Source organism: Spirosoma terrae (assembly GCF_010435915.1).
In the GTDB taxonomy this organism is placed as follows: Bacteria; Bacteroidota; Bacteroidia; order Cytophagales; family Spirosomataceae; genus Spirosoma; species Spirosoma terrae.
Window position 1 is genome coordinate 1 of record NZ_JAAFZH010000013.1, and the last position, 115,343, is coordinate 115,343.

102 protein-coding genes (1 of these 102 running past the window's edge) are annotated in these 115,343 nt (G+C 48.2%); 59 read left to right on the top strand and 43 right to left on the bottom strand.

Annotated elements, in window-relative coordinates:
• On the bottom strand, nt 1–3,222 hold a 3,222-nt coding region (locus GK108_RS31175; protein ID WP_246225099.1), incomplete at its 3' end, for a DUF5689 domain-containing protein.
• A 336-nt stretch (nt 3,223–3,558) separates the two neighbouring features.
• A complete protein-coding gene (locus GK108_RS22755; RefSeq protein WP_163953477.1) occupies nt 3,559–4,230 on the bottom strand; it encodes a M15 family metallopeptidase in 672 nt (223 codons plus the stop codon).
• 110 nt (nt 4,231–4,340) lie between these two features.
• Here GK108_RS22755 and GK108_RS22760 point away from each other — a divergent pair, with 110 nt between their 5' ends.
• The gene (locus GK108_RS22760) at nt 4,341–5,576 is read left to right on the top strand and encodes a nucleoside recognition domain-containing protein (protein ID WP_163953479.1); all 1,236 of its coding nucleotides are present in this window, start codon (nt 4,341–4,343) and stop codon (nt 5,574–5,576) included.
• Between the two features lie 55 nt (nt 5,577–5,631).
• Nucleotides 5,632–5,811: a hypothetical protein gene (locus GK108_RS22765; protein ID WP_163953481.1), complete on the top strand. Its 180-nt coding sequence runs from the start codon at nt 5,632–5,634 to the stop codon at nt 5,809–5,811.
• Here the strand turns inward: GK108_RS22765 and GK108_RS22770 are convergent.
• Nucleotides 5,808–6,470 carry a DUF1345 domain-containing protein gene (locus GK108_RS22770; RefSeq protein WP_163953483.1) on the bottom strand — a complete coding sequence of 221 codons (663 nt, stop codon included), beginning with the start codon at nt 6,468–6,470 and terminating at the stop codon, nt 5,808–5,810. The two genes, GK108_RS22765 and GK108_RS22770, sit on opposite strands and share 4 nt — an antisense overlap.
• A 358-nt stretch (nt 6,471–6,828) precedes the next feature.
• Between GK108_RS22770 and GK108_RS22775 the strand changes: the two genes are divergently transcribed.
• The 7 genes from GK108_RS22775 (at nt 6,829) to GK108_RS22805 (ending at nt 18,135) form a co-directional block, all read left to right on the top strand.
• The gene (locus GK108_RS22775) at nt 6,829–9,828 is read left to right on the top strand and encodes a glycoside hydrolase family 3 N-terminal domain-containing protein (RefSeq protein WP_163953485.1); all 3,000 of its coding nucleotides are present in this window, start codon (nt 6,829–6,831) and stop codon (nt 9,826–9,828) included.
• Nucleotides 9,825–10,280: a DinB family protein gene (locus tag GK108_RS22780; protein ID WP_163953487.1), complete on the top strand. Its 456-nt coding sequence runs from the start codon at nt 9,825–9,827 to the stop codon at nt 10,278–10,280. Before GK108_RS22775 ends, GK108_RS22780 begins: the two co-directional genes overlap by 4 nt.
• A gap of 5 nt (nt 10,281–10,285) precedes the next feature.
• On the top strand, nt 10,286–10,816 hold the full coding sequence (locus GK108_RS22785; protein WP_163953490.1) for a P-loop NTPase family protein: 531 nt from the start codon (nt 10,286–10,288) through the stop codon (nt 10,814–10,816).
• 405 nt (nt 10,817–11,221) lie between these two features.
• Entirely contained in the window at nt 11,222–14,434 is a 3,213-nt protein-coding gene (locus tag GK108_RS22790; protein WP_163953492.1) for a SusC/RagA family TonB-linked outer membrane protein, read from the top strand.
• A gap of 36 nt (nt 14,435–14,470) precedes the next feature.
• Nucleotides 14,471–15,922, top strand: coding sequence for a SusD/RagB family nutrient-binding outer membrane lipoprotein (locus GK108_RS22795; RefSeq protein ID WP_163953494.1), 1,452 nt, complete (start codon nt 14,471–14,473; stop codon nt 15,920–15,922).
• 10 nt (nt 15,923–15,932) lie between these two features.
• Nucleotides 15,933–17,285 carry a sodium:solute symporter family transporter gene (locus GK108_RS22800; protein WP_163953496.1) on the top strand — a complete coding sequence of 451 codons (1,353 nt, stop codon included), beginning with the start codon at nt 15,933–15,935 and terminating at the stop codon, nt 17,283–17,285.
• A complete protein-coding gene (locus GK108_RS22805) occupies nt 17,278–18,135 on the top strand; it encodes a metallophosphoesterase family protein (RefSeq protein WP_163953498.1) in 858 nt (285 codons plus the stop codon). The genes GK108_RS22800 and GK108_RS22805 overlap by 8 nt, the downstream gene beginning before the upstream one ends.
• 257 nt (nt 18,136–18,392) lie before the next feature.
• Here the strand turns inward: GK108_RS22805 and GK108_RS22810 are convergent, their stop codons facing one another.
• From GK108_RS22810 to GK108_RS22835, 6 genes are all read right to left on the bottom strand, one after another.
• Nucleotides 18,393–19,082: a hypothetical protein gene (locus tag GK108_RS22810; RefSeq protein ID WP_163953500.1), complete on the bottom strand. Its 690-nt coding sequence runs from the start codon at nt 19,080–19,082 to the stop codon at nt 18,393–18,395.
• 14 nt (nt 19,083–19,096) lie between these two features.
• Nucleotides 19,097–19,453, bottom strand: coding sequence for a PadR family transcriptional regulator (locus tag GK108_RS22815; RefSeq protein ID WP_163953502.1), 357 nt, complete (start codon nt 19,451–19,453; stop codon nt 19,097–19,099).
• A 160-nt stretch (nt 19,454–19,613) separates the two neighbouring features.
• Nucleotides 19,614–20,204 (bottom strand): DUF6134 family protein, encoded by a 591-nt coding sequence (locus tag GK108_RS22820; protein ID WP_317166561.1) that lies wholly within the window; start codon nt 20,202–20,204, stop codon nt 19,614–19,616.
• A 44-nt stretch (nt 20,205–20,248) separates the two neighbouring features.
• Nucleotides 20,249–21,799: a 4Fe-4S binding protein gene (locus tag GK108_RS22825; protein WP_163953506.1), complete on the bottom strand. Its 1,551-nt coding sequence runs from the start codon at nt 21,797–21,799 to the stop codon at nt 20,249–20,251.
• 12 nt (nt 21,800–21,811) lie between these two features.
• Nucleotides 21,812–23,170 carry an NAD(P)/FAD-dependent oxidoreductase gene (locus tag GK108_RS22830; protein ID WP_163953508.1) on the bottom strand — a complete coding sequence of 453 codons (1,359 nt, stop codon included), beginning with the start codon at nt 23,168–23,170 and terminating at the stop codon, nt 21,812–21,814.
• Nucleotides 23,171–23,191: 21 nt separating this feature from the next.
• Nucleotides 23,192–23,953: a DUF547 domain-containing protein gene (locus tag GK108_RS22835; protein ID WP_163953510.1), complete on the bottom strand. Its 762-nt coding sequence runs from the start codon at nt 23,951–23,953 to the stop codon at nt 23,192–23,194.
• Between the two features lie 123 nt (nt 23,954–24,076).
• On the opposite strand from GK108_RS22835, the gene GK108_RS22840 reads away from it, so the two are divergent.
• The 6 genes from GK108_RS22840 to arsS all read left to right on the top strand — a co-directional run bounded on the left by GK108_RS22840 (nt 24,077) and on the right by arsS (nt 29,423).
• Entirely contained in the window at nt 24,077–25,183 is a 1,107-nt protein-coding gene (locus GK108_RS22840; protein ID WP_163953512.1) for a BamA/TamA family outer membrane protein, read from the top strand.
• Nucleotides 25,184–25,259: 76 nt separating this feature from the next.
• Nucleotides 25,260–25,952: a TIGR04283 family arsenosugar biosynthesis glycosyltransferase gene (locus GK108_RS22845; protein ID WP_163953513.1), complete on the top strand. Its 693-nt coding sequence runs from the start codon at nt 25,260–25,262 to the stop codon at nt 25,950–25,952.
• A complete protein-coding gene (locus GK108_RS22850) occupies nt 25,952–26,962 on the top strand; it encodes an NAD-dependent epimerase/dehydratase family protein (protein WP_163953516.1) in 1,011 nt (336 codons plus the stop codon). Before GK108_RS22845 ends, GK108_RS22850 begins: the two co-directional genes overlap by 1 nt.
• Nucleotides 26,946–27,875: an SDR family oxidoreductase gene (locus tag GK108_RS22855; protein ID WP_163953518.1), complete on the top strand. Its 930-nt coding sequence runs from the start codon at nt 26,946–26,948 to the stop codon at nt 27,873–27,875. Before GK108_RS22850 ends, GK108_RS22855 begins: the two co-directional genes overlap by 17 nt.
• A gap of 66 nt (nt 27,876–27,941) precedes the next feature.
• Nucleotides 27,942–28,274: an arsenosugar biosynthesis-associated peroxidase-like protein gene (locus tag GK108_RS22860; protein ID WP_163953804.1), complete on the top strand. Its 333-nt coding sequence runs from the start codon at nt 27,942–27,944 to the stop codon at nt 28,272–28,274.
• 102 nt (nt 28,275–28,376) lie between these two features.
• Nucleotides 28,377–29,423: an arsenosugar biosynthesis radical SAM (seleno)protein ArsS gene (gene arsS, locus GK108_RS22865; protein ID WP_163953520.1), complete on the top strand. Its 1,047-nt coding sequence runs from the start codon at nt 28,377–28,379 to the stop codon at nt 29,421–29,423.
• A gap of 1 nt (nt 29,424) precedes the next feature.
• On the opposite strand, the gene GK108_RS22870 is transcribed toward arsS, so the two are convergent.
• Entirely contained in the window at nt 29,425–30,246 is an 822-nt protein-coding gene (locus tag GK108_RS22870; RefSeq protein WP_163953521.1) for a purine-nucleoside phosphorylase, read from the bottom strand.
• Between the two features lie 96 nt (nt 30,247–30,342).
• Here GK108_RS22870 and GK108_RS22875 point away from each other — a divergent pair, with 96 nt between their 5' ends.
• The 6 genes from GK108_RS22875 to GK108_RS22900 all read left to right on the top strand — a co-directional run bounded on the left by GK108_RS22875 (nt 30,343) and on the right by GK108_RS22900 (nt 35,850).
• The gene (locus GK108_RS22875) at nt 30,343–30,945 is read left to right on the top strand and encodes a TIGR04282 family arsenosugar biosynthesis glycosyltransferase (protein ID WP_163953523.1); all 603 of its coding nucleotides are present in this window, start codon (nt 30,343–30,345) and stop codon (nt 30,943–30,945) included.
• A 40-nt stretch (nt 30,946–30,985) separates the two neighbouring features.
• Nucleotides 30,986–31,678 carry a glycosyltransferase family 2 protein gene (locus GK108_RS22880; RefSeq protein ID WP_163953525.1) on the top strand — a complete coding sequence of 231 codons (693 nt, stop codon included), beginning with the start codon at nt 30,986–30,988 and terminating at the stop codon, nt 31,676–31,678.
• A gap of 41 nt (nt 31,679–31,719) precedes the next feature.
• Entirely contained in the window at nt 31,720–33,276 is a 1,557-nt protein-coding gene (locus GK108_RS22885) for a glycosyltransferase (RefSeq protein WP_163953527.1), read from the top strand.
• Nucleotides 33,273–34,634 (top strand): hypothetical protein, encoded by a 1,362-nt coding sequence (locus GK108_RS22890; protein WP_163953529.1) that lies wholly within the window; start codon nt 33,273–33,275, stop codon nt 34,632–34,634. The genes GK108_RS22885 and GK108_RS22890 overlap by 4 nt, the downstream gene beginning before the upstream one ends.
• 13 nt (nt 34,635–34,647) lie before the next feature.
• Nucleotides 34,648–34,878, top strand: coding sequence for a P-loop NTPase family protein (locus GK108_RS22895; protein WP_163953531.1), 231 nt, complete (start codon nt 34,648–34,650; stop codon nt 34,876–34,878).
• A 156-nt stretch (nt 34,879–35,034) separates the two neighbouring features.
• On the top strand, nt 35,035–35,850 hold the full coding sequence (locus GK108_RS22900) for a DUF5694 domain-containing protein (RefSeq protein ID WP_163953533.1): 816 nt from the start codon (nt 35,035–35,037) through the stop codon (nt 35,848–35,850).
• Between the two features lie 198 nt (nt 35,851–36,048).
• On the opposite strand, the gene GK108_RS22905 is transcribed toward GK108_RS22900, so the two are convergent.
• The 4 genes from GK108_RS22905 to GK108_RS22920 form a co-directional block, all read right to left on the bottom strand.
• The gene (locus GK108_RS22905; protein WP_163953535.1) at nt 36,049–36,390 is read right to left on the bottom strand and encodes a HepT-like ribonuclease domain-containing protein; all 342 of its coding nucleotides are present in this window, start codon (nt 36,388–36,390) and stop codon (nt 36,049–36,051) included.
• Nucleotides 36,383–36,691, bottom strand: coding sequence for a nucleotidyltransferase family protein (locus tag GK108_RS22910; RefSeq protein WP_163953537.1), 309 nt, complete (start codon nt 36,689–36,691; stop codon nt 36,383–36,385). Before GK108_RS22910 ends, GK108_RS22905 begins: the two co-directional genes overlap by 8 nt.
• Nucleotides 36,692–36,883: 192 nt before the next feature.
• Nucleotides 36,884–38,776 (bottom strand): amidophosphoribosyltransferase, encoded by a 1,893-nt coding sequence (locus GK108_RS22915; RefSeq protein WP_163953539.1) that lies wholly within the window; start codon nt 38,774–38,776, stop codon nt 36,884–36,886.
• Between the two features lie 167 nt (nt 38,777–38,943).
• Entirely contained in the window at nt 38,944–39,513 is a 570-nt protein-coding gene (locus tag GK108_RS22920; RefSeq protein WP_163953541.1) for a hypothetical protein, read from the bottom strand.
• Nucleotides 39,514–39,714: 201 nt separating this feature from the next.
• Between GK108_RS22920 and lpdA the strand changes: the two genes are divergently transcribed.
• Nucleotides 39,715–41,130: a dihydrolipoyl dehydrogenase gene (lpdA, locus tag GK108_RS22925; RefSeq protein ID WP_317166565.1), complete on the top strand. Its 1,416-nt coding sequence runs from the start codon at nt 39,715–39,717 to the stop codon at nt 41,128–41,130.
• 87 nt (nt 41,131–41,217) lie between these two features.
• Here the strand turns inward: lpdA and GK108_RS22930 are convergent, their stop codons facing one another.
• From GK108_RS22930 to GK108_RS22945, 4 genes are all read right to left on the bottom strand, one after another.
• The gene (locus GK108_RS22930; protein WP_163953546.1) at nt 41,218–41,619 is read right to left on the bottom strand and encodes a hypothetical protein; all 402 of its coding nucleotides are present in this window, start codon (nt 41,617–41,619) and stop codon (nt 41,218–41,220) included.
• Between the two features lie 234 nt (nt 41,620–41,853).
• Nucleotides 41,854–42,249: a DUF421 domain-containing protein gene (locus GK108_RS22935; protein WP_246225101.1), complete on the bottom strand. Its 396-nt coding sequence runs from the start codon at nt 42,247–42,249 to the stop codon at nt 41,854–41,856.
• A gap of 203 nt (nt 42,250–42,452) precedes the next feature.
• Nucleotides 42,453–43,016: a hypothetical protein gene (locus tag GK108_RS22940; protein WP_163953550.1), complete on the bottom strand. Its 564-nt coding sequence runs from the start codon at nt 43,014–43,016 to the stop codon at nt 42,453–42,455.
• 169 nt (nt 43,017–43,185) lie between these two features.
• The gene (locus tag GK108_RS22945) at nt 43,186–44,511 is read right to left on the bottom strand and encodes a DUF2254 domain-containing protein (RefSeq protein WP_163953552.1); all 1,326 of its coding nucleotides are present in this window, start codon (nt 44,509–44,511) and stop codon (nt 43,186–43,188) included.
• A gap of 288 nt (nt 44,512–44,799) precedes the next feature.
• Between GK108_RS22945 and GK108_RS22950 the strand changes: the two genes are divergently transcribed.
• Nucleotides 44,800–46,164: a M28 family peptidase gene (locus GK108_RS22950; RefSeq protein WP_212592858.1), complete on the top strand. Its 1,365-nt coding sequence runs from the start codon at nt 44,800–44,802 to the stop codon at nt 46,162–46,164.
• Between the two features lie 62 nt (nt 46,165–46,226).
• On the opposite strand, the gene GK108_RS22955 is transcribed toward GK108_RS22950, so the two are convergent.
• From GK108_RS22955 to GK108_RS22975, 5 genes are all read right to left on the bottom strand, one after another.
• Nucleotides 46,227–47,375, bottom strand: coding sequence for a BamA/TamA family outer membrane protein (locus tag GK108_RS22955; RefSeq protein ID WP_163953554.1), 1,149 nt, complete (start codon nt 47,373–47,375; stop codon nt 46,227–46,229).
• A gap of 138 nt (nt 47,376–47,513) precedes the next feature.
• Nucleotides 47,514–49,184 carry a hypothetical protein gene (locus GK108_RS22960; protein ID WP_163953556.1) on the bottom strand — a complete coding sequence of 557 codons (1,671 nt, stop codon included), beginning with the start codon at nt 49,182–49,184 and terminating at the stop codon, nt 47,514–47,516.
• A 129-nt stretch (nt 49,185–49,313) separates the two neighbouring features.
• Nucleotides 49,314–50,876 carry a glycoside hydrolase family 43 protein gene (locus tag GK108_RS22965; RefSeq protein ID WP_163953558.1) on the bottom strand — a complete coding sequence of 521 codons (1,563 nt, stop codon included), beginning with the start codon at nt 50,874–50,876 and terminating at the stop codon, nt 49,314–49,316.
• Between the two features lie 74 nt (nt 50,877–50,950).
• Complete coding sequence (locus GK108_RS22970; protein ID WP_163953561.1) at nt 50,951–51,442, bottom strand: NADH-quinone oxidoreductase subunit C; 492 nt, start codon at nt 51,440–51,442, stop codon at nt 50,951–50,953.
• Between the two features lie 40 nt (nt 51,443–51,482).
• Nucleotides 51,483–53,429: a M1 family metallopeptidase gene (locus GK108_RS22975; RefSeq protein ID WP_163953562.1), complete on the bottom strand. Its 1,947-nt coding sequence runs from the start codon at nt 53,427–53,429 to the stop codon at nt 51,483–51,485.
• 206 nt (nt 53,430–53,635) lie between these two features.
• On the opposite strand from GK108_RS22975, the gene GK108_RS22980 reads away from it, so the two are divergent.
• From GK108_RS22980 to gpmI, 7 genes are all read left to right on the top strand, one after another.
• On the top strand, nt 53,636–53,785 hold the full coding sequence (locus GK108_RS22980; RefSeq protein ID WP_163953564.1) for a hypothetical protein: 150 nt from the start codon (nt 53,636–53,638) through the stop codon (nt 53,783–53,785).
• A gap of 30 nt (nt 53,786–53,815) precedes the next feature.
• On the top strand, nt 53,816–55,342 hold the full coding sequence (locus GK108_RS22985) for a hypothetical protein (RefSeq protein WP_163953566.1): 1,527 nt from the start codon (nt 53,816–53,818) through the stop codon (nt 55,340–55,342).
• 92 nt (nt 55,343–55,434) lie between these two features.
• Nucleotides 55,435–57,024 (top strand): N-acyl-D-amino-acid deacylase family protein, encoded by a 1,590-nt coding sequence (locus GK108_RS22990; RefSeq protein ID WP_163953567.1) that lies wholly within the window; start codon nt 55,435–55,437, stop codon nt 57,022–57,024.
• 201 nt (nt 57,025–57,225) lie between these two features.
• Nucleotides 57,226–58,506: a phosphopyruvate hydratase gene (eno, locus tag GK108_RS22995; protein ID WP_163953569.1), complete on the top strand. Its 1,281-nt coding sequence runs from the start codon at nt 57,226–57,228 to the stop codon at nt 58,504–58,506.
• Between the two features lie 61 nt (nt 58,507–58,567).
• On the top strand, nt 58,568–58,879 hold the full coding sequence (locus GK108_RS23000; protein ID WP_163953571.1) for a septum formation initiator family protein: 312 nt from the start codon (nt 58,568–58,570) through the stop codon (nt 58,877–58,879).
• Nucleotides 58,880–58,927: 48 nt separating this feature from the next.
• Nucleotides 58,928–59,428, top strand: coding sequence for a low molecular weight protein-tyrosine-phosphatase (locus GK108_RS23005; RefSeq protein ID WP_163953573.1), 501 nt, complete (start codon nt 58,928–58,930; stop codon nt 59,426–59,428).
• A 50-nt stretch (nt 59,429–59,478) separates the two neighbouring features.
• Nucleotides 59,479–61,056, top strand: a complete 1,578-nt coding sequence (gene gpmI / locus GK108_RS23010) for a 2,3-bisphosphoglycerate-independent phosphoglycerate mutase (RefSeq protein ID WP_163953576.1) — start codon at nt 59,479–59,481, stop codon at nt 61,054–61,056.
• Nucleotides 61,057–61,126: 70 nt separating this feature from the next.
• On the opposite strand, the gene odhB is transcribed toward gpmI, so the two are convergent.
• The 3 genes from odhB to mce form a co-directional block, all read right to left on the bottom strand.
• Nucleotides 61,127–62,719: a 2-oxoglutarate dehydrogenase complex dihydrolipoyllysine-residue succinyltransferase gene (odhB, locus tag GK108_RS23015; protein WP_163953578.1), complete on the bottom strand. Its 1,593-nt coding sequence runs from the start codon at nt 62,717–62,719 to the stop codon at nt 61,127–61,129.
• 101 nt (nt 62,720–62,820) lie between these two features.
• Nucleotides 62,821–65,577, bottom strand: a complete 2,757-nt coding sequence (locus tag GK108_RS23020; RefSeq protein ID WP_163953580.1) for a 2-oxoglutarate dehydrogenase E1 component — start codon at nt 65,575–65,577, stop codon at nt 62,821–62,823.
• 211 nt (nt 65,578–65,788) lie between these two features.
• Nucleotides 65,789–66,193, bottom strand: a complete 405-nt coding sequence (gene mce / locus GK108_RS23025; RefSeq protein ID WP_163953582.1) for a methylmalonyl-CoA epimerase — start codon at nt 66,191–66,193, stop codon at nt 65,789–65,791.
• A gap of 95 nt (nt 66,194–66,288) precedes the next feature.
• Here mce and GK108_RS23030 point away from each other — a divergent pair, with 95 nt between their 5' ends.
• Complete coding sequence (locus GK108_RS23030; RefSeq protein WP_163953584.1) at nt 66,289–66,615, top strand: HesB/IscA family protein; 327 nt, start codon at nt 66,289–66,291, stop codon at nt 66,613–66,615.
• A gap of 72 nt (nt 66,616–66,687) precedes the next feature.
• Here GK108_RS23030 and uxaC read toward each other — a convergent pair whose 3' ends face one another.
• Nucleotides 66,688–68,100, bottom strand: coding sequence for a glucuronate isomerase (gene uxaC / locus GK108_RS23035; RefSeq protein WP_163953586.1), 1,413 nt, complete (start codon nt 68,098–68,100; stop codon nt 66,688–66,690).
• A gap of 98 nt (nt 68,101–68,198) precedes the next feature.
• Complete coding sequence (gene uxuA, locus GK108_RS23040) at nt 68,199–69,377, bottom strand: mannonate dehydratase (RefSeq protein WP_163953588.1); 1,179 nt, start codon at nt 69,375–69,377, stop codon at nt 68,199–68,201.
• A gap of 126 nt (nt 69,378–69,503) precedes the next feature.
• Between uxuA and GK108_RS23045 the strand changes: the two genes are divergently transcribed.
• The 4 genes from GK108_RS23045 to GK108_RS23060 all read left to right on the top strand — a co-directional run bounded on the left by GK108_RS23045 (nt 69,504) and on the right by GK108_RS23060 (nt 74,228).
• The gene (locus GK108_RS23045) at nt 69,504–70,865 is read left to right on the top strand and encodes an MFS transporter (protein WP_163953590.1); all 1,362 of its coding nucleotides are present in this window, start codon (nt 69,504–69,506) and stop codon (nt 70,863–70,865) included.
• A 64-nt stretch (nt 70,866–70,929) separates the two neighbouring features.
• Nucleotides 70,930–71,922 (top strand): sugar kinase, encoded by a 993-nt coding sequence (locus GK108_RS23050; RefSeq protein ID WP_163953592.1) that lies wholly within the window; start codon nt 70,930–70,932, stop codon nt 71,920–71,922.
• A 58-nt stretch (nt 71,923–71,980) separates the two neighbouring features.
• On the top strand, nt 71,981–72,643 hold the full coding sequence (locus GK108_RS23055) for a bifunctional 4-hydroxy-2-oxoglutarate aldolase/2-dehydro-3-deoxy-phosphogluconate aldolase (RefSeq protein ID WP_163953594.1): 663 nt from the start codon (nt 71,981–71,983) through the stop codon (nt 72,641–72,643).
• Nucleotides 72,644–72,722: 79 nt separating this feature from the next.
• The gene (locus GK108_RS23060) at nt 72,723–74,228 is read left to right on the top strand and encodes a tagaturonate reductase (RefSeq protein ID WP_163953596.1); all 1,506 of its coding nucleotides are present in this window, start codon (nt 72,723–72,725) and stop codon (nt 74,226–74,228) included.
• A 112-nt stretch (nt 74,229–74,340) separates the two neighbouring features.
• On the opposite strand, the gene GK108_RS23065 is transcribed toward GK108_RS23060, so the two are convergent.
• Nucleotides 74,341–75,423, bottom strand: a complete 1,083-nt coding sequence (locus GK108_RS23065) for a glycerophosphodiester phosphodiesterase (protein ID WP_246225103.1) — start codon at nt 75,421–75,423, stop codon at nt 74,341–74,343.
• A gap of 75 nt (nt 75,424–75,498) precedes the next feature.
• Nucleotides 75,499–77,007 carry a hypothetical protein gene (locus tag GK108_RS23070; protein WP_163953598.1) on the bottom strand — a complete coding sequence of 503 codons (1,509 nt, stop codon included), beginning with the start codon at nt 77,005–77,007 and terminating at the stop codon, nt 75,499–75,501.
• A gap of 198 nt (nt 77,008–77,205) precedes the next feature.
• On the opposite strand from GK108_RS23070, the gene rbsK reads away from it, so the two are divergent.
• The 3 genes from rbsK to GK108_RS23085 all read left to right on the top strand — a co-directional run bounded on the left by rbsK (nt 77,206) and on the right by GK108_RS23085 (nt 81,069).
• Nucleotides 77,206–78,126, top strand: a complete 921-nt coding sequence (gene rbsK, locus GK108_RS23075) for a ribokinase (RefSeq protein WP_163953600.1) — start codon at nt 77,206–77,208, stop codon at nt 78,124–78,126.
• 42 nt (nt 78,127–78,168) lie between these two features.
• Nucleotides 78,169–79,722: an ADP-ribosylglycohydrolase family protein gene (locus tag GK108_RS23080; protein ID WP_163953603.1), complete on the top strand. Its 1,554-nt coding sequence runs from the start codon at nt 78,169–78,171 to the stop codon at nt 79,720–79,722.
• 90 nt (nt 79,723–79,812) lie between these two features.
• Nucleotides 79,813–81,069, top strand: a complete 1,257-nt coding sequence (locus tag GK108_RS23085; protein WP_163953606.1) for a hypothetical protein — start codon at nt 79,813–79,815, stop codon at nt 81,067–81,069.
• Here GK108_RS23085 and GK108_RS23090 read toward each other — a convergent pair.
• The 4 genes from GK108_RS23090 to GK108_RS23105 form a co-directional block, all read right to left on the bottom strand.
• On the bottom strand, nt 81,053–82,513 hold the full coding sequence (locus GK108_RS23090; RefSeq protein ID WP_163953607.1) for a sulfatase family protein: 1,461 nt from the start codon (nt 82,511–82,513) through the stop codon (nt 81,053–81,055). The two genes, GK108_RS23085 and GK108_RS23090, sit on opposite strands and share 17 nt — an antisense overlap.
• A gap of 145 nt (nt 82,514–82,658) precedes the next feature.
• Entirely contained in the window at nt 82,659–84,512 is a 1,854-nt protein-coding gene (locus tag GK108_RS23095; protein WP_163953609.1) for an outer membrane protein assembly factor BamB family protein, read from the bottom strand.
• Nucleotides 84,513–84,707: 195 nt separating this feature from the next.
• Nucleotides 84,708–85,322, bottom strand: a complete 615-nt coding sequence (locus tag GK108_RS23100) for an outer membrane beta-barrel protein (RefSeq protein WP_163953611.1) — start codon at nt 85,320–85,322, stop codon at nt 84,708–84,710.
• A 234-nt stretch (nt 85,323–85,556) separates the two neighbouring features.
• The gene (locus GK108_RS23105; protein ID WP_163953613.1) at nt 85,557–86,549 is read right to left on the bottom strand and encodes a GRP family sugar transporter; all 993 of its coding nucleotides are present in this window, start codon (nt 86,547–86,549) and stop codon (nt 85,557–85,559) included.
• Between the two features lie 129 nt (nt 86,550–86,678).
• On the opposite strand from GK108_RS23105, the gene GK108_RS23110 reads away from it, so the two are divergent.
• The 5 genes from GK108_RS23110 (at nt 86,679) to argH (ending at nt 91,328) form a co-directional block, all read left to right on the top strand.
• A complete protein-coding gene (locus tag GK108_RS23110) occupies nt 86,679–87,122 on the top strand; it encodes a DMT family transporter (RefSeq protein ID WP_163953615.1) in 444 nt (147 codons plus the stop codon).
• A 121-nt stretch (nt 87,123–87,243) separates the two neighbouring features.
• A complete protein-coding gene (locus tag GK108_RS23115) occupies nt 87,244–87,861 on the top strand; it encodes a PD-(D/E)XK nuclease family protein (protein WP_163953617.1) in 618 nt (205 codons plus the stop codon).
• 23 nt (nt 87,862–87,884) lie between these two features.
• The gene (locus GK108_RS23120; protein WP_163953619.1) at nt 87,885–89,153 is read left to right on the top strand and encodes an MFS transporter; all 1,269 of its coding nucleotides are present in this window, start codon (nt 87,885–87,887) and stop codon (nt 89,151–89,153) included.
• Between the two features lie 54 nt (nt 89,154–89,207).
• A complete protein-coding gene (locus GK108_RS23125; RefSeq protein ID WP_163953622.1) occupies nt 89,208–89,768 on the top strand; it encodes a pyridoxamine 5'-phosphate oxidase family protein in 561 nt (186 codons plus the stop codon).
• Nucleotides 89,769–89,960: 192 nt separating this feature from the next.
• Entirely contained in the window at nt 89,961–91,328 is a 1,368-nt protein-coding gene (gene argH, locus GK108_RS23130) for an argininosuccinate lyase (RefSeq protein WP_163953625.1), read from the top strand.
• A 130-nt stretch (nt 91,329–91,458) separates the two neighbouring features.
• On the opposite strand, the gene GK108_RS23135 is transcribed toward argH, so the two are convergent.
• Nucleotides 91,459–92,325, bottom strand: a complete 867-nt coding sequence (locus tag GK108_RS23135) for an SMP-30/gluconolactonase/LRE family protein (RefSeq protein WP_212592859.1) — start codon at nt 92,323–92,325, stop codon at nt 91,459–91,461.
• A gap of 201 nt (nt 92,326–92,526) precedes the next feature.
• On the opposite strand from GK108_RS23135, the gene GK108_RS23140 reads away from it, so the two are divergent.
• Nucleotides 92,527–92,733, top strand: coding sequence for a hypothetical protein (locus tag GK108_RS23140; RefSeq protein WP_163953626.1), 207 nt, complete (start codon nt 92,527–92,529; stop codon nt 92,731–92,733).
• A gap of 79 nt (nt 92,734–92,812) precedes the next feature.
• Here GK108_RS23140 and GK108_RS23145 read toward each other — a convergent pair whose 3' ends face one another.
• Nucleotides 92,813–94,066 carry an MFS transporter gene (locus GK108_RS23145; protein ID WP_163953629.1) on the bottom strand — a complete coding sequence of 418 codons (1,254 nt, stop codon included), beginning with the start codon at nt 94,064–94,066 and terminating at the stop codon, nt 92,813–92,815.
• An 89-nt stretch (nt 94,067–94,155) separates the two neighbouring features.
• On the opposite strand from GK108_RS23145, the gene GK108_RS23150 reads away from it, so the two are divergent.
• Nucleotides 94,156–94,821: a phosphoribosylanthranilate isomerase gene (locus tag GK108_RS23150; protein WP_163953631.1), complete on the top strand. Its 666-nt coding sequence runs from the start codon at nt 94,156–94,158 to the stop codon at nt 94,819–94,821.
• Nucleotides 94,812–95,453, top strand: coding sequence for an LOG family protein (locus GK108_RS23155; RefSeq protein WP_212592860.1), 642 nt, complete (start codon nt 94,812–94,814; stop codon nt 95,451–95,453). Before GK108_RS23150 ends, GK108_RS23155 begins: the two co-directional genes overlap by 10 nt.
• A gap of 75 nt (nt 95,454–95,528) precedes the next feature.
• Here the strand turns inward: GK108_RS23155 and GK108_RS23160 are convergent, their stop codons facing one another.
• Complete coding sequence (locus tag GK108_RS23160; RefSeq protein ID WP_163953635.1) at nt 95,529–95,951, bottom strand: Hsp20/alpha crystallin family protein; 423 nt, start codon at nt 95,949–95,951, stop codon at nt 95,529–95,531.
• Between the two features lie 328 nt (nt 95,952–96,279).
• Here GK108_RS23160 and GK108_RS23165 point away from each other — a divergent pair, with 328 nt between their 5' ends.
• Nucleotides 96,280–97,608 carry a tetratricopeptide repeat protein gene (locus GK108_RS23165; protein WP_163953637.1) on the top strand — a complete coding sequence of 443 codons (1,329 nt, stop codon included), beginning with the start codon at nt 96,280–96,282 and terminating at the stop codon, nt 97,606–97,608.
• A 67-nt stretch (nt 97,609–97,675) separates the two neighbouring features.
• Here GK108_RS23165 and GK108_RS23170 read toward each other — a convergent pair whose 3' ends face one another.
• Nucleotides 97,676–98,572: a pirin family protein gene (locus GK108_RS23170; RefSeq protein WP_163953639.1), complete on the bottom strand. Its 897-nt coding sequence runs from the start codon at nt 98,570–98,572 to the stop codon at nt 97,676–97,678.
• A 140-nt stretch (nt 98,573–98,712) separates the two neighbouring features.
• On the opposite strand from GK108_RS23170, the gene GK108_RS23175 reads away from it, so the two are divergent.
• Nucleotides 98,713–99,072, top strand: a complete 360-nt coding sequence (locus GK108_RS23175) for a winged helix-turn-helix transcriptional regulator (RefSeq protein ID WP_163953641.1) — start codon at nt 98,713–98,715, stop codon at nt 99,070–99,072.
• Between the two features lie 56 nt (nt 99,073–99,128).
• Here the strand turns inward: GK108_RS23175 and GK108_RS23180 are convergent, their stop codons facing one another.
• The gene (locus tag GK108_RS23180) at nt 99,129–99,899 is read right to left on the bottom strand and encodes an AMP nucleosidase (RefSeq protein WP_163953643.1); all 771 of its coding nucleotides are present in this window, start codon (nt 99,897–99,899) and stop codon (nt 99,129–99,131) included.
• Nucleotides 99,900–99,986: 87 nt separating this feature from the next.
• Here GK108_RS23180 and GK108_RS23185 point away from each other — a divergent pair, with 87 nt between their 5' ends.
• Entirely contained in the window at nt 99,987–100,430 is a 444-nt protein-coding gene (locus tag GK108_RS23185) for a type I restriction enzyme HsdR N-terminal domain-containing protein (protein WP_163953645.1), read from the top strand.
• 64 nt (nt 100,431–100,494) lie between these two features.
• On the opposite strand, the gene GK108_RS23190 is transcribed toward GK108_RS23185, so the two are convergent.
• From GK108_RS23190 to GK108_RS23205, 4 genes are all read right to left on the bottom strand, one after another.
• Nucleotides 100,495–101,100, bottom strand: coding sequence for a YceI family protein (locus GK108_RS23190; protein WP_163953647.1), 606 nt, complete (start codon nt 101,098–101,100; stop codon nt 100,495–100,497).
• Between the two features lie 52 nt (nt 101,101–101,152).
• Nucleotides 101,153–101,608, bottom strand: a complete 456-nt coding sequence (locus GK108_RS23195) for a MarR family winged helix-turn-helix transcriptional regulator (RefSeq protein WP_163953649.1) — start codon at nt 101,606–101,608, stop codon at nt 101,153–101,155.
• A gap of 61 nt (nt 101,609–101,669) precedes the next feature.
• Nucleotides 101,670–103,589, bottom strand: a complete 1,920-nt coding sequence (locus tag GK108_RS23200; protein WP_246225113.1) for a hypothetical protein — start codon at nt 103,587–103,589, stop codon at nt 101,670–101,672.
• 246 nt (nt 103,590–103,835) lie between these two features.
• Entirely contained in the window at nt 103,836–104,366 is a 531-nt protein-coding gene (locus GK108_RS23205) for a GNAT family N-acetyltransferase (RefSeq protein ID WP_163953654.1), read from the bottom strand.
• Nucleotides 104,367–104,445: 79 nt separating this feature from the next.
• Between GK108_RS23205 and GK108_RS23210 the strand changes: the two genes are divergently transcribed.
• The 10 genes from GK108_RS23210 to GK108_RS23255 all read left to right on the top strand — a co-directional run.
• Nucleotides 104,446–105,024 carry a Maf family protein gene (locus GK108_RS23210; protein ID WP_163953656.1) on the top strand — a complete coding sequence of 193 codons (579 nt, stop codon included), beginning with the start codon at nt 104,446–104,448 and terminating at the stop codon, nt 105,022–105,024.
• A gap of 65 nt (nt 105,025–105,089) precedes the next feature.
• Entirely contained in the window at nt 105,090–106,592 is a 1,503-nt protein-coding gene (locus GK108_RS23215) for an alpha-amylase family glycosyl hydrolase (RefSeq protein ID WP_163953659.1), read from the top strand.
• A 98-nt stretch (nt 106,593–106,690) separates the two neighbouring features.
• Nucleotides 106,691–107,623, top strand: a complete 933-nt coding sequence (locus GK108_RS23220; protein WP_163953661.1) for a M20/M25/M40 family metallo-hydrolase — start codon at nt 106,691–106,693, stop codon at nt 107,621–107,623.
• Nucleotides 107,624–107,704: 81 nt separating this feature from the next.
• Nucleotides 107,705–109,135: an arylsulfatase gene (locus GK108_RS23225; protein WP_163953663.1), complete on the top strand. Its 1,431-nt coding sequence runs from the start codon at nt 107,705–107,707 to the stop codon at nt 109,133–109,135.
• 91 nt (nt 109,136–109,226) lie between these two features.
• A complete protein-coding gene (locus GK108_RS23230) occupies nt 109,227–110,759 on the top strand; it encodes a sensor histidine kinase (RefSeq protein ID WP_163953665.1) in 1,533 nt (510 codons plus the stop codon).
• 61 nt (nt 110,760–110,820) lie between these two features.
• Nucleotides 110,821–112,275 carry a serine hydrolase domain-containing protein gene (locus GK108_RS23235; protein WP_163953668.1) on the top strand — a complete coding sequence of 485 codons (1,455 nt, stop codon included), beginning with the start codon at nt 110,821–110,823 and terminating at the stop codon, nt 112,273–112,275.
• A gap of 4 nt (nt 112,276–112,279) precedes the next feature.
• Complete coding sequence (locus GK108_RS23240; RefSeq protein WP_163953670.1) at nt 112,280–112,975, top strand: LytR/AlgR family response regulator transcription factor; 696 nt, start codon at nt 112,280–112,282, stop codon at nt 112,973–112,975.
• Between the two features lie 131 nt (nt 112,976–113,106).
• Nucleotides 113,107–113,958 carry a DUF2911 domain-containing protein gene (locus GK108_RS23245; protein WP_163953672.1) on the top strand — a complete coding sequence of 284 codons (852 nt, stop codon included), beginning with the start codon at nt 113,107–113,109 and terminating at the stop codon, nt 113,956–113,958.
• 261 nt (nt 113,959–114,219) lie between these two features.
• Nucleotides 114,220–115,104, top strand: a complete 885-nt coding sequence (locus GK108_RS23250; protein WP_163953674.1) for an ABC transporter ATP-binding protein — start codon at nt 114,220–114,222, stop codon at nt 115,102–115,104.
• A 4-nt stretch (nt 115,105–115,108) separates the two neighbouring features.
• Nucleotides 115,109–115,343, top strand: partial view of an ABC transporter permease/M1 family aminopeptidase gene (locus GK108_RS23255; protein ID WP_163953676.1) — the 5' end (the start) only. It continues 3,389 nt past the right edge of the window; 235 of the gene's 3,624 nt are visible here — the first part of the coding sequence; its start codon is at nt 115,109–115,111; its stop codon lies off the right edge, out of view.

Below are 115,343 nucleotides of genomic sequence, written 5' to 3' on the forward strand. Positions count from 1 at the left end.
GCTAAACGGCGAACCAACCGTTGTCGATGGCGTACCCGAAATGGTGGCCGGAGCCGTGAAGCTCAATCCCGCTGGCAGGCTGCTGACACTCAGCGTCAACGCTGACGGTGTTTCAGCATCGGTGAAGGTGTTAGCCAGCGACAGGGTATACCCCTGACCAACCGTGGCACTTTGTGGACCAACCGCATTGGCTACCGTTGGGGCCGTATTCGACGCCACTAATTTTGTCAGATCAAATCGGGCACCGATCGGATTGTGATCCGATGTCGTATTTCCATAGTTTGGAATACTGAACGGCTGAAGTACGAACGTGGAGTTAGCAATATAGCCAGCGCTCAGGTCGTTCGACACCACCAGGTGATCGATGAAACTAGCCGACGAATTGAACGTAGAACAATTCTGCTGTTCCAGCGGCTTCGTCAATACGTTATAATTCGTTACGTCGGTCACAAAATTATCGAATGACGATACCGGCGAACTCGTGTAAATCGAAGATGTCGCTTTATCGTTATAATCTCCTAAGATCACTACGTTCGCGTTAGGGTATTGCGTATCAAGCAACGTTTTCAAATCGGCGAAATCCTGCTTTCTACGGTTGAAATCAGCCTGCGCACTGCCCGATTTAGCGTGAACAGCCACTACGTGTACACGGCGTGTTGTTCCGTTGATCGTTACGTCTCCCACAAACATAAATGGCAAACGTCCTGACGACCAGCCATTACCAGTTGGATACGTATACAGCGGAGATGATTCAAACAACAACGCCTTTGTTTCCGCCAGCACTGGTGTTACAGTCGCTTTGTTATAGATTACGCAGACCTTTTGAGCAAACTTCGTTGGTCCAAAAACGGTAGGCGGGTTGCCGCTCGGTACTTGTGTACATTCGTCCTGGAAGTAATACGAGAACTTATCCGAACATACGTAGCTATAGCTTCCGGGAATTGCCGATACAGCTGCGGAAAAACGATCAATATCACTCACTTCCTCTACAGCAATGATATCGGCATTCAATTTTCCAAGTACTGTCGCAGCATTCGTTTGCTGAAGATCTTCGTTTGTCGGCCCCATATCGTTATAGTTCAGGTTGCCGTTCTGACAGATAATCGTACCAGCATCGGCCCCGAAGAACTCCATATTCCAGGCAGCAATATCCAATGTCTGATCGCGCGTCAACGTAGTGGATTCAGTACCGCCACATTGTGCATCCTGTGCCGCTGTGCTACCCGGAATATCCGATAAAATACGTGGTTGTAGCTGTAAGCCATCCGTGCCAGCAGTTGTCGCGCCAGACACAAAACGATCCGCAATACCTGTTACACTAACCGGATTGCTAGGGCGGCCGGCACCCGCCAGTGGCGAATTAGCATTGATACGTAGTACTCCCGACTGGCCGCCCGCAGTGATCGTATAATTGGTATTAGCAGCAAAAGGCCCTGATCCACTGATGTTGGCATCCGATACACTAACCAATTGTCCCTGATAATTAGGCAATTGATCGAGCGTAATCGCAACAGGAGTTGGCACTACGTTACCAGCACCCGTTACCACCGTAAAATTGGTAGCAAATGCCGAGGTAATTTCCGTGAAGCCGTTGAAAACACTGATTGGGCCACGAGCCTGAACCAGATCGCCAATTTGTACCTGCGTTGTCAGATCCGTTCCGCTTGATGTACCATAGACAACGATACCGCCTGTTTCGTCCTGAATATAAATCTGGCGAGCGCCCAGTTGGTTCGTTACGGTTACGCGCCCCTGAATGGTGTACGTCTGTCCAACATTGGCCCGAGCAATTGAAATTGGCGTATAGGGGCTGTTCGAGTTTACCGTTCCGGTAACAGAAACGTTGGCGGTAAGGCTTGATGATACGTTCGTAATGGTACCATTTATGAGGCCTGCCGACGCAGCCGTTAATCGGGCATAAACAACAGGCGAAGCGGTGGCGGCCGGAATCGTAATCGAGGGACCAAATCCGCTTCCCGATGTCGAACTTACCTCAACCCCAGCCGGAGCCGTTACCGTAATATCCGCTGCCAGATTAGCGGTTGTCAGGGTGTATGATTGTTCGGCTGATGGTATTCCCTGCGTCGCCGTAAATCCCGGAAGCGTCGTTGGAGCTGCCGTCAGAACGGGAGCACTCGGTGCATTTACCTGACCACTTACAGTCACCGATGCTGATAGCGTACTACTTGCCGTGTTCGTAATGGTACCACTGAAAGCCCCCGACGTAGCAGACGTACTTAAACGAGCATAAATTGGTTGCGATATGCTACCAGACGCGGGAGCAATAGACAACGTTGGTGTGAATGTCGTATTATCCGTACTCAACTCGATACCAGCCGTAGCCGATACAGACACGGGATTCGATCCAAGGCTTGTTCCATACAATGTATAGGATTGTGGTTCTGAAGGCGTTCCTGCTGTAGTAACAAGACCCGAAACGGATGTCTGGGATGCCAATAATGACGTAACAGTTGGAGCACTATTCATTACATCGGCCCAGGATGTTCCAACCCGAATGTAGTCAACCCGGACAGTTGCCGAAGTACCTGAACCTCCTTGTCTAAGCGCAATGGTACCGACATTAGATAACTCTCCTGCTGTCGATGTTGTACTCACAACTGGGCTTGGTTCTGGCTGATTCAATGCAGGCTCAATATATAAAGCTGCTATATCATTAGCGGCTCCCGCCACAAGAGTGTACTTTATAACAAGTAAATAGGTGGTGTTATAAGAATAGACTGTTGGCGAATATACGGCTCCGTTTGAGTCTGTGGCCTTAGAAACTCCAAACTGAAAGCCACCCGTTGTACTTTTAGCCCACACACGGCCGCAAAAAGTAGTTCCGATAGACGTAGCGCCAAAATGCAAAAAATAGTCGCCAGACTGCGCAGCTGATACGTTTACCAAAAAAGAAGCATATACCGAACCACTAGTTTGCTGGGCAAACGACCGGCTTATATCCTCACCGCTGGTAGCTAATGTAGCTGCCGCACCTACCGGGCCAATTACTGTCGACAATCCAGCATATGTCAAGCCGGGTGAGGTAGCCTGAATGGAATTTATACCCGTACTATGGACATTCCATCCATTTAGTGTCAATGCATAAGGCGGTGTTGTTGATGTAAAATCTTCGGTTAATAGCTGTGCCCTCGACACCTGAGCACAAAGCAGTGCCATCAGTAAAAGCCATAATCGGCTTACTGAACGTAAATGTTGAATCATACTATAATTATGGATTAGTTAAGTTTACGTAAAACTACGTTAAACTATATCGAGTAGTTTTTCCAAACTGTTAAATAATAGTCCCACACAATCATTTTTAATTTCTTTCTAAAAAGTATCCGTATTTACACAGATAATATACAAAATAAAGACAATAAAATCCTACAGAAATTCACAAACACATTTTAATACATAAAAAATAATTATAAGTATACTTAATAGCATTTTATCTAATTCCTTATTAGTTGTAAAGAGTTTTTAATTGATATAAAAAACGACAAGAGAGGCCCTTACGCTAAGAGCCTCTCTTGTCATTACATCAGTTCACTCGCTGAATTAGTCTACGATCCGGAAAACCATTTTCGCCTTCTCGCGAGATAAGGCATTGAAATGCCACCATTCGAACTCAATCGGGCTAAAGCCTCCTTCACGCATGGCAGTACGTAAGATGAGTCGGTTATCAAGCTGTTTCTGAGTTAGTTTTCCCGCTTCCAATAATTCTTTTTCTCTGGATGGATACGCTAATTCGCCGAAGAAATCATATTTCGTTCCCATATCGAGCGGTTTGCCATCTTTTGTAGCAACGGTTAAATCAACGGCACAACCATAGTTATGAATTGATCCTTTCCGGGGGTCCGCTACGTATTTCTGGCGTTCATTTTCAGGCAAGTCCGGTAAAGCATTCCATAGCTTCCATTGCGCTGACCGGGGGCGGGCCGCATCATAAACCAGCAATCTAAGATCGGGATGATGCGTCTGTAAATACTTACTGGCTTTGGCCAGTTTTTCGGCCGCCATCGGTTGCATATAGGCTCTTGTCAGATCGTCGTACACATCTTTTCCAACAAAATTATCCGTCGTAGAATACTTCAACTCAACCAGTATAGTCGGATCAACTTTCTGAATATCGACCAGTCCTTGTTTAATCATAGCCTTCTCAACATTGGGTTGAGCCAGACCGACAAGAGAATAAAATAGCAGAAAAGTGGCAAAAAGTAGTCGCTTCATGAGGTTATATTCTATCAGGATTGGTTTGTGTTTGACTATGCTGTAAACTTACAGTATTTATAATCTACTCCTGAACGGATGAGAAAGCTGATTTCCGTTCTTTTCAAACAATGGCATTAAATTATATCTGGGTTGCTTTCTTCGTAATTGCCTTTCTGGTTGCGCTGGCTAAACTGATTTTTCTGGGCGATACCGAGATTTTCAAACTAATTGTAGAGGGGTTATTCGATTCCTCTAAAGTAGCCGTCATGGATATTGCACTACCACTGGCGGGTGTTATGACGTTCTTTTTGGGGCTGCTCAATATTGGCGAAAAAGCCGGGGCCATCAATTTTCTGGCCCGGATTATCGGTCCGTTCTTCAATAAACTCTTTCCAGAAGTGCCTAAAGACCACCCCGCCAACGGTCAGATGATCATGAACTTCTCAGCCAACATGATTGGATTAGATAATGCAGCAACACCATTTGGGCTTAAAGCAATGGCTAGTCTACAGGAGTTAAATCCCAGTAAAGATACAGCCTCCAATGCTCAGATCATGTTTTTGGTTCTGCATACGTCTGGCCTTCAGATCATTCCATTAAGCATCATGGCGCAACGAGCCATTCTCGGCGCGAAAGACCCGTCTGATGTATTTATCCCATGCGTTGTCGGCACCTACGTAACAACCGTTGTAGCCCTGGTTGCCGTAGCTATTAAGCAACGTATCAATCTACTCAATACCACCGTATTAGGCTGGCTTGGTGGTATAACTACGTTTATTGCTGTGGCCCTGTGGCTGCTCGCAGGCCGCCCCAAAGAAGAAATCGAAACCTTTTCGAAGGTATTCGGCAATGTGATTCTATTGACGATTGTGGTGGCCTTTTTGCTCGGAGCAATACGTAAGAACGTTCCTATTTTCGAAACATTTATCGAAGGAGCCAAAGGAGGTTTTGAAACAACGATAAAAATAATTCCGTATCTGGTTGGGATGTTGGTGGCAATCGGAGCCTTCAGAAATGCAGGTGCAATGGATTATCTTGTTGGTGGTTTCAAGTATCTGTTTTCGTTAACTGGCCTTAACACTGATTTTACGGATGCCCTGCCCGTCGCTTTAATGAAACCGCTTAGTGGTTCCGGTGCGCGCGCCCTAATGATTGATGCGATGAAACAGTTTGGTCCAGACTCGTTTGTTGGACGGCTGGTCTGTATTTTTCAGGGGTCAGCTGACACTACGTTTTATATCGTTGCGCTCTATTTTGGTTCAGTAGGAATTCGCAACTCCCGACATGCTATACCGTATGGCTTATTTGCCGATTTGGTAGGCGTCATTGCTGGTATTGCACTTGGTTATTTCTTCTTCCACTGAGCAAAAGAGGGAAGAAGTTTGTTAACTGAGAAAAGACGATTAAAAAATACTCAGCATGAATGTAAACCAGGTCCGCGAGCAACTTCACCGACTTATTGATGATATTGACGACATCTACGTATTGAACGGCCTCTATCGGAACTTACTCGCCGAAAAACGGCAACGCGACGCTTACGAAAAAGAGCAGGCTGAGAAAGCCCGAAAACAATCGAAATCGAGCGGCCGAACCAGCTAAATTTTACTGGAAAGGCCGCTCACTGTCATCGCAATAATGATGGTGTTAAACAGAAATGACAAGACGCCATGTGCTAGCGCCACCCGACGTATACGCTTCGACGTAATAGCCACATCCGACACTTGGCTGGTCATTCCGATCACAAAAGAAAAATAAGCAAAATCCAGGTAATCAGGCTCTTCGTCATCGGGAAAAGATAAGCCACCGGGCCGTCTGGCCTGCTTCAACGTATCGCCATAAAACAAATGGGCGTAGCGAAGGGTAAACAACGTATGTACCAGTGTCCAGGAGCTGGCTACGGCCAGCATAGCCAGAAAAATGTATTGAATTCTGTTAACATCGCTGATGGCGTTTAACAGCGACGCTACGGCCACCAAGCTGGCGATGGCCGCACTGAGCACAAAAACCAGAATGAGAACACGACTCGAATCCTCAATACGTGATAGTTTCGGCAAATCGCGCGGGTGAGCAATCAGAATACTCATCCACATCAGCAACAGAATACTCAGGGCAAAAGCAACCCAGGAAATAGTCATGTGAACCGGATCAGTAAAAGCGCCCGGTGCCACTAAAAAAACGAACAAAGCAACGCCGAGCGCAATGTTCAGGCGGTGGCTGGCATCAAACCGACTGATTTGAAAAAGTATGTTACGTAGCATCTTGTGAAAACGAATCCGAACCACTGCATAGGTCCACCCCTACGTACTAAAAGGCTGGCTGCAAGGTAATCGAATAAACAGCAGAATGTTTATGGCCTGTTGCTATGACGTAACGTCCGAACGAATAAAATTGTCAAATCAGCACTGGTACACGCATTACCCGATAAAAAAGTAGTCGGCACGACCGGTGAATAAATTGAACGTAACGAATAGTCAAACACAAAGAAGCTTATTTTATTTATATACAGATTAAAAGGGGGTTATAGTCGATTTATATCAGTCATGGCACTACGGTGACGGGTGTGTCTTAGTCTTCCTTTTCGTAATTTTGAACTTTCACGACCCAATTTGTTTGCTCATGCCTTATTTCCGGCTTCTGATTATCCTTTTCATCAACATACTTTTCTGCTTATCGAGCTTTGCTCAGTCAACTACCTCGTCGTTTCTTCCTCTCAATACCAATCAGAGCCGCTGGGCTGATTCGGTGTTCGCCAGTTTAACGCCCGACGAACGTATCGCGCAATTAATCATGGTGGCGGGTTATTCAAATCGAAAACCTGCCTATGAAGATTCGCTGGTTAATCTGGTGCGGACCAACAAGTTAGGTGGTGTCGTGATGTTTCAGGGCGGGCCAATGCGGCAGGCAAAACTAACGAATCGGTTACAGGCTTTATCGACCGTCCCGCTTCTGATCGCTATGGATGCCGAATGGGGGCTGGCGATGCGCCTGGACAGTACGGTTCGATATCCGTATCAAATGACGCTCGGCGCCATTCAGGGCAACGACTCCCTGATCTATAACATGGGAGCCAGTCTGGCCCGGCAAGCCCGGCGGCTAGGTGTTCATGTCAACTTTGCCCCATCAGTCGATGTCAACAACAACCCTAACAACCCCGTTATCAACTTTCGCTCCTTTGGCGAAGACAAATATGCGGTTACTCGTAAGGCGCTCGCGTATGTACGCGGCATGCAGGATAACAACCTGTTAACCAGCCTCAAGCATTTTCCAGGACACGGCGATACGGGTACAGACTCTCATTACGATTTGCCCCTCATCGACAAGAGTCGAGCGGAGTTAGACTCGCTCGAATTATACCCCTTCAAAGAATTAATTAAGGCGGGTGCTACTGGCGTTATGATTGCGCATCTTAACATTCCAGCCCTCGATACTACCCGAAACCGGCCCTCTACCCTATCCCCTGCTATTGTAACAAATCTGCTAAAAAACGAACTGGGCTTCCAGGGACTGGTTTTTTCAGATGCTATGAATATGAAAGGCCTTACCAAGTATTTTCCGTCTGGCAAGGCTGATGCGCTCGGTCTGGAAGCGGGAATGGACGTACTGGAATTCACGGAAGATGTCCCGGCAGCCCTGGCGCAGGTGAAGCAGGCAATCGCTGAAGGACGTATTACGCAGGCATCTATTGATGCCCGATGCCTGAAAGTGTTACGTGCCAAAGCCTGGGCTGGCCTCAATCAATATAAACCGATTGTTCTCGATAATCTGGTTAATGATCTCAATCAGGTTAGTGACGATTTGCTTAATCGTAAACTTACCGAAGCCAGTTTGACCGTTCTTAAGAACGAAAACAATCTATTGCCTTTGCAACGACTCGATACGTTACGGATTGCTTCGATTGCTATTGAGAGCGACAAGCTAACGGCTTTTCAGCAAATGGCGGCCAACTATACGCAAATTGAGCACTTCAACATTACGTCCAAAACACCCGACTCAACCTTGGCGCAGGTTCGGGATTCGCTCAAAAACTATAATCTGATTCTGGTTGATGTTCATTTGAATAATATTCGACCAGCTACGAAATACGGACTTCAGGCCAAAACAGCCGGCTTCGTCAGTGAACTGGTATCAACCGGGAAAGCGGTTGTGACTGTATTCGGCAATGCTTATGTTCTGGACAAACTAACATTCCCGTCGGATACCGCCCAGACAAACCGCAATATCGAGCAAGCTCGGGCCATCGTGATGCCTTATCAGCTCACGAACTACACGGAAGAACTATCTGCTCAGTTGATTTTTGGCGCTATTGGAGCCACGGGAAAACTACCCGTTACGGTAAATCAACGCTTTCGGACTGGCGATGGTCTGGCTGTAAAACCAATCGGCCGACTGAAATACACGATCCCGGAAGAGGTCGGTGTTGACAGCCGTTACCTCGCCCAACAGGTCGATTCGCTGGTCAACCTGGCCCTGACGCGGAAAGCCTTCCCCGGCTGTGTTGTACAAATGGCTAAAGACGGAAAAGTCATTTTCCACAAAGCCTACGGAAAACATACGTACGATGCGTCGCTGGGTGCCGAGCCGAAACCAATGCAGCTCGACGACTTATTCGATATGGCCTCCGTGACAAAAGTGAGTACATCAACGCCAGCGCTGATGAAACTGGTTGACGAAAACAAGTTCAATCTGGACGGACATATGGTTGATTATTTGCCCTGGCTTAAGAAGTCGAATAAGGCCGACTTACGCTGGCGCGACGTATTGACCCACCAGGCTCGCTTAAAAGCCTTCCTTGTTTTCTGGAAAAATATGAAGGAACCCGATGGCTCCTGGAAACCAAGAACGGTTAAAGAAGAACGGTCGGCCCGTTATCCGATTGAATTAACCGATAGTTTGTTCGAGTTTAAAAATTACCCCAAAACAATTTTTGAAGCGATCAAAGATTCGCCTTTAAACGATAAGAAAGAATACGTGTACTCCGATCTGTCGTTCATATTGTACCCGCAGGTTGTCAAGCGTTTGACGAAGCAAAACTTTGAAGATTACCTGAAAACTACGTTCTATAATCCGCTTGGTGCGTCAACACTTACGTTTAATCCGCTTCGTTATTACTCGTTAAACCGCATTCCGCCCACCGAATACGATTCGTTATTCCGTAAAACGCTCGTTTGGGGTCATGTCCACGACGAAACAGCCGCTATGCTCGACGGCGTATCGGGTCATGCCGGGCTATTCGGTTCTTCGAATGATTTAACGAAACTGATAACCATGTATCTACAGAAAGGATATTATGGCGGTCAGCAGTTTATTTCGAGCAATACCGTCAATGAGTTTACGCGTTACCAGTTTCCGGAGTTAGGCAATCGCCGGGGCATTGGCTTCGATAAACCCTCGTTTAAATACACAGGTAATGCACCCCTCTCGGCTTCTAAAGAAAGTTATGGGCATTCGGGCTTTACGGGTACGTTCTTCTGGGTTGATCCCACTTACAACCTTACCTATGTCTTTCTGTGTAATCGCGTTTATCCAACCCGTAACAATAGTCAGCTTGGCGAGTTGAATACGCGAACGAACGTAGCAGAAGCGTTATACCAGGCAGTAAAACGAGGCATTCGATGAAAAACTACCTTATCCATCTACTGAACTACGAGCTGTGGGCCAATCAACGTATCATTGAAGCTATCGGTAATCTCGATAATCCACCCGCCCGGGCAGTGGCCGTTATGGGCCATATTCTATCGGCTCAGCAAATCTGGCTGAGCCGGATTATGAACGAGCCTGCCTACGTAGCAATCTGGGAAGATATTCCGGTCAGCTGGATGGGAGAAACAGCAGAGCGCCAGCATCGCAAACTGGTCAGTTATATCAGCGCTTTGGCCGAAGCCGATTTACTGCAGTCGTTTAGCTACGTTACGTCGCAGGGAACGCCGTTCGACAGTACACTGATCGACATTCTGACTCATATGAGCCACCATGCTGCCTACCATCGGGGGCAGGTGGTTCACCTTATCCGCCCAATAGCGGGAGAAGCACCGGTTACTGATTTTATAGTCTGGACACGCGACGTGTAGTCTGTATGCGAATTCATATTTTTGGGGCTTCAGGCTCGGGCGTCACTACGTTAGGCCAGGCCCTGAGCGCTCACGTAGCCTTTCCGTATTTCGATGCCGACGACTATTACTGGCTTCCCAGCAATCCTCCTTTTCAGCACAAACGTGACCCAGTCGAACGAAATGCGCTGCTTTTAGACGAATTAAATCAATACCCAAACTGGATCGTAGGCGGCTCATTGGATTCCTGGGGTCCCGAGTGGCCTCCCCTGTTTGATCTTGTTGTTTTTCTCTGGATTCCTTCCCAAATCCGGATTGATCGACTGTGGAAGCGAGAATTCGAACGCTACGGTGAACAATTAGTCAGTAATCCCGATCAGCGACAACGGTCAGACGACTTTATCAATTGGTCTTCTGAATATGATTCAGGTCTGTTGAAGGGACGTAGCAAATTACGTCACGAAGCCTGGATGCTTACCCTATCCTGCCCCATTATCCGTCTTGAAGGTGACCTGACCGTTGATGAGCGAGTCAATCGGATCCTTGAAGCGCTATAATCAGCGAAATTTCCCTGTAAACGGCCAATTGATATTGCCTGATAACGTATCCATTCCCTGCCCAGGATCGGCAAACTTGAAAGTATTTAAAAAAAAGGAAGATAAGTCGTCTTTCATTTTCAATAACAAAAACAGCAGTCTCTCGACTAGAGTGTTTTCTTGAGATAGTGTAACATTAGGGTCAAACTGATTTGCTAGCTCTCTCTATTACGGAGTCCAAATACCGAAAGAAAGATCTTTAGGTTTCTCGTTTGTACAAACCTAGATGCTATAACCGCTCCTTTAGGGCTTGGACTAATTCGCATCGAAACTGGCTGGTTATTGATTTATTCACTTGCCAGGCATCCATCTCTATGCGTATCTCGTATATGTTTAACAGTTCATTTCTTATCTATTTCCCGTTATATGCGGTTCATTTTACTTATTGTCTTTCTGCCTTTGTTTTCTGTCGGTACGTCTGCTCAGAAACTAACCGGACAGGTTATCGACCAGACGTCGCATCAACCCATTGCGGGGTCGACTGTACAAATAAAACGTACTCAGGCAGGCACACTCACCGATTCTACAGGCACATTCACCCTATCTAATGTACAGCTAAAGGACGTTTTGATCGTCTCCTATCTTGGCTACCAGACACAGGAAATTCAGTTCACGGGACAATCCAGCCTGACCGTTGAGCTGGTTGCAGGGGTGTCGCTCAACGAAGTCGTTGTCACGGCTCTTGGGCTGGAACGTAACGCCCGAAGCCTGGGTTATGCGGTCCAGAAAGTTGATGGTCGGCAGGTTAATGACGTGAAAGCCCCCAATTTTCTCGATAACCTGTCGGGTAAGGTAGCCGGCGTAATGATTACGGGTGGATCGACGGGTGTGGGTTCATCAGCACGTATCAATATTCGGGGCGAATCATCCTTTACCAACAACAATCCATTGTTTGTAGTTGATGGTATTCTGATCAACAATGCTACGGTGGTCAATCGGGTCAACGACGACGCCAACGGATTTCAGGAAATCGATTTTGGAAACGGGGCCATGGACATTAACCCCGACGACGTAGCAGCAGTATCGGTGCTAAAAGGTCCGGGTGCTGCGGCTCTCTACGGCACACGGGCGGCTAATGGTGTGATCTTGATTACGACCAAAGACGGTTCATCGCAGAAAGGGATAGGCGTCAGTTTCAACAGTACGTTCTACACCGAGCGTCCGTTTCAACTACCCCGTTTTCAGAATCAGTATGGACAGGGCAACAGCGGAGCCTTCAAGTATGTCAACGGCCTAGGCGGGGGAATTAATGACAATATCTCCTACAGCTACGGTCCTAAACTCGACGCGGGCCTGTTGATCCCACAGTACGACAGTCCCGTGAATCTCCCCGACGGTCGGGTGGTACGTGGTGCTGATATATATGTCTATAGTGGGCTACCCATCACGCCGACTCCTTTTGTGTCGCACCCCGATAACCTCAAAAACTTCTACGAGACGGGGCACACGGCGATCAACAACCTGGCTATTTCGGGCAGCTACGATAAGGGAAGCTATCGGCTATCGTACACCGACCTGAACAGTCAGTCAACAATTCCGGGTGTCGATCTGAAGCGCAAAACACTGGCCGCCCGGTTACAGTTCGAACCCATCCGTCGACTGAAATTCAGCTCATCTATCAATTATATCAACACGGGTAGCGACAATCGTCCGGCTACCAAATACGGCTCGGAAAACATCAACTACGCCCTGAGTGCCTGGCTGGGCCGTCAAACTGATGTTAACCCAATGAAGCAGTACTGGCAGCCGGGATTGGAGGGGATTCAGCATTTTTCCTATAACTACACTTACTTCGACAATCCGTATTTTACGCTATACGAAAACCGTAACTCATTCAACCGCGACCGGCTCATCGGGAATCTGGCCATAACGGGCGAGCTGGCTACTCACCTGACGCTGATGGTACGTAGCGGTATGGATTATTCGAGCGAAAACCGTCAGTTTCGGCGGGCTTTCAGCAGCAACCGTTTCAAGAATGGGGCGTATGCTGAAAACACTGTTTTCTTCCGGGAGATCAACACCGACTTTCTGTTGAATTATAACCGAATCGTAGGTGCCTTTTCGCTCGATCTGTCGGCTGGGGGAAATCGCATGGACCAACTGGCCTCGTTCGATCAGTATCAGGCCCTGACGCTTGCCCAACCGGGGGTATTCAAGCTCAACAATGCGGCCTCGCCAGTGGAAGCTTATCAGCAGAGCGCCCGCAAACGGATCAACAGCCTGTATGCGCTGGCTAAACTGAGTTATAAAGACGTACTGTTTCTGGACGTAACGGGACGTAACGACTGGTCGAGCGCGCTGGCCACGCCCAACTCAACGGCAAACACGGCTTTCTTCTACCCGTCGGTATCGGCCAGTTGGGTGCTATCAAATCAGTTTCAACTGCCTGCGGTTATGTCGTTTGCCAAAGTACGTGCGAGTGTGGCCAGCGTCGGCAACGATACCAGCCCCTACCAGACAACAGGAGTCTTTAACGCCCGAAACCCCGTGTTCTCACAACCGGCCTTCAGCGACCAGAGCACGATTGCCAACACAAATCTGAAACCGGAGTCGATTACGTCGGTTGAGCTGGGCGCTGATGTGCGCTTCCTGAACGATCGACTCGGCGTCGACCTGACGTACTACGATGCTCGCACTCGTAACCAGATTTTATCGTTGCCCATCGCTATCCCAACCGGCTACAGCGAACGAGTCATTAATGGCGGGGAAGTACGGTCGCGGGGTATCGAAGCTGTGGTAACGGCCGTTCCCGTTCAGACAAATCGCGTCCGCTGGAACGTAAGCCTGAATTTCAGCCGAAACCGGACCTACGTAGTGTCGCTGCCCGAAGAGGCCGGTACGCTAACGCTGGGCTATAACCGAATCTACGACAACGTGAACCAAACCGTCTGGTATCAGGTACGTCAGGGCGACCGGATGGGCGATATGTGGGGAACGGGCTACCTACGTAACGTACAGGGTGAGTTTATCGTAGGTAACAACGGGCAATATATCGCGGATAACACGCTGAAGAAACTGGGCAACTATAATCCCGATTTTATGATGGGCCTGTCGAATCAGCTCAGTGTCGGGAACTGGAATCTGGGTTTTCTGCTCGACTGGCGGCAAGGCGGTATTCTGGTATCGCGCACGCTGGCCCTGGCGGGTGTGGCGGGGCAGCTAATTGAAACAGCGAATCGTCCTGACGCCGGTATCGTGGCGAAAGGAGTCGTCAATACCGGCACCGTCGACAACCCGAGCTACCAGCCGAATACCATCGCCATTCCGGCCGAAACCTACTACCGGATGTACTATGACCGCAACAATGAGGAAAATAACACCTATAACGCGTCGTACGTAAAGTTGCGGGAAATGAGCATCGGCTATACCCTACCCGAAACGGCGGGCCTTGCCCGTAAACTGCATATGCAGCGGCTAACCATAGCTTTGGTGGGCCGTAACCTGCTGGCACTGTCGCACATTCCTCACTTTGATCCCGAACAAACGTCCTTTCAGCAGAACCAATTGCAAACGGGCGTTGAAGACATGACCTACCCTACCTCGCGTAACATCGGGGTGAAACTAAGCGTAAATTTTTAAGTCCTACCCTCGTCATAGGACTCAAATCAGCTGATTATGAAACGTATTATATATCATTTTCTCCTACTGCTCACACTAACCAGCGTGCTGCCGGGCTGTACGGAGAACTTCCAGGAAATCAATACCAATCCCAATGCGCCGGTCGATGTGCAGCCGTCGTTGCTATTCCGTAAGATTCTATTCGATTATGGCGAGCAAATGTCTTACGAGGGCTTCGTTGCGGGTAACCTGCTGGGGCAATATTTTACGGCCATCGACTTCAATCTGTTTGACCGGCACAGTCTCAGCGAACCGCAGTACGGCGGCAACCCCTGGCCATTTATTTACACGAATCTGCGCGACAATGAGATTCTGATCCAGAAGGCCCGCACCAACGTAGCATTCGGTGTTTATGAAGGCCCCGCCCTGATCATGAAAGCGTACATGACGGCTGCCCTCACTGACCTTTACGGGGACGTACCCTATAGCGAAGCCCTACAGGGTAAAGCGGGGGTGATTACTCCCGCCTACGACACGCAGGAAGCCATATACACGGCTGCCGGGGGCATACTGGATAACCTTGACAAGGGCATTGCCTCTATCAACAATTACAAGGGGGCCACTGCTCTCGACGGCGACATTCTCTACGGTGGCAACCGTAGCAAGTGGATATTATTTGCCAATTCGCTAAAGATCAAGGCCCTGATGCGTATCTCGGGCAAAATAAACGTAAAGGAAGCGTTGCAGAAAGTAGTGACGGAAGGCAATTTCATCAAGGCTAACACCGACAACGCCGTGTACCGATTCTCGCTCGCGCAGCCCAACAACTTCCGTATGTCGACGGCCCGTATCGGCGATTATAACCTCTTTATCATGTCACTGACTAGTCAGGAACTACTCGCCAGCCTGAACGATCCGCGTGTTGGGGTATACTTTCGGTCTACGGCGGCTAAACCGGGCACCTACAAAGGCTTGCTCAACGGCCCTGATGCCTCAAAACTGTCGATTTCGGTGGCCGACTATTCACTGACAGGAACCATTTTTCGGGAGGAGTCGGACAAGCTGTATGCCAACTACATGACGGCTTATGAAACCAGTTTCTGGCTGGCCGAAGCTGCTGAGCGGGGCCTGGTGTCGGCTTCGGCAAAGGAATGGTATGAACGGGGTATTACGCAGGCATTCGACTACTGGCGAACGACGCTGCCCTCTACTTACCTGACCAGTAGCAAAGTGGCCTATGCGCAGAATGGCCAAAATCCAATTGAGCAGATTCTGACGCAGAAGTGGCTGGGCAATATCAACAATGCCTATGAAGGCTGGACCGAGTACCGACGGACTAGTTTTCCCCGGCTGAAACCCATTTCGGCCAGCCTCAACAATGGGCTGATTCCCGTTCGGATGCCCTACCCCGGAACCGAGAGTGCACTCAACGCAGTTCAGTACAAAAAAGCCGCCGACAAAACCCAGAACAACAGCATTAACACACCCGTTTGGTGGGCTACTCGCTAATCATTTCTGCATGACCACAACCCTGTTGCAATGGGCGCTGGTGCTGGCTTCCAGCATTACGTTATTTCTCGTGTCGCCCCTGGCTCGTACCGCCCCCGAATTTTTCAGGGGCACCCGCAATGAGCGAACGCCCAGCACCCTTTTTCTGACGAGTAGCCTGGTCATTTCGTGGCTGTTTGCCAAGTCAATCACCAATGCTGCTAATCTAGGGCACAGCTTCGGTCTGGTGGGGGGCGTAGCTTACGCAGGCTATTACCTGTCGTTTCTGGTAGCGGGGTTTGTGATTGTATCGATGCGTAACCAGGGCGGATACCGAAGCATTCACCACTTTCTGGAATCGAAATTTGGCGCTAGTGCGGTGGTCGTCTTTACGCTCCTGATCATGATTCGGCTCTATAATGAAATCTGGTCGAACACCATCGTGATTGGCTCGTACTTCGGGGCACAGGGCTCGACTGATTACTACGTTGCCATTTTGGTGTTTACATTACTCACACTGGCCTACACACTCAAAGGCGGCATGAGTAGTTCGATTATGACCGATGTGATTCAACTGTCGCTCTTTGTCGTGCTGCTTACGGTGATTCTGGGCTTTATTCTACCCCAGTACGGAGGGAGTCTGAAACCTTTTGTCAGTAGCGGCCGCTGGGAGTTGAATCAGGGTGTCGATCTACTGCTGGTAGCGCTGGTGCAATGTTTCAGTTATCCCTTCCATGATCCTGTGCTGACCGACCGGGGCTTTATCTCCGACACGCGTACCACACGCAGGGCTTACATCTGGGCGGCCATCATTGGCTCGCTCTGTATCATCTTCTTCAGCTTCGTCGGGATTTTCGCCAAGCTCAATAGTCTGACGGGCGAAGCACCGGTAGCCGTAGCACGGTATTTTGGCGTACCGATGCTGCTGCTTATGAACCTCATTATGGTCACCTCAGCCTCATCGACGCTCGACTCAGCCATGGCGTCGTTCTCCAAACTGATCAGTATCGATTTGAGCCGGGCTGCTGTACCAAGCGTTACCAGAGGACGCTGGGCCATGGTCGTGCTGACGGTGTTGGGTACCATTCCCGTCTTTTTCGACCCGGCTATTCTGTCAGCTACAACCATCAGCGGTACGTTGGTGCTTGGTCTGGCTCCCATTTTTTTGTGCTGGAACGTTCGGGTGCCGCGCCTGGCCTTTCATCTATCAGTGCTAGGCGGGCTGGTACTGGGTGGTTTGCTGACATTTTTCCCCTTGCCCGAATCCCTCCGGCTGGGCGATGGTAAGTATGGATCGCTGCTTAGCGTAAACCTGATCACTACGGCCTTCTGCTTTCTCGTTTTCGCAGGCAGTGCGCTGTTTCACCCCAAAAGCCATGACTGATACGAATTACCCTGATAACCAGGACCTCGGTATACGTAGCGGTAAACTGCTCGTGTTTGGAGGGTCTTATTCCAACTTACAGGCGCTGGAATCCCTTAGAACGATTGCCGACCAGCTTCAGATTCCCCCTCACAACATCATCTGTACGGGCGATATTGTGGGCTACTGCGCCCAGCCTGAGGAGTCAATACAGTTCGTAAAAAACTGGGGTATTCAGGCCATTCAGGGCAACGTAGAGCAAAATATTATTCGGGGCGAGGACGACTGCGGTTGTAACTTTACGGAAGGTGGTCGGTGTGATCTGTTCTCCCGCACCTGGTTTCCGTATGCGGTTCAGACGCTTTCGGCGAAATCAGTCGACTGGCTGCGTACGTTGCCACTTCAACTGTCTTTTCACTACGCAGATAAGTCGGTAACCGTATTGCACGGAGCCGCCACTGGCATCGCTGATTTTGTGTTCGCATCGACACCCTGGTCGGTGAAAGAAAACACTTTTGCGGCTACCGGAGCCGACGTAGTACTGGCCGGTCATGCCGGACTACCCTTTGCCGATAAGCAAGTATCTGACACTGGTATCGACCGTTACTGGCTGAACGCCGGGGTGATCGGGATGCCCGCCAATGATGGTACGCCCCGCGTATGGTACCTGCTACTCGACGACAAGGATGGCGCGTTTACGTATAGCTTTCACGCCTTTACCTACGACAACCTGGCGGCCCATCAGCTGATGATGACCAATCAACTCCCAGAATCCTATGCTCAGACACTACTAACGGGCATCTGGGACAATTGCGAGATTTTGCCGGACGCCGAGAAGGTTCTACAGGGCCGCGCTATTATGTTGTATTAGAACGATAAAAGCGGGGGATTGTGTAGTTTTACCATTTTGTACCGGTACGCCGGCGCGGGGCATCAGCCGACCGTAAAATCCGTCACCAGGCTACAATGCATCATTAACTTAACCAGTAGTACGAAAATGCTACGTTGATTAGTGAGATGGCAATTTGAGATTGTAGCTAACTTCTGTAGACAGCGTGTTTAGATAGTACATGCTGTCTCGGAGAAACGGGCGATTATTGAGGCAATGATCAAGATGGTTTCTATTAGCTACTTGGTTGAATACCACGAGTTGGGGTCTGTTTGCTTCGAGAAATCTACTAGACCGAGGTAAAATAGTGCCGACGTTGACCAGAGAGCGAAATAACTTACCCCTTTTATCAGCAACGATAGTTCCATACTGCTAAGACTTACATAAAGCAACACCGTGCCAGCCCACAACAGATATGTAAGCAGCCGAATCAACAAGGCGGGAAAGCGTACAACTCCCACTTGCTTAAGCCCTGGAGCAACTCGTTGGAGTAAAAAACAGCTCAGCATGATAACCCATATGATACTCACCCATTGAACTGAATTCCACAATATTGTCTCGCCGAGTACAGCCATAAAATCACTCATTAGGCCAAAATATAAGCTGGCAAACGTAACAAAACCGACCACCAGTAGTGTTCGAATTCGTTTATGAGCAGCGAATTGGCTTTTTATCAGTGTCCACCAGTTCCGCAACAGACTTCTCAAATACACTTTCCGATAGGTCCATTCCATCTTCTGGATGGTAGTTGGCCCACCAAAGTCATCGATTGTCTGCTGAAGGGCCTCCTCAAATGAAAATGAATCGGCCATCCGAGCTTCCACGGAGGCCACAAAATGGTCCCTCATCTCGTCGATAAAGACGGTTTCAATCAACTCACATTGTTGGGTCAGAAAGGTAACGATGAGCGCCTGTTGAGCCTGAGTCATAGCGGTAAAATTGATTAAGTAGTAGGGAGCTTACTGAGATCACTGGGAGTAAGTATACGTTGTAACTGATGGAGAAACTGCTCAATCTGAGCCAGTCGATCCACAGCGTTACCCTGTTGATCCTGGGCAATGGCATAGTATTTACGGGCACGACCTTCCACAATTTGCGTTTTGGTGATCAGCATGCCGTCAGCTTCGAGTTTGTATAAAGCTGGATAAAGGGCCCCTTCGGTAATCTTGAGCTGGCCATCGGTGAGTTGCTTAACTTTTTGGCAAATCTCGTAGCCATACATCCACTCCGTATGGGCCAGCAGTTTGAGGATGATGGCGCTGAGGCTGCCCTTTAGAAGCTGGTGCGAAGTAGTATTCATGCTCAAATATACTAAGATTATACATACTACTGAATCTTAGGTATATTTTTTTTCAAATCTCAACAAACCATCCGTTCGCGATACATGGAATTAATGGTAAGTGACGGGTTTTGAACGAAAAGGCAAAGCTACCCGTGATTTTCTCGTAGCTTCTTAAACTTCATTTCCTGATGGGCCGAATAATGAAGTTTTTCAGCGGGTTTTTCTTGATGATCTTCACCAACTGCCCGTTCTCGTAATGGTATTCGTCTTCCCGGTCATTCAACCTTGCCTGATATGTACCTTTTACGGGTGAAGTCAGAGTAAAGTAATCGCCGAAATACTCCGAATACGCCCGGTTTCGGTTCGTTGGCTCCGTGAAGAACATGTCCGAAACGGTATACTCAATACGCCGGGTTTCAGTACCCTTGTGCGTGTATTTATACTGATCGGCCGTAATCTCGTAATGGTCACCTTTCCACTCCGTCTGGGAGGAAAAATTACCCTGATTGGTGTGCGCATCAACCGTCGAGCGAATCAATTTCCCCTGTTGAACCAGGCTAACGACTTTGTAGTAGATTTTGACTTTGTAAACCAGAAAATTGACTTTCACATCGCTAATCAGCGTATACACCACGCTTTGCTTATCGCGTTGCTGCCGGTTAGCGGTCATCGTACCAACTTTAATTCCAGCTACTTCAATCGCATATTGTTTCGTATGGGCCGTATCGACAGGCGTAGTTTGTCCGTAACCAGTCCACGATAATCCCATCAGTATGACAAGGCCAGTAAGCCAACTTCGAGAGCAATGTACGTTCATTGTTGAATGCGAAAACTATTGTTCCCCAGTACTATTGGACCGGGGTCGGTACGTCGGCTGGTGGTCGAATCGTTTTCCAGATTTAAAACACCCCGTGGGCAAACAGCCGAACAAATACCACAGCCCACACAAGACGAGCGTACAACATCCTGGCCTCGCTGCGCGTACCAGCGCACATCGATGCCCATTTCGCAGTAGGTCGAGCAGTTGCCGCACGAAATGCATTGACCGCCATTTGTCGTGATGCGGAACCGGGATTTAAACCGCTGAACCAATCCCAGATAAGCGGCCAGCGGACAACCGAACCGGCACCAGACCCGACTTCCAAAAACGGGATAAAACCCGGTGCCCAGTACTCCGGCAAAAACAGCCCCAATGGCGGACCCATAAGCCGAGCGGATGCCGTAGGAATCCAGAAACCCCAACACCGAGGGCTGTCCACTCCAGTACGTGTAGAGTACCAGTACTGTCATCACAACGGCAAAGACAAGTACTGAGTGTACAACGATACGTTCCAGTTTCCAGGCACCCAGCCGTTTGTCGGATAGTTGCCGATAGGGATCGCCCAGCGTTTCGGCCAGTCCACCGCAGCCACATACCCACGAGCAGTACCACCGTTTGCCGAAAAAATAGGTCAGTATCGGCACACCCAATAGCCAGAGAGCCGTTCCCCAGACAAGCAGGAAGATGCCAAACGTACCGGCCTTAATTTTTTCATCAATACGGTAATCGAAATAAAAACTGTAATCCAGTGGCCACATGTTTTTTAAATCCTGCGCGGGCTGATGAAAAAAAGCCAGCAATTCCGGAATAAGAAACGCAAAGACCGTCTGGAAAAACATTACTGAAAGCGTACGAAACTGTTGGTAACGGCTGTGTCGGTATTTAATCAACATTCGCACGCCCATTACCAGAATCACCAGTGTGTACAACGTACCGTACACGAACCACTGGCTGGCAGGACCACCGTTCAGCAACTGGCTTAGTGGATCGAACAGCAGCACCCAATTGGTCATGTACTCCGGAAAAAAATAAAGGAGTACATAGAATCCAATCAGAAAGCCACACACGACGACGCCAATCCAGCCCCGGTTCGTAGCCGGGTCCTGATAGATGCCATTGTTTTTTATACCGGGTAACGTCCGCGGCTCTGGCAAGATGTACAGGAAGGCTCCACCCACGCACAACACCAAAATAAGCCAGAAGAAAAGGCCGCTATTATCCGGGAAAAAGCCGGTACTGGCGGCCTTCGTAACCGGAAAGGCGTAGTCCTGAACAAGCCGATTGTTCTCGTTACGGCGTTTGAAGCCTTCATTGAGTTGGGCGATAGCAGCCCGATAATCCCCAACAAAGCTGAACGACGACGCATACACGTTGCCCTGCATGGAAGCCGTAGCCATACGAACATCCTCCAACTGTTCTTTCTGGATTGTCTCGCTCAACACCTTATCTGTCAATACGTATCGACTGAGAGGAAGGATAGCCACAAACAGCGCAAATCCAATCAGGAATGCGGTGAGACCAATACGTTGTCCGGTAGTTCGCATAATGATAACGGATTAGTGCGTTGCTGAAAATAACCGATGAAACCAGCCTTTCCGGCGGTCCGGCGATCTGGCGGGTGCGTGGCCGGTCAATTGGTCGGTAAAAGACTCCGAAAATTCAGGGTTGAAATCGGCCTGCCGCAACTGACTCACTACGTTCGGAAACGGTGTCCGATCCTGAATCCAACGATCACAGACAGCCTGACGTAAACGAATTCCCAACGCATGGATGCCGACAACGGACTGGTCCGTTGTCCGGTAATTGATCCGTAGACATTGTTCGCCAGACGGGTGCTCCCAGTAATACGTTTGTTCGTCGTCGGTAAGCTGGGCGTTCAGGGTGCCATAGGTCTGGTATTCAATATCGAAGAATTTAGCCGAGTTAAAAAAGACGCCCGGGCGATAGGCCGTCCGGGAACCGCAGAGCGTTCGGGCCAGGGTTTCGCCGTGCATCCGGCCCGTATACCAGATTTGTTCGATGGGTTTGCGCAGGGCTCCATCGGTACCCAATATAGGTTGCCGAAACTCGTTGCAATCGCCGATGGCATACACGTCGGCTACGTTGGTTTCAAAATACTCGTTTACCAGAATTCCTTTCCCGAGTTCAACACCCGAGTTTTTCAGGAATGCTACGTTGGGCGTAACACCAATCCCCAATCCCACAAACTGGCAGGAAATTTCTTCGCCTGTATTCGTCACAACCGCGCGCACCCGACCCGACGGATCTGCCGCGTCAGGCCGGGCCTGAATTTCCTTAAGTTCGGTTTCAAGCCGGAGATCGACACCGTGCCGGAGTAAATGACGACCGACTAGCTTCCCTTCTTCGGCGGGTAGCGTGGAACTCCAGTAATGCGGATCGCGGACAAGCATCGTTACGCCTATGTGTCGGGAACGTAGCATTTCGGCAAGCTCAACGCCAATGAGCCCCCCGCCAACCACGACGGCCCGGTCGATGTTTTGGGTAAATTGCTCCATCCGTTCCAGATCGGGCAGCCCATATAAACCCTGCACGCCAGATGCGCTCAGACCGGGCCAGTCGAACGTAGTAGATACCGAGCCAGTAGCCAGCACCAGTACGTCGTAGTTGAGCCATTGCCCATCAGCCAGCCGGATTCGCTTCCCCGACGTATCGACCTGTTCGACATAGCCACGTAGCAGATCGATGCGATTTTTGGTCCAGAACCCGTCTTCGTAGGGTTTGGTATGCGCGTAGGTCATGTGCCCCATGTAGATGTACATGAGCGCGGTACGCGAGTAAAAATGATCAGACTCAGCCGAAATGACCGTAATACGTACCGTTGAATCCTGCTGGCGAACGTGCCGGGCGGTTGTGATACCGGCAATACCGTTTCCGATAATGATCAGGTGCTTCATGACTGCCCGTTTCTGGTGGGATTACTGCTCGTTGAGATTCCAGTTATAGTCCAGGAACTCGATGTCGGTTTTGTCTGAAATTTTCGTATTGGAATATTTATTGACCCACTTCACTACCGACTGCCCATTTTTGGTCCAGTCACCTTTGTACCAGTTGAAGTAATTAGATAGTTGAGCTTCGTCTTTGCCGATTTTGTTCTTGGACGGATTATTCAGAAAATCGCGTCCCTGATCATCCAGTTGGGCATCTAGTTTATCGGTCATGTAAGCCTCATTCCGAAGACGGGGGCACGAAATAGACGCGCAGACAAGGGCAAAGTGAATGCGAGGATCGTTAAATTTTTTACGCAGAATGCCGTGTTCGATGTTATCGAGGCTCATTTTTTCGCCACCAATCGTAAAAAATTTGGCCGCCCAGGGCGTTGTCACAAACGGAATCTTGATTTTTGAGCCAATATCCTTGATACTTTTTACGGGATAATGATCAAGAATGAGCCGAATGGTATACGCGTTGTAAGCATTAATCCAGTACGCCATCTGCTCGTTCTTGCTCCACGAAGCAGCCGGTGGATTTTTGCTGAGCACAGCCAGGTAATCATTCAGGGCTTTCCCCTCCGATTTGAAACCTTTATAATTAACCAGTCCTTTTTCGTTGACGTATTTTTTCAGCAGTCGGTCGTAGGCACTATGGTCGACAGGCGCTACCGTTGGCTCCGTAAAAGCCGTGGTGAGCAGAGATAGCAAGCCAAACAGGACGAATATATACGTAGGGTGCGTTTTCATGATGAGATTCAAATTTTCTACAATCAGATATACGCCCCAACCTACCGAATGGTTTTAATAATCATAAATTCAAACCCTGTGGACTAACTTTTCGTATGATAATGTAAGCAATCCAAAATCATAATGCTCCTTTCGTCGCTGGTAACTGCCTTACTCATTTCGGCCCCGCCCGACAGTGTTCCCAAAGCATTTAGTGTCTTACCGCTTCCACTCATTTATTACACACCCGAAACCCGGCTGGCGTATGGCGTAGCGGCTACGGCTACGTTCCGTTTCAGGCGCGACATGGATTTTTTGCGGGCAGATTCATCGGCACAAGCCAGAGCCGCCGTTCGTCCGTCGCAGATCACGCTGGGTTTTGCCTACACGCAGAATAAGCAAATCCTGTTTTACCTGCCTTTTCAGATTTTTTACGACCGCGATACGTATTACGTTAATGGCGAGGCTGGATATTACCGTTACAATTACTATTTCTATGGCGTTGGCCAGCAGGAAGTTGCGCGCGAGTTATACGGGGTGAATTTTCCGCGTATACGTATCAATGCCTTCCGGCGGATTGCTCCAGCCATAAGCCGAGGAAAGCTATATGCGGGTATTCGGTATCAGTACGAAGATTATCAGGTAACCAGCGTCGAGCCGGGGGGATTGCTGGCTTCGGGTTCCGTACCCGGCGGATTGGGCAGTCGATTGTCGGGGGCTGGACTCGGCTTGTTTTACGACTCGCGCAATGTCATTTTCTTTCCATCAAAAGGCGTTGTCGCCGACATTGCGTATCTAACTCATAATCAAGCGCTGGGCGGCAACGTCCGCTTCGGTCGATACACGGCTGACGTATCATCCTATCATTCGTTGAGTACCAAAGCAATCTTAGCGGTCAATTATTTCGTAAGTCTTACAACGGGCGAGGCTCCTTTCAACGCGTTGTCGTTGCTGGGCGGCACCAAACGAATGCGAGGCTATTACGAAGGTCGATACCGTGACCAGAACGTAGCGCTCATTCAGAGTGAAGTCCGATTCGATCTGTACAAACGGCTGGGCGGAGTCGTTTTCGGAGCCGCTGGAATTCTGGGCGATGCGCAATCAGGGCTACGGGTGAATGAACCTAAACTGGCCTACGGGGCCGGATTGCGCTTTACCATGAATCGTCGTGACCATCTTAATATCCGATTGGATTACGGGCTGGGACGACAATCGAACGGTTTCTATCTGACCATTGGAGAGGCTTTTTAGACGAAAAAGGGCTTTCGGCTCGGGGGGTTTGTCAGGAGCTGATAAATAACCTATTTTGCTTACTTATCAATTACTAATGACGTTTAGTATTATTATTCCCACCTATAACGAAGCCCAGGCAATTGGCCGGTTAGTGCAGACATTGCTGCCCCTTGGTGGTGCTTCGTTACTGGAGGTCCTGGTGATTGATGCAGGAAGCCCCGATGGCACGGCAGAGGTGGCCCGACAGGCGGGTGCTACGGTCAGACAATCGCCAAAGCCGGGTCGGGCTGCTCAGATGAATTTCGGTGCTACGTTGGCCAAAGGCGATGTTCTGTATTTCGTCCATGCCGACGTCGGTATCAATCCTGATTTCATTGCAGATATTGAGCAGGCTGTTAACGCAGGTTATGAAGCGGGTTGTTATCGGTTTCGGTTCAATTCAGACAAAATCATGCTTCGCTTCAACAGTTACGGAACCCGTTTTCCGGGCATCATGAGTCGCGGGGGCGATCAGACGTTGTTTATAACCCGCGCGCTGTTTGACCGTCTGGGTGGTTTCGATGAGTACTATACGATCATGGAGGATTTTGATATCATTATCCGGATTCGGAAGGTGGCCCGGTTTTGTATCATACCAAAAGACGTACTGGTATCGGCCCGAAAATACGACACCAATAGCTGGTTCCGGGTACAAATAGCAAACCTGACCGCCTTTTCACTGTTTTTCATGAACGTATCACCTGGCCGGATTGCCCGTACCTATAAAGCCATGCTGAACTACCGTTGATGGAAACAACCGTACTAGTAACTGGAGCCAGTGGCTTTCTGGGGGCGCACCTGACCCGCGAATTGCTGTCGCGTCGATACCGGGTAAGGGTATTACTGCGGAATAAACAGCAGTCTCTAACACTGGGTGACCTGTCCGTTGAGCCGTACGAAGGCGACGTTTTAGATAAACAGTCCCTAAAAAAAGCCGTTGCCGGTTGTGAGGCCATTATTCACGCAGCGGCTCTAGCACAGGTAAACCCGGCTCGTAATCCGGCCGTCTGGGCGGTGAATCTGACGGGAACAGAAAACCTGATTGACGTAGCCCGGCTGGCCAATGTTCAACGATTTATCTACGTTGGAACGGCCAATGTGTTTGGGTTTGGAACAAAGCAACAACCTGGAACCGAAACGTATCCGTTTGCAGGAAAGCAATATGGCTCTGATTACATCGACAGCAAACGGGCGGCCAAGGAGCAGGTTCAGGAAGCGGTAAAGCGGAGTGGACTACCCGCTATTCTGGTTCATCCAACATTTATGCTGGGTTCATTCGATGCCAAACCGACATCTGGTCGCATGCTGCTGGAACTTTACAAGGGCCGCGTTATAGGCTATCCGGCCGGGGGGAAAAATTACGTGCATGTGCGGGACGTAGCGGTTGCAACGGTTAACGCACTGACAAAAGGACGAGTAGGTGAATCCTATATTCTGGGAAATGCCAATCTGAGTTATCAGGAAGCGTTTCAACTGATGGCACTACGGATGAACGTATCACCACCGCGCTGGCCGATTCCACCCGGTCTGGCAACGCTGTATGGATTTGGTTGTGATGCTCTGACTAAGCTGACTCGCCGTCCGGGACAGCTCAATTCATCGATGATTGCGGTGGCTAATGATGGACATTATTTCAGTTCGCAGAAAGCCATTTCCGAACTGGAACTTCCTCAAACACCGATTGAAGAGGCCGTAGACGAAGCCTTTACCTGGTTTAAACGACATAACTATTTTACGCAACGTGCTGGAACTAACTAAGCAAATCGCCCCATCGGAACCTGTAGACGAACAAACGTCGGCTTCAGCTGCTGCCGTTTCTGACGTTACGGGTAAACGAAACCATAGAACCACAACCATTTCGGGGCCGTTTGCCGGAAAAGTAGCCATTGTTACCGGTTCAGAATCGGGCATTGGTAAAGCTACTGCACGGGCTTTGTGTATGGCTGGGGCTAAGGTGATTTTAAATGGACGCACGCCTGAGCGATTGGCCCAAACTGAGGATGAGTTGCTTGGCGAGGGCCTGGACGTAGTGAGTTGCCTGGCCGATGTAACCTGCCTTGAGGACTGCGAACGCCTGATTGGAACGGCTATCGATACGTTTGGGCAGTTAGATGTTCTGATCACAAACGCCAGTATTTCGATGCGCGCTTACTTTGCCGACATGACACCCGACGTATTCCGGCAGGTGCTCGACAGCAACGTGTACGGAACGGTTTATCCGTTGAAAGTGGCGTTACCCCATCTGATCAAAACCAAAGGCGTCGTTACGTTCATTTCATCCATATCGGCGCTGAATGGTATGCCCAGCGGCTCGGCTTACTGCGCGGGGAAAGCCGCCGTGGCCAATCTGGCCCACACGCTACGTCTAGAACTGGCTCACACAGGCATTCAGATTGGGGTAGTACACATTGGCTTTACGCAGAATGACCTTGATAAACGGGTACTCAATGCAACGGGCCAACCAGTACCCATCGCTCACCGGCCTCCTCGCTGGCAGAAAAGTCAGTCGGAAGTGGCCCGCATTATTCTCAATCACGTTCGCCGACGTCGGCAACGAACGGTAATTTCAGCACTAGGCAGACTGATTGTGCTGGTACATACGCATCTGCCCCGGTTAGGCGACTGGATTGTGCTTACCACGATTCGTAGACTCCGGCATTTTTATGAGTAAAATCTATTTTTAGCTAGTTATCGTATTCTCATTAACTTAATTCAACCGGTGCGCCGGTCCGACTGTATGCAGACGTATTATAATCCTGAAGACCTCAAAAAATTTGGTAAGATTGGTGAGTTTCAGAAAGAACTGGCCGACAAGTTTTTTTCTTACTACGGTTCTGTTTTTGCGGAAGGTGCGTTGACCGCCCGTGAGAAATCACTGATTGCGCTGGCGGTTGCTCATGCAGTACAATGTGCGTACTGTATTGATGCCTACACGTCTGATACGCTCGAAAAAGGCTGTTCGGAAGCCGAAATGATGGAAGCTGTACACGTAGCTGCCGCCATTCGCGGAGGGGCTTCGCTGGTACACGGCGTGCAAATGATGAACAAAGCCAAAGAATTATCGATGTAAAATAAAGAGTAAAAGAGCGAATGGGTGAACGTACCTACCGGAAGACTTTTTGCCGGATGGTTTTCACGCTGTCACCCATTCGCTCTTTCGCTCAATCAGCCTATGAAATCACTTAAAGCCAGTGGGCATCAGTTAGCCAACGTTGACGTACAACTGCAAACGCTGCAAAGCGAGGTGGCCGATACGTTGCAATTACCCCTTTTTCATGAGAAACTTCAAACCGCTGGGCTGTTTCCATTAAGTACAATCGAACCGGCTGTTTTTCAGATAAATCTGGGGAAAATGTGCAACCAGGTTTGTCGGCATTGCCACGTCGATGCGGGTCCCGACCGGAAAGAAATCATGACCCGCGAAACGATGCAGGCATGTCTGGATGCGCTGGCCCAAACGAACATTCCGATGGTCGATCTGACGGGTGGGGCACCGGAAATGAATCCGAATTTCCGCTGGTTCGTTGAAGAGGTTCGTAAACTGGGGCGTAAGGTGATGGTACGTTGCAACCTGACGATCATCGTTGCCAACCCAAAATACAATGACCTGCCTGACTTCTTTCGGCAGCACGAGGTTGAAGTTGTTAGTTCATTGCCGTTTTATAATGCCGATAAAACCGACCGTCAGCGCGGGAAAGGGGTTTTTGAAGACTCGGTTCGGGCGCTACGTATGCTGAATGCGGTGGGCTACGGTCAGCCGGATACCGGCCTGCTATTGAACTTGGTCTATAACCCCAATGGCGCATTTCTACCTGGTCCGCAGGAAAGTTTGAAACGGCAGTTCAAACGGGTTTTGCAGGACGAATTCGGCATTCAGTTCAACGATCTCTATGCCATCACCAACATTCCGATCAGTCGGTTTCTGGACTATCTGATTTCGTCCGGCAACTATGACGGCTACATGGAAAAACTGGTCAATGCGTTCAATCCGGTAGCCGCTGCTGGCGTCATGTGCCGGAATACCCTGTCGATTAGCTGGGATGGATTCATTTACGACTGTGATTTTAACCAGATGCTCGATTTAAAAGTAGCCAGCCCGGTCCAGCACGTACAGGACTTCGACCTGACTACCTTAAATCAGCGATCGGTGGTTATCAATCAGCATTGCTACGGTTGCACAGCTGGGGCCGGGTCGAGCTGCGGAGGCACTACCGCCTGACCTACAGCTGACTGACCAACGTCCGCATCAGGCGAGTCAGATGGGGTTCTGCCGCACCCGCAGCCGCTATAATTTTTTGGATGTCGGCTTTTTCCAGGGTTTCCGGTATACACATATCGGTAATGACCGATACGCCAAAAACAGCCATGCCCATTTGATTGGCGACAATTACTTCCGGCACGGTCGACATGCCTACGGCATCGGCACCCCACTGGCGAAGCATCCGGTATTCAGCCCGTGTTTCGAGTTGAGGGCCTGTCACGCTGACGTAAACGCCACGCTGGAGACGAATGCCAAGGTCTTCGGCTATAGCCAATGACTGATCGATCAGCGATTTGCTGTACGGTTCGCTCATGTCGGGAAAACGGTCACCAAATTCGGGCGGGTTTGGCCCTACGAGCGGATTCTGAGGGAGTAACAAACTGATATGGTCGTCGATAACCATCAAATCGGTTGTTTGAAAAGCGGGATTCAGACCACCGGCAGCGTTCGAAACCAGTAGCGTTCGAACGCCCAGCGCGTGCATAACCCGTACCGGAAACGTAATTTGCTGCATGGAATAGCCTTCATAGAAATGAAACCGTCCCTGCATCACGACTACTGGTTTGTCGCCCAGCGTACCCAGCAGCAATTTCCCGGAATGAAACTCAACCGTCGACAACGGGAAGTGAGGAATCGATTCGTAGGATAAGGTCGTCTCGATGGTTAGCTCCTGCGCCAGTGCGCCAAGGCCTGTGCCAAGAATGATCCCGATTTGCGGAGTAAGTTGCGCTTTCGATTGAATAAACTGGGTGGTCTGCTGAACCTGTTCAAGAATGGTCATAAACGATGTTAGGATATCTTTTTCGCAAGATAATTGTTAAGAATTAATCACACGATTTCAGTAACCGATTGTTCGCTTGTTTCGTTATTAGTAGTCATGGCACCAGAGCAACTGATTGTTTTTGTCAAAAATCCCATTCCCGGCCAGGTCAAAACCCGCATCGCCCGAACGGTGGGAGACGCCAAAGCGCTCGAGGTGTATCAACATCTGCTGGCTTATACTCAAAAGCTGGCATCTGAGTTTACAGGGCATTGTGCCGTCTATTACGGTGATTTTGTGAATGCTGATGACGGGTGGAATTCGTTTGTTAAGTATCAGCAAGTGGGTGTAGATTTGGGTGAGCGTATGCAGAATGCGTTTGACGAACAATTTCGGGCGGGAGTCGGGAAAGTGGTTATTATTGGCAGCGACTGTTTTGATTTAACGTCCAGCCATATCCACAATGCGTTTGCCGCCCTCGATACCGTAGATGTGGTGATTGGCCCAGCCACCGACGGCGGGTATTACCTGTTAGGGATGAATCAGCTTCAGCCTTTTTTATTTCAGAATATGCCCTGGAGCCAACCCGAACTCAGACAGCTGACCGAATTGGCTATTTTACAGCATAGCTTAACATATGCCCAGCTTGACGAGCTAACCGACATCGACGAATGGCCTGATTATGAAGCTTATGTCCAGAAAACAGGTCAGCCATTATGATACGTAACCTATATTTTTCGTTTTTACTGCCACGCTACGTTTGAATCAGCCAACTATTGTCGTTATCATACCTGCCTTCAACGAGGAAAATTCAGTTGGGAAGGTAATCCGTGACATACCCGCCGAGCTAGTACAGGAAATTATTGTCGTTAACAACAACTCCAACGATCAGACCGCTATTGAAGCCTCCCGCGCTGGCGCTACCGTACTCGACGAGCCGGTTCAAGGATATGGCCGGGCGTGTTTACGGGGCATTGCGTACGCAAAACAACGCCAGCCTACGCCCGACATCGTTGTTTTTTTGGATGCTGATTACTCCGATTTTCCGGCTGAAATGCCCCGTGTTATTGCCCCAATTCAGGAACAAACCGCTGATTTAGTGATTGGGTCGCGCGCATTAGGTAACCGGCAGCGGGGTTCCATGACACCCCAACAGCTCTTCGGTAACTGGCTGGCTACCTGGCTGCTACGTTGGCTGTATGGCGTTCGTTTCACGGATTTAGGCCCTTTTCGTGCCATTCGGTTTGATACGTTGTTGGCCCTGAACATGCAGGATAAGACGTATGGCTGGACCGTTGAAATGCAGTTAAAAGCGGCCAAGCTGCGCTGCAAAACAACCGAAGTGCCCGTGAGTTATCGAAAACGGATTGGCCATTCAAAAATTTCGGGCACGATTAAAGGGACAATACTGGCGGGCTATAAAATCCTGACAACCATCTTTAAATACTGGTAGTAAGGGCGGCCTGGCGTAAACCGTGAGCAGGATTTGACATCATGGAGTTATTCATTCTAGTTATTTACAACCTGTTGATTCTGCTGGTCGTCCTGTTCAGCATCGGTCAGTTGGGGCTCCTTATTCGGTACGTATACGGTCGATGGCGTTTGAGAAATGAGCGCTTTCCGGAGACCGCTCTCGATTGGGAACAGTTGCCTTCAATCACGGTTCAATTGCCCATCTACAACGAGTTATACGTAGTGGAACGACTGATTGATGCCATCGCTCGGCTGCGCTATCCCCAGGAAAAGCTAACGATTCAGATTCTGGACGATTCGACGGACGACACTACGTTGTTGATTGCTAAAAAAGCAGCTGTTTATCAAAAAATAGGGCTTCCGCTGGTACACATCCGCCGACCCAACCGAGCGGGTTTTAAGGCAGGCGCACTAGCCTACGGACTCAACCTGATCGATAGCGAGTACGTAGCGATTTTCGATGCTGATTTTCTACCAGATGCGGATTTTTTACTACGTGTGTTGCCCAGTTTTACGCAGCCCGACATTGGTGTTGTTCAGACCCGATGGCTACACACCAATCAGCCCTATTCGCTGCTGACTCAGATTCAGGCTTTTGGCCTGAATGCCCACTTTCTTATTGAGCAGTATGCTCGTTATACCACCGGACTATTTTTAAATTTCAGCGGTACGGCCGGTATCTGGCGTCGCGAAGCAATACTAACCAGTGGCGGCTGGCAAGCGGATACCCTGACCGAAGATCTGGATTTAAGTTATCGGGCACAGCTGAAGGATTGGAGAATCGTTTACCGGGTCGATGTTGGCGTCCCCGCTGAACTGCCGATTACGATGGATGCAATTAAGTCGCAGCAGTACCGATGGATGAAAGGGCCAGCCGAATGCAGTCGGAAACTCTTGGGAAACGTATGGCAGAAATCAGGCATCTCCGTTCGAAAAAAAATACAGGCCTGTTTTCATTTATTGAATAGCTCCCTGTTAGTACTTATTCTGGGTATGGCGCTACTGAGTCTGCCTGTTTTGTGGATTCACCACCGCCATCCCGACTGGGCAGCTATTGACCAGAAACTATCGAATCTGTTTTTGCTGGCTACCCTCATTTCAACCCTTTTTTACGGAGTCGCTTATTACCAGACAGAGATAAAGCAAGGAATAAATACACCTCAGGCAAAAGTCAGCCTCGTTGGTCGATCCGTCCGATTTTTCTGGCTATTTCCTACCTTTATTTCCATCATGCTGGGGTTGTCGTTACATAACAGTATAGCTGTACTGGAAGGTCTTCTTGGGAAAAAAACGCCTTTCGTCCGTACGCCAAAATTCAATAGTATGGCATCGCCTGTCGACTGGACTAGTAATGTTTACATAAAGAAAACGTTTCCTAAATCTATTTGGGGAGAAATTGGGCTTGGGTTGTATTTTCTGGCAGGAATCGGTCTGGGGGCATATCTAGGCGACTATTCACTGGTTGTTTTCCATAGTTTGCTGGTCATTGGGTATAGCCTGGTTGTTAGTTATACACTCGCGCATAGCTGGACTCAGGAAACGAACGTAGCACCGAACGTGACTGTTCTACAGCCATGATTACGCCCTTCCGAATTGGCTGGCTCCTCCTTTCACTGACCTTGTATACCCTGATAGGATATGGAGTTTCCCGGCCACAATTCAACCTCCTGATTCTGTTATACGGACTTTCTTTCTGGGGCTATGTTCGGATTACCCGGCCGCTGTGGTCCGATGCTAGCCAGCCATCGATTACAAAACCAGAACCTGACCGATTTCTGTTTCTGGCAGCCCTATTATTCCGAGTCAGTCTACTGGCAGTTGTTCCTAACCTATCCGATGACTACGTTCGATTCATCTGGGACGGACATCTGGTTGCCAACGGTTATAACCCGTATCTTTACCTACCCAGCCAGATTATTCATACGCCTTTAGCAGCAAAAGCTGGTTTAACCGACTCGTTGTATCAGGGCTTAAATTCACCTGATTACTTCACGGTTTATCCGCCCATCAATCAGGCCTTGTTTGGATTAGCCGCTTTGCTTTCGCCCCAAAATCTGCTGGGCAATCTGATCGGGCTACGTATCCCGATTCTGCTGGCAGAACTTGGTACGTTGTGGTTGCTGATTTCGCTTCTTAGCCGGTTCGGGAAAAACCCAAACCTTGCCCTACTTTATGCTCTAAATCCGCTGGTGATTCTGGAGCTAACAGGCAATTTACATTATGAGGCTGTATTGATTTTCTTTGCACTGCTAGCGGTTTGGCTCTATCTGCAGAAACGATGGGTCGTATCCGCTTTTGCATTGGCTGCAAGCATTGGTACAAAGCTTTTGCCGCTACTCTTTTTTCCTTTACTGATTCGTTACGTAGGCTGGAAGCGGGCAATCGTGTATGAAACAATAACGTTGAGCGTAGTCGGATTGCTTTTTGTTCCGTTTATTGATCTGGACTTAGTAAAGAATGTATTCACCAGTCTGGATCTCTATTTTCAAAAGTTCGAATTCAATGCCAGTATCTACTATTTAATTCGGGCAGTTGGTTACGTACTAACAGGGCACAGCATTATCAAAGAAGCTGGTCAATTTCTGTTTGTACTGATTGCCTTTGGAACGATTGCCATCGCTATCTGGAGCCGAGGTGAGACCTCTTCTCGTAAACTATTGACTCAATTACTCCTGACGCTGAGTCTGTACTGGTTATTATCCACAACGGTTCACCCCTGGTATATAACGTCGCTAGTAGCGATAAGCGTGTTTACACCGTTTCGCTATCCATTTATCTGGTCGGGACTTATTATACTTTCCTACGGAGCCTACCAAACGTACCCTTACAATGAAAATTTGCCCCTTATCGGCCTGGAATATGGATTGCTCGTTGGCTTTATAGTGTACGAATGGCAGAAGCAAAAGCCAAGTAGTCGGCTGATGAATAACGTTTAACCTTTGGCTTATTATGTTACTGGTCATCACTACTCGGATTGATCGATTGTGGAAGCGAGAATTCGAACGCTACGGTGAACAATTAGTCAGTAATCCCGATCAGCGACAACGGTCAGACAACTTTATCAATTGGTCTTCTGAATATGATTCAGGTCTGTTGAAGGGACGTAGCAAATTACGTCACGAAGCCTGGATGCCTACCCTCTCCTGCCCCATTCCATTATCCGTCTTGAAGGTGACCTGACCGTTGATGAGCGAGTCAATCATATCCTTAGCAGGCTATCATAATCTTTAGTAGCTGATTCGAAAAACACACAAACTTTTACGATAACAAATTAAGAAAGATTAAAAAAGGCAGGAAGCTGTAGTGTTACCTTTACTAGCTAAATTGTAAAGCCATATGTTTAAGTATCTGTCTGGTTTTTTCCTTTTCCTAGTTACCTCACTCAACGTAACGGCCCAGCCAGTTGCTTCGCCCAAAATCAAGGTATTGCTGTTGGGTAGCATTCACTTCACCCCATCGACGCAGGATGTTTACAAGAATAAAACCGTAGACGTTCAAGATGAAAAGCGTCAAGTACAAATCAAGCAGATGCTGACTCAACTGAGTCGTTTTTCGCCAAATCAAATCTGTATTGAGGTGCCCACGCAAAACCAGAGTAAGGTTGATAGCCAGTATCATCGATACCTAAACGGTCAATACAAGCTTGGCACTCATGAAGTCGATCAGATTGCTTATCCATTGGCGAAACAGCTAGGGCTCCCAACTTTAACCTGCATCAACTATAAAGGAGCATTTGACCCCGATCCAGTTAATGAATATGCGAAAGCTAACAACCAGGAAGACATAATAGCCTCGCTGGAAAAGTTTGCCAGTAGTACAATAGCTGGCGTAGTTGCTGTTCAACAAAAGCAGTCTATATCTGAGTTATATCGATTTATAAACTCCAACGATGAATTGACTAAGAATGCAGCTATCTACTCTGACTATCTGGTACGAATCGGGCAGGGCGACAAGTACCCTGGCACTGATTTAGTAGCAGGCTGGTACAACACGAATCTACATATTTACACCAACATCTTACGGGCGATTCATCCTGGCGATAAAGCCATTATGGTTTTATTTGGCTACGGTCATATTCCTATTCTAAAACACCTCTTCGAATCGAACCCCAAATTTGAGGTAGTTGACGTAAACGATGTGCTGAAGGAATAAGCAATGCCATTAGCTGAATCAGGTTCTTCTATAAATCTGGTGGTGAGTGGTTTCAACTATTACCGTGGCGAGTGTTTCAACGCTTATAAATAGGAAACAGAAGACATCCCAAATTCTGAGTGAAGGCAAAAATTAGTGATAGGCAACAAGTCAATCAGACTATTAGCGCATTACAACAGGGAGATTTCTCGATGACGATTAACTAATACTGCCTAATAACGCTTCTATTTCCAACTTAAGGACCGGCAAATTTTTGACAATAACACTCCAAACCACAAACTCATCCACAGCGTCATAAGCATGTATAATTCTATTCCTTAAATCAACAATGCGCCGACCATTGGAAATAGCAATAGTCGATTCAACCTTCGGGATACGACTTGTTGCTTCACCAATAATTTCTAGCTCTCGTTCAATAGCACGCTGAATTGTAATACTGTTTTGATAGACAATAAAATCCCGTTGGTAGTTTAGATGAACATCTATATGTCTGATCGCTTCCAGAATATCGATTAACCATTTAGGAATCTCATCATTCATAAATAACCGTTTTTGTCTGTTCTACCGTCTTACGAAAATATGGATTTTTAACAGACCTCTGTGTTACTAAATCTACCGGACGCCCTAAAAGAGACTCCAGAGATTGAGCAATTGTAAAATAATTTTCTCCGTACGTAACTGGGTCAAGATGCTCGTCAAAATCAATCAATAAATCAATATCACTAGTTTCATTAAAATGATCAGAACAAACTGAACCGAAAGCATACGCTCTTTTTACGCCGTTCTCTTTAAGAATACGAGTAACTACTGGCAATTTTTGAGCTAGAAAAGAATGTATCATCTCTATACTTTTTAGAATAGCCTAGGCTATCGCGTAACCCACTTTGTAAAAATTCCTATGAGCGCCAAACAGAAAATTTTATACGTTAATGCTGCATGGCTTTTTATCTAGGGCGTTACTACGTTGTAATACTATAAAAAAAGAGACGTAAATCAATTACGTCTCTTTCAGATTAGTAGCTATCTATTTTTATTAGTAAGCCCGAACTAACCGGCCTTCCATAAAGTTTACAAAAGCCTTGTTCACTACGCTATTTCCGCCGGGCGTCGGATAGTTACCCGTGAAATACCAGTCGCCGGTATGATTAGGACAGGCCCGATGTAAATCGTCAACCGTCTGATAGACAACAGCAACTTCAGCGTTCAGATTAGCAGGCGTCACAATCTGGGCAACCTTCCGGGAAAGCTCTTCATGCGTAAATGGTTCGAAAAGAGCTTTAACGTGGTTTGCCTGCGACGAATTGCCCGATTCGATAGCTGCTACGCTCTGTGCGTAAACCTCATCGATCAGGTATTCCTGACCACGGTCCCGTAGTAGTTCGAGAGCAGCCCGGAATGCCACAAATTCTCTGAACTTCGACATATCAATACCGTAGCAGTCCGGGAAACGAATCTGCGGTGCCGACGATACGATGATGATCTTTTTTGGGCCCAATCGGTCAAGCATCCGCAGGATACTTTTCTCCAGCGTAGTGCCCCGCACAATCGAATCATCGACGACCACTACGTTGTCGACACCTTTCCGGATCACCTCGAACGTAGTGTCGTATACATGAGAGACCATATCATCGCGTTGCGAATCATCAGCGATGAACGTTCTCATTTTCACGTCCTTCGATACTAGTTTTTCGACCCGTGGCCGGAATGAAAGCACCTTGTCCAGCTCTTCTTCAAAAAGAATGCCCTCCATGATCGCTTTCTTACGTTGCTTATACAGATACTCTTCCAGCCCTTCCACCATACCAAAAAAGGCAGTTTCAGCTGTGTTTGGGATATACGAGAAGACCGTATTTTCGAGATCGTAATCGATTTCTTTCAGAATCTGCGGAACGAGCAGTTTACCGAGAGTTTTACGCTCGTTATAGATATCGGGGTCGGTGGCGCGGGAGAAATAAATCCGCTCGAAACTGCACGAACGCTTTTCGATTGGCTTTACAAACTGCAGCTCATTGTATTCACCGTATTTATCGATGATAAGCGCATGGCCCGGCTGCACTTCTTTAATTTCGCTGTATTCGGCGTTAAAAGCCGTTTTGATGGCTGGTTTTTCTGAAGCGACTACCACTACTTCATCATCCGCGTAATAATAAGCCGGGCGAATTCCGGCAGGATCACGGGCGACGAAAGCAGCTCCGAAACCTGTCATACCAACCATTGCATAACCACCATCGAAATCACGGCAGGAACGGTGGAGAACCCGTTGAAGATCCAGATTATCTTCGATGATATCCGACAGATCAGGATTTTCGTAAATTCCTTTGAATCGGTCAAATACGCGCTGATTTTCTTCGTCGAGGAAGTGGCCGATTTTTTCCATGACCGTTACGGTATCGACCTTATCCTTTGGGTGCTGACCAAGCGAAACGAGTTTATCAAACAACGTATCGACATTAGTCATGTTAAAATTACCCGCTACCACCAGGTTCCGGCTCCGCCAGTTGCTCTGCCGCAGCATGGGGTGGCAGTTTTCTATTTCATTGGCTCCGTGAGTGCCATAACGCAGGTGCCCCATCCAGACTTCGCCCGTAAAAGCGATGTTTTCCTGGAGCCACTGCGCGTCTTTCGCTTTGTCTTTGTTGCCTTTGAGCGCCTTACGAAATTTCTTGTTAACCTTTTCGAAGATATCCGTTACCGGACGCTGGTCAACGGAACGGTAGCGGCTGATATACCGGCGACCGGCTGGCACATCAATCTTAATGTTTGCAATCCCGGCTCCATCCTGGCCCCGGTTAACCTGCTTTTCCATGAGCAGGTACAGTTTATTTGCGCCGTAGAGGGCCGTACCATATTTATCGATGTAATACTGATACGGTTTGCGGAGCCGAATTAAGGCAATACCGCACTCGTGTTTGATAGCGTCGCTCATAACAAGGACCGTTGTGTCGGCAGAAAATCGCCGGGGCAATCGAGTGTTTGGTTGATGAAAAGGTAACGGACTAAGGCCGCTTTTCGTTCGGCACTAGTCTTGAACAAATATAGAAAAAGATGCAGGACTGGCACTGTACGAATTGACAATCCTACTAAAAACGAGTATCAATTCAGCTTTCCTTCGACCATAAAATCGTTTCTATCAAAATAGGGCAACTTTTGGTAGCCAGATAATTTATAGTGCTGCACCTGCCATTGTTTTTTGTCAGTTAGCCCACTTTCCATAACCAGATGCCGCTCCGATGAATACAACGGGTTATGAGTCAGCAACGTAGCTTCAATCAGTCGGGGCTGGTGCGTAACCGAATCCAGACGTACCGTCAGGGACTGAACCGCCAATTTTTCGTCGGCACTCTTTAAGGTGTACTGATACGTCAGAGAATCGGGTCGCGAAATCTGGTAGCTGTTACGTAGTGCGGGTTTATTGATATCAGCCTGAGCAAATAATTCGAATTCGCGGTTCCAGTTGACGACCTGCGTTTTTTCCTCCGATTTTTTTTCATTAACAACCGTCGTTTTGTGCACAACGGGCTTCTGAGCCGAAAGATCTGTAATCTGACGTTTCACAAAACTGAGTACGTCGTAATACACATTGGGCTGCGTTTGCTGATTCGAATCAGCGCAACCACTGGCGAAAAGAATAAGAACAATACAAAAAGGATAAACAGAGCGCATAAATCTATACTAAACGGTACTGAATAGCGAGTACCTTACAGGACCACCAACACGTTTTTTCACAAATCGGTTTGGGTATTGAAAATCTGAACCAAATTTGCAGTCATAATGCTTTATTTATAGATGTTGGCGAAGAGATTTTAGACAATAGTCCCTTTCTTGTAGGTCTTCTGTCTATTATCGACAATCCAATATCCAGATATAACCATCTCATTCATGGAATACGATGTTATTATGATTGGTTCGGGGCCGGGTGGCTACACCGGTGCGATTCGTTGCGCTCAACTCGGACTTAAAACTGCCATTATCGAAAAATACCCGGCATTGGGTGGTACGTGCCTGAACGTTGGCTGCATTCCGTCTAAAGCCCTCCTCGACTCGTCGGAGCATTACTATAATGCGGCCCACTCATTCGCCGAGCACGGCATCAAACTAGCTGATCTGCAGGTCGATCTGGCGCAAATGATCAAGCGGAAGCAGGAAGTCGTCGATGCTACCACCAAAGGGATCAACTTTCTGATGAAGAAAAATAAAATCGACGAAATTCACGGCGTCGGTTCGTTTGTTGATCCACATACGATCAAGATCACCAAAGAAGATGGTTCCGAGCAAACCATCAAAGGAAAAAATATAATTATCGCTACGGGTTCTAAACCGCTATCGTTCCCGTCGATGCCCATCGACAAAAAACGGGTTATTACGTCGACCGAAGCGCTTAAACTGACCGAAATCCCCAAACATTTGATCGTGATCGGAGCCGGTGTGATCGGAGCCGAACTGGGTTCAGTCTATGCTCGTCTGGGCGCTAAAGTATCGTTTGTTGAGTTTGCCGACTCCATGATTCCTACCATGGACAAAACCCTTGGTAAAGAACTTCAGAAAGTCGTTAAAAAACTCGGCGCCGATTTTTACTTCAGCCATAAAGTGACGAAAGTCGAGAATACAGGCGACGAAGTTGTGGTCAGTGTGGATACGCCCAAAGGGGAGCAAATCACCCTCACCGGCGATTATTGCCTGGTTTCGGTTGGTCGTCGTCCCTACACCGACGGTCTGAATCTGGAAGCCGCTGGCGTGAAAGTGGACAACCGGGGACGGGTTGAAGTAGACAATCATCTGCGCACCAACGTACCGCACATCTACGCGCTTGGCGACGTAATACGGGGGGCTATGCTGGCTCACAAAGCCGAAGAAGAAGGCACCTTTATTGCCGAAACCATTGTTGGCCAGAAGCCACACATCCACTATCGTCTGATTCCGGGCGTAGTGTACACCTGGCCAGAAGTTGCGTCGGTTGGCTTAACGGAAGAAGAGGTTAAACAGGAGGGATTGCCCTACAAAGTTGGCTCGTTTCCATTCAAAGCCCTGGGCCGTGCCCGGGCGAGTATGGACATTGATGGACTAGTGAAAGTTCTGGCGCACAAAGAAACCGACGAAATCCTGGGCGTACACATGATCGGCGCCCGCGCTGCCGACATGATCGCAGAAGCCGTTACGGCTATGGAATTCCGGGCATCGGCCGAGGACGTAACGCGGATGTCGCACGCCCACCCGACTTACACAGAAGCATTCAAAGAAGCCTGTCTGGCCGCTACGGACAACCGTGCGATCAATATGTAATACGTAGTGAATTGATTCAATCGAAACGCCCGGCTACTGTACAGCAGCCGGGCGTTTCGATTGAATCAATGTATGGATCAGTTGTCTTTATCGACGAGTCGTTAGTATTGTATCTCCTGCCGGATAAACGATCTCTACATTGTCCTCAGCCGTAATAAAAACCGTTTCCGGCTTGTCGATGGCCGTTGCGTTTAAACTGGCAGATAATGATTTGCCGGATGGAGTCAATTGTCCCAGCTTTTTCACTGAATTATCGGTCTGCTTCATCCAAACCAGATAGGTATTTTTAGCTGGCGTTAAGTTTTTAGCTTCTGCCAGATTCCGTACATCCAGCTTTATCGTGTAGTTCTTATTCTTGTCTTTCTTAATCGTTACGTTTCCGCTGGCGGCAGGAACGACAGGAGACGTAACAAAAGACATTTTAGGCGTACAGGCATTAATTGTTGCCAATACCAACAACAGTAAGGTGAGTTTTTGACTAGTTTTCATTTTCACAAAGCGTTTTCAATAAATATAAGTTACCGAACTAGGTTTCAGGGTAGTTTTATAACTCCCCTCAGTAGACGGACTTATATACTAAAACAAATCCAAGGCCATAATGTCCTTGATCAGATGCCAAATAAATTTAGGTGAGACGCGGAGTAAGTACGTTAAACAGGCCCAAAACCCAGAGTCTGAGATAAATTATAAAGCTCTTTTTGTATCTGTTACGTCTGCTTTTCGCTAACGCTGAACATTCTTCAGACTAGTGACCTCTTTTCCTTTTCTGTTTCGAATAACTGTTACCGAACCGTCCGTTTCCAGGATAACAGCGGTTACACTAGCTGTGCTGGAAATACCAGAGTCTCGTATGGAAGCCAAAATATCATCTTCACTCACTCGATGACGACGCATAACCCGTTTCAGGTAATCTCCCTGATGAAATAACAGCGTCGGTTCACCATTGATAAAATGGTGAAAACCGCTCGAACGAATGGTCAACCAAGCTACGATATACTGTAAAAGAACCAATAGCGCTACAGCTGTCAATCCATCCGCTACACCGGACTGCCGCGAGACAATCGTCGTTGATAGTATAGACCCAAGCGCAACAGTCACCACCAGATCGAAAGGATTCATTTTCGATAGTGTACGTTTTCCGGAGATTCTTAGAATAAGCAGCATCCCACAATAAGAAAGTACACCTACGACCAAAACTCGCCCAATACTCTGCCAACCTTTAAAGAGCCAGTCGCTTATTATCATTTCTTCATCCATAGTTAATTTTTTTAGGGATAAACAACTGAATGAGGCCATCGATAGATAAGGAAACAGAATGTTCACTAACGGGTGAGTGAGTCAGGAAGTATGCGGGTAGGTTTATAAAACATAACCAAAGTCCCCAAACGCCCGTCCGGGCCGACCACGGGCGCAGATAATTCGTAAGGATCGTTATTGTTAAAATATACTTCTTGCTGCTGAAGTAAATAAGCCGGGAAACGACTGGAAAAAACGATCCCTTGGTTCTTTTTATTGGTCGAAACAGTCACCTTGCCTGCTGCATCAATTAACAGCAGTTCCTGAACACCCCTATCTTTCACCAGGGTATTGAAATAGTCATTTATTTCCCCTGGCTTATTCTGGAGCAGCGCGTTACGAATAGCCCAGCTAAAAGCTTTCATAGTGAACGTTAGCTGTTGGCGGTCGTTGGACAATTGTTTTTCCAATACAGTCTTCTCCACTAATTGTTGATGATCTTCAGCCCGCCGACTCAACTGTATATTCCGATACAGTAAATATCCGGCACCAATTAGTAACAGGCCGATAACTGTGTAAAGAAGAATAGTAAGCCTACGAGTATTGTTAGGTGATGTATTCTTCGGATTGATATGCGTGTCAGTAGCCATATATATAGACGCTAATTAAACCATACAGAGATCATGTCTATCTCTTTTGTTTTTGAAGAAACCAGCCAAAACTTAAAAAGATGTTAATCAATGATTAGAATCTGTTTATAATAGACTGAGAGTAAGTCAGGCAGAATAACAACGAAGCGTTAATAGTCACCAAGTGCCCTCATGCATTGAGTAACTTCTTGTATAATTCCCGCACTTGTTCTTTTTCGTATTCAGTACTGAGTGTCTGCTCAGCATAACTCATTAACAGATCGGCCTGCTCTCGGATTAGAAGCGTACGATCACTGCTACAAACAGCGCCCTTCACCAGCGCTAATGCCCTGAAGAGCCGCCGGAACACCGCATGATTCCCTTTGGCATTGATACGTATCAGATCGAATGCCAATCGAATATAATCCTCAAAATCAGCAGCCTTCACCATCACCCGAATGTGTTTTCCATCCGATCGTAGTCGCGCCGGCAATTCCCGACGGGCCAGTTGCTCCCCTATAGCACCCAGGTAGTCGACAGCCATGATAGCAGTCGTAGTGTCATTAACACCGGGAGAAAGAGCTTTAAGCGCTACATCAACCAACTGCTGAATCCCAAAGGCAGCATCCTGTTCTACATTCCGATAACGACCAATGCTAACATAATCCAACAGGGCATCTGCCCAGTCAGACTCATTAGTATCGGCTCTTTCTACAGTACTACGCGCAAAAAATAGAATAGTACCCTTACCAAGAAAAGTCCCTATTTCTTTTTCAATCCGAATTATTGCGTGATGATGGGTTGCCCATTTCAGTATTCCATCCTGATTAATTTGCTGCAAATAGCCCGATTGGGTTGCCGCTACCGATATCCATTCATATTTATCATCAACGTAATGCATGGCCTCTTCAACCTCCTGCCGCTCGCTGATGGGCTCCCCAAACTGCCCGGGGAACAAATGCGAAACTGCCTGACAGGTTTCGTTAAAAATACGCTGAACAATTGTACCTGTCTGAAGTGAGTCGGCTATATGATGAATAAAAAAAATAAGAGCGGCCACTCCACCCAGGGCCAATATTAAACCAACCAGTACTGCAGTAGACGGTACAAACTTGATATCGTCTGTCCCTCTAATTGTCCCCAATACGAGTAGGCAATAGGTAAAGACTCCGACAAAATAACCCATTACAACCTGGTTAATCCGATCGCGGATAAAACCACGAAGAACCTGAGGAGAGTATTGACTGCTAACCTGCGAGATTGTCGATAACGTAAGTGAAAAGGAGAGAGTAGCAACTGTCAGCATCGAGCCCGCAATAGCACCCAGCATGCCCCGCGCTCCTTCGGCTCCTGTACCGAATAAGAGCGGGAAGCGTTTTTCTCCATGCCAGTTTGTGTATGCATCAAATGCTACCAGACCATACGCCAATACAAAAGAAGCAAGTACCATCATGCCCGGCACAAACCAAAGCGATTCTCGAAGTTGATGCCAATACAGACGGAGCCGAGCAAGCATATATGCGGAGAAAGTTCTATCAGTCAAACAAGCCACTAGTTTAATAGTTATGCTGCTCCCTAAAATAGTGCTCTACCAACTAGGTAAACTCTCAGTTCTTCTGCTATACTTTTCATTTTTCTACGGACGTTCATTGTGGTGAAGAATCCGGTTGGGCAGATAAAGGCATGATCAGAAATCTAGCCAAATCACTTACTTTGAGGTTAAATAACTCCGGCTAATTCCGTCTGCTGTGAGGTAGCCCGGCCTTTTTGTATATTGCCTTTTTAACCGATACAACCGCCCATTATGAAGAAAACAATTACACTTCTCTTTAGTGTATTCTTTGGCTATGCTCAGGCCCAGAATGCCGACTCCGTTACAATCCGCAAAATTTACAATGAAGCCCTGTCTAACGGCAAATCCTACGACTGGCTCCGCCATCTGACAAAGCAGATTGGCCCCCGTTTAAGTGGCTCTACCGGCGCTCAAAAAGCCGTCGACTGGACGAAGCAGGTTATGGAACAGCAGGATTTCGACCGCGTGTTTCTACAGGACGTAATGGTACCACACTGGGTACGTGGTGCCAGGGAAGAAGCCTACATTCAGAACGGAAAAACGAAAACCAAGGTCCCCATTGCAGCCCTGGGCGGTTCGGTAGCCACCCCGCCAAAAGGAGTCGAAGCACAGGTAATCGAAGTCAAGAGCTTTCCTGAACTGCGGGCAATGAGTCCCGAAAAAGTCAAAGGCAAGATTGTGTTCTTCAACCGCCCGATGGACCCGACTAAAATCAATACGTTCGAAGCCTACGGTGGAGCCGTTGATCAGCGGGCCAATGGTGCTACGGAAGCCGCTAAACTCGGTGCAGTTGGGGCTATTGTGCGCTCCATGACCAATGTTCACGACGACTATCCCCACGTAGGTGGCATGCGTTACGCGACCGGCGTACCCTTGATTCCAACGGCGGCCATCAGTACCAATGGTGCCGATTTACTAAGCAAAACATTGGCCGAAAACCCAAACACTACGTTCTTTTTCAAGCAGAACTGCGAAACGTTGCCCGACGCCAAATCCTACAACGTAGTAGGCGAAATTAAAGGCAGCGAAAAACCCGACGAGATTATTGTAGTGGGCGGTCATCTGGATTCGTGGGACCTGGCCGAAGGGGCGCATGACGATGGAGCTGGCTGCGTTCAGTCGATTGAAGTGCTACGTATCTTTAAATCGCTGGGAATCAAACCAAAACGCACCATTCGGGCCGTTATGTTTATGAACGAAGAGAACGGTCTGCGAGGAGGTATCCAATACGCCGATTTAGCGAAAAAGAACAACGAAAAACATATCGCAGCCGTCGAATCAGACAACGGCGGTTTCACACCGCGTGGTTTCGGTATTGTTGGAACGCCAGCGCAACGGGTCAAAGTTGACCCGTGGAAATCCTTGCTGGCTCCTTATGGACTACTGGAGATTGGCGCAGGTAGTGGTGGGGCTGATATTGGCCCACTGGCGCAGCAGGGAACGGTTCTGTTTGGTTTCAAACCTGATTCACAGCGTTATTTCGATTATCACCATACAATGGTTGATCGATTTGAAACCGTTAGCCAGCGCGAACTGGAATTGGGAGCCGCGTCAATGGCCTCGCTGGTTTATCTGCTAGATCAGTACGGTTTGTAGTCATTAACGAGTCAAGCCTTTCCTAACGTGTTAGGAAAGGCTTGACTCGTCATATTGGCTGGTTAAAATGCTTCGCCAGTCAAAATATAGAAGCCCATCCCTTCCCGCGTAAAACCGACATCGGCCCGGAGAAAAACATCTTTTTTCTTAAACAATAAGTAGCGAACACCTGCCCCGCCCGCAGGCAATAGATTACCCAGTTGAATATCTCGGGCTGCAGGAGCGACCGTTCCAACCGACGCAAAAACAGCAGCACCAAATCGCTTACTAAACGGAAACGGTAACCACCGATATTCTAGTTGAGTAGCCATGTATAGTTTATCCCGATACCGACCCGGATAGTATCCCCGCATAATAATCTCACTCCCCAGCAAAGCCATCTGATTGAATGGAACGCTCCCCGATGTCATTACGCCATACGCCTGCCAGGCCAGCACCTGTCCCGGCCGAGTGGTTCGAAACAGGCGAACATCTGCCGTTACGTTGGAAAAGGACAAATCGCTTCCTCTCGACCAACCATAGTTCAGATAAGACAATTCGGCAAACAGACCTTTGCGTGCGTTGAGCGCATTACGTCGGCTATCATAAACGAGTCCGGCTCCTAAACCAAAATTAGCCGTTCCCTGAGCGCCCAATGGTATATCGTGCATGAAACCATCGGGCTGTTCGAACTCAATCAGACTCAATCGCTGGTAATCAAGTTCTATGCCGCCAAAGAAATTCGGGGCAATTCGGCGCATGGCCCGTTCGCGTAGTTGAATTGTAAAGGCATCGATAGTAGCCGGATTGTGCGGTTTGGTAGTCGACCCTATACCATAATATAGAAGAGGAAACCGTTGAATACGCTCACGCCCTAAAAAATACCAGCGATCACGATCCCCAAAAATTGTGTGCTCCATATTGAGGCCATACTGCCCACGTAACGTAACAAAGCTAAACGCCTGAATTTCACTCAGTCGGTTCTGTTTAACATCGTTACGGGCGTGGTAGAGATACAGCGCCGACACCCCCACTTCAACACTTGTTTCCGGTGTATAGCTTATGGTCGGATAAAACGAAATATGCGGATTAGCCGAGGATGTGGTGTCATTAAAAAACCGATTATATAGGCGCTCCACTACGTTCTGCGCCAATGACTCATAGGATGTGATAATAACCAAGCCTACACCCAGCCATACTCGTAGCCAGTAACCTTCCCCTAACTCCCTCATAGGTGTACCCTTATTACATTGGTAGTAGTATCGATCCCACTAACCAATCTAGTACACTTACCTTCAGAATACGTAAATGGTTCTGAATTATTAAATTTTTATTAAATCGTCTTGCTTACTAAGCGCCTAAAAGCACTGTTACAAAGCCTTATTAATTTGCTTCCGGGCCTCGTCGAAGTCGGCGGGTAACGGTGCGTTACGCTTGTCAATTTTACCATTTCGGTTGATAACAGACGCCGACAATTCACCATCAGGACGTAGCCGCTCGATGGCATCATAGATCTGCGACTCGGTCAGCAGTAAATGATCGCCCTGAAGATTATAACGGGTAGCCAGCTCCGGCCATAACGACTTATCAGTCCCCCCCATCGGTATGTAAATCAACGCCAGATCGCGGGAACTATAGGCGTTACGTAGTCGCTGTGCGTCCAGAGCCGCCTGCCGTCCTGCTTCTTCGGAAGGAGACGTAATAAGCAGGTAAATCACTTTCCCGCGATTTGCGTTAAGCACCTGATCGAGCAAAGGAGAACCACCGCCCAAGTCGTTCCGGGTAACAAAAACGCCGGGGGATATTTCGAGACTACTTGCTTTCAAACCAGCTTTACGTAACGTCTGGATAGCCGTTCGAATACGCGTACTGTCTTTTACTTCCAGCCGATATAATTCATCCAGCGATTCGCCCAGCGAAGGATCTTTTAACTGCGGACGCGCGTAACTGTACAACATCCGGGCAAAATCGAGCGTCAGACCGGGTAACGTAGAGCCAAGCCAGTAGGCAGCCAGATAATCGACCGCTGGCGCATCGTATTGCCGGATAGCACGCTGAATCATGGTTTCGTAGTTGACCAGCCGCTGGAGGGTATCCGGACTGCGTTTGATCAGTCCATCGAAAAAGCGTAAATCGGATTGTCGGGCCGAATTGCTAACGGCATAATCATTTAGTTTCAGACGTTCCTCAGCCGTAATATTTTTCCCGTATCGTTCGAGTAAAATAGCTAATGCCCGCACCGTTAAACCATTGGCCCGATTACTCCCCGCTTCGGTGCTCAATCGTTGCGTTGCATAACTGGCGAAACGATTCATGGCCGAAGCACGGGCTGCAGTCAATAGCCGATCAGTCGCGGGACGTAACGAATCGTCCAGCGATTTCGCGAGTGCTTCATTTTCATACGCGGCTTTATCATACATGAACGCAGCGGCATTATAGCGATCCGTAGAACTTATCCAGCGCGACAATAAGGGAAATGGCTTTTCTTTGGCCGCAAAGGCCAGAAATGGAGCCAGATAGGCACTGGAAACAAGTCGATAGGCAGCTTCATCGCTGGTTCCTCCTACTCGGGTCGATAGTTTTTTGCCATCCGGTTTGTTCGGATAAGCTGCTTCAAACGCCTTGTAGCGGGCAAATTGCTGATTTACCTGCGCATTGACACCACCAAACCGAAACGGCACGGCAGCCGTAAACAACGAATCGGCATCCATCTCAATCGTTACCGTACCCGCCGACGCCAGAAAAGCCGTCGATATACGACCATAATTGAAATACATTTCTTCCTGCGTATAGATCAGCGGCAGCGATACACGAAACGTACCATCAACGCCTAACGCCGACGGACGTACTAACTCCCGACTAGCCTGAAGGATGTTGTTACGACTCACCGAGACCGCTGGCGATTCGCGGTAGAGCCGGGCCGATAAATTACGAATCCGCCCTGTCACAATCACAGAATCAGACTGGGCCTGTGCTACTGAAGGGAGCCAACAGCCAACTGTCAGCAATAGTGTATAACAAATCCGGTAAACGATTTCCATTTTGCAGTACGAACAAGATAAAACACCTGGGTGTTTGGACAATCGGGTAAAGATAGGCCAGATCGTGTCTCACTACGTAGTGGAACACGCTGAGACTTTCTTTCCTACCGACAAATTAGCCACGTCCGATTAACGGTACGTTATAGCCATTGATCGGATTGCGCTACGTCCTTCCCCACTTACACAAACTCCGACGCGGGGTGCGCGATCCCAGCGTGGCAAAAACGATCCATTAAGCCAGTTATCGTTCATTAACTGAACTTTACCGTCTCCGGTTTGCCAGCCAAATTCATAAAACTGACCAAACTGGCTTTTTATCTGAAGATTCACTGGCGCTGCATTATCAGGAATGGGCTGAGATGCTAATACAGAGCGAGTTCCGTCTTTTACCTGCCAAAGTTCGACCTGCCCTTTCCGAACGCCAATGCCCAATGCATTACCGGCATCGCCGTACAAAGCAAGGCTTTGAAGAACTGTTGCCGATGGGTCAATGGCCGCTGTGAATGTAAACGTTCCCTTCTTGATCACCATACCCAGAAAACTCCCTATTCCGTTCGACGTAGTGTTTGTCAGTTGCAACTGGCCATCTTTACTATCGAAGGTAGGCTTGGGTAAGCTCACATCCCAGACCCAAGGCATTTCGGCAGCCTTTTTACTGAAGTCGATAGCAATATCCGGTGCCTTTTTCTGCGATTGTCCAGTGGGCGATTCAGCCTGAGCAGGTGTCGTTAGGCCGTACCGAAAAACGGGCCATTGGGTTTTCTCATCCCAGACGATTTCACTCAATACGCCCTGGCGCCCCGTGAAGGTAAAGTCGGTGCCATTATAAGCATGGTGCAGGTAGAAAAAGCGATTGTCGGGTGTGGTTACGACCGTTCCGTGGCCGGGACATTTCCAGGTATCATCACCAACCAGCACAGGATTGCCAGCATATTTCTCCCAGGGTCCCTGTAGCTTTTTGGCGCGGGCAAGACCAACCTGATAATTGCACTGCGCTCCGCAGCACGAATTGCCGGAATACGTCATGTAATAATACGCTCCCCGCTTGAAAATGGCCTGTCCTTCGGCTCCCCCCGCTTCCCAATTTTGCCGATCGGCTTTTAGAAGAGAAAATTCCTTACCAACCACTTTAAGACCGTCATTCGACAGTTCAGCACCCAGAATTTCAATATCTTTCCCTTTATCGAGTCCGTACGCTTTCCACGTAATGAACAGTTTTCCAGCATCCTCCACGATGAAAGCGTCGATGGCTTCCGTTGTCCATTCGAGCAATAATCCACGATCCGTGAATCCTTTTCGAAGATCACGTGTAGACGCTACGCCAATGAACGAACGTTTATCCGATTTCCGCCGGGCCGTATAGTAGACGTAATACGTACCGTTGCGATAAAATAGCTCAGGAGCCCAATAGCTGCCCATCGTCCACGCAGGTAATTCATTGAAAACTGGCCCTACGTAATCCCAATTGACAAGATCCTTTGACGTATAAATCGGATAGGCAGGCCCCCACTCCGACGACGTACCGACGGCATAATACGTATCACCAACGCGAATTACAGACGGGTCGGCAAAATCGCCGGCTATAACCGGATTTCGATACGTAACGGTATTATTTCCATTACGGGCCTGTTGCGCAATAGTGGGAATAGCAAAGAGAAAAATAATCGTAATAACTGGTAGAAACCTGTACATAGGCTATTTTTATCGGAAGAGTTTAGACGGATAAATCCAAACAGTATGGATTCATCCCTGGCCGTAAAAGCGTATTACTTTGTTTTGATACCGTGATACTGCTCCTGCTCTTGATAGTCAGCCCGTAACGGATAGCCAACCCAATCCGTAGGCAACAGAATCCGACGCAGATCGGGATGGCCCTCAAAATGCACACCGACCAGATCAAACGCTTCCCGCTCGTGCCAGTCGGCCGTTCGCCAGATATGCGCCACACTCGGTACCGATGGTAATTTGCTGGAATTCGTATTTCTCGGCAGCACGACCTTGATGGTCAAATTATGCTCGTAAGGAATCGACGTCAGGTTATAGATAACGTCCATAGTGTTAGACTCCACGCCATTATCGATGGCCGTTACGCAGGCCAGCATATCGAAGAACAGCCGATCGTCGTCGCGCAGAAATTGGCAAACGTCGGCCAATTGTTGAGCAGGAATCGTTAGAAATGGCTGAATAGCCTGACTATCGCTCTGACTATCAGGCCCAAATTCGGCGGTAATTATATCGGCTATTTCGAGAAAAGTCATAGAAATATAGGCACAAAATCAAATAATGATGCCTGCCAGATCAAGCAAGCCAGGCAAGCCACTGCATCCAGTTTTCGATCCAGAACAGGAATTTAGCGGCAAATTTAGCGGCCGGTGCCGATGATGGTGCCAAGGTCAGACTATTATTATTGAAATTGGTGTCCATGTAGATTTTTTGCCTGGGGTCAACCTTTGCCCACAACACAGCCGACTTTTCAGTAAGCGTAAACTGCCGCTGACGGGCTTTCCCATCCCAAAACAGCAGCATCTCTTTTCCGTCGTCAAAATGAACCAGTATATCGACCGGCATTTTTCCATCGCCGTTACGTTGAACCGTTACTATAGCCTGGCGCTGGGCACCCCGGTTTCTGTTTTTTAGCGAAATGAGTTCATAATCAACCACATTATCGCCATACAACACCTGATCAAAGAACCAGTTCATATCAGCACCGTATTTAGCACCATGCCGTTTGGGCACAATTTCGTTTACAATAGCAATAAAACTGTCGGCATTCGGATGCTTAAATTTCCAGCGGGCAAAATAGGTCTGCATGATCTCATCCATGACGGGTCGTCCAACCAGACCTTCCAGCGTTTTCAGCCACGTAGCGGTTTTTGAGTAGGTCAACACCCCATATTGTCCTTCCGGTAATTGCCATGTATTGCCGAACGACGTTCCAATGGAAGGATTATCCTGATGGACATACGCATCGCGAGAACTCTCCATATCGCCCATTTTGAAGCCAAATAAGTCGACCTGCGATGAACGAACGCCATAGGTTTCGTCCATTATCCGACCTTCATAGTATTGATTAAATCCTTCGTCGAGCCAGGCTTCTTCGAATTCGTTGGAAGCCAGTAGCTGCATAAAGTACTGATGCCCGAACTCATGAATCGTGACCTCCTCCGGGAAGCGAGCACCGGCGGGCAGGAACCAGGCCGTTCCGGCCGTAATGAAGGTAGGATACTCCATGCCAAACGATCCACTGGCGTGCAAAGGCGGGTCAACGATCGTTAAATTAGGGAATGGATAGCTACCAAGATGTTTGTCGAAATAAGCCAGCGCTGCTTTGGCTGCCTGTAGATGCCGTTGTGCCTGATGCACATGTTCCGGCTGCATAACTAACTCAATCTCAACCTTCCCTCCCGAAGGTCGTTTCCACGTATCGTTGATAACCTGAAAATGAGGTGACGCCGTCCAGGCAAAATCTACTACGTCCTCGGCATGGTACCGTACTGTTTTCCTGCCGTTGGGGCTTATTTTTTCGCCTTGAAACAGACCCGTTGCACTTACCCAAAACTCCTTGGGCGTTGTAATAGCTACGTCATAGACACCATAGTCGGCGTAGAATTCGGAGTGGGCATGAAACTGATGGCAATTCCACTGACCGGTTTTAGCGTAGCGAGTTCCAGCCGGTTCATACACGCCAATTTTAGGAAACCACTGACCAACCAGAAAAAAATCGCGACTAAAGCCCGTTCTGGCAAAAATCTTTGGCAGCTTTGCCCGGAAGTTAATATCAATCGAGATCGTTTCGCCGGGGTTTACGGGGTTGCTGAGTGGAACCCGTATCACCGTCCGATCGTCTTTATTCTGATCATCGGGCTGAATGAATTCGAATACCAACGGCTCGCCTTTCGTTTTCATCGATACGACATCGATATAACCATACGGATTTTCGTTGGCCGTTCGGTCGATCTGGTCCCCACGCAATTGCCCACCCGACTCGCGCATGAATGTAGAGCGCTCGTTACGAAAGGCATTCAGATACAAATGCAGTTGCAGTTCTTTTATTACGTCTTTCGACGCATTTCGCCACGTCAGTGTTTCGCGTCCATCAATCTTTTTAGAGACAGGGTCCAGCGTTACGTCAATCTTGTAATTAGCCAGGCGAGGGCTTAACGGGGTCGCGAAAATAGGCTTTTGTCCATAGCTACTCATTGACAGAAAAAATGCTGAAACAAGGAGCCAATTGCGAAGTATCATACGGTCGAAGAGCTATCGTTCAGCAATTTGCAAAAAAGGTGGTGATTTTAATGAAACTTACCTGCAACGCCCCCTTAAGTGCACAATTTCACCCCGTCCGAGTACAAGTTCCCACTATTAATAAATTTAGCCCGTTTCTGGTATTACTCACGTAAGAAAGTAAATAGGCTGCGTCGTATATTAACGTCACACACCTATTTGACACCTTGAAACAAGTAACACGTAAACAGTATTCTATAGGGCTCACTTTTTTACCTCCTTTCGTCTATTATACCTTCCTGCTGCATCACGCCCTGAATGTGCCCGTGGGTGATGATTTTGTGGTCATCCTTAAATTCCTTCTGGAATGGGACTAGGCCGCTGACTCCATCAGCCAGAAGTGGAGTTTGTTAACCCAGAATTTTATTGACCACCGATTAGTCTACACACGCCTGTCGGCTTTGTCGATTCGTTTTCTACTTGGCAATCTCGATTTTCGTGGAATCATGTTAGCGGGTAATCTTACATTACTTGGGCTTATGTGGTTGTTAACACGACCGCTGGCAGCGGCAAAACTATCCTGGTGGTACTATCTTCCGGTGAGTTTGCTGATTTTTCAGCCGATTGCTTACGAAGGGAACTTCTGGGCTATTGCTTCCACGAACTACATGCCTGTTTGCTTTCTGAGCCTGCTTTGTTTGTACCTGCTGCATAAACCTCAGCCTGGCATGGTATTCTGGGCATTACTGACAGCGATTGGCGCTACGTTGACTTTTGCAAACGGGCTCTTACTATGGCCTATCGGCTGTGTTCTTGTCTTCATGAACAATAGAAGACAAGCGCTAGTTTGGTGGCTTTTAGCTACCATCATTGCCATAGCTCTCTACTTCTATAATTTCAGCTATAGCAATCAGCCGTATGTGCTACAGAACCTGTTTCACAGATGTATCGCTGTCAGCACCACCTTTTTTATGATGGTTGGCGCATATGCTGGTTGGGATGATAAAAATCATCTGTTCGCTATTCCTGATTTGTTCCAGTTATTCGTTGGTATAAGTAGTTGCTGCTGGCTGGTATACGTTATTGGCAAACAGGCATTACAGACAACCCCTTCTGTCTCCAAAGAGTTAACAGCGCAGGAAGGCATATCCATCGATTATTTATCAAGCTTTGGCCTTTTTTTACTGGCAAGCTGTGCACTTTTTGCCATAGGTCGATCAGTGGACGGCTATGTTGTTACCGAAAGCCGTTATCGTCATTTCTCCGTTTTTCTGTTGGCAGTTTGCTACGTTTATGTAGTCATTCTGGCGAAGCCGGAGCAACGTAGCATCTTCTACCGCTCTAGTCTGTTGATCGCTTTTCTTTTCTGTATGAGCAGCTATTTGATATGCACACCCCGCCTGGAAGCGATGCAACGGAAAACAAAAGCAGGCCTGTATAACTGGCAGCGAAACAAGCACTGGCTAATCTACCGGGACGGCGGTTATTACTTATCCGTAGCCGACACCATCTCTAAATGGGTTGATCAACACGCACAAAACTGGTATCGATTTCCTACCTATTTTGCGGCAGCTCCGCTGGCAAAGTCGGCACCGCCCGATAATTCTATTCGTATCAGTAATTTCCTGTCGCCGGCAGCCCAGACAATCCGGGTACATTATTCAATTAACCAGCCCGTATCTGGAGAACCTTATATTTACCTCCAATCCGACAAGAAAATCTGGCTCCTTGAAGCCTATCAGCCAACCAGTATCCGGCATTTAGCCAAACATGGGCGCTATAGAACCCCATGCATAAAAAGCGATTTTTCCATTCAGAACTATTCGACCCAGAAGAAGATTGCCGGCAACTATCAACTCGGAGTTCTGTTCGTTTCTCCGAACAAAACGATTCATGCCGTACATAAACCAGGCTTTACGCTTTTAATCCAATAAACAGGCAAAGTTCAGCGACCCGATTGCCGCTATCTATAAAATAATTTATATTGATCGGTGAATCAACCTCTTGAAAACATTTCATCGAAATCATGCAGCATCGTTTCCTCCTGCCCATCTTATTTTCATTACTCACACTCTTCGCAAAAGCACAGCCCTACGATCTCGTCATAAAAAACGGCCGTGTGGTCGATGGTACCGGTAATCCGTGGATGTACGCGGATGTCGCCATTCAAAACGGACATATTGTCCGCATTGGTACTATACAGCCAACTGATGCGAAACGGATCATTGATGCCTCCGGGCTTATTGTGGCACCGGGCTTTATTGACGTACATGCGCATGTAGAGGGTAGTCTGGAAGCTCAACCCGAAGCGCCAAATTTTATTTACGACGGCGTTACAACTGTCATTACGGGGAATTGTGGCGGGTCGAGTTCTAATCTCCGCGCCTATTTCGATTCACTACGTCATTTGGGTGTTTCTGTCAATGTTGGGTCACTGATTGGTCATAACACGGTTCGCATGAAGGTTATGAAAATGGCTTTCCGCGAGCCTACCTCCCGTGAACAGGCCGACATGGAAACCCTGGTCGAGCAAGCCATGAAAGACGGAGCCGTTGGTCTATCGACCGGACTGATTTATACGCCGGGCACGTATGCCAAAACAACGGAAGTCGTTAATCTGGCTAAAACAGCCTCGCGCTACGGGGGCGTTTATGCCTCACACATACGTAACGAAGGCGCTAACGTGAAGCAGGCCGTTCAGGAAGCGATTCAGATCAGTCGGGAAGCCAGGATTCCGGTAGAAATTTCGCACTTTAAAGTAGCCAGCAAACCAATCTGGGGAAAAAGTACTGAGACGATTGAGCTGGTTGAGGCTGCCCGCCGGGAAGGGCTCGACGTAACGGTCGACCAGTATCCTTACACAGCGTCCAGTACGTCGCTGGAAAGCATCATCCCCTCCTGGGCGTTAGCTGATGGCGACTCAGCCGTCTTAGCCCGTTTTCATGATCAGACCACCCGCGCTAAAATTAAGGCCGAAATGCTGGACGGCTTGAAAAAGAATCTACGTACCAACTTCGAGTATGCCGTTGTGGCCAGTTATAAAACCGACACTACGTTCAATGGCATGAGTATCAGCAAAATCAACCAGAAATTAGGCCGAAAAAATACGGCAGCAACGGAAGCGGATTTGATTATGGATCTGATGGAACAGGCAAAACTCCGACGTATCCAGATGATCTACCACACGATGTCAGAAACGGATGTAGAAAACATTCTCCGCTATCCTAACACCATGATTGCTTCCGACGCTGGCGTAGCCAAACTCGGCTCAGGCATGCCGCATCCACGCGCCTACGGCACAAACGCCCGTGTGCTGGGCCGCTACGTCCGCGATCGTCATGTTATCCCTCTCGAAGAAGCCATCCGACGCATGACTTCGTTGCCGGCTCAACGCTTTCGTCTGGCCGACCGGGGTTTGCTACGTCCGGGTTATGCCGCTGACATAGTGCTCTTTGATGAAAAAACGGTTAGCGACCAGGCAACTTATGAACAACCACATGCCTATACAACTGGTATTTCGTGGGTACTCGTCAATGGAACCACTGTCGTTGAAAACAATAAGCACACGGGCCAGCGGCCGGGGCAGGTGCTGCTGGGAGCGGGATCTGCACACTAAGTATAAGCTGCTGATTGTGGGGCGTATTTTCCCACCAATCATCTACATAATACATCCTATACCATACATCATTACGCATTCACTAAAACTTTTGCCCTCTATTTCGTTACTTTGCTCCCGGTTTGCCAATTGGCCTAACGACTTGGTAGTCATAGCCGAAAAAATTGGCTTTTTCGTTGTTAACCCTTCTTATTCTCTGCGATGAGTACCATCCAAAGCATTCATGCCCGGCAGATTCTGGATTCACGAGGCAATCCTACGGTCGAAGTAGACGTTCGTACTGAAAATGGTTTTCTGGGCCGCGCGGCCGTTCCATCAGGCGCATCTACCGGCTCTCATGAAGCCGTTGAACTCCGTGACGACGATCCGAAAGTATATGTCGGCAAAGGCGTATTGAAAGCAGTTTCGAACGTTAATGATCTGATTTTCCCTGAATTAGTTGGTGCTTCTGTGTATGATCAGAGCATGATTGACAAAATCATGCTGGAACTCGACGGCACGCCCAACAAAGGTCGTTTAGGCGCAAACGCTATTCTGGGCGTATCGCTGGCAGTAGCCAAAGCAGCCGCTCAGGAAGCTGGCCTGCCTCTGTATCGGTACATCGGTGGCGTAAACGCGAACACGCTGCCTGTTCCTATGATGAACATCCTAAACGGAGGTTCTCACGCTGACAACTCCATCGACTTCCAGGAGTTCATGGTTATGCCAGCCAATGCACCGAGCTTCTCTGAAGCGCTACGTTGGGGTACCGAGATTTTCCATACGCTGAAAAAAGTACTGAAAGGTATGGGCCTCGCTACCAACGTTGGTGATGAAGGTGGTTTTGCCCCAAACATCAAATCGAACGAAGAAGCGATCCAAACCATTCTTCAGGCTATTGAAAAGGCTGGCTACCGCCCAGGTGAGGATGTCTGGATTGCGATGGACGCTGCTTCTTCTGAATTCTACAATGCCGAAGAAGGCGTTTATCACTTCAAAAAATCGACTGGCGACAAGCTGACCTCGTCAGAAATGGCTGGTTACTGGAAAGAGTGGGTTAACAAATATCCTATTCTGTCGATTGAAGATGGTATGGCCGAAGACGATTGGGCAGGCTGGAAAGCGCAAACCGATCTGTTGAAAGACAACAAAACCCAACTGGTTGGCGACGACCTCTTCGTAACGAACGTAACCCGTCTGCAACAAGGTATCGATGCTGGCATCGCTAACGCCGTTCTGGTAAAAGTGAACCAGATTGGTTCGTTGACCGAAACGATCGACACGGTTAATCTGGCGAAACGGAATTCGTACAAAAACGTGATGTCGCACCGTTCGGGCGAAACCGAAGATGCTACCATTGCGGATCTGGCTGTAGCGTTGAACACGGGTCAAATCAAAACCGGTTCAGCTTCGCGTTCAGACCGGATGGCAAAATACAACCAATTGCTTCGTATTGAAGAAGAATTGGGCGAAATAGCTTACTTCCCAGGACTGAAGTTCTAACTGAAAATGCTCCATGAAGAGAGAGGTTTCACTCTTCATGGAGCATTATTGATTTCGCCCTATGAAAAACCGCATTCTCTCCTATCTCGGCAACTTTTATGTCGCTACTGGCCTTTTTATGCTGGGCTGGATGACCTTAGTGGATGCCAATGACCTGATAACCCAGTTCGATAATTGGATTAAGCTGCGCGAGTTGGAAAAAGAAGCGGCCATTTATCAGCAGCAAATCAAAGAAGTTCAGGTAGAACGGAAAGAAGTATTAGGTACCGACCGTTTACGGGAAAAGCTGGCTCGTGAGAAATATTTGATGAAAAAGCCTACCGAGGATATATTCGTCATCGTCGATGAGTCGAACGAACCTTTAGAAAAATAACCCGAAACAGGGATTATCTCCTGGCTTCTGGCTCATTTTCCCTATCCTATGATAAACGTTCTTTTTGTCTGTTATGGCAATATCTGCCGTTCGCCAGTAGCAGAAGGAGTCTTTCGTCAGTTAGTACAGGAAGAAGGCTTACAGAACGAAATAACCTGTGATTCAGCCGGAACAGCCTCGTTCCACATTGGTCAGCTCCCCGACCGACGAACACGTGAAAACGCCCTCGATCATGGGCTAACCCTCACCCACCGCGCCCGGCGCATGATTGGTGAAGACCTGGCTCTGTTCGACTACTTTGTCGCTATGGACGAGCAGAATCTGGAAGCCATCGAGAAATTAAACTACCGTAGCACCGGCCTATATTCGACCGATACGATTTTCTTACTGCGCGAATTCGACCCCGACGTTAACGACGAACCGAACGTACCCGACCCTTACTACGAGGGTCCCGAGGTTTTCGAAGAAGTTTATCAGATTGCACTACGTTGTTGCCGTCAATTACTTACGTACTTAATCCAGCAGCATAAGCTTACTATTACTACTTGAGTGACGACACCTGTTCCGTTTCGCTTTACACTCAATCGCTCTTTCAGTCTATGAATAAAAAAGTAATTCTCATTATCCTTGATGGCTGGGGCATTCCCTTACGGCCAGAAGTATCGGCTATTGAAGCAGCCAATACACCCTTTATCAATTCCCTGTATTCCCGATATTCGAATAGCAAGCTGGAAGCCTCAGGATTGGCCGTTGGTCTACCCGCTGGACAGATGGGTAACTCGGAAGTAGGCCATATGAATCTGGGAGCGGGACGTATCGTTTACCAGGATCTGGTTAAGGTTAACAAAGCGGTTGACGAACACACTCTCGATAATGAACCCGTTTTGGTCGATGCGTTGAACTACGCCAAAACCGTTGGTAAGAAAGTTCATTTCATTGGTCTGGTTTCCGACGGTGGCGTTCACGCGCATATCGATCACGTAAAAGGTCTGCTATCCATCGCGCATAACCAGGGACTGACGGACGTATTCGTCCATGCCTTTACCGATGGGCGCGACACAGACCCGAAAGGCGGCATTGCCTACCTGACCGATTTACAGGCCCATATGGCCGCGACAACGGGCCAGATTGCCAGTGTGGTCGGTCGTTATTACGCGATGGATCGCGACAATCGCTGGGAACGCGTTAAAGTAGCCTATGACGCTATGGTTCATGGCACAGGCGAAAAAGTGGCTGCCAATGACGTAACGAAAGCACTTCAGGCTTCTTATGATGCTAACGTAACCGACGAATTTGTTAAGCCTATCATCGTAGCGAACGCCGAAGGATCACCCGTAGCGGTTATTGAAGAAGGTGACGTAGTGCTCTGCTTTAATTTCCGTACCGACCGTGGCCGCGAAATTACGCAAGCCCTAACCCAAAAAGATTTCCCGGAGCAAGGCATGAAAAAACTGGCTCTGGACTACATCACGATGACGAACTACGACAGTGAGTTTGTTGGGGTAAAAGTCATTTTTGATAAGGACAATCTGGAAAAAACACTGGGTGAAGTGATTGCCGATGCCGGTCGGACGCAGATTCGTATTGCCGAAACCGAGAAATATCCGCACGTTACGTTCTTTTTTTCAGGGGGCCGGGAAGAGCCATTTGCTGGCGAGAAACGTCTTTTATGTCCATCACCGAAGGAAATGACCATTTACGATGAAGTTGGCAACCCAACAGTAATTCCGGTTAAAACCTACGACCAGAAACCTGAAATGGCGGCTTTCGACATTCGCGATGCCATTATTCCTGAATTGGAGAACGAAGAAACCGATTTCATCTGTCTGAATTTCGCCAACACCGACATGGTTGGGCATACGGGTGTGTTCGAAGCTGTTATAAAAGCGGCCGAAACCGCTGATGCCTGTGCGCAGGCAGTTACCGAAGCCGCCCTGGCGCATGGCTATACAGCCATTATCATTGCCGACCACGGTAATGCAGAATTCATGGTTAATGAAGACGGTTCTCCGAATACGGCTCATACCACGAACCTGGTTCCTTGTATCCTGGTCGATAACGATTATCGCCCAACACTGAACAACGGAAAACTAGCAGATATTGCTCCAACGATTCTGCATCTGATGGGAATTCCGCAACCAGCAGTCATGACCGGTGAAAGTTTAATTCAGGCGTAATGATTGCCTGAATTACATACAAACAAAAAAACCTGCCGAGCGGCAGGTTTTTTTGTTTGTATGCTCTGGCTTACATTTCCAGAAGCAGACGAGCCGGATCTTCCAGGATTTGTTTCACCCGCACCAGGAAGCTCACAGATTCTTTACCATCGATAATACGGTGATCGTACGACAACGCTACGTACATAATTGGCCGTACAACAATTTCGCCATTAACGACCACAGGACGCTCAACAATGTTGTGCATACCCAAAATAGCCGACTGTGGCGCATTGATGATCGGTGTCGACAGCATTGACCCGAAGATACCACCATTCGTTATGGTGAACGTACCGCCCGTCATTTGGTCGATCGTCAATTTGTTATCCCGAGCCAGTCCAGCCAGCCGTATAATTTCCTTCTCAATCTGAGCAAAACTCATTTGATCGGCATTCCGAATCACAGGAACAACTAGACCACGCTCTGTCGACACCGCAATCGATACGTCACAGAAATCGTTGTAGACGATGCTATCGCCATCGATCTGCGCGTTAACGGCTGGAAAATCTTTCAGAGCGACAGAAACTGCCTTGGTGAAGAACGACATAAAGCCAAGCCCGACGCCGTGTTTCTCCTTGAATTTATCTTTGTATTTAGCCCGCAGATCCATAACCGGCTTCATGTCTACCTCATTGAAGGTAGTCAGCATCGCCGTTTCATTTTTAACCGCTACTAATCGACGAGCGATTGTCCGACGTAGCGAGGTCATTTTCTCACGACGCTGCCCACGCTCACCGGCTGCAACTGGCGCTGGAGCTGTCGGTGCAGGTTTCGACTCTGCGGGTTTTGCTTGTGGGGCTGCCGCTGGCTGAGCAGGGGCAGGCGATGCATTCAATGCATCTTCTTTCGTGATTCGACCACCAACACCTGTACCCTGAACCTGTTGAGCCGTTACTCCTTTTTCGTCCAGAATTTTAGCTGCTGCTGGCGATGGATAATGAGCAGCGTATCCATTTTGGCCATTCCCTAATGCTTCAGCTGACGGAGCTGGTGCCGCAGGTTGCGCTGGTGCAGGCTGTGGAGAAGAAGCTGGCTGCGCCGAAGCACTACCGGTTTCGATTTTAGCAATTAACGCACCAATTGGCAACGTTTCGCCCGCCTGTGCCACAATTCGAAGTGTACCAGCGGCTTCGGCTGGCAGTTCGAACGTAGCTTTATCTGATTCAAGTTCGCACAGGACTTCATCCAGGGCAACCTGATCGCCATCTTTCTTACTCCAGGAAGCAATCGTTACTTCCGTAACGGATTCGCCTACAGCCGGAACTTTCATTTCTATCACTTTACCTCCTTCAGCGGCAGGGGCTGCTTCTGGCTGAGGAGCGGGGGCAGGCTCAGCAGCGGCAGGGGCTTTTGCTGGCGCTGGAGTGGGAGCAGCAGTTGGAGCAGAACCACTGTTATCTATAGTGCAAATGCTAGCCCCAATCGGCAGCACGTCGCCCTCCTGCGCCAGAATATGCAGAATTCCGTCTGCTTCGGCCGTTAACTCAAATGTAGCTTTATCGGAGTCGAGTCCACAAAGAACCTCGTCCATTTTCACTTGGTCACCTTCCTTTTTGTACCAGGTGCCAACAGTAACTTCGGTAATGGATTCCCCTACTGGAGGGATTTTCATGTCAACGGCCATTTTTTTTCAGTTTTCAGTTTTCGGTCTTCAGTTTTCAGTTTGACGCTTTCAAGATGTGCAGAAAACGATAAACCGAAAACTGAAAACGATATACTGTATTTTTATTCAAACGCTCTGCGAACAATATCGGCTTGCTCCTGAGTATGTATTTTCGGGTAACCGGTGGCAGGTGACGCTGCCGCTTTCCGCGAAATTATTGGCAAGATATAACCTACACGTAGCAAATAGGTCCAGTAACCCATATTTTCCGGCTCTTCCTGCACCCAGAACACCTCCGCTTTCTTGTATTGACCCAATATAGCATCTAGCTGCTTTTTAGGCAGTGGCGCAATCTGCTCGAGACGTACAATCGCTACGTCGTCGCGCTGGTCGGCCTGTTGTTTATCGAGCAGGTCATAATAGATCTTGCCCGTACACAACAGTACGCGTTTTACTTTCTTCGGTTGTGCATACGTATCGCCAATCACTTCCTGGAAGCTTCCTTTTGTCAGATCTTCCAATGGAGAAACACACTTCGGATGACGAAGCAATGATTTGGGCGACATTACCACCAGCGGCTTCCGGAACTGCCACGCCAATTGACGACGTAGTATATGGAAGATATTGGCTGGTGTTGTTACGTTAGCCACAACCATGTTGTATTCTGCATACAACTGCAAATACCGCTCAGGACGAGCATTGGAGTGCTCTGGTCCCTGGCCTTCGTAGCCGTGTGGCAGCAACAACGTAACACCATTCTCAATGCCCCATTTCGATTCAGCAGCTGCAATAAACTGGTCGATAATCAGCTGTGCTCCATTCGAGAAATCCCCAAACTGAGCTTCCCAAATCACCAGCGCGTGTGGCGTAGCCATTGCATAACCATACTCAAAACCCAGTACGCCATATTCTGACAGCAATGAGTTATAGATCTGGAACTTCTGCTGTCCATCCTGAATATAATCCAGCGATGAATAGGATTCGTTCGTAACGGAATCGTGTAATACGGCATGACGGTGCGAGAAGGTTCCGCGCTGTACATCCTGACCACTTAACCGAACCGGCTTACCTTCCACCAGCAACGATCCATAGGCCAGCAATTCGGCGGTACCCCAGTTCACGATCTTCGTATCGGTGAGCATTGTCTGCCGATCTTTCAGCAGTTTCTCAATTTGCTTGATTGGTTTAAAGCCTTCCGGAATTTTCACCAGCGCCTGTCCAACGGTATTCAATACGTCGGCCGACACGCCCGTTTCAGGCGACTGATCAAAATCGGCAGGCTCACTATACCGTAGTTCGGCCCAATCGAGGTCTAAGCGTAACGGTTTGTAGGGAATTTCAGCCTTCTGCTTCACCCGGTCCAGGCGATCCTGCAGTTGCTGTTTAAACTCCGTATCCATACGCGTAGCCAGTTCGGCATCTACATCGCCCCGTTTGATCAGCAGTTCTTTATAGATTTCCCGTGGGTTAGCATGCTTATCGATAATGTTGTACATGGTTGGCTGCGTGAACTTAGGCTCATCGGACTCATTGTGTCCGTAGCGACGGTAGCAAACCATATCAATAAATACATCGCGATTGAATTTCTCGCGGAATTCAACGGCTAGTTTGGCGCAGAAAATAACCGCTTCTGGATTATCGCCATTAACGTGGAAAATAGGCGCATCAACGATTTTTGCTACGTCTGAGCAATAGATCGACGAACGGGCATCTTCAAAATCGGTGGTGAACCCAATCTGGTTGTTGATCACAAAATGAACCGTACCGCCCGTCTGATAACCAGGCAGTTTCGCCATCTGCGTTACTTCATATACAATTCCCTGACCCGCTACGGCCGCATCGCCGTGAATCAGAATTGGCATAATTTTCTTAAAATCGCCTTTGTATTCTTCATCAGCCTGCGCCCGAACGAACCCTTCAACAACCGGGTTTACCGCTTCAAGGTGCGACGGGTTTGGGGCCAGTTTCACACTGATCTGTTTTCCCGATTTGGTTTCGATCAGACTTGAATAGCCTAGGTGATATTTAACGTCACCATCGCCATGAACCTGGTTAGGTACGTTTCCTTCGAAACCATCAAAAATAGATTCGTACGACTTGCCCAGAATGTTGGCCAGTACGTTCAGACGGCCACGGTGAGCCATACCGATCATAACTTCCTCAACACCCATATCGGCTGACTGACTGATAATGGTATCCAGTGCCGGAATGGTTGTTTCGCCACCTTCCAGCGAGAACCGCTTCTGACCCAGGTATTTTGTAGCCAGGAAGTTCTCAAAAACAGTAGCTTCGTTTAATTTCTCAAGAATCCGCTTTTTCTCGTCCAGTGCAGGAGAAAAAACCAGAGCCTCTTTTTCTATTTTGTTCCGAAGCCAGTTTTTCACATCCAGCTCCCGGATATACATATATTCGAAACCGATATCGCCAGCGTAAATTTTACGTAGCGAGTCCATAATAACCCGTAACGTAGCGGGCCCAATGCCCAGCAGTTTACCCGACTCAAATACGGTGTCCATATCCGCTTCCGACAAAGCGTAGTCAGGCAGGTCAACACGTGGCTGACGGTCTTTACGGGGTTTCAGCGGGTTAGTCTTGGCCAACAGGTGACCACGAGACCGATAGGCTTTAATCAGGCTGGCTACCGAAACCTCTTTTTCAGCGTGACTGGCATCTACGGGTTTAGTCGCTGTCTGACCATTCGTCGTAGCACCATTACTTTTGCCGTTAGGCTCATCTTCACCGTAGGCTAATGAAAACTCGTAACCTTTAAAAAATTGTTGCCAGCTTGCGTCAACTGATTGAGGGTCTTGCCTATAAGACTGATAAAGTTGATCTACGTAAGCCGCGTCGGAGTTGGCTATATATGAATACTGATCCATGACGGGGGCGCGTCGTTGTTTTGACCCGCAAAGGTAACGTATCGGTCAAATAGTTGACCGCAAATTTTTGTATTTTTATTATACTACTTTGTTGGCAACGACGCCCTTAACTTTATAACAGTCAAAATACAGATTTAGTTGACTAAACTTTGTCCCTTATTGACGCCTACTATTGGACATTTCTAATACAAACAAGGGCCGTGTTACCTGTTTATTTTCTTTCCTGACATAATTCGATCAGGACGCTGTTGGTACTTTTCGGATGCAGGAAACAGACAAGTTTATTATCTGCACCTAGTTTGGGAATTTCGTTCAGCACTGTAAAACCGTCCTCTTTTAATCGATTTATTTCTGATACGATATCGTCTACTTCAAAGGCTATATGATGAACCCCTTCGCCTTTTTTTTCCAGAAATTTGGCGATCGGGCTGTCGGGATTCGTTGCTTCGAGAAGCTCAATCTTCGTCTGGTTCACCCGAAAAAAGGACGTAGTAACCCCTTCCGACGCCACTGTTTCTGACTTATAGGGCTGAACATTAAGCAGTTTCGAAAACAGTTCATTGGATATCTGAATATCGCGGACGGCAATTCCTATATGTTCGACATTAGTTAGCATAAATGATACGTAGTTTGGGCTGTTTCGGTCAATAAGAACTTTTCTGACCGACCGAAAGTTAATAGATCAGCATTAAATACGATTCCATTACGACTATGGTTACTGTCTCAGATATCGCCAAAAATAAGATTGTTGAACTGCGGCAAAAAGATGGCCTCACAGACGATTACGCTATTCGGGTAGGTGTACAGGGTGGCGGCTGTTCAGGCTTGATGTATGATCTGCAATTCGATGCAAAACAAGAACCAACCGACCATGTCGTTGAAGATAAAGGCATTAAAATTCTGGTAGACCGTAAGAGCCTGCTCTATCTGGCTGGTACCGAACTTGATTTTTCGGACGGACTGAATGGCAAAGGCTTCCAGTTTAAAAACCCAAACGCAAGTCGTACCTGCGGTTGTGGCGAAAGCTTTGCGGTTTAACAAGAAAATCTAGTTCAACAAAAAGGGGGCTTTGCAATAAAGCCCCCTTTTTGTTGATTAAATGTGGAGTTATCAAAATCCAAAATACCGTTCAGCATTACGGTAACAGATATCCTGCACAATCTGACCGATCCAGTCGATATCGTTGGGCAGCTCTCCATTGTCAATATCATTACCGAACAGGTTGCAAAGGATGCGTCGGAAGTATTCGTGACGGCTATACGACACAAAACTTCGGGAGTCGGTCAGCATACCCACAAAAGCACTCAGCAAGCCCATGTTTGACAAGGCGTTAATCTGCTTCTCCATTCCATCTTTCTGGTCCAGAAACCACCAGCCGGAACCAAACTGAACTTTACCCCGTACTGATCCATCATTGAAATTCCCGATCATGGTAGCCATGACTTCGTTATCGGCAGGATTCAGATTGTAGAGTATAGTTTTGGCGAGTTGATTCCGATTATCCAAACCACCCAGAAAACGGGATAAAGCTACAGCCTGTGGAAAATCACCAATACTATCCCAACCCGTATCCGGACCTAGCTCACGGAGTCGGCGCACATTGTTGTTACGTAGCGCGCCGAGGTGAAACTGCTGTGTCCAGCCTTTTTCATGATCCCACTCCGCAAACTGAACCAGCATGAACGACTTAAATTTCAGGCTGTTTTTCCGGTCAATAGGCGTTCCCCGTAACAGATGATCAAATATTAACTGTACTTCCCCGTCTGTATACGGCTCCGCATAGACGGTTTCAAGCCCATGATCAGACAGACGGCAGCCCATTTCCGCAAAATAATCGTGACGAGACTTAAGCGCAGCCAGATAATCGGCCAACGTACGAATATCGCGGTTCGTTACTTCAGCCACTCTCTGAACGTACACCCGAAAGGCTTCCGAATCATCAACCGCCATTGCCTTATCGGGGCGGAATGTAGGCAGGACTTTTATACTGAAGTTATCGGTTGCAATAGCCTTGTGATACTCTAAAGAATCAGTCGGATCATCGGTTGTGCACACGACCCGAACGTCGAAGTGCTGCAGTAAAGCTCTGGTCGACAAGCCAGGTAACTGTTCGTTACACGTATCGTACACCGACCGGGCGGTAGTAGGGTTTAGAATATCAGTTATCCCGAATGGATTCTTTAATTCCAGATGTGACCAGTGATAGAGTGGATTACGAACGGTATAGGGTACCGTTTCAGCCCATTTCTCGAACTTTTCCCAATCCGATGCATCGCCAGTGCAATAACGCTCATTGATTCCGTGCGTACGCATGGCCCGCCATTTATAATGGTCGCCATACAACCAGAGCTGCGTCATATTCTCAAATCGCTTGTCAGCTGCAATCTGATCGGGCGGCAAATGACAGTGATAATCGATGATAGGCATGACCTTAGCATAGTCATGATAAAGCCGACGTGCGGCTTCAGTCTGGAGCAGAAAATCGTCGGAAAGAAAAGCGGGTTGCAAAAGGTATGTATCCATACGGTTAGAAGCAGAAACAGGGCAAATTCTCCCGGTTTAATACGTTTATTTTTTATGGCAAACAGAAGACGCTACGTTGTTGATAGCAATAACAATCCTCAACTTAACAAACCCACCATCAGGCCACGTAGCTCGGCCAGGCCACGTAGTCGACCAATGGCTGTGTAGCCCGGATTTGTTCGTTTCCCCGACGTCAGATCGTCGAGCATTCGATGGCCGTGGTCAGGCCGGAAAGGCATTCGTAAATCAGTACGTCCTTCTTCCTCTCTTCGTTTCCGTTCGTTCAGTAACGCTCTCATAACACCTGCCATTGGTACGTTGCCCTCCAGATGGTTGGCTTCCTGAAAACTTCCGTCGACGTAACGCTCGGTGCTTCGAAGATGAATAAAATGAATTTTCGAGCCCAGACGCTCCACCATGCCAACCAGATCGTTGTCGGCCCGTACCCCGTATGAGCCTGTACAGAAGCAAATGCCATTGGCAGGCGAATCGGTAGCGGCCAGCAACGCACGGGCATCAGCTTCGGTACTAACGACGCGGGGCAAACCCAGAATTGGGTACGGGGGATCATCAGGATGGATAGACAATCGAACGCCAGCCGATTCGGCTACGGGGACAATTTCCCGAAGAAATGCGTATAAATTTTGCCGAAGCTCGCGGTCGCTAATGTCTTTATAAGCGTCCAGTGCATCCCGAAAACGCTCAACCGTGTAACTCTCTTCCGACCCTGGCAATCCGGCAATGATGGTACGGGTTAGGCGTTTTACCTGTGCATCAGTCATCGAATCAAGCTTCGTACGGGCCTTTAACTTTTGTTCGTCGTTGTACAGATAGCCGGCACCCGGGCGCTGCAGAATATATAACTCAAAGGCTGCGAACTCCGTAGCATCAAAACGCAGACCAGTCGACCCGTCGGGCATCGGGTAATCCAGATCGGTACGAGTCCAGTCGAGCACGGGCATAAAGTTGTAACAGACCGTATCGATGCCCGCCTGAGCCAGATTAACAATCGACTCCTTATAGTTCTCTATATATCGTTTGAAATCGCCGGATCGGGTTTTGATACCTTCATGAACAGGTATACTTTCGACTACTGACCAGCTTAAGCCCACATGCTCTATTTCCGTCTTTCGCTTCTGAATTTCCTCGGTCGACCAGACTTCCCCATTCGGAATGTGATGCAGGGCAGTTACGATACCGGTTGCCCCCGCCTGTTGTACATCAGTAAGCGATACCGGATCGTTTGGTCCGAACCATCGCCAGGTTTGTTCAAGCATGATAGATGTTAGTAGTTTTAAAATGAGTAGTCAGCCAAAGGCTTATGTACTCGCCAATAATCGAACGTGAATTTGGGTAAAAAAGCAGCTAGACCTACTTTTCTCCCTAAATAGGTATCATTTGTTTTGCAAACACTGACAACACCTGGTCGTTTCCGATGGCGGATTGTGGCTCTTTTATTTCTGGCGACAACCATAAATTACGTTGATCGGCAAGTACTTTCTTTTGCGATGACAGACGATGTCTTCCGGAAAGACATGCTTGATTTACCTATCGATCAGGAACTTACGAAAGAAGCCATTGATCGGTTCAAAATCCTGTATGGCGACGTAGATGCAGCGTTCAAGTTTGCGTATGCCATCGGTTTTTTGCTGGTTGGGTGGCTAATCGATCGGATTGGCACAAAACGAGGATTTGCCCTGGGCATCGTTGTCTGGAGCGTAGCAGCTACGCTAACAGCCTTTGTACAAACGATTGGAGGCTTACGTATAACCCGTGCTTTGCTTGGTCTAGGCGAATCGGCCAACTTTCCGTCGGCCATTAAAACGATCTCAGAATGGTTTCCCCGCCATGAGCGCTCATTTGCCAATGGACTTTTTAACGCTGGTACGAATGTTGGCATCATCGTTACGGCCCTGGCTATACCGCATCTCATTTTGCACCTTGGCTGGCAAAGTTCATTCCTGTTCACGGGTCTGCTGAGTTTTATGCTGCTGGGCCTATGGTGGTTTACCTATACCAAACCAGAACGTAACGCCAACCTATCGGCCGATGAGCTGGCGTATATACGGAGCGATCAGGAACAACAACCCCCTCTCCGGCCATCCTGGGGGCAATTACTAGGGTTCAAGCAAACATGGGCCTTTGCGGTTGGCAAATTCATGGCCGACCCCATCTGGTGGTTCTACATGACCTGGCTACCGGATTTTTTCAACTCCAATGATGCCCTGGACCAGAAACTGGATCTGAAAGGCTTCGGTATTCCCTTTCTGATTATATACGTAGTGTCCGATGCCGGAAGCATCTTCTTCGGATGGCTCAGTACTCAGTTTATGAATCTGGGCTGGTCGGCTAACCGCGCCCGAAAAACAACCATGCTTATCTGCGCTCTTTGCGTTGTTCCTATATTCTTTGCCGCTCAAACCGATAGCTTAACGGTTGCCATTGGCCTGATATCGCTGGCGACAGCTGCACATCAGGGCTGGTCGGCCAATATGTATACGTTTGCCTCTGACCTTTTTCCACGTAACGTAGTAGCTTCCGTAACCGGTATTGGCGGTATGTTCGGAGCTGTGGGCGGCATTTTACTCGCCTTGCTTTCAGGACGTATCATAACGGCTTTCGGGTATTTGCCCATGTTTATCGTGGCCAGTTGTACGTACTTACTGGCTCTGGCCATTATTCACTTAATTTTGCCCAGACTGGAGCCCGTAAAAGCGGAAGAATTAGAAAAAACAAAGCAATGGGGAGTATTAAGCCCCAAATAAGTACATCTTATTACGGACAGCATATGTCGATTTACCACTTTTCCCATTTACCCTCTGTTTCTAAATGAAAGTTGTCACGTTCGGCGAAGTCATGCTTCGGCTCAGCCCACCCGGTGTTGAACGCTTTGTACAAACCGATTCACTCGCGATGCACTTTGGCGGTACAGAAGCCAATGTAGCTGTCTCTCTGTCTCAATTAGGGTTAGATGCGAATCATGTTACCCGATTCCCAGACCACGCGCTGGGACGGTCTGCCGCCGGTTATTTACGAAAGTATGGCGTCAGCACACAATACATACAGTATGGAGACGGTCGATTAGGCTTGTATTTTCTGGAAACAGGCGCTGGTAGCCGGGCGAGTCAGATCATATATGACCGCGCCGATTCCGCATTTTCTCGGATTAAAGCCGACGAAATCGATTGGGAGACTGTTTTGCAGGATGCATCCTGGTTTCACTGGACCGGTATTACGCCCGCTCTTTCGCAGGGAGCAGCCGATTGTTTGCTGGCTGGTGTTCAGACGGCTAAAAAACTGGGTGTCCCTGTTTCGGGCGATATCGTTTACCGCAGTAATTTGTGGCAATACGGCCGAACACCGCAGGAAATCATGCCCGCTATCACCGAGTGTTGTACACTTGTTTTAGGCAATAAAGCCCTTTTCTCGGAACTATATGGTGCAGTTGGCAGTACTTTTCAGGAAGCGGGCCGCGCCATGATGCAGCGTTTTCCGACCATTAAATACGTTACCGATACCAAGCGAAACTCGTTAAGTGCGTCGCATAACCAGCTGTCGGCCAAACTTTTCAACGGCGAAACGATATTCAAATCGAGGGTTTACGACATCCAGCCTATCGTAGATCGAATTGGTACTGGCGATGCTTATATGGCGGGTTTGATATATGGGCTGCTGACCTTCTCCGATCCACAACGGGCAGTTGAGTTTGGGGTTGCGGCTTCGGCCTTGAAGCACACGATTCCGGGCGACGTTAATCTGGCGACCGTATCCGAAATTGAAACGTTAGAAGCAGGAGATAGCTCAGGAAAACTAAGACGATAAACTAATTAATGCACAGCCGCCACGTCTATACACCGGTGGGCTGCTAATGATACATAAAATGGCTCGTACTACCCGATTAGCATTATACCAAACCATACGTCAGGTTCCCCTGGTCCCGGTTTTTTATCATCCCGACGACGACATTTGCCTGGGCGTTGTAGCCGCTTGTTACCGGGCAGGTGTCAGAGCGTTTGAGTTCACCAACCGGGGCGATTTCGCGCACGAACGCTTTGCCAATCTCAGTCGCATATGTGCCAAAGAATTTCCTGGCCTTGCGCTGGGTGCCGGAACCATACTCGACGCGCCAACGGCTGCTCTTTATTTGCAACTCGGTGCTGATTTCATTGTCGGCCCTACGTTTAGTGAAGAAATTGCCCGCCTGTGCAATCGCCGTAAAGTAGCATACATGCCCGGTTGTGCTACGTTGACCGAAATCACCACCGCTCATGAATGGGGCGTTGAGATCGTGAAAGTATTCCCCGGCGAAGTGCTGGGACCCAGCTTCATCAAAAGCCTGAGCGGACCTCTACCATTTGCCAGCGCTATGGTAACTGGTGGCGTAGAGCCTAATCGGGAAAGCCTGTCGAAATGGTTCACTGCTGGCGCTGTAGCCGTAGGCATGGGCTCACAGCTTTTCCCAAAAGACGTATTGGCAAATCGTGCGTACAATAAAATAGAAGAAACAGTTAACGAAGTAGTGCGTATTATTGCCGAATTGTGAACAACTTCCGTTCATTAATACGTAATTATTAAGATTTCCCATACCAATGATCGCAGAGCAGCCTGCTACCCACTTAACTATGTCTAAATTAAACCGGTCGACGCATCCAGCTCCTACTTTTCCTGAAAAGATACTTCAGTTTGGCACAGGCGTCTTGCTACGTGGTCTGCCCGATTATCTGGTGCAACAAGCCAATGCGAAAGGCCACTTCAACGGCTCTATAGTGGTTGTCAAATCAACCGATGGTGATACGAATGAATTTTCTGACCAGGACAGCCTGTACACAGTAGCCGTTCAGGGCGTTCAGCAGGGAAAAAACGTGTCGGAAACCACGGTCGTTTCGGCTATCAGTCGTGTATTGGCGGCTCAAACCCAATGGAATGAGATTTTGGTGTTAGCCCGAAATCCTAAACTCCAGATTATTATTTCCAATACAACGGAAGTTGGTTTGAATTATACAGAAGAAAGCATTTTTCAACACCCGCCCCAGTCGTTCCCCGCTAAGCTAACGGCCTTTTTGTATGAGCGCTTCCGTAGTGTCGGCGGTTCCAAAGCCAAGGGGCTGGTTGTTATCCCGACCGAACTCGTTACGGATAATGGGCTCAAACTTCGCGAAGCCGTTGAAAAACTGGCTCAGTTTAATGAGTTGGGCAAACTATTCACGAAGTGGCTTAAATTCCACGTTCGTTTTTGCAATTCGCTGGTCGACAGAATCGTAACCCGCCCAGCTGATGAAACGAAGCAGGCTTTAGAGAAAGAACTGGGCTATGAAGACGACTTACTGACCGTTACGGAACCCTACCACCTCTGGGCGATCGAAGGCGACGACCGCGTTCGGCAAACGCTGGAGTTTGCGGGACCAGGCACTCCGCAAATCATCATCGACGAGGATATCAATTTCTATAAAGAGCGGAAGCTACGCGTACTGAACGGTACCCACACCCTCACCATGCCCTTGGGCTATCTGCTGGGGCTGGAAACGGTTGCCGACGAGATGCAGCACCCAACGATGAGTAAATTCGTTGAATCACTGATGCTGAACGAAATTGTCCCTACCGTTCCCGATTACGGCATTCCGGGTATGGACAAAGCCGATATTGTTCAGTTTGCGCACGACGTACTGGATCGGTTCCGAAATCCTTACCTCGATCACTTACTCCTGAATATTTCGCTACAGGAAACCGCTAAAATGCAGGCTCGTAACGTCGACACAATTCTGCGGTATTATGAACAGTTCAACAGCGTTCCGAAGCTGATTTCTCTCGGCTTTGCCGCTTACCTGCTGTTCATGAAAGCGATACGTCAGGAAGGTGGTCAGTTCTTTGGAGAGCTTTCGGTTGGTGACGGTATCGTTACGTATCCCATCCGCGATGAACGGGCTGGCTATTTCTACGGCGACTGGCAAACAGTAAAGGAAGACGACTACATGTCTGTTCTGGCATTCGTGAAGAGCGTTCTTTCGGACAAATCGCTCTGGCTGACCGACCTTACCGCATTGCCCGGATTCATGGATTCTGTAGCCGAAAACCTCGACGCACTCCTGAAATCAGGCGCAGAAAACGTCTTGTCTAAAGCTATAGCGTAACATCATACCTCCCACATAAAAGCTAGCCCCGCAATCAGGGCTAGCTTTTTATATGGGCTGGCGTGCCAGCAGCCTGTTTGAGATTAGCAGCCGATGCTACGTCCTCTATGCCTTACTTGGCAATCATGCTTAATAGCAGCTCAGGCTCATTAGTCGTGATAAAATCAGCCTTATGCTCCAGGAACCAGGCTAACGTGTCTTTGTCGTTCACTGTCCAGGCATTGACGGTCAGATTCCGCTGCTGCGCATCATTAATCCACCCTTCGTTTTTCTTCAGAACACTAAAGTGGTAATCCAGGCCATACAAATGATCTGCCGCCAGTTGCTCCGGCGATTTGTCGCCGTTCAGATAAGCTACTTTGGCATCAGGGTCTAGTGATTTTACTTTTTGGCAAACATCGTAGCTAAACGCAATATAATCGACCCAGGCTTGTGCTCTCAGCCGATGCACCATTGCCACAACACGCTCAGTCAAAGCCAGCGAACGCTCTTTTCCCAGCATTGACGTTTTGATTTCGAGAATCAGTTTCGTACGGTTTTGTTTGATTCCCTCTGTCAAATACGCTTCCAGAGTTGGCAACGATTCGCCGTTCGGTAGCTTAATTTTCGCCAGCTCAGCAGCCGTAGCTTTCTCGATCGATACGCCCTGAATGCTATGGTCGTGGTTCACAAACAATACGGAATCGGCCGACATATGTACGTCAAACTCACTGCCCATACAGCCTAATTTGATGGCGTTTTGCAAGGACGAAATCGAATTTTCGGTGGTTCCTGATTGTTTCCAGGCTCCTCTGTGCGCAATAACCTGATTACGGATAAACTCGTCTTTTACGATCCGGAACGTATCGCGAACACTACCGGCAGCTGTTTTCCCTTCTACCATCAGATCATACCAGGGAGCAGATGCTTTTGCCGCACTCGCTACGATAGACAGCTGATTATTTTTATCGAGCTTAAACGAAGAGGCATTGGGGCCTTGTAGTTTCAGGCCACGCACCGACGCTGGCACACGTAGCGTTCCGACTACGGGCTTGGCCGGTGAATACGTATAGTTCGATAATGAGAGAGTAGTTTGAGCCATCAACACAGAATGACCTAGGCAGGTTGTCAACAGCAAACCCGATAAAGCGATACGTAAATTAATCATAATGATACAGACATTCTCTACAAAGAAAGTGAGCAATCTCCACTTCATGTTACGACTGATCAGGAAGATTAGATTACTATTTTCCCGAACAACGTAACAGCTACGTAACAACACTACGTATTTTCAGGCAACCAGCTGGCGTTGATGGCTCATGGCTACCTTCCGGCAATTGTCGGCCGCCCAACGAGTCAGCCCCAGTGCCAGCACCAAGTGTCGTTCGCTCGGCTCATCGACTAGTTGTTGTACCGTCGGAATAAACGACGAGTCAGGCTTACCAGTCAGGTGACCTTTCAAGTAGCTCAGCATCGCTCGTTCAACCCGATGTAGTTTTTTATCGGCTTTGAGCTTTCGTTCTACCGATCGTAATTCGTACCGTAAATAATCCAGATTACCCAGATCGGTATGAATCATCAGATTCAACAAGCGGGCCTGATTATACCAGAGCTGGTTCTGTACAGCCCGACCAACTGTGATGCGATCATTCAGCACGGCATTCACTTGTTTTAGCGCAGCAGTCGGCTGACCCGCATCGCGGTAGGTGCGCGCTATGCTTAACCGAACCAACGCCATCACATTCGCTGGCAATCCGGGTAGTTCTCGTTCCAGCGAGGGAACAAACGTACGGACCAAAGCCAGTGCCTCCTCCGTTTTATTGACATCATTTAGCCAGGCCAGCCGATGCACCAATGTCAGGTAACGGGCCTGCAATGATAAGCCTTCGGGAAGGGTTGTCAATCCGGCCAGGCGCTCCAGGAAGTAAGCCATGTCATCGTACCGTAGCAAACCGCGCAGATCTGTTAATATGCCATCCAGCAGATGAATGTAGTAGATGGGCGTATCGGTCCATAAATCCTGGTGACGCTGAAACAGATCGTGCAGGTCGTAAAAAGCCTTCAGGCTTCCTCCGGCATCGTTAGTCATCAGAAAGTAAACCGACTGAAAGTGCAGATGAAGCCGCTGGGCCTCAAACGAGTTCTTCTGCTGATTCCGGGCCAATATCTGGTGCTCCTCCAGCAACAGATCATTCAGACGTGCCTGTTCGTCTACGCTACGTACCAGCCCATTTTTCCAGTACCTGTAGAGCAGGATTTCGTACAGGGTGGAGTGCTGATGGCTGGTTTGCTCCCGCTGCATAATGGTTTGCCACTGTTGTTGTTTACGTAATAGCTGGGTTTCGTCGAGTGTCGAAAACTGCGTACGTACCAACTGTTGTAATTCTAACCGGGTAGCCATGAGATAGTACAAATGCTTTTCACTACGTAGCGCCAGCTTCTTAATCTTATCGATTTGCTCAAAGCCCAGCTCCGTCAGACCTTTCGCGAATAGAATACGCGCATCCTGAATCAGCGATGCCAGTTTGTTCTCCGTCGTTTTCTCCGATTCATAGAGCCGCAGCGCTTTCATCAATACTCTGTATAGATGCTTACGAACAGGTTCTACTGTAAAGCCGGGAAACTGCTTTTCCAGCACCTCATACAGCGCGGCTCCGCCCTCTGCCTGGTTTTCCAGCAGCGTGAACAGGGTCAAATACGCCTTATCGCCTTCCTGCAAGCTGCAAACGAGTTTGAAATAGCGTTTTTCAGACTTCGTTAGCGTTTGTACCAGTGTATGGAGCTGATCGATTGAAAACATGGTTTAGGTAGGATTATCTGTTATGCACCGTTTTTTTGTCCCTATAAAAGCGGCTCTGCTACGTCGTAAGCCTTGTACTCAGCCAATCGCCCTGGTTTCATTGGCGGGTAGCCTTGTCTGATAAGGAAGCATCTTAGGGCTTGCAATATACTTTTTACAGGATAAATTTGTACGTACTCCTCAACTCTCTTTTCTCAAATGCCAAGCCAGATTCTAGTGATTGGTAGTTCAAATACCGATATGGTCGTGAAAGCCAATAAGTTACCCGCGCCGGGTGAAACGGTAATAGGAGGCACTTTTTTGATGAACCCTGGCGGCAAAGGGGCCAATCAGGCAGTGGCTGCAGCCCGGCTGGTCGATACGTCGGCGGGTGGCTCTGTTACGTTCGTCGCCAAAGTTGGCAATGATATTTTCGGTCGACAGGCGATTAGTGGTTTTGAACGCGAAGGGATCAATACGCAGTACGTACTGACCGACACCGACAATCCGTCGGGCGTGGCGCTCATCAACGTAGATGCGTCGGGAGAAAACTGCATAACGGTAGCGCCCGGCGCTAATGCCAATCTGCAACCTACCGAAACACAATCAGCCTTGCAGTCGGCTCCGCCAGATGCGTTCGTGTTGCTCCAGTTGGAAATTCCCCTGGCTACGGTGGAATACGTCATTCGGGAAGCGGCCCAGCGGGGCGTACGGGTCATTCTCAATCCGGCTCCCGCCCAAACATTACCTGACGACTTATTTCCCAATCTGTACCTGATTACCCCGAACGAAACCGAAGCCGAACTATTAACGGGCATTCGCGTAACCAACTTGGCTACCGCTGAGCAGGCAGCCCGGAAACTACGAGATATGGGCGTTTCTAACGTAGTGATTACGCTCGGCTCTAAAGGTGCTTATTTATATTCATCGGATAATCAGGGCCAGCTTATTGAGACAGCTCCCGTTAAGGCCATCGACACGACAGCCGCTGGCGATTGCTTCAATGGCGCGCTGACTGTGGCCTTATCGGAAAATCAAACGCTGCCCGATGCGGTTGCCTTCGCCTGTAAAGCCGCTTCTATTTCGGTTACTCGTATGGGCGCTCAGGCTTCCGTGCCCTATCGTCGTGAACTGGTATAATCATAAACCCATCCATTCCCCTTTTCCTTAGCCTGCTATTCTATGAAAAAGCTATTCCTCTCGGCCCTGGCCGTTACGTTCTTATCGGCAATGCCACCAGCTAGTCCACATCGACCCGCAACTCAGTCGATGACCTTATCGAAGCAAGCGCTTCAGAACAAGATAAAGGGCGGTTGGGCCGGCCAGTTGATCGGTTGTACGTTTGGAGGACCAACCGAGTTTCAGTACAACGGAACCATGCTGAACGATTATCAGCCTATTCCGTGGTACGACGGCTACATCAAGCATACCATGCTCAATAACCCAGGACTGTATGACGACATTTACATGGACCTGACATTTGTGGATGTATTTGAACGTAAAGGTCTTGACGCCCCCGTTGAGGAGCACGCCAACGCCTATGCCAATGCGGAGTATATGCTCTGGCATGCCAATCAGGCGGGTCGATACAACATTCTGAACGGCATGAAAGCCCCGCAGTCGGGCCATTGGCTTAATAACCCACACGCCGATGACATTGATTTTCAGATTGAAGCTGATTTCTCAGGGTTGATGGCGCCCGGCATGCCCAATACCGCCATTCAGATTGGCGATCCGATTGGACATATCATGAATTACGGCGACGGCTGGTATGGCGGAGCATACGTGGGGGCCATGTACTCATTGGCGTTTGTATCGACGGATATCAACTACATCGTTAAGGAAGCTCTGAAGACCATTCCAGCCCAGAGTACGTTCTACCAGTGCATTAACGACGTAATCAAATGGCACGCTCAGTATCCGAACGACTGGAAACGGAACTGGTTTGAGATTCAGCGCAAATGGTCCGACGAAGTAGGCTGCCCCGAAGGGGTCTTCCGCGCGTTCGATATTGATGCCAAAATAAACGCAGCGTATATTGTACTGGGGCTCCTCTACGGCGGTGGCGACTTCACCAAAACGCTCGAAATCAGCACTCGCGCCGGACAGGATTCCGATTGTAATCCCTCATCGGCGGGTGGAATCTTAGGCACCATGCTGGGTTACGACCGTATACCTGCCAACTGGAAACAGGGACTGAAAGAAGCGGAAGATATTGACTTCAAATACACCACCATGTCGTTGAATGATGTTTACGCCATGGGTATGAAACACGCCCTGCAGGTTATTGAACGTAACGGCGGCAAAATCAATGGCGACCAGGTTACGATTGCCGTTCAAACCCCTAAAGCAGTTCGCTTCGAACAGGCGTTCACCGGCCATCATCCCGTTCAGACGATCCACATACGCAAGAACCTGGAGAACGAATTTACGACTGATTTCGATGGTATCGGTTTCGTTATCCGGGGAGAAGCCAGGCCAAAGAACCGTATCAGTCGCGAGGCCGATAACTCATTCGTTTTCAACGCCGAACTCTACGTAGATGGGCAAAAAATCGAAACGGCTAAGCTGCCGACCGATTTTATCCACCGCCGGCACGAACTTTTCTGGAAATACCAGCTCCCCAAGGGTAAACACTCAATACGGGTAAAGCTGCTAAACCCTGATCCAGAACATATTGTCTCAATGACAGACCTGCTGGTTTACAGTGACCAACCGGTTAAATCAAAACTGTAATGAATCTGCAATAGTCGTGTAAATTTACCGGGAAACCGGACTAAAAAGGCAACCTCCGGAGGTTGCCTTTTTCCTTTTACTCTACTGACTATGAAACGCTTTTTACTACTATTCATCCTGATTGTCTTACAGGCTCCGACGCTGTGGGCACAGCAAGCGTCGGAGCCAACTTTCTATACAAACCCAGAAGCCGCTTTACAAGTATATCATAACGCGCTGACCCGACTACGCCAGGAATACCCGAATCATCGTGACTTGCCCAAGTTGAATTTTTTTCTGTTTGGTATGGGCCAACGCGCCAAATATATTTACCGGCAAGGGCGACTCATCGACGCGTTCTCAGGTCATATTGAGGAGCAATGGACTGTGGAGTCGGAGCTTATTGTTCCCTCTGAATACCTGGTTCAGTTGAAACTCGCCAATGGTACATATATACAAATTCGTGAAGATGAATCGGGCGTCTGGATACTACAAGCACCGTCTGGCTCAGCCCAAAAAGCGGTCAGAAATACCAAGCCCCGACGTATCGCCAATACAAAAAGCGTAGTAAACCTACCTCGTTTCAGCGACAATACGTATGGCCCGATTCTCCGAGTGCTTCATCATGAAACACTCATCAATCTGGTAAATGGCAGGGATGAGATTACCCGTCCCCTGCCGAATCTTTTCGTTTATCAGAAACCCAGATACCGGGATGCCGCTATGATGGCGATGGTGTTGCGGGAAACCGATAATCTGGCCTTGCTACGTCCTTGGATTATGTCGCTACGTGATCCTTTCGACCGATATAGTGGGGTTGCGGAGGCTGACAACATCGGTCAGGTCCTTTTTCTGGTGTCTTTAGTGTCTGACCAGACCCATCCCGTTGTGCAGGTAGCGCTGGACTCAGTCAATCGTTTCAAAAGAACGAACTACATAGTTGGCCAAACAGATAATGCTGAGCACCCGGTTTACCAGACAAAATGGCTCAAATATGGCCTGAAATCGCTGAGGCTTTCCGACCCGTACCTTGTTCCCGGTCAGTACGATAGCTATTCAACTTTGTTTTGGTGTGATTATACCGACAAGTACATACCTGGAGAAAAAATTGACCAGACAGTCAACGTAAACCACCCCTATCTGAGCTGGGCGGAAGATCATTTCTATGACCGTACAGGCACAGCCCAAAAGCGGGGTATTCTCGGTACGAGTTCTTATCCCCTGAGCTGGGAAGAAAAAGCCAGCTATGCCCATTATCCAGGCTTAACCGTATTGGATAAAGACCTGATCAGGAAAAAGCTGGCTTTTCCGCACGGCTGGCATGCCGCCGAACTATTTTTGCGACTGAATGCTAATCCCAGAAAATAATTCCTGTTCGGGTTATCCAGGCGTGGGTTGTTGATTCGTATTTGTCGATCTGATCGCCACCACCATTCTGGCGAGGATCGTTTTCAGCTTTCATCCACATAGCCAGCCGCTCCTGCAGCTCCTTTTTCATGGGTGCATACTGTGGGTTATTGGCCTGATTATGCAGATTGTACGGATCGTCTTTTACTACGTAGAACTCCTCGGCTGGGCGTTTATTGAAGCCGAGTGCAAATAAGGGCTTCACAACAGCGTCATTCCGATGATCCATCATATACACTTTGGTTGGGCCCCCATCCACATCGCCAAAGATCGACGGCGTACCGGGAATCGTTTCATCACCCGCTGGCATTCGGTCGGGTCGGAAATTGCGGATGTATAAATAGTCATTCGTACGAATAGCCCGCATCGGATAACCCGCTCCGTAGTCGAACTCAGCCCGGCACAGGCAATGACGCTCTCGCTCCAGAAATACTTCTGAACGGTGTAGGGTTCGTTGACCATCCAGTACAGGCACCAAACTCAGTCCATCCATGTTGGGCTGCTCCTTGATGCCTGCCCAATCCAAAAAGGTTGGCGTCAGATCGATCAGGTTTACGAACGAGTCATGGCGTTTGGGCTGCTCCTGGTTGTCAGAAAAGCGGCTGATCAACAAAGGAACCCGCGTGCCGTAATCGTATAAATTTGCCTTAGCGTGCGGGAAAGGCATACCATTATCGGAAGTCACCACAATAATCGTGTTATTCAGTTGGCCGGACTCTTCGAGCGTTTTCAGCAAATCGCCAATCTCCCGGTCGAATCGCTCCACTTCCGACAGATAATCGGCGACGTCGCCACGAACTTCCGGTACGTCGGGCAAAAAGGCAGGAACTCGTATTTTCTGGAGATCGATTCCCGTCTTTTTGCCATTATCAAGATCAAAAGGGCGATGCGGATCATTCGTTCCAAACCAAAAGAAAAAAGGTCTGCCCTTGGGCAGCTGATCTAAAAATGGCTTAAAGCCCAGCTTAGCCGAATCGCCCGCCGGATTATTGGTATAGCCCATTTTTGTATAATCGCCAGGAGCCCATCCTTTCCGATCGAAGGCAACGGCATAGCCTTCTTTTTCCAGAATTTGTACGTACGTGGGCACACTATGCTGAAGTCTGCCACACAGATTAACGCCTTCTCCCAGATTATGCGGATAACGGCCTGTCAGCATGGCCGCCCGCGACGGTGTACAAGATGGCGATGCGCAATAAGCATTGGTAAAAACGGTACCATGCTCCGCCAGCCGGTCGAGATTGGGTGTTTTAACGGATTTATCGCCGTAGATACTGGCGTATGGGTAACTCCAATCGTCGGCCAGAATGAATAAGATATTGGGACGGGAAGCCTCTTTTTTACACGCAAACAAACCCACTGCAGCCAGCAGCAGGACGCCCAATAGAAAAGATAGATATCGCATAGGAAGCCGGAATTTCCCTAAAATTAGCAGGACGTAGCATTTTACGGAAACGTAGCGCTCACTACGTTCAATTCGCTAAACAGGCTGGGGACGTAGCATAGACTGCTACGTCCCCAGCAAAAAACGTATCCATTTACAAACCAGCCTATTTCTCCACCGCAAACGCTAACAGTACGTTTCCCGGATATTCGCCAAATAAACCGTAACCCGAATTCACAAAGAGCATTCCATCGGCTATTACTGGCGAAGGGCCGTCAATGGAACCGCCCTTGCCTTTGATGCCATTGACGGTGTCAAATTCTTTTGCCGTGTCATAGTCCCAGAGAATTTTGCCATCTGTAGTTGAATAGGCCCGAAGATGTCCATCCAGAGTTCCGGCAAACACTACATCGGGCATTACCGTTGGCGCAGCGGAATTCGCTTCGATACACCCTTTTTTACCCGCACAGGAAGGGGCAGGTGTATTCCATACAACGTTACCGGTTGCCACATCGAGGGCAAATAGTCCGGGCGTGGGCTTTATTAATGAATCAACTTTAGGGTTGATGCCATATTTGTTGTCAGCGTTGGCCGCATACACCCGCTTACCATCGGTAGCCATGCCCCAGTGAATCCCCCCCAGAGCACCTCCCCGACCGATTCGGGTTTCCCAGAGAACGTTACCAGTCTCCGGCGACAACCCGTAGACAACCCCTGCTTTCTGACCCACCACTAGCAGGTCGTTGCCATCCGGTCGTTTCACCAAAATGGGAGCCATGCCGAAATCGTAATCAGGCCCAACTTTTTCCGGGCAGTTCGGATTGCCCGGACACGACATATTCCAGGTATCGCCTTTCGTTGCCTGAAACGACCACACCAGTTTTCCCGTTTTCAGGTTCAAGGCCTGAATAGCATCGCTGCTGGTTGTAGCCGGACTGGTGTAGTTTTCGCCAGTTCCGAAATACAACAAGCCCCGTTTAGCATCGACGGTTGGACTCGACCAGACTATGGCACCGGAAGGTCCGTAAAACGGCTTCCCATTGGTTTTCTTTCCAACTTCCTTCGCTTCTTCCTGCACAACCCGATGACGCCAGATTTCCTTACCCGAACGAGTATCCAGTGCCACAATCTCGCCCGACGACGAGCAACAGGGGTAACCAGGGTCCAGTACCGATACCACCTCTATGGACGTCAACGGTACGTAGACAATATTGTCATGAACAGCCACGGAACCCGTATTACCCGATTGCGGGTGTTTACCAGCCTTACTTTTCCAAACCGCCTTCCCGGTTTTCACATCCAGCGCATACACATTCGTGTTGTTATCGGCAAAATAGGCCCGTAACGTACTGCCCGTCTGGACAATGCTGATAGCACCCCGCACAGCAGCGTCGGCTAAAAAGCGCCAGCCGATTTTTCCGGTATGTTTATTCAAGCAATACACTTCGCCAAACTGGCTGCCCACAATCAGCCAATCGCCAACAATGGCAGGCTTACTACGTGCCTGACTAACATCCGGAAAAGCAAAGGCCCATTTCAGCGTCAACTTCCCGACGTTTTCGGCCGACATACCCGCCTGCTCGGCCGATCGGTAGCCAGTTCCCTCCAGATTGCCACCCCAACCGGAGTGATGTATCTGAGCCCCTTTACCGGAAGAAAGAGCAAAAGTCGTGTAGGCTCCCTGCGGTATTTTTGTTTCTACTAATGGCTTTCCAGCTATATATTGAGCAACGGCTTTACGTTGCTGGTCGGTCAGGTCTTTAGCCTGCTCCCGCATTTTCCCCGTCTCCAAGGCTGCCAGAATGGCTCTTGGCGGCATTTGCACCAGTATCATATAACCGGGGGCACCTACGCCAGCCTCCGACTTATGGCAGTTGTTGCAGGTAGCCATGTAAATTTTCTGCCCTTCTGCCGCTATCGATGCATCCAGCGGTTGTGCTGAGCCTGCCAGGGCCGCCAGTGCGACAACACCTATCGCTAGTATGAATCGCTCGCTCCTTTTATACTGATAATTGCTCATACTACTAACCTGTAGTTTAAGGGAGAAGAATAATAAAGGCAGATCAAATGTACATTTCCGCGAACGGATATAACCGTTTTTAGTACAAATGGCTATTCTTCTAAGTTAGTAGGCTTAAATGATTGATGAGCCAGCACAAAAAAGGTGTTCAGTCGAAAACTGAACACCTCGGTATCTGTTAATCAGGCAACTGGCCTATTGCCGAGCACCGCCAAAGGTATAGCCTGCCTTTACGCTGAAATATTCGTTCTTACCAATTAGCTTGGCGTTCGTAAATTCATTCACCACATTCGTGTCGTCCAGCAGGTTAAAAGCCGCTTCGACGTTAAATTGAAACACCTTAATGCCTGCTCTCACCAGAGCACCCCATTTGTTTGTGACAGGCAGCGCATAATATAGCGGGGTACTCCCTGCCCCCATCACCTGTTGCGTACTTGGATCGGCCCGGTAAAAGGCCGCACCTGCGCCAACGTATGGACGAAAAGCCCGGATATTCCCCACATTATAATTGACAATCAAGGCTCCCGACATCATCGACTTAGCCTGTGTGTTGAAATAAATCAGATTACCCAGCACTTCCGGGCGCTGAATAAACGCCTGCTCAAATCGTATTCCAATATCTAAATGCCGGGTAATTTCATATTGAGGTTCAATACTGTAAACGAAGCCCGGACTACTTCCGTCCTTATTACCAGATCGGTCCAGCGGAGACGCATATCCGGCCATTACGTTTAGTTTGAAAGAGCTTAAACTCTGAGCAGACACAACACTTGATACCAGTAGAAGAAGGGCAACTAACGACTTGAGCATAAACGGTTAACAATTGGTGGTTATAGTGACTAGTATTCCCATGACTACTCACTTTGGAGTCATGATCTACGATGCCGAAGCAATGTGCTACAGCAATACGCTATACCTGTTACCCTCAACAGACGTAATCCGTTGCAAAAGCAAATCGATTTTTATTGGATTTTAAGACGTAGCAACTCGCCAATCGGCACCATTGGCATTGATCGCAGCCAGTAATAACGCTACGTAGCAAACTTACTTGGCCGCAATAATCAATACCAGTCCCAATACGTAACAAATACTCATTGCCACCAGGTATCGACTGGACGTTGACGGAGCGCCCCGAAATTCGTGCCAGATAAAGATTCCCCAGAAGACGGCAATAATGGTTGCCCCCTGGCCAAGACCGTAGCTAATGGCATATCCCGCTTCGCCAGACGCCAGCAGGCTCGACGCCATGCCCAGACACCACACCATACCGCCCAGCATCCCGATTCCGTGATTCCGTCCGCTTACGTCTCCATACGGCACGGAACGATCCATACTTTTTCCGGTGAACCGACGTAGTACCGGTAAAAAAAAGGGCGTACTGACCACCACCCCTACTCCAAAAAGCACCAGAGCCGTATAGGGCGTCAACAAACCAGTGCCCGGGTTAGCGAAATCGGTCGCCATGGCTCTGGCGACGAAATAAAAGAAAAAGCTCATCAGAAACCCACCCACCAGCGACACCACAAGCCCACGGGTACTGATCGACTGGTCGCCAGTGCTTTTGGATCGATAGGCCAGCGCACTAAACACAACCGCCAGAAAAATAGAAAAGACTCCACTGGACAGCAGCCCAACGTTGCCAACGGGCGACAGAATGTAGTTTACCACCACGCCCAATATCAATGCCAGGCCAATACCAACGGGCATAGCGACCGATAAGCCCGCTAATTCAATACCAACGACAATCAGAATATTGGCAATATTGAACACAAACCCGCCTACTAGTGCATAGAGCAGATTTTGCGTATCGGCCTGCTCCAGATCGCTCATAAACGACCGGCCAGCCGATCCGGTACTTCCCAGGGTAAAGGCTAGTAACAGACTTAACAGCAAAATTCCGTACGTATAATCGCGGTAGAAAATAGTGGTCGGCACCGACTGGGTGGCCAGCTTCTGCGTGTTAGCCCACGAGCCCCAGCAAAGCATTGTAACGAAACAGACCACTACGGCCAGCGGGTACTGCGTAATAATGAACATATCAATTGGTTAGGTTTAGGATGAGGGAAAGCAAACTACCAAAAGCCAGTTTCCCTGCCAAACGTTACGTTGCCAGAAAACTGCCGTTAAAGACAAAGCTACACGCTACCATTGCCTACCTTTACGGCTATGAATTATCTGTATATCCTCTTTGCCTTTTTGGTTGGTATTGCCATTACGGTTCAGGCCGGTGTCAACGCCAACCTTCGCCATGCCGTGGGCAACCCTATTCTGGCAGCCGTCGTATCGTTTGGTTCTGGTCTGATCTGTCTCATTCTACTTTTTCTGGCATCGGGTGGTACCACACCACCCCTCGAAACCGTCAAGCAGATTAGCTGGTGGAAATGGATCGGCGGAGCGATGGGAGCTGTTTATATGATTACCGTAATCGTCAGTGTACAGAAAATAGGAACGGCCAACATGGTCAGTTTAAGTGTTGCAGGCCAGCTGGCAGCAGCCGTCATTCTGGATCATTATGGGCTGATGGGCTTCAATCTGCATCCGGCCAATATATGGCGTATTTTTGGCCTAACCTTAATTATGGCAGGGGTGCTGCTTGTGGTCAGAAACTAAACTTAGCCCGCTGTTTTTGGTTTATCGCTTGTAGTTTATTGTTTACAGATAAGCTGACCTGATCACAGGCCGTCTAACCATAAACCCTAGACTATAAATCATAAACAATCAGTCAACAACCTTGATAAACTACCGATTTTACCCGTCTCTGCTTAACGTATTTTCTCGCTACATGAGCGGAGGGAACTTGTCGATACAGGAACTGATCGATACCATCAACCGTGTTCCAACACCAACTACAGCCGCTCAGGAACGCGGTATATCGTTTGAAGAAGCTGTAGTGAAAGGCACCAATGAAGATCGCTTTGGTGCCGACGTAGTACAAAAAGTTCGAAAACTACTCCCTCGGCCTATTGTTGATACGCAGGTGTATTGTCAGTGGGAGATCGACGACGTATTGTTTTACGGCTACGTTGACCTGATCGGCAACTACAAAGCCGTCGATTTAAAGACAACCGCATCATATCAACCCGGACGCTACGTTCACAACCACCAGAATTTGTATCTCCACGCGCTGAAGCGGAAAGGCATTAAGTTGATGGAATACGTCATTGCTGAATTTCAGCCGAATGGCCAGGCGGAAGTTCACGTAGAGAGTTATCCGTTAACCCATCCTATTGACAAACAACTGGAAGAAATCAGGCTATTCAAGGCATTTCTGGAAGAGCATCGTCCGCTGATTAACGATCCGAAGATATTCGTGAAGCCCGGAGAAAACCCGGATGCCCGACGCAGATAACACATTCCTTGTACCTTCGCGCTATGATTCAGCAAACACTCCGGCTTTATCAACGCGCTTATCAGGGCCTTTCTCCGTCTGTCTGGCTATTGGCGGGCGTGATGCTCATCAATCGCTGCGGCACAATGGTGTTGCCCTTTTTAACCCTATATCTCACGCAGCAATTGCATTACACCGTTGCCGACGCCGGTATTGTAATGGCGGTTTATGGCTTGGGAGCTTTTGTAGGGACTTTCCTGGGTGGCCGATTAACCGATCGATTTGGTTTTTACTACGTTCAGCTGTTTAGCCTGATGTTCGGGGGAGTTTTTCTGCTGCTCCTTCAATTGGTCACGAACTTCTATGCGCTATGTGGGAGTGTCTTTTTATTTACCTTATTAGGTGATTCATTTCGTCCGGCCAATCAGGCAGCCATTGCTCACTACTCCGACCCCGATACGCGTACCCGCGCTTTTTCGCTCAATCGACTGGCTATTAATCTCGGCTGGGCCGTTGGCGGTGGATTAGGCGGCTGGTTAGCCAGCATTGACTACAGCTTGTTGTTCTGGGCCGACGGATTAACCTGCCTGGTCGCGAGTATCGTACTACGTCTTTTTTTGCCAATACCCGATTCATCGAACCCAACGAACGTAGCGTCGGTATCCACTAGCAACATAGCGCCAGTCCCAGAACAGGAGTCGCCCTATCGCGATACGTTGTTTATTACGTTTGTCGGCTGCGCTACGTTATACCTGATTGTTTTTATGCAGCTGTTCTCTATCGTTCCACTGTTTCTTAAGCAAGTGATCCATATGAGCGAACGGACTATCGGCTCCCTGATGGCGCTGAACGGAATACTGATTGTGGTGATCGAAATGGCGCTCGTCTATACCCTGGAGCAGCAAAAACGATCAAAAACAGGGCTGATCATGAGTGGTGTTGCCGTTACGTCGCTGTCGTATCTTTGCTTACTGCTGACTAATTGGCCCATATTGCCAGCCCACTTCATTATTGTCCTGTTCATTCTTTTTGTCACGCTCAGCGAAATGCTGGCCATGCCCTTTATTCAATCTTTTACGGTCGAACGTTCTAAACCGGCTACTCGCGGGCAGTATCTGGCTCTCTATTCAATGGGTACCGCTTTGGCCCAAACAACAGCTCCGGCGCTGGGCTCACAACTGATTGCCCATTTTGGTTTTTCAGCACACTGGGTTGCTATGTCAGTTATCGGCCTACTGTCGGCCATTGGTTTTGGGGTGCTTGGGAAAATCCTGTCACGTAACACTGTCTCTCAAAGCCTACCCCGGCAATAAATCAGTACCCGAAGACGCTAATCTGCTTTTTAACATAAACCATAGGAAAATGATATGGGAAAATTTCATGAATCCATAAAACCAGCTCATAAGGACTTTATTGACAAACAACACATTTTCTTTGTCAGCACCGCTCCCCTTAGCCCCGATGGTCACGTGAACCTATCGCCGAAAGGGCTAAACTCATTTCGGTATCTATCAGCAAACAAAGTCGCGTATATGGATCTGATTAGTAGCGGTAACGAAACCTCAGCCCATACGCTGGAGAATGGACGTATCACGATTATGTTCTGCTCATTCGACGAAAACCCACTCATTCTACGCTTATACGGGACCGGCCATGCCGTGCTGCCCGGTACGGACGAATGGGAAACCTATGCCCCCCATTTCACCATCTATCCCAGCACACGCCAACTCATTGTGGCCGACATCAACCTGGTCCAAACCTCCTGCGGGTTCGGCGTGCCACTTTTTACCTATACAGGCGAACGTGATATTCATTTCCAGTGGGCGGAGAAAAAAGGCGAAGAAGGATTACAGGACTATATTCGAGAGAAAAACCTGGTTAGCCTGGATGGCCTACCAACCGATATCAGCCGGGTGGTAGGCCACTAAGCGCTGGCATCTCCGCATCATTACAGGTTGCCTACTGTCGCTACGTCTTTTATCACCACCAAACGACTTACAACCAAATCTTAGCCAGTCTGTATTCCTAACCCACTTTTCTTTACGACCTTTGCATAAACTTTTAAGACGGAAGTCGCCCACGAATCGGCTTTCGTTCTTTCACTCTTTCATTCTGTCGATTTGAAACTCTGGCAAAAAGAAGGTGCTTCTACCGAGTCTTCGGAGATCGCCCAACAAATTGAACGATTCACGGTCGGCCGCGACCGAGAGATGGATTTATACCTTGCTCCCTTCGATGTGCTGGGTAACCTCGCACACGCGCAGATGCTGGAAACGATTGGTCTGCTAACCGATCACGAACTGAGTCTATTGCAAACTGAGCTAAAAACGATCTACCACGATATCGAAGCAGGCCATTTCACCATTGAGGAAGGCATTGAGGATGTTCACTCACAGGTTGAACTACTCTTAACCCGCACGTTGGGTAACGTGGGCAAAAAGATCCACTCGGGCCGGTCACGTAACGATCAGGTACTCGTTGATCTTAAACTCTTTACCCGCGACCGTATCTGGCAGGTAGCCCAGGCCACCGAACGGGTTTTCCAGCGGCTTATTAGTCGTTCTGAGCAACACAAAGACGACTTATTGCCAGGCTATACACACCTGCAGATTGCGATGCCGTCCTCATTCGGGCTTTGGTTCGGTGCCTACGCCGAAGCACTAACGGATGACATGTTAACCCTACAGACCGCCTATCGTCTGGCCAACCGGAACCCGCTCGGCTCAGGCGCTGGTTATGGTTCGTCGTTTCCGCTCAATCGGTCGCTCACCACGGAGTTGCTGGGCTTCGAAGGCATGCACGTGAACGTAGTGTATGCCCAGATGAGCCGGGGCAAAACGGAGCAAACAGCCCTAACGGCTATGGCCGCCGTAGCAGCCACCATCTCCCGTATGGCGATGGACATATGCCTCTACAATAGTCAGAACTTCGGTTTTCTGATTTTGCCCGACGAATTAACGACGGGAAGTAGCATTATGCCGCACAAGAAAAATCCCGACGTAGCCGAATTGCTTCGGGCCAAAACAAACCGGCTTAAAGCCCTTCCGATGGAGGTCACGCTTGTCATGAGCAACCTACCGTCTGGCTATCATAGGGATATGCAATTACTGAAAGAAATTCTGATGCCCGCTTTCGATGAATTGCTGGATTGCCTCCACATCACCGATTTCATGCTCGAACATCTTCAGGTGAAGCCGAACCTGCTCGACGACCCTAAATACGATTTGCTGTTTAGCGTAGAACGCGTAAACGAGTTGGTATTGCAGGGCGTGCCTTTCCGGGAAGCCTATAAAACGGTTGGAAAGGAAATTGCGGAGCATACGTATGTACCACCCCGGCAGTTACATCATACGCACGAGGGCAGTATCGGCAATCTGGGCAATAATCTGATTGTAGAGCAGATGACAACCGTAATAGCTGGTTTTGGAGCAGACCGCGCTCAGGAAGCCGTCAACCAGTTGTTGGGACGAATCAATAGTGAGTCTTAAGGGAGTTGTTACCAAACCTTTAAAATTGCTTTTACGTATTACCCCCAACCCCCTGAAGGGGGCTAAAGCTTGGTTCTTTTAGCCCCCTTCAGGGGGTTGGGGGTAACGAAACTCCTGCCATAAACCCGTATTACTCCACCTTATAAGCGACCAGCTTATTTTTGAAGAACGTAGGTACAACGAGTAATTTCTTTTTGGCAACATACTCAATATCAGCGGCATTTACCTTTTCAGCGCGTGTATCGAGCAAATCGGTTTTGGTGCCATCCGCAGCAATGTGAAACAAACGTCCGCTCCAGTCAGATACGAAATAATTACCCTTTCCTTCCGGAACAATACCGTCGGTGTTTGCCATACCATCAGCAATTTGCTTGAGTGCCTTGGTTTTCAGATCAAGTGAACACAGAGCACCGGTCTTGGTATTACCAATCATCAGTTTATCCGTACCAACCGCCAGCACTCCATTCGGATTGTTAAGCGGCTCACCCTCCATGAACACCTCCCATTTATCGTCTTTCAACCGATACAGTTTATTAACACGACTGTCCGATACATAGACAGTTCCTTCTTTGTCGACCGTTACGTCGTTCAGGAACGCATCTTTCCCAACGGCATCCCACGTTTTTTCGGCCTGACCTGTTTGCGTGTTGATGGCTACTAACCGATACACATCCGTTACGTACAGACGATTCTTATACAGCCCCATACCTTTCGGCGCATTCAGACCAGAGGTCCAGTGTAAATTCTCGATCTTTCCATCGAGCGACACTTTTGAAATAAATCCACTCCCATCGAGCCCGTCGGGTTTCCCATCAATGTTGGCAACGTATAACGTATTGTTTCCATCATACAAAACAGATTCAGGCGTTCTGAGGGTTGTATCCGTTTCCCAGGCCTTCACGAGTTTAGGGGGTTTTGAATAGAAGGTTTTCGGCGTTAAGGCCATGAGGCTGGCTCCAGCACAAAGTGCAGCAACAAAAAGAAGATTTCTCGTCATAACTAAGCTTGATAATCAATAGGTTTAGAAAATTTCTAAAAAAATTTTGTTGTACCATGCCAAGATGTTACTATCTCTTGGACTTAATAAAAAGAGCGTACTATAATTATTCTAATTAGTCATTAATCTACTAATCCCACATACAAAACAATCTTAAAGAGGGATGGGTTTAAATTTTCGCACGCTAAAAAAACAAAGGTCATGGGAAATTACCAATCTCGCGCTTATCCAGAGCAACCACAAGTCGGACAACTCAAAGAAAGCCTCCGCGACATGGTCCAATTACAACGTGATTATCAACTTTCAGACGAACTGTTCTGGGAGATTTTCAACACTCGTGTTCTGCTCAATGAGCAGATTGATGTGAACGCATACGTTCGGGATCTCGACCTGTCTCACAATCAGTAAGAACTCGTTCAGTACTGCCTGCGATCGCACGATTTCTCGCGTTATGCCAGCAATCAGGCGATCGTTTTTTTAGGGTGAATCAACTCAATCGAACCGCAAAAAGCTCCTTCGATCGTGTATATACATACGTAACGACCACTAACGTAACAACCCCACCAAGGGCTACTGAGGGCACGGTACCTAGCAGGCGCGCCAGCAAGCCCGATTCAAAAGCACCGATTTCGTTGGATGAACTAACAAAGATGCCATTTACGGCAGCCACGCGGCCACGCATATGATCGGGCGGGAAAATCTGCAGAATGGTCTGACGAATAATCACACTGACGCTATCAAAAGCGCCCGTCAGCGACAGCATAAACAGCGACAGGTAGAAATTGGTCGACGTAGCAAAAACAATAGTGGCAACCCCGAATCCGGCCACCGCCAGTAACATATTCCGCCAGGCGTTGTGAGTGGGTGGATATTTGGTCATAAACGCCATCGTCAGCAATGCCCCTACCGATGGAGCGGCCCGCAAAAAGCCTAACCCTTCCGCACCTACTTTCAGAATATCTTCGGCGTAAACGGGTAAAATAGCGACAACACCGCCGAACAGGACGGAGAACAGATCGAGCGAAATAGCGTACAATACAATCCGGGTGCTGAATACAAAGCGGAATCCTTCTTTTAAACTCTCGCTCAGACTTTGCGAAGGTCCATCCATAACCGGAACGGGCTTCCGGTCAATTAGCATAATCAGAAAAAAACACACAGCAAACAGCGCAATCACCACAATCAACGTATTGTCGAACCCTACCCAGCTGTAAATAAAACCCGCTAAACCAGGGCCAACAATAGCCCCGGCCTGCCAGAACGAACTGCTCCACGTAGCAGAGTTGGCATACAATTCCCGTGGTACAAGAAAGGGTTTTAGCGATGAACTGGCAGGCGAGTAAAATCCTTTTGCCGTACCGATCAGCATCAAAACGCCATAAATCGTCGCCAGCCGGGCGGTCTGCGATAACGTAGCAACAATAGACGGCTGAAAGACCAGGTACAATATAACCGACCCCAACAAAATCACCGACAGACTCCAGAGTAAAATGCTTTTCTTATCACGCCGGTCGGCCAGATGCCCACCAAACAACGACAGGGCAATAAATGGAATGGCTTCGGCCAACCCAACCAGCCCTAAAGCCAGTGGATCGTGTGTCATTTTATACAGCTCATACCCTAAAATTACTTCCTGAATCAGCAACGTAACCGTGACCAGGAAACTATTCATGATGAAATAGCGAAACTCGGGAATACGTAAGGAAGCGTAAGGATCTGTTTTTGGACTGTCGGTAACCATTTTTCAAGAGACTAATCGATTAGGTAACTGATTAAAGTTGATTTTTGTCCCTACTTTCGATCTTCAATCCAATAAAAGCGTAAAACTTCATGGAATCGCGATTCCGAACCCGGGTTAAAGTATGCTGTATCAGTAGTCCTAACGAAGCAGCGCTTGCCATACGACTGGGTGCCGATGCACTCGGTCTGGTAGGCCGAATGCCGAGTGGCCCCGGCGTAGTACTGGACGATCTGGCGGCCCAGATTGTTCAGCAGACACCCCCACCCATTGCTACGTTCATGCTAACGAGCGAAACGAACGTAACCGATATTATTGCTCATCAGCAACGTGTTGGGGCCAACACCGTTCAAATCGTTGACGCAGTAGCTCCCGAAACGTATGCTCAGCTTCATGCCGCGCTCCCCGCCATCAAACTGGTGCAGGTTATTCACGTCATCGATGAACGTAACCTTGAAGAAGCGTTACAAGCCGTTGAAAACGGGGCTGATACGTTGCTCCTCGATTCGGGTAATCCAAATCTGAGCGTGAAAGAACTGGGCGGTACAGGTCGCGTTCACAACTGGGAAATTAGTCGGAAAATTGTCGAGCAATCGCCCGTTCCGGTCTTTTTGGCCGGTGGTTTAAACATCGAAAACGTTCGTCGGGCCATCGATCAGGTTCAACCGTTTGGCCTCGATATATGCAGCGGAGTACGTAGCAACGGTCAGTTGGACGCTACAAAGCTGGAAGCGTTTATGAACGTAGTATGCGGTTAGCTGTAGAGCCAGCAATCCTATTGAGATTAGTAACGATTAAGAAAAAGCACGTGAAAGCAATTACAGTATTTTGCGGTTCGAGTCCGGGATTTGATCCTATTTTCATGGAAACTGCCCACCAACTGGGCCAGTATCTGGCCAGCCGGTCGATCAAGGTTATTTATGGCGGGGCTAAAGTAGGATTGATGGGAGCAGTAGCCGATGGTGCTCTATCTCAGGGCGGTCAGGTTATTGGCGTACTGCCTCAATTTTTGCAAACCAAAGAGGTAGCGCATACGAATCTTACCGAATTAATTCTGGTTGAATCGATGCATCAGCGAAAGCTAAAGATGCATGAATTATCCGATGGTGTTATTGCTTTGCCCGGCGGCTACGGCACCCTGGAAGAATATTTTGAAATGCTGACCTGGTCGCAACTTGGCCTACACCAGAAACCAATAGGTTTGCTCAATGTCAATCACTTTTACGATAGCTTGCTTACGTTAGCCGATACGATGGTTACCAACGGACTATTAAAGCCGGTTAATCGGGATATGATGCTGGTTGACCATAGCATCGAGAGCTTAATCAGTCAGATGGACAATTACGTAGCTCCGCAGGTACCCAAGTGGCTAACGCCTAACAAAGCCTGACTTAGTTACCAACCCGTTTAAAACAGAAACGGGGCTCATTGAGCCCCGTTTCTCACATTCATTGCCTGCTTAGGATTAAGCAATAGCAATTTCTTTCACCAACTTCTCTTCTTTCACTTCTACTTTAGGCAACTCAACAGAAAGAATACCATCTGTGTACGTTGCCTTAATTTGGTCAGCATTTACCGATTTTGGCAAACGGAAACTACGTTCAAACGCTTTGAACCCAAACTCATGCCAGGTAAATTTAGGAGTAGCTTCGTCGGTTTTCGCTTCAGGTTTATAGGCAATTGTCAACGTATTGTTCTCTACGTTGATTGTCAACTCTTCTTTCTTCAGACCAGGGGCCGCTAATTCAATATGAAAAGCGCCTTCGCTTTCTTTTACGTTAACAGCCGGAATGTTAGGCTGTGCGTTGTAAAAACGATTAACTACTGGGCGTGAATAGAAAGGGTTAACGAATGCAGGAATACGGTTATATCGAACTAAAGTTGCCATGTTTTTATCTTTTTTTTAAATCGTTCATTGTCGAATACACTCACCTATAGTCAAACTACGTACCATTTCAAAAACAGGAAGCCAAACAAGACATTGTGTCACATTTCTTTAAAAATTCAGCATAATTAAGACAAATTGTCACAATACAGTAAAAAATACTATTTCCAGAGGGTAAATATTGTCAGCCCACAGTGGCTCGGTCGACGTATCCATTTCTACCCATAAGGCTGGCATACAGAAATTTAACAACGCTCAAACTTTGACTGCCCATACGGATACCCTAATTTTGATCCCCTAAGCTTACCAAAACGTATCTGTACATCCTACAATGAAAAAACCTTTATTAACCTTTACCTTCCTCAGTTTATGGTTAACAGCATCTGCCCAACAAACAGCCGTTGATTTTTTTGAGAGTGGAGTGGGCAAAAGCAAATCAGGTGATTTTACGGGTGCTCTTCAGGCATTCAGTATGGCCATTACCATGAACCCCGAAAACTCAGCGAGTTATTATAACCGAGGTTTGGCGAAGGCTAATTTAAAAGATCACCGGGGGGCTATCCTCGACTACGATCGGGCTATTGAAATCAATGCCAAAGACGCGATGGCCTACCTAAGTCGCGGGGTTAGTAAAAGTAAACAGGATGATTACCGGGGCGCTTTGCTCGACTTTAGCCGGGCAATTGAATTAAATCCAGATGATCCTCAGGCGTACTTTAGCCGGGGCGCCAGTCGCAACCAGCTCGAACAGTACCGAGGTGCTTTGTCTGACTTCTCCAAATCGATTGAACTCGACCCAGCCAATGTAAATGCTTATTATGCCCGAGGTATTACCAAACAATCACTCGACGATTACGCAGGCAGCCTGACCGATTTCACCAAGGTGATCGAAATGACCCCTAAACGGGCAGCAGCCTATGCAAGTCGTGGTATTTCGAAAGTCCAGCTCAGTGACTTTGCCGGTGCTGTAACCGATCTCAACAAGGCTATCGAACTCAGTCCTGAAGATGGCGAATCATATTATTACCGCGCTTTTGCCAAAAGTAAGTTAGACGATTACAAAGCCGCCATGCCCGACTATGACCGGGCAATCAAACTCCATCCAACTAACTACAAAGCGTACTACGGCCGTGGATTCTGTAGAAATAAATTAGGCGACCAGAAAGGGGCACTTCAGGATTTTAGCCAGGCCATTGAGATGAACAACTCCACCAGTGAAGCCAAGGTTGTTTACAGCGGTCGTATGACACGAGCCATTCTGGATAACCTCCGCAATCAGGTACAGGAAAAAAACCGTATCAGTGATCTATCGCCGGAACGGGCCGAAGCCTATTTCAGCCGTGGAGTCGCCAAAAACAAGCAAGGTGATCAGAAGGGAGCTACGGCTGACTTAAATAAGGCAATTGAGCTAAATCCCACCTATGCCGAAGCGTATTTTAGTCGTGGCCTTATCCGGTCATCCCAGGGCGATCAACGCGGGGCCATTACAGACTGCAATGATGCAATCAAATTAAACCCACGTTACAGTGAAGCCTTTTATGTACGTGGACTTATTCGCCATAGTCTTGGTGACGAAAACGGCGGCTGTCTGGACCTTTCAAAAGCGGGTGAATTAGGCTATACACCAGCTTATAAAGTGATTAGTGAGTATTGTAATTAATAAGTAGAATAAGGGTTTCACCGACCAATCACTACGTTGACTGGCCGGTGAAACCCTCGTTTTTACTCTAGTAGACAATCTGCCGGTCTTGCGGCAACGTTGACACGTGGTTCATTTTTCCCTGACGGAAATCCCTGTAGAGTTCTCTGATTTCGTCCTGCGTATCGGCAATGAACGGACCATAGGAAACAATCGGGTCCTGTTGCGGCTGGGCAGCATACAGAATAACTCGCACACCACCTTCACCTGCCAGTAGTTTTAGTTCACTTAGACCGTCACCAGACATTCTGTTCAACCAGCCAACCTGCCCTTCCCGCAATGTCGACTGATCGTTCCCGATCGACACGCTCCCGTCAATTACGTACAAAAAAGCAGTATACGAAGCAGGCAACTGCCGACTCGTTTGAGCGCCCGGTTTTAACTGCAAATCAGCCACAATAAGTGGTACGTAGTTCTGAATGGGTGATGTAAGACCGGCAAACGAGCCACTATATACCCGGATTTCCTGCTCATCATTAATCAGCTTTGGTACGTTTTCCAGAACTATATCCTGCACGCGTGGTTGGGCCCAACGCTCTTGTTTAGGTAAGTTCAACCACATTTGTAGAATCCTCATTTTCATTTTCCGGTCAATGGTTTCGGTATGGACTATACCGCTTCCGGCGGTCATTATCTGAAAGTCGCCTGCTTTCATCGTATGTTCAGTATCACCCAGCTCACCTTCCAGAATTAACGTAACGGTTTCGAATCCGGCATGTGGATGCGGCCCACCTACTGGTTCATCATTCTTTTTATCAAGCTGATCATCCATCAGTATAATAAAAGGATCACTATGATCGAAGTCGGTTTGAATAATGGCTCTGGCCGTATGATCTTGTCCCAAAAATCCCGGCTGTGCGGGTGGTGTATGCATCGTAACTATCTCTCTTGTTGTCACGATTTGTTGGTCTAGTATCGTTTCCATGATTCAGTCATTTTTTATTGCAGGCAGTCAGCAAGTTTGTCTGCCGCTTTAGTATGAACCAAATTTACGTACCTTTACTATACATTCGTAAGCACTATACTCATTGATAGCACTATACAAAAGAATAGTATTTAGATCGAATGAATGAAACAGAACCATTGGATCACTCGGTCTGCAAAGCCACGGTACGTCCCATTCGCGACGCACTGGACGTATTAAACGGTAAATGGAAGCTACCAATCATTGTTGCGCTTACTTTCGGCGAAAAACGATTTGGCGAGATTGCCAAAGAAATTGATGGGATTACCGATCGGATGCTGTCTAAGGAACTTCAGGATCTGGTCGCAAACGGATTGGTCAGGCGAACGGTAGAAGACACGTTTCCAATCAGAGTAACGTATGCTCTAACGCCACACAGCCAGTCACTAAATGAGGTTATTGAATCGCTGCGCAAATGGGGAATTCTGCACAGAGCTTATCTAGTTAATGAAGAAAAATAACGTAGCAACTTTCACCAGGAAAATCACTACGTCGGACCAGGCTAGCCTAAACGGCTCTATTCAAATTTCAGGTGTTTTACGGAATCGCCGGACATTTCAAGCTCGATGAGCGCATCGATACCGATTTCAAGGTGCTTATTAACGAACTGAGTGGTTACGCGTTTGTCGCTTTCTTCGGTTTTTACCCCTTCCGGCACGAGCGGATTATCGGACACCAACAATAAAGCCCCGTGGGGTATTGAATTCACAAAACCAACCGTAAAGATGGTAGCCGTCTCCATATCGATAGCCATCGTACGAATTTCCCGCAGGTAATCCTTGAAAGGCTCATCGTGCTCCCAGATACGCCGGTTGGTCGTATAGACTGTTCCGGTCCAGTAATCGAGTTCGTGTTTTTTGATTGTCGATGATACGGCCCGCTGCAATCGGAACGATGGCAACGCCGGAATTTCCGGACGCATATAGTCGTTGCTGGTACCCTCGCCCCGAATGGCGGCAATGGGCAGCACCAGATCGCCGATCTGCGTTTTTTTCAAACCACCACATTTCCCTAAGAACAGCACGGCTTTGGGAGAGACTGCCGATAGTAAATCCATGACCGTAGCGGCCATGGCGCTGCCCATGCCAAAATTAATGATGGTAATATTATTGGCTGTGGCCGTTTGCATAGCCCGCCCAATACCATAAATCTCTACATCAAATTTCTGGGCAAACAGCTCAACGTAGTTAATAAAATTCGTTAGCAGAATATACTCGCCAAATTGTTCAATCGGTGTGCCAGTATAGCGCGGCAACCAGTTTTCAACTATTTCTTCTTTTGTCTTCATCGTTACGAAGTGAGTGAATAAACCGAAGAAAGCGAAAAGATTCTCTTTTTCGCTCGATAACTCTTCTGCGCTTTAGTATTTTCGGGTATGATTACGTTAAACTTACCCACTTTTGACTGCAAAACTAAGGAAGTAGACGGGAAACCGTATATATTCGATCTGTTACGTCGCAAGTACATACGACTGTCGCCCGAAGAGTGGGTACGACAACACATCGTCAATCTGTTACTCACTCATTACGCCTATCCTAAAGCGTTACTTCGGCCAGAAGGCGGTTTAACCCTCAATCTGACGCAGAAACGTACTGATCTGGTTGCCTTTGACCGAGAAGGCCAGCCCTTTCTGGTGGTCGAATGTAAAGCCCCTCATATCCCACTCACTCAGTCTGTCTTTGATCAGGTGACTCGCTACAACCACGTTCATCGCGCTCCGTACCTGGTCATTACCAATGGATTAACGCACTATTGTTGCGGGATTGATCCCACGACGCAAGCCCTACACTTTCTGGAAGACTTCCCGGCCTTTCAATAAAAAATCCCCTGATACCGTAGTACCAGGGGACACCATTCAGATTGTATTAACTACGTAGTAACGATTATTTACCAGCTACCACTTTCATCTCTACTACGAAATCGTCGTAGATAGCTTTGTCCCCGATATTTTCGAAGAACGATTTTGAGCCGTAACGGATGTCATATTTCGTACGATCAAGCGTTGCTTTACCCGATGCTTCAACACCAGCAGCCGTTGCTTTTACCGTTGCAGGGAACGTAACAGCGTTCGTAATACCTTTAATGGTCATATTACCGGTAATATCGTAAGCATCACCACCTTTAGGTGTCACTTTCGTGATTTTGAACGTTGAAGTCGGAAATTTCGCGGTGTTGAAGAAATCCTCCGATTTCATGTGGCCAATGAATTTGGCATTGTAGCCAGCGTCGGTCAAATCCGTACAGGTGATACTGTTCATATCGAATGAAAACGTACCACCCGTTAATTTGCCACCGTCAACAGCCAGCGTACCTTCTGACAATTTTACGGTTCCAGAGTGTTCGCCCGTTACTTTTTTACCATTCCAATTCAGAATGCTTTTTTGGGTATCTACTTTATAAGTGGTAGCTTTTTTAGGGCCAATAAAAGCTGAAGAACCAGCAACGATTGCTACAGCAACCAAACCTGCCAGAAACTGACGTGTTTTCATACTATTTGTTTGTTTTTACAGATTGTATTAGAAAAAAGAAAAAAAATACTCTTTATGACCGGAGCTTATCGAGCAGTTGGCTGAGTAATACAGCTTCCTCCTCCGTGAGTTTACTCCGTTGACTCTCCTCCAGTTCAGCCTGATGCACATCAAGCTTCTTCAGTAATGCCAACCCTTTGTCAGTAACGACAACGTCAACCGCACGGCGATCGCTGGGGCATTCGGTACGTAGAACGAGTTTCTTGGCAACCAGCTTATCAACCAGCCTTGATGCATTCGACATCTTGTCGAGCATCCGTTCGGTAATGTCACTTACCTTCACTGGATCAGGGTACTGGCCCCGTAAAATCCGCAGGACATTATACTGTTGTAAGGTTAATCCGAATGGTTTCAGAATACGGGTCTGCGCATCGGCCACCCAGTTGCTCGTAAACATCAGATTAACCATTACCCGATGGTATGGTGTCTTGAACGGAGTTGTTTGCTTAATGTCGGTTTCTATTGACATGGTGCAAATATAATGCTCATACATTTAATGTTGCAACATTAAATACAATTATATTTGTTCCCTAGCGGTAAGGAATTATTTGCGGAGCCGATAAATCGAAGTCTCTGAAGCGTAGAACTGGTATTCCTTCAAAGGCAAATCGGAAAGGAATCGTATTATTCGGAATGTTCGGATAATAGGCAATTCGAACCTGGAAACTGTTGAATGTCAGGTTCTCATTACGTAAGCGAAAACCAATTCCATAACCCTGATACAGCGGTCCTTTGAATAAGGAACGATCCGGGAAGCTAACCAGACCCAGGTTGGCAAACGTAATGAAAGCCACCCGAAAGCCGATAAAATTTAGTTTTGAAAAAAGTATGTTCTGATAATTGAACAGGAATCGGTTGGTGCCCCGCAACGCATCGTTGTTAATGCCTATGCCATCCGTATTGAGTCCGCTGGTACTACTGTTCAGCGTAATATATTCGTTATCGAACCGATCAATACCCATCGTGAAACGACTATTGAAAAAATGCCGCATATTGCCCCACTTCGACGACATAAGCGGACTAAAATAATTGGCTTCGAGTGATAACATGCCTTGCTCAATGCGCTGATTACGGATATACCCCCCAATATTCGCCAGCGAATAGAGGTATCCCGATTTAGCCAGGTACTTACCCTGCGAAAAGTTTATGCCAGCATATTTTCGGGGCCCTAATTCGGCATTATCAAACCCGGTAATGATTGCAATAGCCTCCCCTACCGGTACGTCCTCAGTACGACCAAACCCATATATTAAGACATCACGGACGTATTTCCGGCGGGAATAACCAATACTAAATAACGTAGTGCGGCTGTCCTGATACAACTGGTTGGTATCGGGCGTTACGGTAGGGCGCTGCGAGAAATCGTAAATGGTATTACGTAGCGCAATAACCAGCCTTGACCGGCCCCTGGCTTCGTCGTCGTTGGCACTGTAGAATATCCGAAAGGATCGCCCAACCCATATATCGGAATAATTATAGGTGAATGGAACCAGCAAGACACTATCGTTTCGGGTAACCAATCGCTGGTTTACCTGCGTCCGGTTGATTTCAATTGCTCCCGCATATTTTGTATCGGGTGTCAAAAACGGTCTGTAAAGGCGTAAGGCAGCTTGTTTCAGATCACGTAGATACAAGAATTCGGCCTGTGCGGTCAGGAACGTTTTCCCGATAAAAGGCACCGTATATCGTCCCTGGTACTCCATAACCTGGCGCGGATCATCTCCCGAATAGGCAACCTGCGCAAAAAGCTGATGCCCAACACCCCGAAAATTCCTTTGTTCAAAACCCAGACTGAACTGATTCAGTGAGCCTACCCCGCCGGTGGGCAGCAACGACCATACGTCCTGCGTAATTACGTATACATCGACAAACTGGCGGCTACCCGCTCGCGGCAGTACCAGGATACGAGCATCGTGAAAAATCGGCGTAGTACGTAACAGTCGTTCGTTATCGCGCAAAACCGTAGGATTCAGCGCATCGCCTTCCCGAAAAAGCAGATAGGAACGACGTATAATATTCGCACGCGTATTGGTATGCAGTCGATTCCCGGTCCGTTCGACCCAGTTGCCGGGTTTTCGAAGTGTATCGTATACCGATTGACCAAATACACCCAACCGACGAATATAGATATCGCCGATAATTCGGCCCTCGTATTGCTTAAACGGATTTACTTCTAACTGATTAACCTCCCCGGTTCTTACCCGGCTGTTATAGACATCCTGAAAAATAAGGTCGTACAGTTGCCGGGTCATCCGGTGCTTATACATCTTGGTTTTCAAACGGTTATAAAAAACGCTATCCCGCTGTATAAACGCGCTATCGTTAAGCGTAGGTAAGACTTTGGTGGCCAGCGAATCATTCGCTTTCTTCGATACGTAGCGCACTGAGTCTGGCAGTTGTGGTTGTGCTTGTGGCTGCTGCGCAAAGGTTTCTGCCCCCATTAAAACCATACGTCCTACCAACAGGCAGTACAGTAGTGGTAACAACAGATTCAGGCACCGACGATTCACCGTTTGTTCGTTTTATTTTTTAGAGTGTTAAAAACAGGAAGTGGTTTAAACGAACTGCTCCATACTTTCGCCAAGGATCATCATCGATTACAGTACGGACGAACATTGACATTGACAATCAGCTAGTTTCACTACGTCTCTACTCGAGTTGGACTACCCAATCGCCTTTATTAACGATGTAACAAATTATAATTGTTTTTGTAACCAGAAATCGCGCTGACGCTCCGAGCCAAATTGAAAATAATGATACCCAAAGCGCTCAAATCCTATTTTTTTGTAAAAAGCCAGTGCCCGTTCATTACGTTCCCACACCCCTAGCCACACGGCCTTGTAACCTTGTTCGCTGGCCCAGTTCAGGCAGTGTTCCATCAATAAACGCCCCTGCCCCTGACCAACCTGATCCTGGCGCAAATAGATCCGCTGAATTTCAACGGCGTTACGTACACTCCGATGGGGTTCTGGCATGCTACGTGGTGGCGTATGCCGACGCATTTTGGCATAGCCAACTGGCGTACCATTGTCGGCTTCAACCAAAAAGAATGTCGATTTAGGATCAGCCAGTTCCTGTTGTATAATGGGCAACGTAATGGCCGACGCTACGTATTCGGCAACCAGTTCGGCTGGGTTATGCGGTGGGCCAAACGCTTCATACATAGTGGTTGCCGACAATTCTGTCAGCACATCGGCGTCCGAAAGAGTGGCGATTCGAATAGACACGAGTATCGATATTTATAGAATAGGATATGCGATTTACGAATATAGAGCGAAATTTGCCCGTAAATTGTATCCTCAATCTATGCTTACTCTTCGCTATCCACTTATTCTGGCGTCAGGCTCGCCCCGTCGAAAACAGCTCATGACCGATGCCGGATTTCAGTTTTCTATCGAAATCCGACCCACTAACGAGACGTTCTCCGATACCATGCCCGTGGATGACGTAGCGGAGTATCTGGCCTGCCAGAAAGCCGAACAATTCCAAAGCGACCTGGGGGAGCGGATTGTTCTGTGTGCCGATACGGTGGTCATTTTAGAGAACCAGATCCTGAATAAGCCCCAGAACGAAGAGGACGCCCGCCGAATGCTTCGCTCGCTATCGGGCCGAACCCACCGCGTTCGGACAGGCGTTGCTATTCTAACGCCAGCCGGACTTCACTCATTTACCGACGAAACAACGGTGAGATTCGCTACGTTAACCGAAGACGAAATTTCGTATTACATTCGGGAATGCAAACCATTCGACAAGGCAGGTTCCTACGGCGCTCAGGATTTTATCGGCCTGGTTGGTATTGAGCACTTAGATGGCTCGTTTTACACCGTTATGGGTTTACCCACTCACCGCGTTTATCAGGCATTAAAACAGTTTGTCAACGATTGAACGAGCGTAAAAAGGTACCCGCGCCTACCTTCTCGCCTTTAGCTTATTCAGTCGCTTATTGAGTTATGAAAATTCCCATTGGCCATACTGGCGTTCATTATGAAATTTTTGTGCGGTCGTTTGCCGACTCCAATGGCGATGGCATAGGTGATCTCAATGGCGTTACGGCTAACCTCGATTATCTGAAAAATCTGGGTGTATCGGCCATATGGCTGATGCCCATCAGCCCTTCGCCAACGTATCATAAATACGACGTAACAGACTATTACGGCATTGACCCGGAATACGGAACTATCGATGATTTCAGGCGATTGGTAGCGGAAGCTCATCAACGCGATATTGCTGTCATTATCGATCTGGTCCTGCATCATACCAGTATTCATCATCCCTGGTTCAGGGAAGCCTCAAAAGGCCCCGACAACCCTTACTGGAACTACTATAAATGGTTACGGCCCGACGAAATAAAGCGTCGAAAGCTGGCCACCCGCGACATTACGGCCGATTCGGGCGAACGTAATCCCTGGCACGCCGTCCGTGGATCGTCGTATCCTGAGCGGTATTACGGTATGTTCTGGAGCGGTATGCCGGATCTTAACTTCGACTATCGGCCCGTTCGCGAAGCGGTGTTTGCCATTGCCCGCTACTGGCTCAACGACATTGGGGTCGATGGTTTCCGGCTCGATGCCGCCCGCCATCTGTATCGAGAATTCGAGGAACCTAAAAATCATGAATTCTGGGCGGAATTTGGGCAGGTTGTCGAAGAAGCCAAGCCCGGAGCCTATACCGTGGGCGAGGTCTGGACCCGGCCTGAACATATTGCTCCATATTTCCGTGGCCTAAAGGCAAATTTCAATTTTGATCTTCAGTTGATGCTGACTGATATTGTCCGTAACGAAGACGATACCGAAGAGTTGATCGAGTATTTGTCGTACGTTCACGCTACGTTCGGAACTGTCAATCCTCAGTTTATCGATTCGCTGCTACTATCGAACCACGATCAGAATCGAATCGGAAGTATGCTGAAAGGGAAGCTGGATCATCTGAAGGTTGCCGCCAATCTGCTGCTGACACTGCCCGGATTACCCTATCTGTATTACGGCGAAGAGATTGGCATGCTGGGCATGAAACCTGACGAATATATTCGGGAACCGTTTTTATGGGACATCCGCACCCGCGACAAGCAACGTACTCGCTGGCAACGAGGCAAATACAGCACCAGCCAGACGGTGCAGCCTTTGGCCGAGCAGCAGGCAAATTCCGATTCGCTTTTTAATCACTACAAGCGACTTATTCACTACCGTAACGGCCATGCCGTTCTGAATGATAACCTGAGCCGACTGGAACAGGCAGGTATCCGCCAAAAAGGTATTGTGGCGTTCATCCGTCAAAGCTCCACCAGCGACCAACGGGTATTGGTCATTCATAACCTGACAAAATCGCCTATCAACGTCGTGTTTTCCCCTACCGAAGCCTGGTGTCGATGCATTATTTTCGAAACAGCACCGGGCAGTTTATTGGCTGACGACCAGATTACCGTTCCGGGCTACAGCTGTGTAATCGTAGAATAACGGTACGTCCTACCAACCGTTTTATCATAAAAGACAAACGAAACTACATACAGCTCTGCTTGTTCTATTTTGGCTAACTTATTCGATCAATAGTGTTCATGAAGATTCTCTTTTGCAGTCTGTTCGTACTTATTTCATTACCTCTTTTCGCTCAGGAGCCGTCAGCCAAACGTATTGCCAGCCACATTCGCTATCTGGCCTCCGATAACATGAAAGGCCGGGGAACGGGTAGTGCCGAAAACGCTAAAGCGGCACGCTACGTGGCTAAACAGTTCAAAAAATACGGTCTGAAACCGTTGGGCACCGATGGTTATTTTCAGTCATTTACGGCTAAAGTTCGTCGGGTTGTTGTCCCCGACAGCTTGCGCGAAGCCAAAAATGTGATCGGCTTTCTGGATAATAACGCGCCTAATACGATCGTCATTGGCGCTCACTACGATCACATTGGTATGGGCCGACAGGGAAGTTCGCTGGATTCGCTGCCGCAGGGCAAAATTCACAACGGGGCCGACGACAATGCATCGGGGGTGGCGGGTTTGCTGGAACTGGCGCAGTATTTCAGTAAAAACAACGTAACGGAACCTTATAACTTCCTGTTCGTGGCCTTTGGTGCCGAAGAATTGGGTCTAGTGGGGTCACGTTATTTTCTGAACAATCCAACCCTGCCGCTGAAGGACATGAATTTCATGATTTGTATGGATATGATTGGGCGTTATAATCCAGAGCGGGGCGTTGGCATTGGCGGCTACGGCACCAGCGATGCCTGGCCCACTGTTTTTAACGGCGTGGAGAGTTCCATCAAATTCTTTACCGACCGGGCAGGCAACGGCGGCTCCGACAACGCGGCATTCTATGCGAAGCAGATTCCAGTACTCTTCTTTCATACGGGCGGACACCCGGATTACCACAAGCCAACGGACGACCCCGAAAAAATTGATGTACAGGCGGAAGAAGCCATTCTAAAACTGGAAATCAACTTGATTGAAAATGCCCTGAAGCTCCCTAAAATGAACTTTACAGCGGTCAAGTAATTGCCTTGGCCTGCTGCTGATCATCCTATCGTTTCACTCAACAGCGTTCACACAATCGCTCGACCCTGAAAAGCGTATTCTATGCAAAAGCCCTTCCTTGTCCTTCTCCTTTTCTATACCTTGTCTTTAGGAGCATCAGTTCAGGCCCAGAAAGCAGCCAGGCCCAATATTGTTTTTATTTTGGCCGATGATCTGGGTTATGGCGACGTGGGCATCAATGGGCAGAAACTCATCAAAACGCCCAATATCGACCGGCTGGCCAGAGAAGGAATGCAATTCACGCAGTTCTATGCCGGTACGTCGGTTTGCGCACCGTCTCGGTCATCGCTGATGACGGGTCAGCATACGGGGCATACCTACATACGGGGTAACAAAGAGGTGCAACCAGAAGGTCAGCAACCCATTGCCGATTCAGTGGTTACGGTGGCCGAATTACTGAAGAAATCAGGCTATCGAACGGCTGCTTTTGGAAAGTGGGGGCTTGGCCCGGTCGGTTCGACAGGCGACCCACTTAAACAGGGATTTGATCGGTTTTATGGCTACAACTGTCAGGCGCAGGCACACCGCTATTATCCTGATCACCTTTGGAGCGATAACCAGAAAGTGGCACTAACCGGCAATGAAAACCTTCGTCAGGCCAGCGAATATGCTCCCGATCTAATTCAGAAACAGGCACTTGCTTTTCTGGACAACGAGAAGGGACAGCAGCCTTTTTTCCTTTTCCTTCCGTACATTTTGCCTCATGCCGAACTGATGGCACCGGACGACAGCTTACTGGCGTACTATAAAGGTAAATTTGACGAGAAGCCGTTCAAGGGTGCCGACTATGGCCCCAATGCCAAAACTGGCGGTTATGCGTCGCAGCCCATTCCCCGCGCTACGTTTGCGGCCATGGTTACCCGGCTAGACTGGTACGTTGGTCAGGTTATGAACAAGCTAAAAGAAAAAGGATTAGACCAGAATACGCTGGTTATTTTCACGAGCGATAACGGCCCACACACCGAAGGGGGAGCCGATCCTACCTTTTTTAACAGCGGTGGCGGTTTTCGGGGCGTCAAACGTGATCTGTATGAAGGTGGTATTCGGGAGCCGTTTTTTGCCCGATGGCCAAACGGCATCAAACCGGGGCAAACAAGCGAGTACATCGGTGCTTTTTGGGACGTACTGCCCACCTTTGCTGAGCTGGCTGGAACCAGAGTTACGTCATCCATCGATGGGATTTCTTTTGTGCCAACACTCACCGGCAAAGGCACTCAGAAAAAGCACGATTATTTATACTGGGAATTCCACGAAAACGGCGGTCGGCAAGCCATACGCCAGGGAAACTGGAAAGCGGTACGTTTACAGGCATCAACAAACCCCGACGGACCAGTTGAGTTATACGATCTGGCCAACGATCCCGCTGAAGCCAACAACGTAGCGTCTAAACATCCCGATAAAGCCCGGCAACTTGGTCAATTGATGCGTCAATCTCATCGTGAATCAGCCTTATTTCCATTTCAGCAAGAGTAAATTGACGGATTCACCCCATTTTCGAGGGCGTTTATCCCATTTCCACCACGCCCCTGTTCCGTCCCCATAGTTTTGACTAAAAATTAACACTATGGAAAACAGTACGCTTGTCCGACGTATCGAACCATTCTTTCTGGTTAGTGCGGCTACACTATACGTTGCCTATATCTTGAGAATAGAGATGGCTCGATTCGATAATATGTTCGACAGAGTCGTATCGAGACCAGAACCCATATGGCCCGAACATGCTACGTATAACTATCTCCTGAATACAAACCTTCCTCTGATCGCTGGCGTTTTCTTTTTCCTGGCGGCCTGGTATAATTTCCACTATCTGGCTTATCCACGACTCAATCAAAACAATACCGACTCGAAAGTCTGGATATATGGCCTTATAACCATAGCACTACTCGTTGCCAGTGCTTTCAGCTACAATTATCTTAAACTTTATGTCCGTTATCGATACGATGACCTTGGCAATGCCATTGGTCTAAAGGCGTATTCCACGTATCGCAAGAGAACTGTTTTCGCCACCACCGTTGAACTAGGCTTTTTCATTCTTGCATTTGAATTATTGTTTCAATTGTATGCCTATCTGAGTCAGAAAATCAGGTATGATTTAGAGAAGTATATCAGGTGGGTTGGCTATGTTTTACTAGGAGGGAGTTACATACTTTTGTTGGTTTTTGCGCTGGAGTCCAGCTTCCCTATTTATTCCTGGTTTCATCCAATTCGATCCAACTTTTTCCCACTGGCGCTGATCATAATCATTTATTACCTGCAGGCTTACTGCTACACTTACATTCTTCCCAAGTTTGGTAATTTTCAATCAGCAGCTACTAGTATCTCCCTAGTCCTGTATATACTTCTGGGGTTAGCCAGTACGATCACATTATTGATAGCCAGTAATAGTTTCAACGCAAGAATAATTATCTCATTCCTGTTCATAATTTATGCAACATCGTTTTCAGTTGCCTACCTCCGCCGGGTGCTGAGTCAAGAACAAACCGTGCTTCAAACGCAGGTATCGACCAAATCCGCTGAGCTGGCCAGTCTGCGGGCGCAGATCAATCCGCACTTTTTGTTCAATGCCTTAAATAGTTTGTACGCTACGGCCTTGAAAGAGAACAGCGAAAAGACGGCCGATGGCATTCAGAAACTGGGCGATATGATGCGGTTTATGCTGCAGGAAAATAACCGCGAACGTATTCCGCTTAGCAAGGAAATCGAGTATCTGCACAACTACATCCAGCTCCAGCGCATGCGGCTCGACGAATCGCATGGTATTGAAATCCGGGTAACAATTCAGGAACCCGACCGCGACATTTATCTGGCTCCAATGATGCTGATCCCCTTCGTGGAAAATGCCTTTAAACACGGAATCAGTCTGCGAAATCCGTCCTGGATTTACGTTACGTTAACGCTGGATGCTACCCGACTTTACTTTAAAGTCCATAATTCGTTACACGCCAGACACGCTAATGACCCTGAAGAAGATAAATCGGGGGTGGGCCTCAATAATGTTCAAAAACGGCTGGAATTGATTTACCCCGGTCGCCATGAACTAACCATTCAGCAGTCAGATCAGGATTATTTCGTAGCGCTTACGCTGGGTTTCTGGTAGTGGCTGCAACCAATTCCCGATTTCACTCATCTACCGATCAAATCCTTCACTTTTTCGACTTATGAAAGCGTTCACACTCTTTCTGCTCATGCTCGTTGTGGCCAAACTGGCCGTTGGTCAGCCGCAAACACTATCTGTAGAACAGCAAATTCGCCTGGTTGAAACCAGTTTAATGCCTCCTCTTCAGTTAGCTGACCAACCTCCGGTACTCTTCACGCTAGAAGAGAGAATGCGTCATTATCATGTCCCGGCGGTTAGTATTGCCTTTGTTAACAATGGACAGTTTGAATGGGCCAAGGCATACGGCTATCTGAGCAGCGACAGCCTGAAAAAGGCTGATACACAGACATTATTCCAGGCGGCTTCTATCAGCAAACCGATTGCCGCTTTAGCCGCACTAAGACTGGTAGAAGCCGGGAAACTTGATCTGGATACGGATGTCAATACGTATCTAAAAAGCTGGAAACTAAAGCGAAATCGGTTTACGGAACAGAAACCAGTAACCCTTCGCGAGTTACTATCCCATACCGCCGGACTTACGGTTCATGGTTTTCGTGGATACGCTGCCGGTGAGCCGATTCCTTCGGTAATGCAGATCCTAAACGGCGAAAAACCAGCCCACTCTCCTCCTGTTCTGTCCGATACGCTAGCCGGTAGCCGCTGGCGGTATTCCGGTGGCGGGTATGTAGTCTTACAGCAGTTACTCGAAGACGTAACGGGAATGCCATTTTCAGAAATCATGAATCAGTACGTATTACAGCCAATCGGTATGACGAACAGTTCGTATCAACAACCGCTACCGGACTCATTACAGAACAATGCCAGTGTTGGACATTTGGGCAACGGCAAAAAAATCGCTGGCGACTGGCATACGTATCCGGAAATGGCTCCTGCTGGCTTATGGACAACGCCTACTGACTTAGCTCACTACATGACCGAAGTGCAGCAGTCATTAACAGGAAAAGCGAACCACGTACTCTCCCCCAAAATGACCCGCACCATGCTTACTAAACACGTTGGCGAACATGGCCTGGGCCCGGAAATACGTAACACTGGCGATTCGCTGGCTTTCAGTCACGGAGGTGGTAATTCAGGCTTTAGATCGTATTTCTACAGCCACATTAAATCGGGTCAGAGCGTAGCGATTATGACAAACGGGGATGACGGCATGGGATTGATCTTCGAGATGCTACGTAGCATTGCAAAGGCTTACGGCTGGTCTGATTTCAAACCAATTGTCAAAAAAATAATTAATTTATCGCAGGAAAAGCTGGCTGTCCTGGCAGGCGAGTACGCTCTTCCTTCCCGAAAGGATCGGGTGCTTCAGATTGTCGCCAAAAACAAAAGTCTGTGGGTTAAACAGGTCTGGAATGGCTTTGAATACACGCTCTATCCGGAATCAACTCTTAATTTCTTTGTAAAAGAATACGGCGACCAATTTACATTTGAGACGTCAGCCAGTGGTGCTGTTACGGGAGTCACCCACGAAACCACAACATGGGTAAAAATTAAGTAAGTCTATGAATCTTACCGCCATAGCTATCGACGATGAACCACAAGCGCTGGAAGTGGTCAGACTCCATGCGGCCAAAGTTTCGTTTCTGGATCTGAAAGCGACGTTTACCGATGCCTTCGAAGCCATTAGCTGGCTCCAGACCAACAAAATCGATCTGCTGTTTCTGGACATAAAAATGCCCGATATTTCGGGTCTTGAGGTAGTAAACTGTTTGTCGAAAGTGCCTATGGTGGTTTTCACAACGGCCTATTCCGACTACGCTGTCAACGGTTTTGAGCTGGATGCTATTGATTATCTGTTAAAACCGTTCTCGCTGGCCCGATTTATCAAGGCCTGCAATAAGGCACTGGAACAAAAAACGTTACGTTCCGATGATGAGCCTGCTTTTCTGTTTGTCAAGACCGGATACGAGGAAGAGAAAGTAATGCTGGACGATATTCTTTACGTCGAAGCGGAGGGAAACTACGTAACGTTTGTGCTCAAAAACCGTAAACTCCTCAGCCGTCAGACTATGTCGGAGCTTCAGCAAAGCTTACCCGCTTCGCAGTTCTTACGCGTTCACCGCTCCTACTTAATTGCCTGGAACAAAATCGACAAAATCAGCCGTCAGGACCTTATTATCGACGGGAAGCAGATTCCCATTGGAGCCTCTTACGAGGAATCGCTCGCAACAATCCGGGCCAAACTTCTTCAATTGTAGTGCCACCAGTGCGGCCCGCGTAGTTTAGAATCAGCATACGTTTAGTCAAAACTCTATAGACTACTGTTCCTCTTTCTTCACTATCAGCGATTGCCTTCGTACCTTGCGAGAAATCTCATCATTTTTTCTCCATGAAGAGCAATCGTTTATTTAGTACGTCAGCAGTCGCCCTGCTGATGGCATTCACAACTACTTTTAGTTGGGCTCAGTTAAAAATTCCAGCGGCCAGCCCATTTCAAAGCACCAAACAAAGTTTTGGTCTTGGCGAAGTCACGATTGACTACTCCAGACCTGCTACCAAAGGACGGACCATTTTCGGCGATCTGGTTCCTTACGGCAAAGTATGGCGGACAGGGGCTAATGCCACTACCAAAATTACGTTCTCAAGCGACGTTAAATTCGGCGGAAAAGAGGTAAAGGCCGGGACCTATGGTCTGTTCACTATTCCAGGCAAAACAAGCTGGGAGGTAATGTTGTCCAAGGATTTGAATCTGGGTGCTAACGTAGCCGATTACAAACAGGAGAACGAAGTAGCTCGGGTTCAGGTAAAACCAACAACGTTGTCCTATAAAGTCGAAACGTTTACCGTCAACATGGCTGATATCCTGCCTAGTTCGGCTACGCTGGAAATCATGTGGGATAAGACCCGCGTTGGTGTTCCGATCACCGTCGATATTGATCCAATCATCAGCCAGAATATCAAAGCATCGATGGCGTCTGAAAAGCCAGCTTATTTTGAGGCTGCCAGTTACTATTATGAGACAAACCGGGATTTGCCACAGGCGTTAACCTGGGTTAACAAAGCCGTTGAGATGAATCCGAAGGCGTTCTGGATCATGCTGCTGAAAGCCCGGATCGAGATGAAGCTTAACGATAAGAAAAGCGCCGTTGCCAGCGCTCAGAAAACCGTAGAACTGGCAACAGCCGCCAAAAATGGTGACTACGTAAAAATGGCGAATGATCTGATCGCTAGCGCTAAGTAGTTATTCCGGATCGTCCGACATGTTGTTGTAGCCTGGACGTCCACGTCCGGGTATAAAAATTAATAACTACACCCGGACGTAGACGTCCAGGCTACCTATTTCAACAAAAGCCATCTCGCAGCATACGAGGTGGCTTTTGCGTTTTAAAGGCAAAATGAATAGTTGGTCAGCCATTTATATATGATCCGCAACCGTTTACCCAAAAAAACCATCGATTTAGTCGAGCCTTTTTATTTTTGATAAATCTCCTTCTCTTCCCGTATGCAACTGATTATCGAACACCTCTCGAAACGGTACCCCAATGGCGTTCACGCCCTTAACGACGTATCACTAACCATTCCGAATGGTATGTATGGCTTACTGGGGCAGAACGGCGCCGGAAAATCGACTCTCATGCGAACACTCGCTACGTTACAGGATGCCGACTCCGGTACGGTTATGCTCGATGATCTGAACGTACTGACCCAGAAAGACGACGTACGCCGTGTACTGGGTTATCTGCCCCAGGAATTCGGGGTTTACCCTAAAGTGTCGGCCACGGACCTTCTCGACCATCTGGCCATTCTGAAAGGAATTACCAACGGCCGGGAACGTAGTGAACTGGTGAAGGCCCTGCTCAATCGGGTCAATCTGTATGATCACCGGAAGAAAGCGGTCAGCAGTTATTCGGGCGGGATGAAACAACGCTTTGGTATTGCGCAGGCCCTTATTGGAAATCCGAAGCTGATTATCGTGGACGAACCAACGGCGGGCCTCGATCCGGGCGAACGCAACCGGTTTTATAACCTGTTGTCAGAAATCGGTGAGAATGTCATCGTTATTCTGTCGACGCACATTGTTCAGGATGTGATGGAACTGTGTAACAACATGGCCATCATCCACAAGGGTCGTGTTCTATACAGTGGTTCTCCACAGGCATCGGTCGATAAGCTGAAAGGAAAAATCTGGGAAAAATCAATTCCCAAAACGGAATTAGCCACGTATCAGCAAAACTATACAGTCATTTCAAACAAGCTGGTGGCGGGTAAACCACTCGTTCATGTTTTCAGCGAAACCGATCCGGGCGAAGGGTTTCAAACGGCCCAGCCCGACCTGGAAGACGTCTTCTTTTCCACCATTGAACACAGCAACACTGTAGCCGCCTAAGCCTATGTTCCGACATATATTTACGTTCGAACTACGCTACTGGCTACGACAGCCAATGGTGTATATCTTTCTGCTGGTTAACGTATTGATGTTTTCCTGGGCTACGGCCTCCGACGATCTGACGATTGGTGGCTCCTTCGGCAACATCTATAAAAACGCACCCTATGTTATTCAGAATCAGTATGCGGTATGGTGTATTTTCGCCCTTCTGATGACGACGGCATTTGTACAAAGTGCGG

Excerpts from the sequence above, each read along its gene's own strand:
- GK108_RS22755 (WP_163953477.1), bottom strand. The coding sequence starts at position 4,230 with ATGAAGCGACTACTTTTTGCCACTTTTCTGCTATTTTATTCTCTTGTC.
- GK108_RS22760 (WP_163953479.1), top strand. The coding sequence starts at position 4,341 with ATGGCATTAAATTATATCTGGGTTGCTTTCTTCGTAATTGCCTTTCTG.
- GK108_RS22765 (WP_163953481.1), top strand. The coding sequence starts at position 5,632 with ATGAATGTAAACCAGGTCCGCGAGCAACTTCACCGACTTATTGATGAT.
- GK108_RS22770 (WP_163953483.1), bottom strand. The coding sequence starts at position 6,470 with ATGCTACGTAACATACTTTTTCAAATCAGTCGGTTTGATGCCAGCCAC.
- GK108_RS22775 (WP_163953485.1), top strand. The coding sequence starts at position 6,829 with ATGCCTTATTTCCGGCTTCTGATTATCCTTTTCATCAACATACTTTTC.
- GK108_RS22780 (WP_163953487.1), top strand. The coding sequence starts at position 9,825 with ATGAAAAACTACCTTATCCATCTACTGAACTACGAGCTGTGGGCCAAT.
- GK108_RS22785 (WP_163953490.1), top strand. The coding sequence starts at position 10,286 with ATGCGAATTCATATTTTTGGGGCTTCAGGCTCGGGCGTCACTACGTTA.
- GK108_RS22790 (WP_163953492.1), top strand. The coding sequence starts at position 11,222 with ATGCGGTTCATTTTACTTATTGTCTTTCTGCCTTTGTTTTCTGTCGGT.
- GK108_RS22795 (WP_163953494.1), top strand. The coding sequence starts at position 14,471 with ATGAAACGTATTATATATCATTTTCTCCTACTGCTCACACTAACCAGC.
- GK108_RS22800 (WP_163953496.1), top strand. The coding sequence starts at position 15,933 with ATGACCACAACCCTGTTGCAATGGGCGCTGGTGCTGGCTTCCAGCATT.
- GK108_RS22805 (WP_163953498.1), top strand. The coding sequence starts at position 17,278 with ATGACTGATACGAATTACCCTGATAACCAGGACCTCGGTATACGTAGC.
- GK108_RS22810 (WP_163953500.1), bottom strand. The coding sequence starts at position 19,082 with ATGACTCAGGCTCAACAGGCGCTCATCGTTACCTTTCTGACCCAACAA.
- GK108_RS22815 (WP_163953502.1), bottom strand. The coding sequence starts at position 19,453 with ATGAATACTACTTCGCACCAGCTTCTAAAGGGCAGCCTCAGCGCCATC.
- GK108_RS22820 (WP_317166561.1), bottom strand. The coding sequence starts at position 20,204 with ATGGGATTATCGTGGACTGGTTACGGACAAACTACGCCTGTCGATACG.
- GK108_RS22825 (WP_163953506.1), bottom strand. The coding sequence starts at position 21,799 with ATGCGAACTACCGGACAACGTATTGGTCTCACCGCATTCCTGATTGGA.
- GK108_RS22830 (WP_163953508.1), bottom strand. The coding sequence starts at position 23,170 with ATGAAGCACCTGATCATTATCGGAAACGGTATTGCCGGTATCACAACC.
- GK108_RS22835 (WP_163953510.1), bottom strand. The coding sequence starts at position 23,953 with ATGAAAACGCACCCTACGTATATATTCGTCCTGTTTGGCTTGCTATCT.
- GK108_RS22840 (WP_163953512.1), top strand. The coding sequence starts at position 24,077 with ATGCTCCTTTCGTCGCTGGTAACTGCCTTACTCATTTCGGCCCCGCCC.
- GK108_RS22845 (WP_163953513.1), top strand. The coding sequence starts at position 25,260 with ATGACGTTTAGTATTATTATTCCCACCTATAACGAAGCCCAGGCAATT.
- GK108_RS22850 (WP_163953516.1), top strand. The coding sequence starts at position 25,952 with ATGGAAACAACCGTACTAGTAACTGGAGCCAGTGGCTTTCTGGGGGCG.
- GK108_RS22860 (WP_163953804.1), top strand. The coding sequence starts at position 27,942 with ATGCAGACGTATTATAATCCTGAAGACCTCAAAAAATTTGGTAAGATT.
- arsS (WP_163953520.1), top strand. The coding sequence starts at position 28,377 with ATGAAATCACTTAAAGCCAGTGGGCATCAGTTAGCCAACGTTGACGTA.
- GK108_RS22870 (WP_163953521.1), bottom strand. The coding sequence starts at position 30,246 with ATGACCATTCTTGAACAGGTTCAGCAGACCACCCAGTTTATTCAATCG.
- GK108_RS22875 (WP_163953523.1), top strand. The coding sequence starts at position 30,343 with ATGGCACCAGAGCAACTGATTGTTTTTGTCAAAAATCCCATTCCCGGC.
- GK108_RS22885 (WP_163953527.1), top strand. The coding sequence starts at position 31,720 with ATGGAGTTATTCATTCTAGTTATTTACAACCTGTTGATTCTGCTGGTC.
- GK108_RS22890 (WP_163953529.1), top strand. The coding sequence starts at position 33,273 with ATGATTACGCCCTTCCGAATTGGCTGGCTCCTCCTTTCACTGACCTTG.
- GK108_RS22895 (WP_163953531.1), top strand. The coding sequence starts at position 34,648 with ATGTTACTGGTCATCACTACTCGGATTGATCGATTGTGGAAGCGAGAA.
- GK108_RS22900 (WP_163953533.1), top strand. The coding sequence starts at position 35,035 with ATGTTTAAGTATCTGTCTGGTTTTTTCCTTTTCCTAGTTACCTCACTC.
- GK108_RS22905 (WP_163953535.1), bottom strand. The coding sequence starts at position 36,390 with ATGAATGATGAGATTCCTAAATGGTTAATCGATATTCTGGAAGCGATC.
- GK108_RS22910 (WP_163953537.1), bottom strand. The coding sequence starts at position 36,691 with ATGATACATTCTTTTCTAGCTCAAAAATTGCCAGTAGTTACTCGTATT.
- GK108_RS22915 (WP_163953539.1), bottom strand. The coding sequence starts at position 38,776 with ATGAGCGACGCTATCAAACACGAGTGCGGTATTGCCTTAATTCGGCTC.
- GK108_RS22920 (WP_163953541.1), bottom strand. The coding sequence starts at position 39,513 with ATGCGCTCTGTTTATCCTTTTTGTATTGTTCTTATTCTTTTCGCCAGT.
- GK108_RS22930 (WP_163953546.1), bottom strand. The coding sequence starts at position 41,619 with ATGAAAACTAGTCAAAAACTCACCTTACTGTTGTTGGTATTGGCAACA.
- GK108_RS22935 (WP_246225101.1), bottom strand. The coding sequence starts at position 42,249 with ATGAATCCTTTCGATCTGGTGGTGACTGTTGCGCTTGGGTCTATACTA.
- GK108_RS22940 (WP_163953550.1), bottom strand. The coding sequence starts at position 43,016 with ATGGCTACTGACACGCATATCAATCCGAAGAATACATCACCTAACAAT.
- GK108_RS22945 (WP_163953552.1), bottom strand. The coding sequence starts at position 44,511 with ATGCTTGCTCGGCTCCGTCTGTATTGGCATCAACTTCGAGAATCGCTT.
- GK108_RS22950 (WP_212592858.1), top strand. The coding sequence starts at position 44,800 with ATGAAGAAAACAATTACACTTCTCTTTAGTGTATTCTTTGGCTATGCT.
- GK108_RS22955 (WP_163953554.1), bottom strand. The coding sequence starts at position 47,375 with ATGAGGGAGTTAGGGGAAGGTTACTGGCTACGAGTATGGCTGGGTGTA.
- GK108_RS22960 (WP_163953556.1), bottom strand. The coding sequence starts at position 49,184 with ATGGAAATCGTTTACCGGATTTGTTATACACTATTGCTGACAGTTGGC.
- GK108_RS22965 (WP_163953558.1), bottom strand. The coding sequence starts at position 50,876 with ATGTACAGGTTTCTACCAGTTATTACGATTATTTTTCTCTTTGCTATT.
- GK108_RS22970 (WP_163953561.1), bottom strand. The coding sequence starts at position 51,442 with ATGACTTTTCTCGAAATAGCCGATATAATTACCGCCGAATTTGGGCCT.
- GK108_RS22975 (WP_163953562.1), bottom strand. The coding sequence starts at position 53,429 with ATGATACTTCGCAATTGGCTCCTTGTTTCAGCATTTTTTCTGTCAATG.
- GK108_RS22990 (WP_163953567.1), top strand. The coding sequence starts at position 55,435 with ATGCAGCATCGTTTCCTCCTGCCCATCTTATTTTCATTACTCACACTC.
- eno (WP_163953569.1), top strand. The coding sequence starts at position 57,226 with ATGAGTACCATCCAAAGCATTCATGCCCGGCAGATTCTGGATTCACGA.
- GK108_RS23000 (WP_163953571.1), top strand. The coding sequence starts at position 58,568 with ATGAAAAACCGCATTCTCTCCTATCTCGGCAACTTTTATGTCGCTACT.
- GK108_RS23005 (WP_163953573.1), top strand. The coding sequence starts at position 58,928 with ATGATAAACGTTCTTTTTGTCTGTTATGGCAATATCTGCCGTTCGCCA.
- gpmI (WP_163953576.1), top strand. The coding sequence starts at position 59,479 with ATGAATAAAAAAGTAATTCTCATTATCCTTGATGGCTGGGGCATTCCC.
- odhB (WP_163953578.1), bottom strand. The coding sequence starts at position 62,719 with ATGGCCGTTGACATGAAAATCCCTCCAGTAGGGGAATCCATTACCGAA.
- GK108_RS23020 (WP_163953580.1), bottom strand. The coding sequence starts at position 65,577 with ATGGATCAGTATTCATATATAGCCAACTCCGACGCGGCTTACGTAGAT.
- mce (WP_163953582.1), bottom strand. The coding sequence starts at position 66,193 with ATGCTAACTAATGTCGAACATATAGGAATTGCCGTCCGCGATATTCAG.
- GK108_RS23030 (WP_163953584.1), top strand. The coding sequence starts at position 66,289 with ATGGTTACTGTCTCAGATATCGCCAAAAATAAGATTGTTGAACTGCGG.
- uxaC (WP_163953586.1), bottom strand. The coding sequence starts at position 68,100 with ATGGATACATACCTTTTGCAACCCGCTTTTCTTTCCGACGATTTTCTG.
- uxuA (WP_163953588.1), bottom strand. The coding sequence starts at position 69,377 with ATGCTTGAACAAACCTGGCGATGGTTCGGACCAAACGATCCGGTATCG.
- GK108_RS23050 (WP_163953592.1), top strand. The coding sequence starts at position 70,930 with ATGAAAGTTGTCACGTTCGGCGAAGTCATGCTTCGGCTCAGCCCACCC.
- GK108_RS23055 (WP_163953594.1), top strand. The coding sequence starts at position 71,981 with ATGGCTCGTACTACCCGATTAGCATTATACCAAACCATACGTCAGGTT.
- GK108_RS23060 (WP_163953596.1), top strand. The coding sequence starts at position 72,723 with ATGTCTAAATTAAACCGGTCGACGCATCCAGCTCCTACTTTTCCTGAA.
- GK108_RS23065 (WP_246225103.1), bottom strand. The coding sequence starts at position 75,423 with ATGAAGTGGAGATTGCTCACTTTCTTTGTAGAGAATGTCTGTATCATT.
- GK108_RS23070 (WP_163953598.1), bottom strand. The coding sequence starts at position 77,007 with ATGTTTTCAATCGATCAGCTCCATACACTGGTACAAACGCTAACGAAG.
- rbsK (WP_163953600.1), top strand. The coding sequence starts at position 77,206 with ATGCCAAGCCAGATTCTAGTGATTGGTAGTTCAAATACCGATATGGTC.
- GK108_RS23080 (WP_163953603.1), top strand. The coding sequence starts at position 78,169 with ATGAAAAAGCTATTCCTCTCGGCCCTGGCCGTTACGTTCTTATCGGCA.
- GK108_RS23085 (WP_163953606.1), top strand. The coding sequence starts at position 79,813 with ATGAAACGCTTTTTACTACTATTCATCCTGATTGTCTTACAGGCTCCG.
- GK108_RS23090 (WP_163953607.1), bottom strand. The coding sequence starts at position 82,513 with ATGCGATATCTATCTTTTCTATTGGGCGTCCTGCTGCTGGCTGCAGTG.
- GK108_RS23095 (WP_163953609.1), bottom strand. The coding sequence starts at position 84,512 with ATGAGCAATTATCAGTATAAAAGGAGCGAGCGATTCATACTAGCGATA.
- GK108_RS23100 (WP_163953611.1), bottom strand. The coding sequence starts at position 85,322 with ATGCTCAAGTCGTTAGTTGCCCTTCTTCTACTGGTATCAAGTGTTGTG.
- GK108_RS23105 (WP_163953613.1), bottom strand. The coding sequence starts at position 86,549 with ATGTTCATTATTACGCAGTACCCGCTGGCCGTAGTGGTCTGTTTCGTT.
- GK108_RS23110 (WP_163953615.1), top strand. The coding sequence starts at position 86,679 with ATGAATTATCTGTATATCCTCTTTGCCTTTTTGGTTGGTATTGCCATT.
- GK108_RS23120 (WP_163953619.1), top strand. The coding sequence starts at position 87,885 with ATGATTCAGCAAACACTCCGGCTTTATCAACGCGCTTATCAGGGCCTT.
- GK108_RS23125 (WP_163953622.1), top strand. The coding sequence starts at position 89,208 with ATGGGAAAATTTCATGAATCCATAAAACCAGCTCATAAGGACTTTATT.
- GK108_RS23135 (WP_212592859.1), bottom strand. The coding sequence starts at position 92,325 with ATGACGAGAAATCTTCTTTTTGTTGCTGCACTTTGTGCTGGAGCCAGC.
- GK108_RS23140 (WP_163953626.1), top strand. The coding sequence starts at position 92,527 with ATGGGAAATTACCAATCTCGCGCTTATCCAGAGCAACCACAAGTCGGA.
- GK108_RS23145 (WP_163953629.1), bottom strand. The coding sequence starts at position 94,066 with ATGGTTACCGACAGTCCAAAAACAGATCCTTACGCTTCCTTACGTATT.
- GK108_RS23150 (WP_163953631.1), top strand. The coding sequence starts at position 94,156 with ATGGAATCGCGATTCCGAACCCGGGTTAAAGTATGCTGTATCAGTAGT.
- GK108_RS23155 (WP_212592860.1), top strand. The coding sequence starts at position 94,812 with ATGCGGTTAGCTGTAGAGCCAGCAATCCTATTGAGATTAGTAACGATT.
- GK108_RS23160 (WP_163953635.1), bottom strand. The coding sequence starts at position 95,951 with ATGGCAACTTTAGTTCGATATAACCGTATTCCTGCATTCGTTAACCCT.
- GK108_RS23165 (WP_163953637.1), top strand. The coding sequence starts at position 96,280 with ATGAAAAAACCTTTATTAACCTTTACCTTCCTCAGTTTATGGTTAACA.
- GK108_RS23170 (WP_163953639.1), bottom strand. The coding sequence starts at position 98,572 with ATGGAAACGATACTAGACCAACAAATCGTGACAACAAGAGAGATAGTT.
- GK108_RS23175 (WP_163953641.1), top strand. The coding sequence starts at position 98,713 with ATGAATGAAACAGAACCATTGGATCACTCGGTCTGCAAAGCCACGGTA.
- GK108_RS23180 (WP_163953643.1), bottom strand. The coding sequence starts at position 99,899 with ATGAAGACAAAAGAAGAAATAGTTGAAAACTGGTTGCCGCGCTATACT.
- GK108_RS23185 (WP_163953645.1), top strand. The coding sequence starts at position 99,987 with ATGATTACGTTAAACTTACCCACTTTTGACTGCAAAACTAAGGAAGTA.
- GK108_RS23190 (WP_163953647.1), bottom strand. The coding sequence starts at position 101,100 with ATGAAAACACGTCAGTTTCTGGCAGGTTTGGTTGCTGTAGCAATCGTT.
- GK108_RS23195 (WP_163953649.1), bottom strand. The coding sequence starts at position 101,608 with ATGTCAATAGAAACCGACATTAAGCAAACAACTCCGTTCAAGACACCA.
- GK108_RS23200 (WP_246225113.1), bottom strand. The coding sequence starts at position 103,589 with ATGGTTTTAATGGGGGCAGAAACCTTTGCGCAGCAGCCACAAGCACAA.
- GK108_RS23210 (WP_163953656.1), top strand. The coding sequence starts at position 104,446 with ATGCTTACTCTTCGCTATCCACTTATTCTGGCGTCAGGCTCGCCCCGT.
- GK108_RS23215 (WP_163953659.1), top strand. The coding sequence starts at position 105,090 with ATGAAAATTCCCATTGGCCATACTGGCGTTCATTATGAAATTTTTGTG.
- GK108_RS23220 (WP_163953661.1), top strand. The coding sequence starts at position 106,691 with ATGAAGATTCTCTTTTGCAGTCTGTTCGTACTTATTTCATTACCTCTT.
- GK108_RS23225 (WP_163953663.1), top strand. The coding sequence starts at position 107,705 with ATGCAAAAGCCCTTCCTTGTCCTTCTCCTTTTCTATACCTTGTCTTTA.
- GK108_RS23230 (WP_163953665.1), top strand. The coding sequence starts at position 109,227 with ATGGAAAACAGTACGCTTGTCCGACGTATCGAACCATTCTTTCTGGTT.
- GK108_RS23235 (WP_163953668.1), top strand. The coding sequence starts at position 110,821 with ATGAAAGCGTTCACACTCTTTCTGCTCATGCTCGTTGTGGCCAAACTG.
- GK108_RS23240 (WP_163953670.1), top strand. The coding sequence starts at position 112,280 with ATGAATCTTACCGCCATAGCTATCGACGATGAACCACAAGCGCTGGAA.
- GK108_RS23245 (WP_163953672.1), top strand. The coding sequence starts at position 113,107 with ATGAAGAGCAATCGTTTATTTAGTACGTCAGCAGTCGCCCTGCTGATG.
- GK108_RS23250 (WP_163953674.1), top strand. The coding sequence starts at position 114,220 with ATGCAACTGATTATCGAACACCTCTCGAAACGGTACCCCAATGGCGTT.